Below are 115,343 nucleotides of genomic sequence, written 5' to 3'. Positions count from 1 at the left end.
ATAGACGAAAATACTTGTGGGGTCGAAATTTGGGTTGCTGCCGAAACTTACTTTCCTTTATCATCTCTCGACGGGACTACCACCGATCCGAAAAACAATGCCTTTCATATCAATAAAGACATGAATATATATGGTGGTTTCTTTGGAAACGAAACGCTATTAAGTCAACGCGACCCATTGATAAATGTCACAAAATTAAGTGGTGATATAAATAATGACGACACCCAAACCGGTGAAGGAGAAAGCCTTGTTTTGAACAATACTTCAGAAAACACCTATCATGTGCTTGTTACAGCCAACTTGACATCGGTATCTTCATTAGATGGGTTTACTATAAAAGGTGGAAATGCCATAGGTATAAATTCTACAGCTTTGGATCAAATTTATTTCAACCAATACAAAGGAGGAGGACTATATAATATAAATTCAAGTCCAAGTATTTCGAATATGATTTTCGAGGCAAATTATGCCAACGATGGTGGAGGAGTTTACAATTATCAATCTTCTCCGAAATTCAGCAAATCCAATTTTATTAAAAACATAGTAAAATATAGTGGTGCTGGGACATATAACATAGGATCTTCAGCTGAATATAGAGAATGTAAATTTAGCGAAAACTCGGCATTACTTAGTGGTGGAGGTGTTAACAATGCCAACTCTACAAATATTGTATTTGACAGGACCTTGTTTATGGCCAACTATGCAGCCACCGGAGGGGGAATAAGTAATTCTTCAACGGACCTTAAAATCACAAATTCAATAATTGCAAAAAACTCGGCTATTTACGGAGGTGGAATATATAATGATACATCTTCGCCAGAAATCTTCAACACTACCATAAGTGGAAACATAGTATCAGAAAGAGGTGGAGCGGTAAACAATATTCGAAACTCAAATCCATATTTTGCTAATTGCATTATTTGGGGAAATTTCACAAAAAATACTTTTCAGAGTTCTGATAATGAGTTCAGTAATTACCTTAGCTCTCCTACTTTTAAAAATAGTATTATAAAACAAAGTGAAGTTAACAATGCTTGGAATGCTAATTATGGATCTAACTTAGGAGGAAATTTAGACATCAACCCTATATTTTTTGATTCAAAAAATGGTGATTATAGAATAATGTCAAATTCCCCAGCAATAAATGCAGGAAACGATTCAGAATGGCTGGCATTAGGCATAACTAATGATTTTGCAGGTAATATCCGACCTCAAAACACGACTGTGGACATAGGTGCCTACGAGGGCGGTGAGGCTTGTCCCAGTGGAAGTATAATCTATGTTAACAAATCTGCTTCAGGTATAAACAATGGTAGTAGCTGGTCAAATGCCTACACTGACTTGCAGACTGCAATCAATGCCAACACTTGTGGAACAGCAGACATTTGGGTAGCCGCCGGAAACTATTTCCCCCTCACTGCTCCTGATGGCACCATTTCAGACCCTAGAGACAAAGCTTTTTACTTAGACCTAGACATGAAAATATATGGGAGATTCGCCGGAAGTGAAACAAGTTTGTCTCAAAGAAACTTGGCTGCCAACCAGACTATACTCAGTGGTGATATAAACCAAGACGACCTATTAGTAGGGAGTGGTTCAACCCTCGCCATAAGCAATAACAATGAAAATTTATTCCATGTATTCATCACCAATTCACTAACAAGCAATGCTCAAATAGACGGTTTTATGATTGCTAGCGGAAATGCAGACAATTCAATTTCACAACTATATTTTAGCACGGGTGGGTTTAATAAAAATATTGGTGGAGGAATATTAAATGTAAACTCCTCTCCTACTTTGGTAAATATATTATTAAAAGCCAATTCAGCAGAATATGGTGGAGGAATCGCAAATGATGAAAATGCTGCTCCTAAAATCATTAATGTTTTATTAATAAAAAATAAGGCTAATTCGGGTGGTGGATTGTATAATCAATATTCTTCTCCAACGATTATCAATTCTACATTTAGTGCAAATAGATCAACAAATGAGAACGGGGGGGCTATATCAAATTTCAGTGGAACCTCACTCAGACCTATGAATCCAATAATCAAAAACAGTATAATATGGGACAATGGCGAATATCAAAATGTTAGTTCGGAGGTTTCTAACAGTCCATATGTACTTAATACCTATTCCAATACCATTCTAAGAGGTAGCGGAGGAAGTTCAAATTGGATTTCTAATTTAGGTATAAATGCCGGTTCAAATCTTGACATTGACCCTGTATTTACTAATCCAATAAACGAAGATTATTCCTTAAGTAATTGCTCACCTGCCATTGATGCCGCCGACTACAATACTTGGATTACAACCGCATTTTCAACAGATATAGTTGGCACTCCACGCCCCTATAATGTTGAGGCAGATATGGGTGCATTTGAAAACTATGGCTCATCTGCTCCTTTTGTTTTCTCAGCTCCAACAGTAACACAACCTAATTGCAGTTCTATTTATGGAAAAATAGAAATAAATGTCAGCACCAATCTTGGCGATTTAGAATACAGCATAGATAATGGAATAAGTTTTCAAGTTGATAATGTATTTGAGTTTTTATCTGCTGGAAATTATCATATAAAAGTCAGAAAATCAGGCTCACTATGTGAAGAAAGCTATGAAAGTAACCCAATAGTTATCATCCCTATTAGCATTCCTTATATGTTGACACCTGTTGTAACACAACTATGTAACACTACCACTGGAAGTATAGTGGTAAAAGCAGAAACAACCTCGAGCCCATTAATATATAGCATAGACAACGGAATTACCTACCAAATATCAAACACGTTCAATAACCTAACAACCAACAATTATATCTTAAAAGTTAAAGATTTAAGCTCTGGATGTGAAACTTCCTATATGAGCAATCCTGTCTCAATAAATAGTTCACAATTTTCGGCTTCAGACATTATTTATGTTAAAATAAACGCAACAGGTACTAATGATGGCTCAAATTGGTTAAATGCTTTTACCGATTTACAAGACGCAATAGATACCAATGTCTGCGGTGCAAATATTTGGGTTACTGGAGGAGTATATTTACCCAAAACAGACCTTTATGGAAACTCATCACCTATTGATCTTCTTGACAAAACCTTCCATTTATCTAAAAACATGAAAATTTATGGAGGTTTTTTGGGCACAGAAACACTGTTGACGCAAAGAAATTGGGCAACTAACAAAACGATATTATCAGGAGATATAAATTCTGATGACGTTTATACCTTTTTCAATGGAAATCCTAACTTTCTAAATTTAGAAGAAAATGTTTATCATGTTTTAGTAACAACCAACCTTGACAATTCTTCTGATATTAACGGAATCGAAATTAGCGGTGGAAACGGCATAGGCATTGATTATAGTGGAACAGATGATATTTCTCAAGAAGTTGGTGGTGGCATTTATAATCATAATTCTTCGCCATTAATCACAAATATTATAGTTAGAAATAATTTAGCATCGTATGGAGGTGGTATATTTAATGCGTTTAATTCTTCGCCTATTATTACAAATTCCATTATTTCGAATAACACAGCAGGACTTGGTGGCGGAATGATAAACGTAGGTAATTCTTCTCCAATTATTATAAATGCCACATTCGCAAAAAATTGGGCTGCAATATTTGGCGGTGCTGTATTAAATGCAGATAACGGCAACCCTTCTTTTTTAAATTGTATATTTTGGAGTAATTCTCAAAATAACCTTACAAATGTATCTGGGTCAGATATTATTGATGAAGGCTCTACGTCATTTTTGGCCAATTGCATGACACAAGAAAACAGTATTTACTCCTCAGGTACAGGTATTTTAAATAACGTTAATCCGCTATTTCTAGACATTGAAAATAATGATTTCAGACTGGCCGTTGGTTCGCCAGCAATAGATGCAGGCGACAATATCACATGGGGATATTCAGGTCAAACACTGGATATTTTAGGAAATAATCGTCCTCAAAACGGCACCATAGATTTGGGAGCTTTTGAGGGAGGAATTAACTTCCCTTGTTTGAACAATTTGAACCTTAATAGCCCAAAAGACGATTATGCTAATAACTCATACACCAGGTCAGCCAATATTCTTATTGGAAAAATAAATGCGAGCAACTTTATCAATGAAGCAGCCAAAGTAATATATAAAGCCAAAGTAGTAATTCTTGAGCCTGGATTTAAAGCTGAATTTGGAAGCGTTTTTAAAACTGAAATTGGAGGTTGTAACTAAAAATCAGCAATTAATTCTTTCATAAATAGTCGGGAATTTGGCTCGACTATTTTTTTTCATCACAGCTCCAGCCCATTTCACACCAAGTGGGGGGCGTTTCAGCCCTTTTAATATTTCAAAACAACTATAAAATGTACTTTTCTGATCATTAGAATAGAATTATAAACAAATACCAAATCTATCTTAACTCAAAATCCACCATGCCCATTACTTTTCAATAAAAAAATAAGTACCAAAAAAGTAAAAATAAATGAAAAAGGTTAAGGCTTTGCATCTCGCCAAAATTGGAATTTATGTATTGATATTATTTTTTCTGTTTTCAGCAAGAAACACCTTTGCTACTACTTATACTTACACTGCCAACTCTCCTTCCTCTGGTTGGCAAAGCATTCACCCCAGTTGGACAGATCAAGGGCGTTGGGACACCTATCCTGGCACAACTATAAACGCAGGAGATGAAGTATTGATTTATGGACTAATGAACATCGATGTGGGGATAGTAAACAATGGAAATATAATAGTCAAAAACAGGTATGAATGGTGCATTCTATCTGTTTGTTTTTATAAGGAAAAAGGTGACGTAAATATTTCACAAAATGCAATGCATTTCTATGGAAATGGAACAATGACCAACAATGGCAATTTCAGCATAGAAAGTGGGGGCACTTTATCCCTATATGGAGGGTATTTTTACAACAATGGGAGTGTGAATTCAGATGGTAAGATTAATACTTATTCCCAGACTGGCTATATAGGACTATTAGAAATTAACACTGGCAGTTACCTAACTAATAATGGAAATTTCTATAACTTTGGTGGAGATATTGTAATTAAATCAGGCGGACATTTAAACAATCTTGGGCATCTCACAAGTGTTTCGCCAAGTCTTAGAGTAGGTACTATTACATTAAATACTGGAGGAACACTTTCTTGGAGACCTTCAAACTCTGCTTTCCCCGACGCAGATTTTACTTGGATAGGTGGCAATTTTGTTGTTACTGGGGGAGGTCAAACCTCAATAGGAGCAGCTTTGACCATTCCACCCGACGGTACGTTAACCATCAATGGCCTCTTTTCGTACAATAGTACATTAACAAACAATGGTAGTATTGTTATTAATGGCCAAATAAATATTCCCACTACCAGTAGCACTTTTCCAATTGGAAATGTAACATGGAACAGTGGAGGTACAATTAAGGTAACTTCTCCCACTGAATATAATCTTACTGATAATATAAATATTCCAACTGGAGCCTTTTTAGAAGCTGCTACAAACTTAAAAATTAGTGGAATAGTAAGTAACAATGGAACTCTGCGAGCATTGTCTGGTGGAAAAATCACTATCAATAATTCCTATAATTTTGATACCGGAATTGAAGATATCACCTCAGGTTCTGAATTTATTCTAGCAGCTGGTTCAACTTCAAGTTTAAGTTCCAACCTAACAATCGCAACTAATAGCACACTTAATATTTACGGAAAACTTAACTTAAATACTGGAGGAACCATTACTAACAATGGCTCCTTAGTTCTAAGACCAGGAGGAGAATATCTTTTAAACTATGCCGACGCTGTTTATCCAACCGGCACTGTAGATTGGCAAGATGGAAGTACTATTGGTATAGGAGTTAATGGTTCTGCCTTGGTCGAAAATTTTAATTTTCCTTTCTACGGCACAATATGGGCTGGTAAGATATTTGCAAACTATGGAACCTTTGGTTCGACTAACCTAGTTGCAGATTTTGGTGTGCAGGGTTTATTTATTAACCATGGCACATGCACCTTTAATTCAGGAATTGGTGGAAATATACATAACTATGGCACAATAACTGCGAATGGTAGTTTTGTTACTGGAGGTACGAATTCACATCAATATGCAGGAACGTTAAATCTAAATAAAGCAACAACTTATAATCTTGAATTATATGGGTTTGAATGGCATGGTGGAAATATAAATATCTCAAGCAATTCAATTGTCAATTTAAGCCAAACCACCATTCCTTTAAATAGTACATTAACAAATAATGGGCGTGTAATAATTGATGGTAGTTATTTTGACTTAACTAATAATGGTACAATAATAAACAATAGTTATCTTATACTTGGACAAAATGACTTTACCAACAACGGCACAATAACCAACAATGACTCACTCATAGTACGTGCTTTAGGTTTTTTTTACAATAAAAATATCATCAACAATACTGTAAATGGAAAAATAATAAACCAGGGAGATTTTTGGAATTACGAGACATTTACAAATGCTGGGAATTTCAAAAATGAGAATTTTTATAAGAACAAAAAGACCTTTTCTAATTCTGGTACTTTTAACCACTCAGCAGGTAACTTTGTGATTGCAACCCAACCAAGTATACAGTTCCCAACTGGGGTTTTTAATTGGGGAGGAATAGTTACGCTTGATACTGCTACGCATTTAACTTTAACTTCTACTCTCACCGTTCCAGACGCCCAAGTCTTAGTAAATATTGGCTCAATCGTATTAAATTCAGGGGGGAATTTAAAAATAGGAGTCAATTCAGAAGTCAAAAACTATGGTTTACTCCAAATCAACGGCACGGGAGCTATTACTTCACCTTCGGGCATTTTAAGTTTAAATACTGGAAGTAACTTTGAATTAAATAACTCAACGGCTTCCACTTTGGGCGGTCTAGCATGGTATGCTGGGGATGTTACGATAGGGTCTTTAGCAGATTTAACAATATCAAGTAATTTAAATGTTCCGGTAGGTAATAACCTTGCGGTCAATGGAATTTTAAGAATTGGTGTACTTGGCTTTTCGGGAGGAATTGTTAATAATGGTAATTTTAATCTAAATTCAACTGGCAAAATATATTTTAATGCAAGTTCTGAATTAGGCCAAATGACCTGGAATAGCGGTGCCAAAATTATCGTTAATTCTGGTGTGAATTTCTCAATCAACAACGCTTTAAGTATCCCAAATGGGGGAATATTTGAAAACTATGGAAATGTTCAATTAAGTCCTGGTTCGGCTTTGAGTTTACAGCCGGGTGCAGTTTTCAACATTTACAATAGTGCTAAAGTTTCAGTATATGCACCCATAACAAACTACGGCACAATCAATCTAAAATCAGGTGGTGAATACAGCTTAAAATATAATACTACCCTACCAGCTCCTTCGACTAATTTTGTTTGGGAAACTGGTGGAATATTATCTTCAGGTGGAGGGGCCTATTTATCATTAGCCAGCCCCTACACAGTTCCTTCAGGCAGAATTCTAAAAATGGATGGAGGTGTTTTTTCTGTAAATAAAAAACTAACTAATGAAGGCACCATTAATTTAAGCGGCAATCTAACAATTACAGATACTCTTGTACAGAACAACAAATTTAACAATATTTCAGGCAATATTACAGTTAGAACCAACGCTATTCTTATTTTAAACGATACGATAAACATTCCTTTAAATCAGGATATTTGGAATGAAGGTATAGTTAAAATAAACCAAGGAGGCAAAATTAATGGACCTGGAAAAGTAGACCTAAGGGGAACTGGGTATAACGGTAAATTTTTGGCTAACCAGATAGTAGCCAATATAAATCCTACTCAATACATTTGGAATGAAGGCAGTACGGTTATTATAGGCGAAAGCAGCACTTTTGAAGCTCCGGTTGGCTTTACAATTCCGGCAAATAAAAAATTCCAAAACGATGGACTGATGCTGATAAGTTCCGGTCAAACTTTAGAAAACAATGGTTTTTTTACTGTAAATGGAACCTTAAATGATAATGGAACGCTGAATAACAATACTGGAAGTACTTTTACCAACAACGGCACCGCAAATATCAATGGCAGTTTTAATAACAACGGGACAATTGAAAACACCTCAAATTTAAACCTAAACAATACTGGTTTATTAGCCCTCAATACAGGTAATATTACATTAGCAGGTTTGTTCAACTGGTTACCAGGTGGGGATTTAACTATCGGTCCTATGGCCAATATGTATTTGGCAAATACGCTTACCATTCCTGCCAGTTCGACCCTCAATGTGGATGGTTTATTACAAATTAATCCTAACGGAATTATCAGCAACAATGGTTTACTTTCCTTAAATTCAGGCGGCAACTTTATAATAAAAGACACTACGGATTTTATTACGGGGAGCAATTTCATTTGGAACACAGGCGGAAATGTCGAAATAGGTACAGGAGGCTTATTGGCACTAAACAATGTTTTCACTATACCAACAGGTACCAAACTGACTATTGCTGGTGGAGTGTTGGAATTAAATGCTGGTGGCGTGGTTACAAATTTGGGCACTTTAGATTTAAATAATTACGGCAATATTATTTTAAATGAAAACCCTAATTTTCTGGTAAATGGAGGTTTTAACTGGAATACACAGGGACAAGTAACGATTGGAGAAGGAGTAATTTTAAATATGGCGACAGATTTGACAATAGCCTATAGTGGAATCTTAGAAAATAATGGAAAGATTATTATTCCTTCTGGAAAAACCCTGACCAACCTCGGTTCAATATTTAACAATGATTCATTAATAAACAACGGAACTGTAATCAATACCAACAGTGGCAATAGCCAAATACATAACGATGGCGTTTTTATCAACAATAGTACCCTTACTAGCACTCAATTCTTTTATAATCAAGGCCAATTAGTCTTGAATACGGCAGCGGCTGCTTTGCCAGGAGGGGCATTTAATTGGTCGGCAGGTGATGTGACCATAGGACCAAATGGGGTTTTTGACCTTAATTCTAACATCTCTTATAACCCAAGCTCAAAATTTAATATTGAAGGCATATTAAACTTAAATACCAACGGAAAACTATCTGGAGTAGTCGCATTAAAATCTGGAGGTATTTTGAAACTCAACCAAGCGGCGGAAATTAGGAACAACAACCTGCGGGGCGGTTCTAGCTATTCACTTATTAACACTTTCGATTGGCAAAACGGTGGAATTCTCGAAATAACCAATAGTAATACATTGACCAATTCAGAAGAATTTAGCATTCCAACAAACAGTATTTTGAGAATAAATGGTTCATTTTTAAGTAGTAATACAATTACTAATAATGGAATCATTGACCTCAACACAGGAGGTAGTATGACTTTCCAAAGCGGAAATGTGGTTTTCCCATCTGGGGTTTTCAATTGGAACGGCGGTAGTCTGGCCATTGGATCAAGTGCTTTCTTAAATCTAACAAATACCTTCACCATTCCCGCAGCCAGAACCCTCGAAAACGATGGAACGCTGACGATAGGTGCCGGTGGAGTTTTAATAAACGAAGGCACGTTTACCAATAATTCTATTTTTAATTTAAATACCGAAGGAGAATATAGCATCAAAAAAGCTGCTGCAACCTTACCAAACGGAACATTCAATTGGAATGGAGGAAAAGTATCCATCGCAAGCCCGAGTAGTTTAAATTTAACCAGCGGATTTATAATTCCTTCAAACGGAACTTTAGCCGTTGAAACTGCTGCAATTTTTAATATCAATGCGAATGGAATCTTAACCCAAGAAGGTACTTTGGAATTAAATGGTGGAGCTTTAAATCTGAATACTTCAGGTGTATTAGATTTGAATAAAGCAAATGCACAATTGCCGGGTTCGGGCTTTAACTGGACAGCAGGAACTGTAAAAATTGGTCAAGTCGGCACCTTACCACTAACCAGTGCTCTAAATATTCCAGTATCTGGCACTTTCGACATCTACGGACATTTGGCTTATAACAATGGGGCTTCATTTAATAATCTGGGCGTATTCAATATCAAAAGTGGCGGAAATCTTGATTTCAATGCCACAACGGCGGAATTGCCCAATGGAACTTTTAATTGGAATTCGGGAGGTAATATAAATGTAAATTCTGGCAGTGTTTTCAACTTGGCAAAGGCTTTGGAAATTCCAGCTAGCAGCTCCTTGATAAATGCTGGCACTTTCAATATCAACAACTTAGGCATACTTTCCATAGCTGGAACTTTCACCAATAATGGAATTACTAATTTGAACACTGGTGGTAAATATTTGATAGCGGGCAATGTTTCTAGTGTTCCCAAAACCAATTTCAATTGGAACACGGGAGGTGTGTTCGAAATTACAAGCACTGGAACTTTAACGCTTTCTGATTCTTTAACTATTCCTTATCAACGACAATTAATCAATAAAGGACAGTTGGCAATCAATGCGAATGGGGTCTTAACCCAAATGGGAAGTCTTGATAACCAAGGAACATTTGACCTTAATGACTTGGGTTATTTGATTCTTAAAACCTCTCCTTTGGAAACCAATCCTGCTACAGTTTCCTATCCAAACGGAAATTTTAATTGGAATATTGGCGGTGTTGTGCTTATTGCTGAAAATTCAATTTTCAACAATCAATATCCTTTTATTGTGCCCACAGATAGACGTCTAATCATTAAAGGAACCTTCCAAAACAATAATACTTTGGATATTTCGGGTGAAGTTTTAATGGAGAGTGATATTATAAACACATCAACCATCAATTTGAACGATGGCGGTCAGATGAGGTTTAACATGCCCAATATGACATTCCCTGGTAGCACATTTAATTGGAATACTGGCGGAATAGTGGAAGTTGGCAATTTGAGTACTCTTGCTTTAAATACTCTCTTAACTGTACCTGAGTTCAGTACTTTAAAAATAGTAGGAACCTTAGATATCAATACTAGCGGAATACTTTCTGCTCTAGGGAGTATAGATAATCAAGGTAATATGAACATTAACAACGGCGGAAAATACCTTCTGCACAAAGCTAATTTTATCGACGATTTTAATGATATCAACTGGAATACGGGCGGTATCATAGAAATAGCCCCATTGGCGAGTTTGAGTATTTCAGGACCTACCACTATACCTTATGGGAGAACATTAAAAAATAATGGCACAATTAATATTGGCAATGGTGCATTATTTGGCAATTCGGTTTTAAAGCAAATAGGGATTCTTGACAATATGAATGGAGAACTAAACATCAACACTTATGGTGTACTTGAGCTAATCACCGACCCTTTAGATGTAACTGGCACGGTGACCTACCCTACTGGAATATTAAACTGGAACTACGCTGGCTTGATGAGAGTGCCAGTCGGTAGTACATTTAAAAACAAATCACCGTTTAATATACCATCAGGAAGAGAGTTTATAGTAGATGGAGCTTTAGAAAATACTTCAACTTTAAAAATTGATGGTGCAGTAAGAGTAAGTGGAAGTCTCGCCAATTCCGCAGGAGGAATAATTGACCTTAACGATGGTGGAAATCTGGATCTTAGCTATGAAAGTGCAATGAAACCTGCCAATACTTTTAATTGGAAGTCGGGTGGACAACTAAGCATTGGTTATGGAGGCAGTATCAATTTAAGTTCTGTATTTAACATACCTCTAGGCGGTATTTTTAACATAAAAGGCAAGGTTACACTATTGACAGGAGGAAGTTTGAGCAATCTAGGCACTGTAGATTTGGAAGGAGATTTAGTAATTGACGATAATAACGCTTGGATACCAACCGGAACTTTTAACTGGAATGGCCGAGTAGTTCTTGCTAAGAACCACATTTTCCATTTGGCAAACGAACTGACAATTCCTATCTCGGGAAGATTATCCAACAAAAGTATGCTTACCATAGACCTTGGCGGCAAATTAATAGTAGACGGAAGCTTGTCAAACGACTCTACTATTTTAAATAAAAACATTCTTTATGTGAGCAATAATGGCTATTTGGACAATTATAATCTTATCATAAATGAAGATACACTTGATAACGAAAACTCTATTTTTAACTTGGGCACTATTACAAATGCGGAAACGGGTACCATAATAAACCATTGGGATATATATCAAGAAGGAAATATGTATAATTACGGCACTTTAACTGGAGAAGATGGCTATTTTTATACCGATTTCAGTGTAGCGTTTATTAATTTTCCAGGCTCAAAAATAGCCCCTGGAGATGGAGCCACCCCTGGCTATACGCTTTTTGATGGAAATCTAGATTTGGGTTCAACGGGTCTTGCGATAAATTTGGATGGTGCATTACAAAAGAAAGATTTATTAGACATTTCGGGCAATGCTACGATTAACAATGCCATTTTAAACCTGAACTATATCAGCCCTCCAACCTCTTCAAAGGTTGATACCATAGTAGTTTACAATACCAAAGTGGGCCAGTTTGCACAAGTAAACTATCCTACTGTGCCCGGATTTACTTTTGCTGTAACCTATTTACCAAATGCCGTTACACTGACAACAACGGCAGATTGCGTACAAAACCGTAACATAACAACCACAATAAGTACAAACCAAACGCTCACTGCAGCCCAAGTTATATCAGCTAACGCAATAATAAGCATAAATGCCAAAGTGACATTTTCAGCAGGGAATTCAGTATTGCTTTTACCTGGCTTCAAAGCCGAAAATGGCAGCGTATTTTTGGCGAATGTGGGGGGTTGTAATTGATTATTCAAAAAATTAATATGAGTCATTAGGAATTTCCTGATGACTTATTTTTTTGTAAATATCACTTTAAACTTTAGGTATTACCTCATAAAGCAAAACTCTAAATTCTAATTTTTACGAGGTTTAAAAATCTCCCTCACGCCTCCAACCTGTTTCATACCAACTCCGCGGTATTTCAGCCCTTTTATTTTGTGAAAAGATAAAAAAGCTCAAATTTCGAATAAATTCAAAAAGTATTTATTTAAAATTTAGAAACCATACCTCAGTTTTAATTATTGCTTAATTATATTTTTAAATTTTTCAAAATGCATTTCAATCTCAAATTCAGTTTTTCTAATTCCAATGAAAGGTCCTTAGGCTATTTAGCTTTTTGCATTATCTCGTTCCTTACATCCAGCTTGTTTTTTTCTCCAGAATGCTAAATTCAAAATCAATATTAGGTTAAACAAAATAAACTTGCAGGTTCGGTGGGTAGACAAAAAGTAGACGTTTGGGAAAATATAATTTTGAAACCAGAATTAGGTTATTTTTTTTATTGAAAATATTCTCAAAAACAAAAAATACTTTAAAAATAGGCAGCAGTTTATCAAGAAAGTTTTTGAATCCGTAAGTGTTTTTAAAAGATTTCTATCGTAGTTAGATAATAAATTATTATCTATTGTTGAGAAATCTCTAAAAAATAGCGTACCAAAAAAAATCAGATACGCTATTATATTTACAAACTCAATTAAATCTCAAAATTTTCGAGAAGCTCCGATTTACGGGTTCAAGAAACTACTTAGAGGTTTGGAATTCAGTTTGGCTCATTGTGCTCAACAAACTTGATAGTTTTGTCTCTAATAAGTGTATTCTTGCAACATCTTTTTTCAACTTATCATTTTCTTTTTTGAATTCTTCATTTTCATTTTTCAACTCTTTCACGGCATTTACCAATGGCATGATAAAATCAGAATAGGCCAAAGAATAAGTGCCAGATGCGTCTTTTTTCAAACCACTAAATTCCAATCCTAAGTCTTTCATGGCCTGCTCAACATCTTGTGCAATGAAACCGTCGTGACGAACATGTGTTTTATCAGAAATATAACTATAACTTACTGGTTGCAGCTTACTAATAAAGTTTAAGCCCAAAGTAGAATTAGCTACAATGTTTTCTTTTAATCGACGGTCAGAAGGATAAGAATAAGCTACCTGACCTTCGATGACTGTTACCGATGAATTTCCTAATCTAATTTTATTACTGGCGTTTACTGCAGCAGCATATCCTATAGCCGTTGCATTAGAAATAGAATTTGGGGTTCCATAAGTATAGGTTCCAATAAAGGTATTTTGAGTGCCCGTGGTATTATTTGATCCAGCTGAAGTTCCAATGGCGGTATTATATTCTCCTGTGTTAGCATATAATGCTGCTTGACCTACAGCTGTGTTATTTCCATTTGTAGTAACAGAATAAAGAGCAGCACTACCAAGAGCTACGTTTGCAAATGAGGTAGTATTTGAAATAAGAGCATTTCTACCTATCGCGGTATTTTGAGTCCCAGTTGTATTATTTTTTAAAGCATTGTAACCAAAAGCAGCATTATTGTTTCCAGAAGTATTGTATCTCATGGCCTCATATCCTGTTGCAGTATTATTGTCAGCGTCATTGGCATTTAAAGCATAAGCACCATTGGCAGTATTGTAATTCCCATTACCTTGTTGCAGTGTACTAGCACCAGTGGCGGTATTATAACTACCTGTTGATGTATTAAACATACTGGCATATCCAATTGAAGTGTTTTTTGTAGCTGTTGAATTATTGGCAAGAGCATTGGTTCCATGTGCCACATTTTGAATACCAGTAGTATTTAGAGCTAAACTTCCTTTTCCAAATGCTGCGTTTTCATCACCAGTAGTATTGCTTTCCATAGAAGACAATCCAAATGCGGTATTATACGAACCAGTAGTATTATTTTTTAGTGAATAAGAACCCGCGGCTACATTGGAGGTTCCAGAAGTATTATATCTCATTGATTCGTAACCAACTGCTGTATTATCATTTGCTTCGTTTTTATTTAATGCCCACACTCCATTGGCTGTATTATTATTTCCATTACCTAATGCTAATGAACTCGCTCCAGTGGCAGTGTTGAAATTACCCGTTGTATTGTTATACAGTGAAAAAGCTCCTATTGAAGTATTTTTTGTGCCAGTAGTATTGTTAATTAAAGTTCCACTTCCCATTGCGGTATTCGAAGCACCAGATGTATTGTATTGCAAAGCTGAAAAACCATTTGCTGTGTTATCAGACCCCGTAGTACCCGAACTTAAAGCAAGACTTCCCACCGCAGTATTATCGTAACCTGTGTTGGAAGTCAGCGTCGATAATCCAAACCCGGTGTTATAATTACCACTATTGTCTATTAAACCGCTTAAAGTATTATTAACTTTAAACATCAAACTCGCTCCATCTGTTGTACCAATAAAGTTTGTTCCAGCACTTGTTCCTGCATTTCCTGTCAAACCCCAGCCAGATCCACCACCACCTCCGCCAGTTGGTGTTTGCCAGGTAGCCACACCTGTGGCGTCGCTGGTCAATACTTTGCCTACTCCTGGCGAGCCTCCTGTTATTTTAAGCCCTGAGCCAATGTACATTCCATTTGTAATTACACTTACCAATGAATTATTTCCCAACTTCATGGAATTACTTGCACTAACTATAGCACCATTTCCAATGGCAGTGGCATTGCTTAAGTTTCCTACCGAAACATTTGCACCATAACCAACACCTGTATTATTACTTCCAGTTGTATTTGAACCCAAAGTAAATCCTCCTAAGGCGGTGTTTCGATTTCCTGTCGTATTAAATTGCAAGGGGACTAAGCCACCTACCGCAGTATTTTCACTTCCGGTGGTATTAGTTTCCAAAGCAAGCCAACCCATAGCCACATTGTAGCCTCCTGTAGTGGTTTTCCACAATGCGTATTCACCAACAGCAGTGTTCCAATCAGCCGTTGTAGCCGAACTTAATGCATATCCACCTAAACCAACATTGCCTGGATTTAAAGATGGGTTTCCTGTCGTTGAACTTCCTAAGCCTTTAGGGGTAATGGTTACTGACCCATCAGAATTATTGAGGGATGATATTTGTGCCATTGCTCCATAGGAACAAAATAGGCTCATAAAAAGGATAATTTTTTTCATTATTTTGAATGTTTACAATTTGAGAAAATATATAATTAATAGTTAGAGAATGCTTCCAAGACTTCCACCCTTCGCCTTCGAGGGATTTGGATTTCGGTATTGTTTAATAGCCGTATAGAGTCTACAGATTTTGATAATTTTATTTCCGCTATAAATGTTTTATGCACAATATTGGATCTGTTTATTCTTAGAAATTCTTGGTCATCAAAAAGCTTTTGAAAAACATTAAGACTGTAACCAGAAATGAGGCGTTTCCCATCTGTCAAAAACAGAATGGTGTAGTTAGAATCTGCCCGCAAATGCCGAATCATTTCGGGCTGGGTCTCAAGGAGAATTTTTGGTTGTTTCATTTCTATAAAATTAAGATTGGCCTTATGAAAAGGAATACCCGAAATAATGAAACAGTATAAAAAACACCAAAAAAAAGCCGGGACAAAAAGTGGACATTTCAAAAAAAGCCCTGAACGGGGATTCAGGGCAGTTTTTTGGAAGTTCAATCAAGTCTTTACGTAAAATGGAAGAGTGACTATTCCGATTCTTGTAGCCCACTTTGACAAATTTTACAGAGAATTTAGCTGCACGATGATTTGATTCTACAAGATTTGTCGGCTCCAAATACAAATAGATAGCATTCAGAAGACACCTCAACAAAAACTGAAAAAAATCTATGAAAGTTTAGCGGTATAGCTGAGAAGCTAATATGACTGAATGAAATTTCGATCTTAAATACTTTTTTATCGAAATTTCACAAATTTTGGATATATTTGACATATAAATGATACACTATTATGCAAAGAGTCAATTTAGGAAAGCCTTACGAAGAGTTTATTCAACAATTAGTTTCCTCAGGTTATTATGCTTCTGCATCGGAGGTGCTACGCGATGCACTGCGTTCTAAAATGGAGGAAAATGAAAAATGGAAAAGTTTTAAGCTGAAGCAATTGGTACAAGCCGGCCTCGACGATGTGGCTGCAGGTCGGGTGGTGCCTTTTGATGAAAAGTTAATGAACAAAGCTTTTGAAAATGCTATTCAAAACTCTAAAAATGCTAAAATCATTCCTGACCATCTAAAGCCTTGATAAAATGATAATAACTATCTCGGAATTAGCTTTTGAAGATTTGGAATCGATATTTCAATACACCTTCGAGACTTTAGGAATTAAAAAGGCAATCGATTTCAAAGAAAATTTGTATAACAATATTCAAAAACTCTCCCAAATGACCACCATGGGTCATAAGCATAAAAATCTGTCTGAAGAGTTAAGAATTTATAATTTTGAATACCATTCTATTATATATGACTTTACAGAAACTCATTTGCAGATAATTCGAATCGTTAATCAAAGACGAAACATTGAAGATTTGACCTAAATTTCGCATTAGGTTCACACTTGAAAAAACCACACATCAACGAGCGAATTGGCAGCTAAATAACAAGGTATATTACGAAAACCCTAACAAAAAACTCTGCAAATCACTATCTTCCAAATTCATTTTTTGACGTAAGCGGTAGCGGGCTTTTTTGATACCTTCATCTGAAATGCCCAAAATGTCGGCAATTTCTTTGGAATTCATGTTCATTTTCAAAAGAGATATTAGCCGGATTTCGCTTTTCGAAAAGTTACCAAATTTCTCGGTTAGTGCAGACAAAAATCCTTGGTGAACTGAGCTAAATTCCAGCGAAAACTGATCCCATTGCACATCACTATCTATATCCCGTTTAATCATCCGACTGATGCGATTGGAAGTTTTGTTTACAGAATCGTCCACGTTGTTTTTGAGATGTTCTATCTCATTTTCGAGGTTATTGAGGAATTCATTCTTCCGTGCTAGTTGGAGTACTTTTGTTGTTAGTTCTTTCTTTTTAGCGTCTAATTCTATCTCTGCTATTTTTCTTCTTTCTCTTTCAATTATCTTTTCTTTTTCTAGCAATAATTTTTCTCTTTTTCGTTTTTGATTAAAAGAATAAAACAATAACCCAAGAGCCGCCAATAAAACCAAAAGGGCAACTATCCTCCATTTATTCAGCTCATTGGTTTTTGAAAGCACCTTTATTTCAGATTCCTTTTTCAAGGTTTCAAACTTCACATCCATTTCGGCTATTATACTTGCCTTTTCTTTATTGAGTATTTCATGCTCTATTGTATTTAAATGGTTGAGATTTTCTAAAGACGCTTTATACAGTCCGGCTTTTTCTTGAGCATGATGCAAAGCAGCATAGGCCATAATTTGTCTGTATGGATCTTTCACTTCTTCGGCTATATCTACTGCTTTTTTACCATATTCTATGGCTTTGTCGTATTGACCCAGTTTGGAATAATTGTAAGAAATATTCCTGTAGGCGTGTTCCATACTGGTTCTGACACCATTTTTTCCGTAATTATCTAAGGCTTCATTTAAAATAGATATCGCCTTGGGATAATCTTTGTAATAATCTAGGAAAATTTGAGAATAGTTGGCCTTTAAAACCCCAAGACTATAGCCTTCGTAATGCATTTTTTGAGCTAGCTCTATGGCTTCCAAATATGTTTTTTCGGCCTCTTTAAACTGTTTCATGTCCCGCTGAATAATGCCAATATTGGAGTAAACTCGCAACAAACCGTCTTTGTCGGTACCTAATTTAAAATAAGCTAAGGCTTTGTATTCGTATGCGAGTGCTTTTTGAGTAAAAGCCGCCACTTCGTTTTCGTCACCGCTACTTTTTTTAAAAGCCAAACCCAAAGTGCTGTAGGCTTTCGCCAATCCTGCATTATCCTTTAATTCTTCATAAATCAATATCGCTTTTTGGTTGGCTTCTATGCTTTCTTTAATCCTACCAATATTCTGAAAACGATTGGCTTCTGACAGCAAAACATTGGCTTTAAGTGCTTTACTTTTAGTTTTTTCGGCATTTTGTTTGGCCATTTTCAGAAAAAATGCAGTAGAATCAGGGTCGTTTCTGTTGTAATGTTTTACCAATTCTAGAGCTATCTCTGTTTTTAGTTCTGCTGTTTGGGCTTTTTCTAAACTTCTATAAAGGGAGTCTATATTGATTTTTTGAGCAGAAGCTATTTTTAAGAAAAAGAGAAAAAACGGGATAAGTAAAATAGAAAATCCCTTAATTTTTATAATAATTTTCATTTAAAAAGGCTGGTTTATTAAAAGGCTATTTGGGTATATTATTACAAGGTATAAATTTTATAATGATAATCTCAAAAGGAAATCCTGGAATTTCCATATTTAAAATTCTAAGATGTTTTTTTAAGTTAAAAAACCAACTCTATTTTTTGAATTAAGTTAATGGCTCTTTCTATACGTTTTATCTCTAAGGCTTTTTAACTTCAATATACTTAAAGATCAAAACCAACATCAGACTAAAAAGCAGTAAAGAAAAACCGAGACCAAGTCTCAAGCCAGCAGCATCAGATATATAGCCAATACTTGGTGGGCCGACAAAAAAACCAGTATAGCCAATAGTAGTAGCCATGGCAATACCTACCGCTGGGTTTACACCTGGTGTGTTTCCTGCCAAAGAAAAAATGATGGGAACTATTGACGCTACTCCTAAGCCAACAACAAAAAAGCCCAAAAGCGTAGTGGGCACTGAAACATAAACTAATGCTATCAAAAGCCCTGAAAATGAAAGTAAAGCGTCGTAAATTAACAATTTGCGATAACCAAAATATTGAGCCAGTCTGTCGCCAAACAGCCGCCCGATGGTCATGCCTGTAGCATAAAGTCCAAATGCCAAAGCTGCGAAAGTAGCATTTTCACCTACTACTTTTGTCATGTAGATAGCAGTCCAGTCTGTCATAGAGCCCTCCCCTATCATGCAGCAAAAGGCAATAAGTCCCAGCGGAACAATAGCCTTTGTTGGCCAACGAAAGCTGCTTCCTCCTTCTTCGTTTTGCTGAGCGACATTGCTTTCTTTGTCATTTATTAAAAAAAAAGAAGCAGAATAAACAAGAACCATACAAAAAAAACTTACAGAAAGTATATGCTGAAAAAGGGGCACTGTATAATAAGAAAACAAACTACCCGCTGCAGCACCCAGAGCCATCCCAATACTAAAAACAGCATGGAAAGAAGTAATGATAGGTTTTCCCCAAAGTCGCTCCACATATACGGCTTGTCCATTCATACTTACATCCATAGACCCCATAAATGATCCAATAAAAAACATAGCCACTGCTGCTAAAATAACGTTGGGCACCAGTGTAATAAATGGTAAAACTATGCAAAACAGCAGGCCGGTGTTTCTGGCTATGGCATGCGTGCCTATTCGTGTACTTAACCAACCCGTAAATGGCATAGTGGCCAATGAGCCAATGGCTACCATAAAAAGTAAAGTCCCTAAAAGGCTATTAGATATGTTAAGATTTTGTTGTAAAAGTGGCAGGCGAGCCATTAAATTGGCATAAAGAAAGCCGTTGACAAAAAAGTAAGAAGATATAGCAATTCGATTTTTAAGCATTCGGTTCTATTAGATTTTCAAAAGTATTCAAATCTTACTTAATCTCTAAAATTATCTTCATTAAACCATTTCTATTTCTGCCAAATAATTCTGAATCAAGCTCAAAAATCCCGATTAAATAGACATTTCTTAACAGGAAACATTCATTTATTCTGCCAATGATATTGAAGTAAGCATTAGTATATTTTCTTTATAAAAGCTTTATTTTACGAAAAGTTTCAGAGCAAGAAAAAGACATATTTCATCCAAAACTCAAAAGAAAACTCTGTAATTCAGCATCTTCGAGGTTCATTTTTTGACGTAAGCGGTAGCGGGCTTTTTTGATACCTTCATCAGATATACCCAAAATGTCGGCAATTTCTTTGGAATTCATGTTCATTTTTAAGAGGGAAATTAAGCGTATTTCGCTTTTAGAAAAATTTCCAAATTTTTCGGTTAGTGCCGACAAAAACCCTTGATGTACGGAGCTAAATTCCTGCGAAAACTGATCCCACTGTACATCGCTATCTATGTCTCGTTTGATCATTCGGCTAATGCGGTTGGTGGTCTTGTTTACCGAGTCGTCCACATTGTTTTTGAGGTAATCTATTTCAGTTTCAAGGCTATTTAAAAACTCATTTTTCCGAGCTAGTTGGAGTACTTTAGCAGTTAGTTCTTTCTTTTTGGCATCGAGTTCTATTTCTGCATTTTTACGTTTTTCTGATTCTATTCTTTGCTCTTGTTCAAATAACAATTTATCTTTTTTCCTTTTTTGCAAAAGAGAATAATAATAATAGACCAAAGCCAATAAAGTGAGAAGCAATGCAACAATCCGCCATTTGTTCAGCTCATTGGTTTTGCTCAATACCTGAATTTTGGCTTCCTTTTGTACTGCTTCAAACTTGGCGTCCATTTCGGCTATGATGCTTGTTTTTTCGACGGACAACACGCTGTCTTCCACATTTTTCTGAAACGTTAAATTTTCGAAAGCTTCTTTATGCAAACCTGCTTTTTGTTGAGCGTATATTAAAGCAGCGTAAGAATTTATTTTTTGTTGCGGGTCGTGGCTTTTTTCCGCTATTGCGAGTGCTTTTTTAGCATAATCTATGGCAAGCAAAAAGTCACCTTTTTTTGTGTAATTAAAAGCCAAATTTCTGAAAACGTGTTCTTGATAATTATAAATTTCGTTTTTTTGATAATTGGCCAATGCCTTATTTAAGTAGAATATTGATTTGTCGTAGTCTTTATATGCATCCATGTAAATCTGCCCTAAATTCGAGTACAACACACCTACGCTGTAATTATCCATGCCTGTTTTTTTAGCGATTGCCAAACCATCCAAATAACTTTGCTCGGCATCCGAAAACCTTTTTAAGTCTCGGTACATAGTTCCGATGTTAGAATATATCCTCAGCAAGCCGTCGTTGTCATTTGCTTTTTCGTAATATTCCTTTGATAGTATTGAATATTTAAGGGCTTTTTCTACGTATGATTGTAATTCAACCTTGTCATTTCCCAATACTTTGAAGGACATGCCCAAGCTATTATATCCAGCTCCCATTCCCTGAAAATCTCCAATGCTTTCATATGACTTAATGGCTTCCTGATTAATTTTTATGCTTTCATCAAACTTTCCAAGATTTCGGAGATGATTAGCAAAGTCAAGTTTGTTTCGGGCCTGCATACGCTTATCGCCATATTGCCACACGGCAATTTTTGATACCTCTAAATATTTCGCATTGGAATCGTTGTTGTTACGGCTATAATACTGCACAATATCCAGAGAAAGTTGGGCTTTTTCTTTGGACGGTTTTAAAGTTTGAAAAGCGGATTTAAGCGAGTCAATTTTATTAACCTTTTGGCAAAAAGTCAAACTTATTGAGATAGCATAAAAAAACAAAAACAACCTGTACTTCATAAATATATGCTATAATTTCTACTGCCTTTTTTTTCGATCCAAAGCTATCAAATTTTGTTAAATTTTAATTCTAACATTTCAAAAATCATAGCAAAATTTAATTAAACTAAGAATCTTTATTCTGGGAAATCTTGATTTTAACCACTTCAAAATGGTTATTTATTTCTAATTTCAACCTTTCCATTTCGGCAAAAACTTCCCGCTGCAAAACAATATTTTGCACTAAATTATTTCTCAAGAAATCCTTCTTCCGTTTTGCCATCTACTTTGGAATAAATACTTAAACAATATTAATTGTAACAAGAAAAATAATCAAAAAATAGCCGGGACAAAAAGTGGACAAACAAAAAAAGGCCCTGAATGGCGATCCGGGGCACTTTTTTACGAAGACTATTTTAAACAAAATAAATTTTTACTTAAATATTTTTTTCAATTTGGAGCTAAAAAAATAAGTGCAGCATTTTTTCTTTATAAATAAGAATCATCCCAACTCCATCAAATAAGAATAAATATCGTCTTCTGGCTGGAGCTTGAGTTTCTGTCTTAATCTTTGGCGGGCTTTTTTGATTCCCTCAGCACTAATGTTGAGCGTATCGGCAATGTCTTTGCTTGAAATGTTCATTTTCATTAGAGAAACAAGCCTTATTTCACTTTTCGAAAATGAACCATGCCTTTGGTATAATTCATCTAAAAAACCTTGATGTAAAACTGCAAACTCAGCATTAAACTGTTCCCATTGACTGTCATTTGCCACATCGCCCTTTATCAATCGACTAATACGGTTTGAGGTTTTGCTAACGGTTTGATCTACATTGCTTTTTAGGCTGACTATTTCAGATTCTAATTAGTTTAAAAACTCGTTTTTCCTGGCCAATTGCAAAACTTTGCTGGTGAGTTCTTTTTGTTTGAATTCCAGTTCGATTTCAGCATTTCGAAGCTTTTCGTTCTGTATTATTTTTTCGGCATTGCTGAGTGCTATTTCCTTTTTTCTTTTAAACCAAAAATACCCTAAAACAGAACTTGATGCCATGAGTAAAAGTGCCAGACTCACCCCAAGCACCCTTCGGTTCAATTTCAATTCTTCAATGGCTGCGTTTTTCTTGACCGTTTCGTATTTGGCCTCTATTTCGGCTATTTTTTTTGTATTTTCTATGGAATACAAACTGTCTTCGAGGTTTTTTACCAAAGTCAAATTGTCAAAGGCGTCGCTTGTTAAGCCCGCTTTTTGTTGAGCAATGTAAAGGGCTGTATACGCTTGAATTTTCTGATGAGGATCTTTTACTTTTTCAGCCATTTCTACAGCTTTTTGGGCGTAGATAATTGCTTGGTTGTTATCTCCTTTTTTGGTGTAATTGTATGATAATGAACGATAAATAGACTCTTGAGGATTGTAAATGTCATTTTTTTGGTAAATGCTTAAAGCCTTAAAGAGGTAAATTATCGATTTGTCGTATTGTTGGTAAAAATCATGAAAGATTTTGCCTAAATTTGTTCAGTACTTGACAAAAATATAACTGGTTGAAAATAAGAAAATTAAATTGCTTTTATTTGGATAAAAAACTGATATTCAGCATATTAGAGAGAGAAAATAACGCAAATTTTCCTAATATTGAATACCAGCCCTGACAGTAAAAATAGTGATCTAATTTTAGTATTAAAGCCTCATTTTAAGGATAATTTTAATTTACTCATTTGTTTGTTTATTGAAGCTCTCTGCAAGGTTAAAACGATTAATTATGATAGACTAGCATCAGCATTTGCATCTGAGGCGGACAAAAATAGTTCATATCCACGGATTCAAAGGTTTATGTCAGGCTTTAACTTCTCAATGGAGATTGTAGCGAGTTTGATTTTTAAACTTTTACCTAATCAGGAAAAAAGAATCTTGATTATTGATAGAACAAAGTCGTGTGCGACCCCAGTGGATTTGGTAAAGCCAATATCAATATTTTTATGTTAGGGTTTAGTTATAAGAATGTTGCCTTTCCATTAATGTTTAAAATGTTAGATAAAAGAGGTGATTCCTCTTGTGAAGAAAGAATTGAGCTGATTAGAAAATATATTGATTACTTTGGGTTAGAAAGTATTGATAGCATTTTGGCTGATAGAGAATTTATAGGAGAAAAATGGATTGGATTTTTAAATGCTGAAGGCATTAGATATCATGTCCGTATCAGAAACAATTTTAAGGTGTTTTTACCAGCAACAAATAAAGAAGTCAAAGTAAGTTGGTTGTTTAATAATTTGAAAATCAATGAGGTATGTCATTATCCTAAAATAGTAAATTTAAATGGGGAACTAGTATATTTATCAGCTACGAAGACAATTACAAGAGAAAAAGGAATAGAATTATTGATTTTGGTATCCTATAATCTACCTGAAGAATCTCTGGAATATTATAGCATTAGATGGCAGATAGAAACATTATTTAAATCACTGAAAACCAGCGGCTTTAACATAGAAGACACTCATGTAACAATATAAGAAAGTTTGAATAGGTTATTACTTTTAGTAATGATAGCATTTACATGGGCTTGGGCTTATTATGATAGGCGATTATTTAGATACCTCTTTTAGATTAATAAAATTGAAAACTCATGGGAGAAGAGCAATAAGCATTATTAAATTTGGATTAGATTATTTGTCAAAAGTCTTATTAACAGGTCTTAATAAATATAAAATCGATATCTACCTTTTTTTGTCATATACTTATATCCAATCATAAAATTTATATTAAAACCCAAATGATAAATAGCGAATAGAAAAACAAAGGAGTTTTTATTACGCCAAGGTGATTTTATGATTTCTTTAATAAATATACTAATTTTGTTCAATTATATTTGTCTAAGATGCTGACGATTTGTAGTTTCTCTGAACTATTAATATGGAATATAAATCTAGAATACCTTTTTTAAGCAAAGTACTAAGTTCGTCCAATGTCTATTTTTTAGTGCTATTTTGCAGTTTAACATTTTACTCATCTTATGCACAAGATTTAAAAAGTATTCAATCAGATTTACTCGAAATCGACAGTTTGCTTGTTTACAATCATCTTGTAATTGCCCAGCAAAAAGCCGACAGCTTATATACTATTGTTGAAAAATCAACATACGAAAAAGAGAAAACAAAACTACTACTGCAAAGGGCCAAGGCAAACTTAGAGAGAAATGAAAACTCAACAGCTCTCTCATTATTGTTAGATGTTTTGTCAAAGGCGGAGAAGCAAAACTTTTATGATTTGGCGTGCGAAGCCAATATCTACGTCTCCCTGATACATGAAATCAATGGAGATTTATACTTTGCTTATAATTATTTAACCAAAGCTCGTAAACAATGCGATAAATATAAAATTGACCATTTAAACAGCACGATTTTGATTCGGCTGGCTTCTATTCATAGAGTAACAGAAGGGAGTAATTCCGATGAAAATATTCAACTCCAAAAGCTGGAACAAATAGGCTTTGTGGCAAGTCTGGACTCGACCATGTCTTTGGCCAAACAAGCCGTTCTTTATGCTCAAAAGTACAAGAAATATAGAGATTTATGCGATGCATATTTTTTGATAGGAACATGCCATAATTATCAGGGCAACACAAAACGCTCGATCGAATACTATTTAAAGGAAATTTCAATAAAAAGAAAGATCAATGACTTTAGGGGTGTTTTGGTTACCTTCTCAAACGTATCAAAAAGTTACTTTAAATTGAATCAACCCAAAAATGCATTAGTTTACATTGACTCCGCGTTTCACTACTTCGATCGGGTTGTTTCTAGCGACAAATACCTAACTCCCAGTTTAAAGGCACAAATTTACAAAGAACTGAATGAACCAGACTCTGCCTATTATTATGCAAATTTCGCCTTAAAGGAACTTGAAAAGAGCGATGAGCTTGAACGAAAAACCGAAATTCGAAAGTTGGAAGAGCAATTTCAAAATGATAAAAAAGAAGAAACCATACGAAATAAAAATCAACTAATTATCTTAATTTCCATACTAGTTTTAGTGCTTTTGGGTGCTGTAATTAGCTCTAATGTAAAAAATCGGAAGATTAACGCTCAAGCCTCAATTATTGAAAAGCAAGTGAGTGAACTTCACAAAAGTGTTGAACAAAAAGAGATTCTGCTTTCTGAACTTCAGCACCGCGTTAAAAATAACCTACAATATGTGATAAGTCTGCTGGAAATTCAAAAAGAGTCTATTGGTCATAGCTCTATGGAAGACCTGATCCGAAACAATCAAAACCGTATTCATTCTATTGCCCTACTTCACAAAAAACTCAATGTAGACGAAAGCGTGGATGACGTGGAACTTAATAGGTATGTGAACGAACTCTCCGAGTTGGTATTAGAATCATACAATACCGGAATTAAGCAGGTCGAACTATCTATGAATTGCGAGGTAGAAACCTTGCCTCTAAGCAAAGCATTGCCTATTGGCTTGATCATCGTAGAGCTGCTGAGCAACAGCATGAAACATGCCTTCAAAGACCAAGAAAAAGGACATATTCAAATCAATATAAGCCATGACCTACACAGCCTGAAAAATAAGCTCCATTACAAAGATAATGGGAAGGGTTTCGATTTCGAAAAAGTAAAGACTTTTGGCCTAGGCATAGAAATTACAAAGGGATTGATTGATCAACTAAATGCAGACATTGAAACCAAAGAAGGTAAAGGCCTAGACCTGACTATTATTTTTAGATAAGCATTACTATGAACAAAAAGAACATATTAATAGTAGAAGATGACTTCCTGAATCGCAGGCTCACCAAGAAAGTACTAAATGAAATGGACTATGAAGTTCTGGAAGCCAAAAATACCGTGGTCGCCTTGGAGCTTTTGAAAAAAGAATCTATCGAATTGGCTATTTTAGACATTAATCTGGGTGAAAATGAGCGAAACGGCATAAACCTCGGTCAACAAATCCAAGATGAATTTAAAATTCCCTTTATATATCTCACCGCCTATGAAAACCCGAAAATTATAGGCGAAGCTATAAAAACAGCACCGCATTCTTATTTGACTAAACCCTTTAAAAACAGTGATTTGGTAGCCGCTGTGGAGCTGGCTCTATTTAATGGCCACTTACCGAAAACTACCATTATGGTCAAAGATGGGGAGTTTAAGGTGGAGCTTGCTATCAATGAAATAGACCATATAGAGTCTGAGGGAAACTATCTGCTGATTTCTACAGTCCAAAAGACCTTTAGATACCGCTCTACTATTTCCCAAATTTTGGAAGTTTTGCCTGCTAAATTATTTGTACAAACACACCGTGCTTTTGTGGTAAACAAGACCAAAATAGAAAAGTTTAATGCTCAAAATGTGGTAATTAAAAATACACCCATACCTCTTTCAAAAAAATACCAGAAAAATCTTCAATAATGATTTTCCATCCCTGAAACCTCGCTTTTATCCCAAAAATTTTGCCTTCAAAGCCACTTAAAATAAATTCATTTCTCTAAAATGAATTAAGTCCATTTTGGTTTAACAAAACAGGCATGAATACGGTAAAAGAGATAAAGCGTAATCTTCATTTGGAGCAGGTACATTCTAAACTGCTCTACTTAGAAGCCTCAAATAACTATACCATTCTTCATTTCAGCAACGGGAAAAAGGAGATATCGGGCTACACTTTGCTCGTATTTCAAAAACTTCTTCAAGGCATGCCCTTGTTTAAGAGGATTCACCGCTCTCACATTGTTAACATGAAGTATGTCAAAAAAGTAAAGCCAAAAGAGTCATTGGTTTCACTGCGAGATGGCACCCATTTGAGAATAAGCAGACGAAGCATGACGCTTGTAGAAAAGCAATAAATAAAAGAGAAAAGGAAAAGTTTTTATTTACCAAACCTTAAAAATTTGGTCAGAATATGGGTGGGAAAACGATTTTATTGGTAGAGGATGATTATCTCAACAGGAGGTTGACCAAAAAAGTTTTAACCGAAAACGGCTATCAGGTATTTGAAGCAAAAAATGCCAACATAGCCATAGAAATACTTAAAAATCAGGTAATTGACCTAACTATTCTGGATATAAATCTCGGCGAAAGTACAATGGATGGAATTAACCTGAGTCATCAAATTCATCATCAATTCAGCATTCCTTTTATTTATTTAACAGCCTATGATAGCACCCAATTTCAGAAAAAAATTGGCAGCTCCAATGCCAAGGCTTTGCTCACTAAGCCTTTCAAAAATAGTGATTTGTTGGAGGCTATTGAAGGAGTTTTGCACTAAAAACTTATCTGACCAAACTTAAATTCTATCCCAAAAATCGGGCTTATATCCCAGAAATTTTGAGTCGCTTAAGCGAACAAATAACTTCAAATCCATTAGACAAAACCGTTTTTACAATTCCGATTATCAGTAAGTAAACCTCAAAACCATCTCATGAAAACACTTTTACGCTATACTTTTTCAATCACACTCCTAATAGTAGTAGGAAGCCTGCACGCCCAAAACAACTGGGACCAGATTATCAAGACTGTGAGTAGTACTCGGTCGGGATTCCCTTTCGATGAACGAGGATCTAGCGATGGATTTGGCATCTCTGTAGCTATAGATGGAAATTATGCAGTGGTTGGAATCCCCTTTGAAGATAAGGATGCCTCTGGTAATAATCCTCTTCAAAACGCCGGTTCTGCCTACTTTTATGATCAGGCAGCATTACCATCCGTCACTGCGACAGGTACCCTAACTTCATTTTCCGCTTGCTCAGGCTCAGTCTCAGCTGAGCAAACTTTCACCATTAGTGGCTCAGACCTCACAGCAGATATCACTGTAACCGCCCCTACAGGCTTTGAAACAAGCACCAGCAGCGGTACAGGTTTTGGTACTTCCGTAAGCCTTACTCAAAGTGGCGGCAGCGTAGCCAGTACCACTATTTATGTTCGTATGGCCTCTACGGCAACTGGTACACCAAGTGGAAATTTAACCTGCAGCAGTACTGGTGCTACTGACCAAACGGTGGCTGTAAGTGGCACCGTTAATGCATTACCAACGGTGGCATTCACTTCTACTTTATCTCAAATAGACCTTGATGCCGGGGTTCAAACCGGTATTTCAGGCGGTAGTCCAACCGGTGTAGTACAAAATACTACTGATAATATCTTAATTGATAATGTTTCTTTTGTAGATGGTGGAGTAGCCACAGGTCACATAGATTTTGATGTTTTCCAGGGTAACTCCTCCACCACGTCATCTGATTTTAGTGTGAGTGTTTCCGGTGGAAACACTTCAAATTTCCCTTCACTTACCTACGATCAGACAAACTCAACGGCTACTCTTACAGGTGGACCCAACATCATAACAATCATTCATACAGCGACCAATAGAAGGCTCTATTTACCCGTGACCTTCAATATGATTTCAGGTCAGAGTCTGGGCACAAGAAATCTAAATCCAACCGCAAAAGAGGACTTTAATGGCACAGCACCTTCAAGAGCTGCTACAGGAAGTTTTACTTTTGGTCAATATTATGAAACTACGGGTGTGTATTCGGGTCCCGGAGTGACAGACAGAGGTGGATCTTTCTTTTTTGATCCCGCTACTGCTGGTTTGGGAACGCATACTATTACCTACACATTTGCAAATGCTAACGGATGTTCCAGTTCGGCAACTGATGAAATAGAAGTAGTGCCTTCTTGCGACATCGCGATCACTTCATCCACTCCAACAGCAGAAACCTGTCTAGGGGCCAATGATGGCGAGATAGCTGTAATTCCTACCTGCACTGCCTGTACAAGTATTGAATATTCAATAGATGATTTTGCAACAGCCCCAAATACTACGGGAACTTTCACCGGCCTTGCTGGTGGAACCTACACCGTAAAAGTGAGAGACAGCGGCGATGCTGGATGTACTGCAGAGCAGGCAGGAGTTGTGGTCCCATCAGGTCCGGTCACTCCGGCAATCCTCTTTGATGATGCTGCAAGCACTACCGAAGATACCCCAATTGCAAGTATCGATATTTTAGCCAACGATCAAAACACCAATTGTGGCACAGATCGTACGATTATTTTGCTCGAAAGCGGTAGTAAAGGTATTTCAGTAGTAAATCCTGATAATACCATTTCCTATACACCAGATGCCAATGCGGCAGGATGTGAGACCATTAAATACGCTTTTGCAGACCCAATTACCGGACTCACTGCAAATAATGATATCGCCCTTACCGCAGCAAATACGCTAGTAAGCATCGATGTAACAGGTAATGACACCGATCCCCAAAATGACCCGCTTAGTGTAGCAATTCTAAACAATCCAACAAACGGTACTGCTGTTCTAAACGGAAACAACATAGACTATACACCATCAAATGGTTTTAGCGGTACAGACGTTTTCACTTATGAGATCAATGATGGAAATGGCAATACTGCACAGGCCACTGTGCAAGTAGTGGTGGGAGGTTCTTTAACCTCTGGTTTAGTGCATTATTTGCCAGAGAAGTGGAACAGCAAGAATGTTTCCAGAAAAAGCTCGGCCCTTTGGCTAAGTACAGAGGGACCGGGAAATGCCACTGTTAACGTAACAACATTAGCCGGCTATAATCAGACTTTTACAGTGACACCTAATGTGACAAACAAAATTCCTTTATACACCGATAATTTACAGGTTAATATAGCTGAATTAACTACAATAGGGAACAGAAACTCCTTCAATTCTATCGGAAACAATGGCATAAAGGTAGTTTCTAACATACCTATAAATGCCCAAATAGTACAAGAAGGTGGAGGAGGTCAATCATTTTTACATTCAAAAAGCACCGATGCTTTAGGTACAGAATTTTATGTAGCTCAGCAAGGCAAGTTTTTCAATGGCACCACGCAACTGCAAACCTATGAGAATAACGGTGAAGTAGGCACATTTCCTTCTCGCTCTGTTATATCTGTAATGGCTATCGAAAATAACACCTCAGTTACTTTTACCACACCGCCTAATACGACATGGAATTGGGCAGGTACTACTCTATCAACAGTTAGCGTAACCTTAAATGAAGGTGAAAGCTATCTGATTTCGAGTGACAATGTTGCGAATAATTTAACCGGGGCCAAAGTTGTTTCAGATAAACCGATAGCGGTAAGCAGCGGTTCTTTTGGTTTGACCTATAACCCAGGCACTGATAACGGCTGGGAACAGACGGTGCCGGTTTCAAAACTCGGAATAGAATATGTAGTATTTAAAAGCAGTGGGAATTCGAATCCAGATGAGGCCTACGTAGTAGCTACAGAAAACAATACAACTGTTTCAGTAAATGGGCAATTAAAAGCGACCATCAATGAAGGTCAGTTTTATATACTCGACTTGGAATCGGTAACAATTGCCACAAATTCTCCACATTATATCAGCACATCTAAGCCAGCTTATGTATACAATTGCACAGGAAAGGTGGGCGGAGAACCTGGCCTTACAGTAATAGCCCCTCTAAATGTAAACGGGAAAGGCGATTTCAGGTTTAGAACTACCGTTCTTGGATCCACCTCCACTGCCTCAGTGGTATTGATTACCTCCACCTCGGCTACCTCATCTGTTTCTCTCCAAGATCTAACACTTGGGCAGCCAGTAAGCATTCCATCTTGGACACCAATAAGTGCCAGACCGGAAATATCTTTTGCAACCATTGAATTGGATGATGCTACCGAATTTTACCTAAGTTCAGCTGCGTTTTCTCAAATATTTATGCGTTCGGCAGGAAATCAAGGGGGTGGCATTGCCTATATCGGTGGTTTCTCAAATACTCTTTTTACCAGTATTCCTGATCAGGTATTGGCGGTAGTAGATTTTGACATGACCTTTAACCCACTGGCCAATGACACTGACCCTGCTGGCGGAACAATCAGTATCACTAATTTTACTCAACCAGACCATGGTACGATCGTCAAAAATGGTGATGATACATTTACTTACACACCAGATGTAGGTTATAGCGGTGCCGATGGCTTTTCTTACACTATCAGCAACGGAGCAGGGCTTTTCTCTACCTCCAATGTCACATTCGATGTACAAGCTTTATCCGTAGGAACTCTAAACATTGATATTACACCAGTAGCCGATAATCCTGGGATTTCCATAGAAGACGGAAGTGGAAATGTGAACAATACTATTAGTTTGACAATCAATACGACAGGTTCCAGCGACACAGATGGAAGTGAAACCTTAGATAACGCTGTGATTTCGGGCGTACCTGCTTCCGTCAATTTTTCGGCTGGTACAAATAATAACGATGGTACCTGGACACTTACTCCAGCTCAATTGGCAGGATTAACTGCAACTGGAACAGCAGGGGGAACTTTCAACCTAACGCTTACGGTCAATGTGACTGACGAAGTCACCGATTGTTCAAATACCCAAACCAGTAATTCTGATGCTTTTATTGATCAATTTTCCCTAACACTGATCCATCCTTGTGACCTTACTATTTCCTCCGTCACTCCAACTGCAGAAACCTGTCCCGGAGAAAATGATGGATCAATCAGTGCAGTGGCTACTTGTTCTGCTTGTAGCGGCATTGAATATTCGATTGACGATTTTGCGACATTTAATACCACAGGTACTTTCACTGGATTAGCAGATGGAACCTACACTGTAAAAGTAAGAGACAGTGGAGATGCAGGGTGCAATGCCACAGAAAGCAATGTGGTCGTTGCTGCAGGGGTAGATAATACACCTCCAGTAGTTACCTGCCAAGCATTCACCTTGGTTTTGGACAATAGTGGAAACGGCACTCTGGCCGTCAATGATGTATTAGTATCTGCAACTGACAATTGTGGAATTGCTACAAGTGTTTTAAGTAAAACCAATTTTACTTCTGCAGATGTTGGCACAAACAATGTTACCATGACCGTCACCGACGTCAACGGAAATCAAAATACTTGTGTAGCAGTGGTGACTGTAGAATTGAGCTGCGATATCGCTATAACCTCCGCTACGCCAACAGACGAAACATGCCCTGGAGCAGACAACGGAGAAATTACTGTGATAGCAACTTGTAACACTTGTACAAGTATTGAATACTCCATTGATGATTTCGCTACGGCTCCAAATACAACAGGCATATTTACAGGTTTAGCAGATGGTACCTACACGGTAAAAGTAAGAGACAGCGGAGATGCTGGATGTAATACCACAGAAAGTAATGTGATAGTAGCCGCAGGAGTAGACAATACCCTGCCAGTCGTTACTTGTCAAGCATTTACTTTGGTTTTAGACAATAATGGAAACGGTACTTTGGACGTCAATGATGTATTGGCATCAGCTACTGACAATTGTGGAATTGCTACAAGTGTTTTAAGTAAAACCAATTTTAACTCTGCAGATGTTGGCACTAATAATGTTACCGTGACCGTCACCGACGTCAACGGCAATCAAAATACTTGCGTTGCAGTAGTGACTGTAGAACTGAGTTGCGACATTGCCATCACCTCCGTTACGCCAACAGCAGAAACCTGCCCCGGAGCCAATGATGGTCAAATCATAGTTGTGGCTACATGTACCACTTGTACCAGTATAGAATATTCTATTGATGATTTTGCGACATTTAATACCACAGGTACTTTCACCGGATTAGCAGATGGAACCTACACGGTAAAAGTAAGAGACAGTGGAGATGCAGGGTGCAATGCCACAGAAAGCAATGTGGTCGTTGCTGCAGGAGTAGATACTGAAGCTCCAACTTTCATAGATGAATCCATAATTTCTCTATTTGATAACAATTTTGAAACGCCATTAATCACTCCAGTAGATGGTACTGATAATTTCAAAGATGTTTCCATTCAGCAAACTGTAACTCAATTATTTGGGTCAGCATTTTTACAACGATTTACGGTTGAAACCTTATTAAACAATGGCTCAAATAACGTTTATAGCGACAATACAGGGCAGGCTGGAAATTATTCCTTAGGTATATGGAATAGCGGCGGCGGCTCTCCTGGTGGGCAAGATGATTTATTGGGATTCAAATTTAATAAGCAGGGAAATGATTATTTAAACGTTCAATTTGACTTATCACCCATTGGTCTCTCCTGGGATGGCACTACCATATTCGTTGACGGTATTCATACAAGCTATCCAGACGTACCCGAAATGAGACTTGTTGTCTATGATAATCCACTAAACAACTTCAGCATCACAAACCCCAATGCAAGCACTATTATAGCACAGGACACTGTTGTAGGCTTACCATCTAGTTCGCCATTCACTTACAACTGGAAGACTGTTACTGCTGGTTTGGATGTATCTGCTGCAACAAACGAGAACATCGTAATTGTTTTTGATTTATTGGGTAGAGGCAAAGCCTATGCTGCCATTGATAATTTTATTATTAATTCCGCAAATTCTTCTATAGAAAATACACTTCCAGCTGATATTACCATCCAATGTTTAAGCGACTTGCCAGCTGTTCCAATCGTGACCGCATTTGATAACTGTGATAATGACGTGTCGGTTACTTTTGCCCAAAATCCAGAAACACCTACAGGAAATGATCAAACAATCACCAGAACATGGACTGCCACTGATAATTCTGGAAATACTGCCTCTGGCGTACAGACAATCACGGTAGATGATGTTACAGCTCCAACAATCGCCGCACCAGTAGATATTATTTTGGTGGCCAATAACAATACCTGCGACGGTGTTGATAGTCCAGCTCTGGGATCGGCCACAACAAGCGATAACTGCTCTAGCAATATCACTGTAAGTAATGATGCACCTGGCACATTCCCTTTAGGAACTACCAAGGTGTATTGGACGGCAAATGACGGAAATGGAAATATCAAAGTGGATAGCCAATTGGTGACCGTCGTAAAACCTGAAATCAATATTCAAGGAAATAGTGAAGACATTGCAAGCGGTGATATTACACCGAATACAACAGATCATACTGACTTTGGAGGAACAGATACCGAAACGCCAATAGAAAAAACTTTTACCATCCAAAACCTAGGTACTTCAACACTTAACCTTGCATCGACCAATCAAGTGACACTCACAGGTGACAGCGAATTTAGTGTATTACAACAGCCTTCGTCTTCTACTATCGCAAACGGAGGCTCAGACCTAACTTTTATAATTAGATATACTCCAACTACGGCAGGCACACATTCGGCTATTGTAAATATCACAAGTGATGATTGCAATGAAGCTACATACACTTTTGCAATAAGCGGCTCAGCCGTATTAGCTTGCGATATTGCTATAACCTCCGCTACCCCAACTGACGAAACCTGCCCTGGAGCTGATAACGGTGAAATAAGCGTAGTGGCTACTTGTACCACTTGTGCAAGTATCGAATACTCCATTGATGATTTTGCTACTGCTCCAAATACAACAGGAATATTCACAGGTCTGGTAGATGGAACTTATACCGTAAAAGTAAGAGACAGTGGTGATGTGGGCTGTATTGCTACGCAAAGCAATGTAATTGTGTCTGCCGGTGTTGACAATACTCCGCCAATAGCAGTATGTCCTGCTTCACAAATAACACTTTACCTAGATGCAGCCGGAACAGCCACTCTAGCAGCCAATAGCCTTGGCGATGGCAGTAGTACTGACAATTGCGGAACAGTGACTGAGACAAACCCTCTGATAAACTTCAGCTGTGAGAATATCGGTGCGAACACCGTAGTGCTTACCGCAACCGACGGAAATGGCAATATAGATACCGTACACTGCACCGTGACCGTTTTGGATACCATTTCGCCAACTATAACTTGCCCAACCGATGTTACGGTTTATACCGAGCCGGGCTTATGCACAGCAACCCTGGCCGATTATACAGGCGATGCTTCAGCCACAGACAATTGTGGAGCTCCTAATGCCGGAAGCAGCAGCACCTACTTAGCCAATACCTATTCAGAAGGCTCTTTTCATGGTATGGGTGTAGCGGCAGATGGCAGCCTATGGCTTTGGGGATTTGATGGCTTTGGTCAGTTTGGTGACGGTCCTGCAAACGGAACGAGTCTTAGCCCAATACAGGTAGGAACAGACATCGATTGGTCAGCTGTATTTGCTGGTGAAGCATATAGTATTGCACTAAAAGAGAATGGAACACTCTATGGCTGGGGGCAGAATAATGGCGGCCAGGCAGGCAATGGCACATTTAATACAGTAAATACCATTTCGCAAATTGGCTCAGATACAGATTGGACAAAGGTTTCAGCAGGATACAACCATAATTTAGCTATAAAATCAAATGGTACTTTGTGGGCTTGGGGAACGAATATTCAAGGACAATTAGGGGATGGAACCATTTCACCCAAAGCCACTCCCGTACAAATTGGAACGGATACAGATTGGGATTTTGTATCAGCCGGTTTCTATCATAGCCTTGCAATTAAAACAGACGGAAGTCTTTGGGCATGGGGCTGGAATGCTGATGGTCGATTAGGAACAGGGGGAGCCAGCTCAAATTCGCCTGTTCAGGTTGGGACAGACACCGATTGGTCTTTTGTTTCGGCTGGAAACGGACAAAGCCATGGAATAAAAGACAACGGCACCCTTTGGGCATGGGGCTGGAATTTTTATGGTCAGTTGGGTGATGGAACAAATACAGACAGATATACTCCGGTACAAATAGGTACAGCAATAGACTGGGTATCAGTTTCTGGAGGTGAAATACATAGTATTGCTTTAAAATCGAATGGAACAGCCTGGGCAACCGGATCAAATGATGAAGGTCAATTAGGTAACGGTACAAATAACAGCTCAAATAGCTTTGTACTAGTAAGTAACATAACAGATTGGTCTTCGGTAACTACAAAAACCTACAGCAATGTTGGCCAAAGAAGCAATGGAGAATTGTATTCTTGGGGCCGTAATCAAGGAGGAGCGTTAGGTGATGGAAGCTCCGTTAACAAAGACACTCCAGTTCCCCTAAGCTTTACTGCCAATTCTCCTGGCAATGCTGGAAGTGGTTTTGTGATAACCCAGAGCCCGGCTGCGGGAAGTTCTTTGGCTTTGGGAACCAATACGATTACATTATCGACCACCGACGCATCAGGTAATACCTCCTTATGTACGTTTAATGTAACTGTAGAAGATAATATTCCTCCTACACTGGTTGGTTGCCCAGCCACAGCTACTTTTACGATCGATCTTTGTAACGAAAAAACCATCAATGCCGATAGCTTAGGAATCACGGCAACTGATAATTGCGGTACCCCTACAATTACTTTAAGTCAATACTCCTTCACTACGCCAGGAACATATACCGTTACCGTCACTGCTACCGATGATGCTACATTGACAAGTACTTGTAGCGTGGAAGTGACTATTGTTGAAAACCCGAATTTCTTCACTATTTCGTTGACTGATGATCAAATCGATGCCTGTGTAGATGGAAGTTTCACCTTTACTGCAGCCTCGCTTTTGGCCAATGACAATACTTCAAACAACTCTGTTTTGGAAGTACAGGAAGTTTCTTTGACCAACCCATCAGACGGTACATTGACAGACAATGGCAACGGAAATTTCACTTTTACCCCTGCTAACGGAGTAACAGGCAATGTTTCTTTGACCTACTTGGCCAAAGCCGCAGGAGAGGAACTGTATTTTGAACCTAATGGCCATTATTATGAATATGTTGCTGCTCCGGGAATTAGCTGGACCGCCGCAAAGGCAGCTGCGGAAGTCCGAACGCTTTATGGACAATCCGGTTATTTGGCTACAATTACTTCTCAGGAAGAAAATGGCTTTGTGTTTTCAAAACTCCAGGGTGAAGGCTGGCTTGGTGGAAAAGAAATAAACGGTGTAAATGGTGGCGATTGGCGATGGGTCACAGGCCCAGAAGCTTTGGTAGACAATGGAAATGGACTCCAATTTTGGGATGGAAATATAGGAGGAGTAGCTATCTCAGGAGTCTATCAAAATTGGATTTCAGGTGAGCCTAATAACTATCAAAACAATGAAGAATATCTTCATATGCGTACTACTGGCAAATGGAATGATTTCCCAATAGCCGGTTACTCAAATTCGGGTGATCAAATTGCAGGTTATTTTGTAGAATACGGGGGCATCGCTTGTACGCCAAACTTCGCAGCCACGGCCAATATTACCATCAATGTGCAGCCAAAACCCTCTATCACCAATATTGCAACGCAGGTAAATACTTGTCCATCAAATGTGGTGGATTTGGCAACATTGACCATTACTGATGATAATAGTGTGGCGGGCACTACCACCACCTTCCACAGTCAGGTGCCTCAAAGTGCAACTGACGTGAGCAATGAGCTTTCAATTTTGGAAATCTCAAGCGACCAAAAGATTTATGTGATGGTGGCTAATGCTACTACAGGTTGTTATGATGTGGATAGTTTTATGGTAGACATTACGATTTGCTGCGACATCGCCATTGCATCTGTAACTCCTACAGTAGAGACCTGTCCGGGAGCCGATGATGGTCAAATATCCGTAACAGCCTCTTGTACCTACTGTACAGGTATAGAATATTCAATCGATGACTTTGCTACTAGCAATACTACAGGACTTTTTACAGGTTTGACAGACGGAACGTACACAGTTAAAGTTAGAGATACCGGTAATGCATTGTGTACATCAGAGCAAACAAACATTGTATTAAATGCGGGTGTTGATATTATTGCCCCAGTAATTAACTGCCCTACCACCAAAGAAATTGCTCTTGATTTTTGTGGTGAAACAATACTTACCGCAGAAATGCTGGATGTAACCGCCACGGATAACTGCATTGCCAACCCAACTCTAAGTTTGAGTCAAACGAATTTCAGTGGGGTGGGAACAAACACAGTGACGGTTTTTGCCACTGATGGCACAAACCAAAGCAGCTGTGATGTAGCAGTGACTTTCGTAAATCAAACAGTGTCATTGACAAACAACGGACCGGTGTGTGAGGGAGAATCCATAACATTCACTGCTACTCCTATGGGTGCAAACCTTGGCTACGCCTTCTTTAAACAGCAAAAAGGCAGTACAAATTCAGGAAACAGCATTTCATTCTATGACCCATCCAATACTTATACCACCTCTGATATCGCCAATGGTGATATATGGCTGGTTCTGGTAAGTGATGGCAGTGGTTGTACCGTTTATGATACTAGCTTGGTCCATGTTAATCCTCGGCCGGTGGTTTCTCTCAATCTTAGCCTTTCAGAAATATCAATTTTTGCAGGAATTCAAACAGGGATCATTGGAGGAAACCCAGTAAGTAATACACAAACCATTGGTGTATACGCTGGTATAGGTGTAACCGATCAAAATGGTACATTTGATTTTGACCCATCAATAGCAGGCATTGGAACGCATTCAATCACCTATACTTTTACAGACGAAAATGGATGCACCAATACAGCTACCGATGAAATATTAGTGACAAACAATATTATTTTCTCGGTTTCTCCGACAGATACACTTTTATGTCCAAATCAAACCCTTACGCTCAACTCCAATGGTTGTACAGGTACCGTTTCTTGGGATGATGGCGTTTCTGTACAGACCGGAGCAAGTTTAACAATCAATCTAACGGTTTCAACTGTTTATCAAGTGAATTGCAGCCTAGGAGGCTCCAAACAGGTAGCAATCCATGTTATTGAAAACAATGTCCAAGTTATCGATGACATCAATACAGGAACCGAAGTGATTAAAGCTGTACAGACCTTGACTTCAGACAAGAAAGTGGGGATTCCTGCTGTAGATCCGAAACCATATGTGAGTTTCCAGGCGGGTAACTCTATAACGCTGGAGCCGGGTTTTGAGACCATTAGCTCAAGTGTCTTTAAGGCGGAAATAAAGACCTGTCCAGAGTAAGAATGTTAATTAGGCTACCATAAATTTCGGTTTGTGGTAGCTTTTGACATTGTTGCCATGATTAATTTAAAGGTTTGATTTTAAAGAATAATTTCAAATACTTTTTTTCTAGTTTGTCCCTTTTTGCAAAGCGGTATTATCGACTAATTTTTATTTGACTTTGAAATTATTTTTTATCGCTAGCACGCTAAGTTTTTTGAACTTGTTTCACTTCTACAGTAAAAGTGGATATTTGCCTCTCGACTACACTCGATGAGACAATTGACCTTATTTGTTTACCACAAAGGCTCGAAGAAATTCACAAAGGGCACAAAGATTTGCTACTTAGGCTTAAGCACTTGCTTTCTTCTGAAGTTTGATTATCGAATTTATTTTTTACCGCTAAGACGCTAAGTTTTTTGAACTCGTTTATCTTGTTTACTAAAAATGGATATTTGCCTCTCGGCTACGCTCGAGGAGACATTGAGCTTATTTTTTACCACAAAGGCTCGAAGAAATTCACAAAGGACACAAAGATTTGCTACTTAAGCGTTAGTACTTGCTTTCCTCCATGGTTTGATTATCGAATTTATTTTTTACCGCTAAGACGCTAAGTCTTTTGAACTCGTTTCTCTAGTTTACTAAAAATGGACATTTGCCTATTGACTACGCTTGAGGGTACATTGAGCTTATTTTTTACCACAAAGGCTCGAAGAAATTCGCTAAGGGCACAAAGGTTTGCTACTTAGCCTTTAGCACTTGCTTTCTTCTGAGGTTTGATTCACGTATGCTTTTTTCCACTCCTTGCGTTTTCTTTCCTATTTGACTTTCTTCACAAGCAAAGGTTAAACATGCTTTGAACTCTTAACTAAATAGAAATACAGATTCTAAACTTCAGCCTCAAAAATTATTTTCTTCTACGATTGAAAGACAGAACAATAAAGTTTTTGGAATATTATCCTCATTTTTCTATTCGATAAGAGGGTATCAAGCAAAACAAAAATTAGCAGAGTTTTTTCAATTGATTTTTGAATTAGATGAACAAGCCATTCATTTATAATATTTTATGCTGTATTTGTCTTATTTTGTTTTGAGGAAAACGATTCTTATTTAAACAAAAACTTGACGTGAGGTATGTTTTAAGACCTTGAATAGGTGATAAGGCTACAGTATCCCACAGATAAGATACTTAAAAAGTAACCATCAAAACCTCATTCCTTCTGCTTATGCTCAATATTAAGGGAAAAACAAGTACCGTCCATTTCGTTTAGATTTGTGCTCCAATCGATCAAAAAGGCTGATGATTTATTGAATAGGTCAATTTTATTTTTGAAGAGCTTCAGGCCAGTTTTGGAAGAATTAGCTTCAAGAGCCTTTTGGTATGCTGTGCTATCCAAACCGCCAATATTATCGCAAATATCTAATTGCCAGCCCTCTGCATGTCTTTCTTTTACAGTCAACATCACTTTTCGTTGCTCTATATTTCCATGCCACACTGCATTTTCAAGTAGCGGTTGAATGCCTAGAGGTGGAAACATGATATCCTCGGTAGGTATGGTAGCTGGGCAGTGTATTTCAAAACTGAGTTGTTTTCCAAGGCGGATGGTCACAATGTCCATATACGCTTTAGAAAGTTCAAGTTCATCGGCCAGCGAGTGAAAATTGGAAGTATGTACTTTAAGCACATGTCTCAGATAAACCGATAGTTGCAAAATGTAATCTTGGGCATCGCTTTGTTTGGCTTTTTCGATAAGATTGCGTGCGGCATTGAGGCTATTGAAAGGAAAATGAGGGTTGAGCCGCGACTGAATAGCCATGCGTTCGGTCTCGTAATATTTTTGTTGCAGCAGTAATTTTTCGTCCTGATCGTGCTTGATTTTAGTGGCCATGACAAAAGTAAAAATGCACGTATCGATAAAACTACCGGTTTGAATCGTAAAAAAGATATTGAGAAAATAGGGTAATTGATTAAAGTCTATGAGCCGGAATTTCAAAAAAGAAACAAGCCCCCAAGTCAACATAATGATGATCGCCCATCGGATGTAGTTTCGCCAAGGTGAGCGAGTTTTGAAAAAACGGAGGAACCACAGTTTAAATTCAAGACTATAAATTATTGTTTCACTCGCTATTTAAAATAACTCGGCGATTAGGTAAGGAATTTTGAAATAAAACATTTAAAAACGCACCCTGCTCCAAATTTGAAAGCTTTTGCTTCAAAATTATAAATGGTCAAGGTGTTTATAATCAGAACTTTGTGGTGTAATCAAAACGGAATACACAATGAAACAATTGACCAAGCTAATTTTATGCTCATTTCTACTTTCCTGCTCAGCAGGGATCAAAAAAGACTTTTTAAGTAGCCTGAAAGTCACCAATAACGGACTATCCTTTGAGCAGGCTTATATGGCCTCAGATGGAAAAGCATTACAAAGCGACCAACTCAAAACCGGCCAAAAGGTAACCCTGCAGCTCACTGGCGTAAAAGGCTTTGATCTTATTGATGGTATGGCATTTCCCGGTGCATCTATTGAGGTGCTGGATAAAAACGGAGCAAAGGCCATGGAGCTGGCAGACCTGTTTGCCAGTTATGATGAGACGGGCGTAAAAGCCGAAGACGCCCAATACCTCTCCGCCGCCTTAACCATCGGCAGCCCGCTTTTGATAGGTGAAACCTACACTTTCAAAAGCCATTTCTGGGACAAAAACGGTACTGGTGAGATTAATGGGGAGATGGAGTTTACAATCGTAGAATAACAGCAAGACCATGAAAAAATATCTGATCATTTTACTCGGCCTTTTCTCTTTAAAGGCTTATGCACAAAGCATTACACTTACACCCGGCTCGATTTCACCTCAAATGACCAGTAACCAACGAACAGCCATTTCAAACCCTGCGCACGGCATGCTGGTTTACGACATCGGTACTAACAGCTATTGGTTTTACCAACAAAATACCTGGAAAGAACTGCCTTCGGTTAATTACTGGCAGCTCAGCGGAGCAGCCGGAAATGAAATCAAAAACACCAACAGTGGTGGTTTTTGGAGCGAATACTCCAGCGGCCTGGACCTTAATGCCGATAATAACTCAAATCCTGCCACTTCACCAACCAACGGAGACGGAACGCGATTGATGTGGATTCCCTCCAGATCAGCTTTTCGGGTAGGTTCTGTGGCAGAAGGTTATAAGTCATGGGATGCAGATTCTATTGGTTTGTTTTCATTCGCCTCCGGCTACAATTCCAAAGCGAAAGGTTTTAATTCTACAGCCTTGGGAGGTTATACTGAAGCTTCGGGCTATTACGCAACAGTCATGGGAGGAGGCGGAATAGCTGCAGGTGAATTTTCTTTGGCCACAGGTTTAAATTCAAAAGCTTTAGGTTCTATTTCAACAGCCATTGGTCTGAATAATACGGCAAAAGGTGATGCTTCAATGGCTTTGGGCTTGGGCACCTCGGCCACCGGAAAATCGGCTCTCTCATTGGGGAATTACACGGAAGCTAAAGGCGATTCATCCACAGCCATGGGCTTGCGAACGCTTGCCTCAGGCTTGTACGCCTTAGCAATGGGAAATATGACTCAGGCTACCGCAAGAGGTTCAACCACTATGGGCGAAAGAACAATCGCCAGAGGCTCATACTCCACCGCAACAGGTTTCAATACTATGGCAAAGGCCCCAGATGGATTTTCAACAGGAGCTTATAACGATACCCTTGATTTCGCTTCACCAGACCTTCGTCTTAATGCAGACAGAATATTTCAGGTGGGTAATGGCTACTATGATTTTCTGAACTTCAATCTTGTCAGAAAAAATGCCATGACCATTCTCAGAACTGGTTTTACAGGTCTGAATAATGTCAATAGTCCTGTAGCACCCCTACATATTGGCAATGGCCCTAACTCCTGGGAAAGACATATTCGACTCGATTATAACACTAGCACCAGTGAGTACGGAAACCTGCTTTACGATCATCAGGGCATGAAATTCAAAACCTGGGGGACAGATGATAATTTCTACTTCGTCAATAAAAATGATGTTACGGTAGCTACCCTTTTTGAAAATGGAAATATGACCATTACCGGCAACCTCACCCAAAATTCTGATGCCCGTTTGAAGAAAGATATTGCCAGACTAACTCATTCTTCTTCAAAACTTCAAAATCTCAACGGTTATCACTACCACTGGCTTGATACTGAAAGAGACAAGGCTATGCAAACGGGCTTTTTCGCTCAGGAGGTTCAAAAAGAATTCCCGGAACTGGTTAAGGAAGGACAAGATGGGTATTTATCAGTGAATTACATTGGGCTTATTCCTCATCTCATTGAGGCTCACAAAGAGTTGGTAGCACAAAACAATGAACTGAAAACACGCCTAAGTGAGCTCGAAGCAAAATTTGAGAAGGCCTTTGAAAATCAATCCACTTCTTTGAAATAATTGATTCAACTGAAAACCATGAAAATAGCACTCCAATTTCTCCTGACGCTTTCTCTCACCTTTTTCCTGAGCCTCCGCACTTTCGCTCAGTCAGAAATCATACTTATTGATAGCACCAACTCCATAACCATCACACCATCTGGCCTTTTGTACGCAGATAATATTCTAGGTTCTGCTCATGTGAGGTTAGGAGAAGGCAGCCAGGCGTTTCGCAAAACTTATGGCACCAATGTCTCAGCGGGATACCACAGTCTGTACAAATTGGACAGTGCCTACGGCCCTTTGGGAGGCTTATATAATGTGGCCATCGGAAGTAAATCCATGGAAAACAGCTATGCACCTTACAGTAGCACGGCTATTGGGTTTCAATCACTTCAGAAAAACACCACCGGGCAATACCACTCAGCCCTTGGCAGCAATAGCCTTCAGTACAACGAGATACGACAAGGGCACTCGGCCCTGGGAGCACAAACCGTGAATCGCGTAGATGGTGGTTTTGGTACCACAGCAGTAGGTTATTTTGCCCTAAACGGCCCGCTTTTGACCACTTCAGATTCTGATTTTGAAGTTGCCATCGGAGCTTTTGCCAATGCATTTGCTGATCCATCTGACGAGAATACGTACCTGGGAGCATTTAGCGGTTACTCGCGGTTGGGGCTGGGAAATGCTCTGCTTGCTGGCCATCAGTCGGGTTTAAATACCAAAGGGTCTCTGATCGGCATTGGTAGTCAGGCGGCACAAAATCTGCTGGAATCAGGTCTTATCGCAATTGGTAAAAACGCCTTTAAAACACAAAAAAGTGGTGGCCGCGATATCGCTTTAGGTGCTTTTGTACAGGAAAATGTCAATTCTAATGCTGCTATCCAGAATGTTTTGATTGGAAATAACATCGGTATCCAAAATTCGGGCACGCTCATTCTTGACAGTAAGCCAATTGCAAACAATGTAAACACGCTCATGGGAAGTTTTGCCTACGACCGTGTCATGATCAACGCTACTGAGGCGGATCTGTTTTTCTATACTAATGCACTCGTAGTCATAGGCGAAGCCAGCAAAAACACTCCCGGTGACTGGATCGGTCATTCCGACCTGCGGTTAAAAACCAATATCTCTCCTCTTTCCGCTGATCTCACTTTTGAAAAGTTGAAAGCTCTTCAAGGAATCTCATACCAAAGAAAAGACAAAGAGCCCGGCAAAACAGAAATGGGTTTCACAGCTCAAAATATTCAGGAGCAGTTTTCCGAATTAGTCGTGGAGGACCCCAGAGGGTATCTACAGACGAGTTACGGAAGCATGACGGCTATTTTGACAGAGGCTATCAAAGCCCTTGAAAATAAGCTCATTGCTCTCGAAAACTATAAAGAAGAAATAAAAAACCTCAAAGCAAAACTCAATACACCATGAAAAAATTGAAATTCATTCTTTTTACACTTTCTATCTCACTTTCGGGCCTTGCCCAAGATCAAGTTATTCAGGATAATGCCACCTCATATACCATTACGCCGGGCGGCATTCTCAGTAAAATGACCTACAGCGGCCAGCGAAATCTCAATTTTGGTCAGTTTGCTTTGCAACAAAACACCGGAGATGATAATACGGCTATTGGCTACCAAAGCCTTCAGCAAAATACCAGTGGAAGCAAAAATACGGCTGTAGGATTAAGCACACTCTCACTCAATGAAACCGGCACAGATAATACCGCAGCCGGAGCATACGCCCTTCAAAATAACACAAGCGGGTCAAACAATACCGCTTTTGGAGCCGTGGCACTTTCTACAAATACTATCGGCTCTGGCAATACAGCCTTTGGCTATGCTGCTCTTCAAGAGAACATTAACGGCAATCAGAATACTGCCATTGGTTATCAGGCCTTAAAAAAGAATGCCAACGGCACACAGAATACGGCCATTGGCTATCAGGCTTTGGGCGATGGAATCACAGGTTCCTATAATTTGGCAGCAGGATATCAGGCTCTTTTGAAAAATACGGGCAACAGCAATGTGGCTCTGGGTTCCTATGCCATGCAATACACCACTGTGGGAAATGATAATGTGGCCATTGGCAGTGGAAGTATGGTTTTCGCAGACAGCGGCAGCAATAATGTGGCGATTGGTCAGAACTCTCTGAGGGTCTCCAAAGGCAGCAATAACACCATTCTGGGTTTTCAAAGCCATTATAATAATGTCTATGGCAGTCATAATGTGGCTATAGGCTTTCAGGCGGGTTTTAATGAAACGGGCAGCAATACGCTGTACATTGAAAACTCAGACTCTGACAGACCACTCATCGGCGGTGATTTCTTCGGAAACAAAGTGGGAATTAATAGAACTATAGCTGAAATACAAGCCAGCACAAACGCCCTTCAGGTAAATGGCGATGCTTCTAAAAACTCTCCCGGCTCATGGATAGGACATTCAGACGCCCGATTAAAGACCAATATTCAAAATCTATCTTCTGAAGAAATGCTTTACAAAGTTTTACAAATGCAGGGTGTGACCTACGAATGGAACGATCAGGTGACCGGCAGTACACGTCCTGAAGGAACCCAATACGGTTTCATTGCTCAGGAACTTCAAAAAATCTGGCCAGAGATGGTCAAAGAAGACGGCATGGGTTATCTCACTACAGCCTATGGCACTTTTGACCCCATGCTGGTAGAGGCCATTAAGGCTCTGAATTCGAGAATTGAATCACTTGAAAAAGAAATTTCATTAGAAATAACTGAAATAAAAGAGCTCATTAACAGCAAGTTGAGCTCACAGCTCCAAAATTGAAAGCATCTGCCTCAAAATCGAAAGCCAAAAAAATCAAAGACCGCCAATTTTGTCTCAATAAATTTTTAATCAACCATAACAATTCTCATGAAAACAATCATTCTATCAGCACTTATTTCGATAACAGCCACCGCCCAGGATATGGACGTGGTTGGCACACTCAAGGTAGGCCAAATGCCCAATGACAATGCCGCCAATAAAGTGGTAGTACACAAAGCCGACGGCAAACTTGGCACCCGTGACCTTAATTCCTTAGCCGCGGCTCCTGCAGATACCAGTCGTTCGCTGGGTTCTGATCTCGAGATTTTCAAAACCTTTTGTAGCTGCCCGCCGGAAAACATGCCGCCTTCCATGGTGAGAAAGCTTCGCGAAAGTGGGTACTCAGAGGAAGACCTCAGCTTAATGGGGGTTTCTCAGCAACAAATAAGACGCTCGAAACCGGTAGTAGATGGCGATGGCAACGTGTATGAAGTAATGAAAGTGGAGGTACAGGAAGTCGGCACATTTTATGTCCTGAAAGAAAACCTCAAAACCACAAAGTTTAATGACGGCACCGTGATTGTAGGAAACCTTCCAGCCTCAGGATGGGTAAATGCAGCAGCCACCCAAACGCCGGCCTGGGCCTACCCCGAAAACAACGCCACCAACAAAGACAAATACGGTCTGTTGTATAATGGTTATGTACTGACTGGAACCAAAAACGCCTGCCCATTGGGCTGGATACCCGCAAACAATAGCGATCTCATGAATTTAGGGGGTTCTACGGCCGAGGATATCAGAGCGGTAGGTACAGATACCTGGGATTTCCCAAACAGCGGAACTAATTTCTCTGGCCTGAATGTGCCCGGTGCAGGTGGGATAGAGATTGACGGTGACCATATAGCCTTCAGAATTGCCACCGTTTTCCATTCTTATCAGGAAAATCCAAGTACCGGCGAAATTATGAGTACGGTAGTCTATAAAGACCAGGAAACCGTAACGCAAACTGATCGACCAAAAGCCTATGGCGGAAGCATACGCTGTGTAAGCATCAACTGGTAATCTATTCAAATCTCAAACAACATGAAGACTATACATCTCGGAGGTCGCCTCCATGAAAACCCCGAAAATATCAGCCTGCTAAAGGCGGACATCAATTACACGCATATCTATTTTACCGATGGTAGCCACAAACTGGTGGCTACCACGCTCGGAATCCTCGAAAAACGGCTCCCAAGGAGTTTTTTCAGAGTCAATCGCTCTACGGTGGTAAGTTTAAAAAACATAAGGCCCTCAGAAAAAGAAGATCAGGTTTTCAGTCAAAAAGTAGGAGCCATAAGAATCTCAAGACGTAGAAAAGAGGCCTTTAAAGTACAGTATCTTCAATTCAAGCAGGCATGAAAAATTTAATCATTTTGATCCTTTTAGCTCAAACCAGCTTCTCCCAATCCATCTCAGGCCAGTGGGAAAACAAGCAATACGGTTATAGCTTTGTTTTTAATCAAAACGGCAGCTATACTTTTGATTTCCCTGCCCAAAACATGCGAAATCTGAGCGGCACCTATCAAAACAGTGGCAATTCACTACTTATCAAAAATGCTTATGGTACAGTCAATTACAAGATTCAATGGGTTGGGAAACAACTTCGATTGAGTGATGCTCAAGGGACTTGGATTTTGAATAAAGTCGGTGAGAATGCTTTGCTGGATGAATCAAAATTTCCAAAAATAATTGCTCAAAGTAGAAGTCTGAAACTCACCGAAGCCGGACCCAAAACTTACGAAACCATCATCAATTTTGTGTTGGATAAAAAAGTAACTGCTGCCGATTATCAATCCATAGTGGCTGAAACCAAACGCATGTTTCTCAAAAGTCCCGAGGTGATTTTAGGAGATATACAAACGGCCAAAGAGAGCTTTGAGCAAATCCTGCAGAACGGTGACCCTAAGGTGATTGGCCAGTTCAGACAAGCTTTTCTGGGGCAAGTTTACCAAATGGCGGTGATCGATAAAAATGCAGATATGCAGGTTTTCTGGAAGATTTTTGACAAGTATCTGAACGTAGTAGTCTTTGACTCAAAATCTCAATTGGTCCTAACCTCCAAAGATTTGGACGCCTATCTCAATTACATCGACCTGATGTCTGTCAATCAGGGAGGGCATAAATTGAGTGTTACAAACAGAAAACAACTATCCGATCAAACCATCGCAAACTTCTCCCGACTCAGTCAAAACGAAAAGAAGTTTCTAGCCAATGCGGACTTAGCCTATCAGCTGACCAAGAGCAATTTAAGTCGATTCACAGCTCAGCAAACCCAAACTTTCAGGCAACAATACATCCCTAAAGCCCAGCCCGTTCAAACACAGCAAATGGACGCCAACTTTTATCAGCGTTACAGCCGAATGATGCTCGAAAATCACGTGAGTATGATGAATGGCATTGAAAATCTGGGAGGTACAGGAGATTACTGGGAAATAAAGCCTAGTTATGGGTGGTGAGGGAGCTTCTGTTGAGTTTTCAGTATTAAATTGCACAAATGAATGTGCAAATCAAGGTCATAAATGCACATTTGAATATGCAGTTATGGTTTTTTTATTTTAGCAAAATCAAAGATTCCTTAGTGATGGTTTATTTTAATTTTCGGAATAATGCACTCAAAATAAGTCATATAGCTTTATTTTTTAGTTTTTTATGCATCAGTTTTTCAAGCGACTCCCAAGCTCCTGCCAAGGTAGACTCTCTTGAAAAATTACTGCTTGATCATCCTCAGGAAGACAGCCTACGCTTGAAAGTATTACTAGAGCTCACTGGCCAAACCCGCTTTTATGACCTCAAAAAAGCCAGTGATTTTGCCTCGCAAGCCGAAGAATTAAGCCTTAAGCTCAATGACAAAACCCAATACGGTCGCTCCTTGTATTATGAGGGAATGGTGCATTATATGCGTGGTTTTCTCGACCTAGGTCTCGACTATGGCGAAAAATCTGCGGAAGTTTTCAAGGAGATAGCCGATAAAATTCGGCTCTCGGCGGCTTACGAATTATTGGGAGTTATTCATACTGATTTAGTCAATGACGAGAAAGCCATCAATTACCTGCGGGAGGTGCTCAAAATTGCGGAAGAATTGGGCGATGATTTTGCTCAAATTAGCTCCAACTCTAATATCGGCAACATCTATCTGCGACAAGGCAACAAAAAACTCGCACGCTCTTATTACAAAAAAGCAGAGGCTATACTTGAAAATTCTAAAGAACCCGAAGCTTTCTCTGAAGTCTATATCAATCTGGCCTCGGTTACTGATGATCGGGAGCAAAAACTCAACTATTACGAGAAAGCTCGCCTTGGTTTTGAAAAAGCCGGTATGACGGAGGGGAAAGCACAAGTACTTGCCGGAATGGGTAAAGATTTTGCTGAACAAAAACGCTTTGCTGAAGCCATAAATTACTTCAAACAGGCCATTGAAGCCTTTGAGGAGGTAGAGTTTGATAACGGAAAGGCAGGTACACTCATTTTACTTTCAGAAGCAGAAATGGGCATTGGCCAATACGGCGAAGCAGAAAAACACCTTTTGCAAGCTGCGGAAATTGGTAAAAACAAGGACCTTAATGAGCACCTCATGACTGGCTATGAAAGTCTGGCTACTTTTTACGAAAAACAAGGCCGCAGCAGCGATGCTTTACGGTACTACAAACTCTTTTCTCAGATCAAAGAACAAAATTTTAATGCCTCCAAAACCAAAATCATAGAGGAAAATGAAGCCCGCTATCAGTCTGAAAAAAAGGAACTCAGACTGGCAGAGCAGGAGCTGGAGCTCAGCCGACAGAAAAGCCTCAGAAACCAGATTCTCTGGTGGGCAGTCTTGGGTATTTTGGCAGTAGGAGGTGTGCTGGGTTATTATTACTTCAGACAGCAGCAGAAACGCATTGAAGCAGAAAATGCCCTAAAAATCAAAGATTTGGAAGCCAGGAACCTCAAAGAAAACGAACGTATCAAGTCGGCATTTTTTACCAATATTTCGCATGAATTCCGTACACCCTTGACCCTCATTATTTCGCCTTTGCAAGAGATGATCAAGGGTACTTTCAGCGGCAACCCACAGTCTTACTTTAAGATGATGCTTCGAAACGGACAAAGGCTGTTAGAGCTTGTCAATCAGCTATTAGATTTGGCCAAACTGGAAGTAGGCTCCCTGGAGCTCCACAAAGAACGGGCGGATATCAATGGTTTTATCAAAAGCATCGCATCTTCTTTCGAATCCCTGGCTGAGATTAGAGGAATTCGGTTCTTTCTTACCGTACCAGTAGGTGGAATAATGCTTGATTTCGACAAGGATAAAATTCAGAAAATTATTACCAACCTTCTCTCTAACGCGTTCAAATTTACACCTGAAAATGGTGAAGTGAGACTAGAAATCAGTCAAAAAAAGGATAAACTTCAAATCGACGTCTCAGACTCAGGCATAGGTATTCCCCAGAAGGATTTGCCCCATATTTTTGACCGTTTTTATCAGGTGAAAGACCTCAACAACATCGAGCAAAGTGGCTCAGGAATAGGGCTGGCCTTGGTAAAAGAACTCGTAGAGCTTCATGGAGGCACCATAGAGGTACGCAGCAGAGAAAATGAGGGGACACTTTTCTCTTTTCGCTTGCCCTTGTTGTCCACAGACTTGCCCGATATTCAATCTGAGACCATCGTCACAGAATACAGCTACGCTGCTCCGCTTGATAATGAGGTGGGAAGAGTTTCAGGCAAAACCGGAAAACCCGTGATTTTGGTGGCAGAGGATCATCACGATGTACAGCTGCTCATCAAAGATGTTTTACAGGAAACTTACGAGGTCATTATGAAACCCAACGGTAAGGAAGCATTGGAAGAAGCCCTCGAAAAAGTACCGGATGCCATTGTATCAGACGTGATGATGCCTGAAATGGACGGTTTTACCTTTTGTGAAAAAATCAAGTCCGATACCCGCACTTCGCACATTCCGGTGGTAATGCTTACAGCCAGGGCAGATCAAACCGATAAAATGCGTGGCCTAGAAACCGGGGCAGACGCCTACTTGCCAAAACCCTTTGACGCCGGTGAACTGAAGCTAAGGCTTCAAAAGTTGATTGAGTTACGGCAAAAACTCCGTCAAAACTTCAGTACGGCCATCAGCCTGAAACCCGAGGAAATGCAGGTAAGCTCTATTGACCAGCAGTTCATAGAAAAGGTCAAAAACATTATTGAAACGCATGTTTCAGACGAGCAGTTTGGAGTAGAAACCTTCGCTGAAGAAATTGGAATGAGCCGCTCACAATTAAACCGAAAGTTAAAAGCCATTTTCAATCAAAGTGCCAATGAAATGGTTCGTATCTATCGCCTTGAAAAAGCCCACCAATTGCTCAGTCAAAAAGCCTTAAGCCCAACCGAGGCCAGCTATCAGCTTGGTTTCAGCAGCCCCGCTTATTTCTCAAAATGTTTTTCAGATCATTATGGATATGCCCCGAGTAGGGTTGGGTGATTGGAGAATTGTTTGAATGTAAATCAGACAACTATTTGATTCAAAGAGCCTTTGGCTTTATTTGAAGTTATAAAACATGATTAAAAAGATTCAAGGGCCACCTTTTTCGAATCAGAAAAAACAAATACGTATGCCCTTTGAATCAATTTTAAATTACTCCACAAAAAAATAATCCTACTTCACTTTCTCCTTAGGCAAAGGGGAGGAAGGCATTGAACTCGTACTCACCGTCTGGCAAGGATTCATGATCTTGGCCGTGAAAACTGCCCCAGCCTGCACTTCAAAACCGGGCATTAGTTGAATGGAATTTCCAGCTTTTAATTCTGCTTTTCGATTCTCCATTCTGCTTTTAATCTACAAACATCCAGCGTTAATTTTAGCTGAAAAGACAGATCCCGTAGAAGCCTCAAAACCCTGTTCTAAAATCACGGCTCTACCTGCCTCAAATTCGATAAGCTGAGGAGAGGTGATTTTTGAACTGCTTTGCAGCACTCCCTCAGCACTAAATTGCTGAGGGCCGCTAGTGATGTTGTTATTTTCAATTTGATTTACATTGACCGCCCGCTCAAAAGCCCCGATGTCTTTGATTCCATCAAAAACTGCGATACCACGTTGGTCAGGTAGGGTACCAGTTCCGGTATTTTGAGCGGGGCTTCCGCAAAGCAAGGCATGTGTTTGAGTAGGTCCTCCATTGTCAGCAAGCACGTCCAGCCGAGGATCAATGCCATTGCCATCGATGATGCCATGGTTGCCATCAGTTGAATAGACCAGATTATGGCCCAAATCACTTAAGACAAAGCCTCCTGGAATGTTGATGTCTTGCCCAAGACCACTTGCTGAATTTTTCAGAATGGAATTAGTGATTGACAAGTTGTTGGTTTCCAGATAAAAGGCTCCACCAAGCTGTGCTGAATTGTTAAAAATGGTGCATCCGTTCACTTCAATTGAGGAGCCATTGTCTCGCATAAGCCCACCTAAGCCACCTAAAGAGTTGGCAGAATTACCGGAAAAAGTAGAACTGACCAGCAAGATCTTTCCTGCATTAATGCTGCGAATTACTCCTGCGTCATCATTTGAAGTATTTCCTGAAAAAGTGGAATTCTTGATCAAAAGTGTATCGGAACCGAAGCCTAATACAGCACCTTGGGTATTGGAAGAATTAGAAGTGAAAGTGCTTTTGTCAATGAATATATCAGCTGTTCCGTTCAAGGGACTCATCAATGCCCCACCTACCACAGCTTTATTGTCTACAAATGCGGAGTTACTGATAGTTAACCTTCCTTTTACATATATGGCCCCTCCTTGACCTGCCACGCCAACCTTACTTCTAATGTCTCCGTTTTGCAATCGAAGGCTGTCCAGGTTTAGGCTTACATTTGCAGCTACTTCGAAAATGCGGCTAAATGCTTGAGCATCAATAATAGTGCTGTCTTTGCCATTGCCAATGACGGTCAGGTTTTTATCTATCAATATTTGACCAGTGGTAAGTTTGATGCTGTTTCCGTTAATTTCAGGGTCAAAGCGAATGGTGTCACCTGATTGGGCATTCACAATAACAAAGCGTAAAGAACCACAACCATCATCTAGTATGTTTGACACTGTATTTACAAGGGGTGGCAAAATATTGAAATTAAGTCCATTTAAATGGGAATTCGCCTGTCCATGAACATAATTAGAGATGTTCTCCAGTACAGCTTTTGACACCTCCACGCCTCTCTTTGTAGGATCAAATTCGGTTTTGTTTGGAAGCGAATTTGGGAAGCCATCAATGATAATGGCATTGCTATAAATGCTTTGTGGATTTTCTTCTGGCTGTAATGATCCTCCAGTGTGGTTCGTTGGATAAGCTCCACCAGTATGAAAAACAGAGTGAATCTGGGTAAAACCATTAGTTTGGTCTTCGTCATCATCCTGAAAAATATAGTAACGGGTACCTAGATCCAAAAAGCTAAAACTATGGTTAAGAATAGTAGCCGATCCACAGGCAGAAGAACCAGATGTTCCGTTACAACTCACCGTCAAGGGGCCGCTTACTCCACCTGTAATTGTAAACACAGTGCCTGCGGGTATGCAGTCATCTCCACTAATGAACATAAACTTGGCATTGCCGGAAAGGCTCAAATTCCCTTTGTCTAAATCACCCGGAGTCAGGTAAAACGTAGAGTTAGGGCTTATGGTATTTACTGCCACAAGTGACATGCTTTCAGGTGATTCATGATTGATACCAATGATGGCCAATTGGGGCGTCGCATTGTCAGCATCATCATTAAGAATGTCTATTTCTGCCGATCCTGGTGATCCGCCATCATAGCCTGTACCGCTTATTATGGTTAAAAGAATGTTTTCTGTTTTCTCTAATTCTGAATCGCCCACTGGGGTAATGGTCAATTGGGCAGAAGACGTACCGTTGGTGATTGTAATGCTTCCTGCTGAGGCTGTAAAAGAAGTGGACCCAATAACAGTGTAATCGGATGTATAGGTCGCCGTACCAGCCACAGAAAAATTGATGATCACATCTGCGGTAGCTACCTCACCCAGTGTAAAAGTGTACACAGCAGTTTCGGAATTTTCCAAAATTTGACTTGTGTTGACGTCGATGGTAGCAATAGGGTTTACTGCACCTTCGGAGATAATAATATTATTAAATGGAACAGGAGACAAATCTTGCATGGCCTGCCCGTAAAGCCAGTTTGAAGGGTTTTCAAAGTTAGATTGGTCCACTGAGGTGCCTGGTCTTAATGAGGGGTTGTATTCTAATCGGCCGGGTGAGGTATTAGAAAATCCATCAACCAAAACAGAGCCGGGGTAAAGCGTTGACAAATCAAGCGATGCAGGCATAGTACCTCCAAAGCCTTGATTGACCTCATAGGTAAATAATTGACTATGAATGGCTTCAATACCGTTAAATGGATCATCGTCTGTATCAGTATGAGCTCTGAAATAGCCATCAAAAGAGGAAATAAAGAATTTTTTGGCCGGGCTTACCTTACTTACGTTTCCGGCTGAACTTGATGAGCCATTTCTTGTCAATAAAAATGTATTCGGTGCCGTTTTTTTGACCACCATCACATCACCCCGATTAACTCCTCCCGTAGGCACCACCCATTTCATGGCTGATGGGAATGTTGAATAATCTTCAAACAGTAAAGTGCTTTTATTGAATGGATTACTTGAAAAGAAATAAGCCTCTCCCTGAACTAAATCTTTCAATGCCACAAAAGAAAACTCACTCACACCATCCTGATTATCAGTATAATGGCGGGCTCCCAGAATAGCTACTTCTGGCACAACTGCAAGCACGTCATCATTCAAAATAATTGAACCGGCCACACTCGGGCTTCCGGCAGTATAGCCTGTGCCGGGAGTAATTGAGATTAGAAAAGATTCATCCGGCTCCAAATCTGTATCACCGGTAGGATTGATAATGACCGTTTTGGAAGTAGTTCCGCCGGTAATCGTAACCGTTCCGCCAGTTGTATTCATTGTAGTGGCACCGGTTTGGCTAAAATCACTTCCGAAATTGGCAATTCCATAAGTACTGCCTCCATTCAGGCTAAAATTGATGACCAAATCTGTTGCAGGTGCTGAATCAACAGTAAAGGTGTAGCTAAAATTACTGCTGCTGTTCTCTGCCAGTTGACTAAAATCCCGGGTAAGGGTAACTATCGGGTTTGAATTAGAAAGGTTAAAATTGGTAAATTTTGTAGTGGAGAGGTCCTGATCATTGCCGAAATAGACATAATTAGCCGGGTTTTCAAGTTCGATTCTGGTAATATCCGTTCTATCAAGAGCTGAAGTGTTGAACTCCACCCGATTCACCCCACTGCTATAAGCTGGAAGGTTATAATCATACTGAGGAAAATTATGAACAATTACCGCATTCGGATAATCTGATATTGGATTTTCAGTAGCAGGCATGGGGCCACCACTGGATGTAGAACTGCCCGCTAGTGTTCCCGGAAAAAAAGCTCCGTGAATCTCAGTCACTCCATTGGCGGGGTCTTCGTCATTATCGGTATAAATGTAAAGTGACTCTCCAAAGTCACCAATAGAAAATGACCCGCTACTGCTCACATGCTGCACACTCACTGTACCAGTACCGGGTGTTACCGAAAACGTATAGGTATTTGAGCTGCTGGGGGCTATCTCTTTAAAGTAGATCACATTCCCTTTGCCAATGGTACTTTGTATGGTTATTTTGACTACGCCTTCTTTGATAGGTGCATTGCTTCCATCCAAAGCATAGATAAAAGCATTGCTTGGGTGGTCGTAGTTGTTATCAGTGAAATAGTAAATTTCACCGGCACTGAGATCATCTAAAGCCAAAATAGAAACTCCATCTTCGGTAGAATTGAGGTGTCTGGCTCCGATGATGGCTACTTTTTGGGCAATAGTTGAAGAGAACAAAATAGTTAGAAATAGAGAAAGGATTGCTTTACTTTTCATGCGGCTTCTTTGAGTGTGAAATATTTATCTAATTCTGTCAGGAAAAACGCCATTCGTACATATCAAAAAATTGATAGTGAGATAGGGGTTGCGTATGTCTATTGCTTCACCAGCAAAATGGTTTTCTTGCATACCCGCTAAAAAGGCACTCGGTGTTGCCCGTACACTAAAAGGTCCCGCATCTTTGGTCAATAAAGCACCCGGAATTTGTACTACGGTTCCCGACCCTGTATTATCAGCTCCAAGAGTTACTTCATGATTATGTGCAGGAAGGTGATCTGGTTCAAGTTTTATAGAATCAGCTCCAAGGTATGCCCCTACTTCGCTTAACTGCGAAGAGCATGCAGGAGTTCTGCCTCGTAAGTCAGGAATTCCAAAACTGCTATTGGTAACTCTACCATATTTAAAACCTAATAAACTGTAGAGTGGCTGATTTTGATTGATCGGTAATATCTGACCATAGCATCCGATAAAATTTTGTACATCCAAAGATTTATATGCTGAAGTCATCTTTACTTCACCAGTGTAGCATAGATCGTTGTCTATATTATTATATATCCCTTCTGTGCATATAATGTAAACAAGCCCAATGCACGGATTAAGAATTTCTATATCTTCTAAACCACCTCTGTCTTGCTCTGAAATTCCGCCTAAACTGTTATTCTCATTTGACAACTCTCCGCTGTATTTTTTTCCGGTAGTTCCATTCAAATAGGCACCATCGGGTTCTTGGGAAAGTGGTCCACTGCTTTCATTATTATTTACCCTCACTTTAACATGATGGGTGTGAGGGGGAAGGTGATTTTTTTCCAATCTTAGTTTGGTTTTACCTCCAGTCTTTCCCACTTTGTCTGAAGCTTCGGCACCTTTAGCCATTCTGTTTGTAAAGTCAGGCAGTTTGAACTCATGCCTGGCAATACTGCCGCCATAAAAGGTACCAATTAGACTATAAAGTGCCTGATTATCAGATTCTCTTAAAGTAGCACCATCACAAACTCTCCATCCTCTCGGAATAATTCTCTTTGAAGGCCAAACCCTAATCTCCCCAATAAAACCTCTAAGTTGATCGGATTCTGAAGGATAGACGCCCTTTGTGCAGATGGCATAAACCATTTTAATCTGCTTATTTCTAATATCCAAAGGTTTGGACTTGCCTACGTTTTCCTGAGAAGGAGTACCTAAATGGGCATTAACATTTGCTGCCGGGCTGAAATTATGAAAGTTGTTATTCAAGTATACATTATCTGGTCGTACGCGTTTGTCATCACCACCATCCGAGTGATCCACTTTTAACTTAGTCTGGTGATTATGTTCGGGCATCTGGTTCATTGTCAGCATTATTTCATTAATCCCGGATTGCCTTCCCAATTTTGATTGAGCTTCTGCCTGAATAACAAACCGATCTCTGAGATCTGGCAAAGCAAAAGTGGAAGGGTCTGAGGTATCATAAGTAAAAGAGTCACCAATAACCTGATACAATGGAAAATTCGAACTCTTTTCTAATCTGGAGCCATCACAAAGTGTAAAGTTCTTTGGTACGTAGTCAAAAGCGAATATTCTTATTTCTCCTAAAAAAGTTTCCATGATTTTGTTATTTAAATGATTGATTAATTGCTGTTTGATTGATTCATATATTTATGGAGTTGACTTTCCACCTGTTCTTTTCTTCTTCGGCTAACAGGAATTGGCCGTTTGAAGTGGTTCATCAAAAAAAAATTACCATTGAAGGCCTTTAAGAATTGCAGGTTTACACAAAACTTCCTAATAGGTCTAATCAGAATTATTTCAGTACCGAGCCGCTCTATATGCCATTTCATGGTATAGGAAGATATTTCGCGAGCTCCGTCAGTTTTGTGAAGGATGGTGTAGTTGGAGTCGGCCTCCAGCAGCACAATGCCTTGGCCATAGTTTCGAGTTTTCATAGTATTTTTAGTTTCAGTTCAAACCATTGCCAGAGCACCAGAAAAATGAGAATGAATACCAAAGTAATGAGTATTGGTATTAGCCAGTGATTCGGTTTCTTGTTGGGCCTGATCATAGGCTCAAGTTCATTAAATTGTCTCGAGAAAGTCGAAAAAGTAGCGTCACAAAATGCGTTACAATTTGTAAGTAGCTTATAATAAGCTATTTTTGAGAGGTATTTGAATTGCTATTTTGCAGCAATTAGTCTAAGGTAGGAAGCTTTTTAACTAAAGTAAAGCTAGTTTGCCATGTATTAAAAGCGTCAAACATGCTGTATTTGATTTGGATCCCATTCGTGCTTTCGTGGTAAAAACAAGATCATATCTTTTGAATCAAAAGCTCGATATCATCATCCGATGAAAGATTTACTTTTTTACGTAGACGGTGTAGCGTGGTGCGGATGCTCTGGTCAGAAACGCCCAAAGTTTCAGCCATTTCTTTATTGCTAAGTCCTAATTTTTTCAAACTTATAAATCTAATTTCTCCTTGAGTAAGATCAGGGTATGTTTTGACCAGATTTCTTAAAAAGCCAGGGTAAACTTTTTCAAAATGGTTTTTGAATGTTTCCCAATCTTCTTTGGTCAAAATAGTAGATTCTTCCAGAATTTGAAGAATCGAATTATATTCGGGTCCTTCTACAGAACCCGGTCTAATAGGCCTCTTTTTTTTGAAATGTTCAGTAATAAGGAGCAATTCTTTTTTTGAATGTTCCAATTCTAGTTGAATTTGCAACATTTCCGCCTTTTTTTTACTTAAACTAAGCCAATAAATGATCAAACTAAGAATAAAAACTAAGCTCAAAAAATACAAGGTGATGTTACGCCAAAATACTAAGGTTTCCTTTTCTCGCCGTACTTTATCAATTTCTTCCTGTTGCTGCTCTCTAATAAAACGCTTTGAGTCGTAATTAACTCTCATGTATTCTTCAGCTATTTCCATAGAATCGAGATAAGCCAAAGCCAGCTCACTGTCTCCCATCCTTTTATATACATTCGATAAGTTTTTATATACCTGAACCTGATTCCCTTTATAGGCGGTTTGAGCTTTTAAAATATTCAACTCTTTGAGATAAGCCTTTGATGACTCCAATTCGCTATCACGGCTTTTTATTTCAGCTAAATAACTAAAAAAAAGCACTTTTACAGGCTTCATACCCGCATCGTTGCCTATTTCTGCAATTCCTTTTTTAAACAGACTTTCGGCTTTTGCAAAATCATTTTTCAAATAACAATTATACCCTAAATAACATAAAGCGGTACCATACTGTACCCAATCACCGCGGTCTTTAGCTTCGTCAATGACCTGATTAAAGTAAACATCCGCCGAGTCTAATTGCCCCAAATCTCTGAAAGCATAAGCCATGTGCATTTTTAATGCTCCAGCTAAGTTTCGGTTTTTTATTTTTTTGTCCTCTTTAAGCGTCTCTTTGGCAAAATAGATGCACTTTTCGTAATCTTCGAAATCATAATGATTATACAACAAGCCTAAAGTTTCTTGAACCTTGTAAGGATATTCTTCGATGTCAACCTTTTTTAATAAATCAAAACCTTGCTGAAAATGTTTAAAACCCAAAGCGTAATTTTTCTCTCTGTACATGTAATATTCAGCTAGTTTACGCTCAAAACTTGCCAAAAAAACCTCCCCCATTTTGCGGTTTTTATAAATGGTATATACACTGTCTATGGCTTTTTTGTAGGTTTCGTTGGAGATGGTTTTTGATTTGGAAAGTAATACAAGGTAACCTGAAGGCTCGCACATCTCTAGGTGTAAATCGCCATGTTTTTTACCATAGGCTCCAACGATCTTGAGGGCTTGCATCACACCAACTGAATCGGTGGGGAAAAGAGTAAAGAATTCGTAGATTTTTTCTTGTCTCTCGCTGGTTTTCACAAAGAGCATTTCGCTCAATAGTCTCTCCTGCTCTTTTGTTTGCGACAAAAGGGGAAAAGAAATTAGAGTAAAAAAATAAAGTATAATTTGTTTCAATAAAATTGATATTGTATTTCTTGACCAAAAATACTTTTTTTTGACAGAATAATTAATATCTAAATCGCCACAAGTTCCGAAATTTTTAAAAAATACACATTTAAAAAATGTGAAGCATCTTGATGGAGTCAAATTCAAATTACGGTAAGACCATAATTGAATTTTTCGCCAAATCTTCCCATTTTCGACCTATTCTACTTCACCTTCTCCTTAGGCAAAGGCGAGGAAGGCATTGAACTCGTACTCACCGTCTGACAAGGATTCATAATCTTGGCCGTGAAAACCGCACCTGCTTCTACCTCAAAACCCGGATTTAGCATAATGGCATTTCCAGCTCTAAACTCTGCTTTACCATTAGGTGCTAAGATGTCATTAACTCCTAAAATGTAACCCACGGCTTGGGTGACACCGTCATCGGTGCTGATAGGTGAATTGTAAAAAACCGTTTGAGCCTCCGCTGCAATGCCGAAGCTTATACTTGCTACAGAAGAAGTATCCGCCATCAAATCACAAGTAGAGGTACCAGAAACCACACAGCGGTATTGGTAATTATTGACAGTTGCTGATGGAAAACTCAAAATCAAATTAGCTGAGGTCGCTCCTTGGTAAATACCGCCATCTATTAGATTCACAAAACCTGAACCGCTATTTACCTGCCATCTGTAAGTCAAGCCTTCGCCTGAGGCAATAACCGAGAAACCTGCATTATTTCCCACGCATATTTCCTGATTTACAGGATTTTGGGTGATATGGGCTACTGGGATGACATTGAGCGTTTTAGGAATAGTTTGGCAATAATCATTCATCAGGCAGCGGAATTCTGCTCCGTTCCAAGAGGCAGGGGCATTCGCAATGCTTAGTTGATTTCCATTTACGGTGTATCTACCGTCAGAGTTTATATTCGTCCAAACGCCCGTTCCACTTTTTCGTTGCCACTGATAAGTCAAAATGCCTGGCGTCAATTTTACAGCTTGTGCGGTGAAAATGGCTGTACTAAATTCACAAACGGTTTGACTTATAGGCTGGGCCAATATCGTGACATCGGTGTTGATGGTGATGGTGGCGGGGTCTGATGGGACTTGGAAACAAGATGTGAAAACCAAACACCTGAAAGCTTTGCCACTTATGGCATAATCAAAATTACTGATGATGAGTTTTTTGCTGTTTTTGCCATAATATTCCGAACCACTGACATTCACAAAACCGCTGCCATTGTCTATTTGCCATTGGAAAGAAACGCCTGCTCCGTTTACATCCACTTCCAAAATCGCCTCATTAGTTGGGCAAACGATTTGACTTACTGGCTGTAAAGTAATCATTGGCGTAGCTCCAACTTTAAGGTTAAAAGTATCTGAAATTACGGTTTCACAGCCATTGGAGATTAAAGTTCTGAATTGATAGCCATCCATGGACAAACTTGTCGGGTCGATTTCCAAAGTATCATTAGTAACCTGACTATAAGGTGAAGATTCCGCTAAGTCTGTGAATGCTCCTCCTATGCTTTGCTGCCATTGGAAAGTATATTCAGCTGCATTTTCAATATCAAGGCCGATTACGGTTAAGGCATTTTCGCAGCTGTAGATGTTATTGAACTCTGAGGGGCTTGTGGTGATAGATGTCTCCGCTGGGTAAGTGATTTTAATGGAATCTTTGGCGGTACTAAGTCCAGAGGTGGCGGTAACCACATACATGCCAGAATCTGCATTGCTTACCACAGGATTTTGAATATTGTCAGTAAAGCCATTTGGACCTGTCCAAGTGTAAGTGGCTGCTTCATCTCCATTTTCGGCAAGAGCACTTAAGTTGAGTGTACTACCTGGACAAATCACAGCAGAAACTGCACTGGTAGTGACTATAAATGGTGCTATTTGTCTTTCATAGGCCCCAATGTCTATTCTGTCTTCAAAAATTCTTGGGTTTCCTTCCAAATCTAATAAGCCAAGATTTAGACCTGTGGTGTCTATTGTTCCTGCGTTAATAGCTGGAGAGCAAGCTTGTAGCCTTAAATCTCCAGCTGAAGAAGGTGCTGCTGGTACATCTAAAACAAAGACCGGGTCTATAGTTATTTGGTTATTACTACCATTGTAAAGGCCGAAAATATCATTATCATTGGGAGCCAAGTTCTTGGCCAATATACAATTAAAAAAGCTCGCAGCCCCAGCAGTACCTCCATTGTACACACCTCCACCCTTGGTTACGGCGGTATTTCCAGAAAGAGTGCAATTTGCTAAACTTATCGTGGCATTGGTGGTACTATTGAATACACCGCCCCCATTTGAAAAGGCCGAATTACCAGATATTGCAGAATTGGTAAATATTGCATTACCGCCAGAGTTTACTACTGCTCCTCCAGTGAAGGCAAAGTTTCCACTTAGGGTGCCATTGGCAAAACTAATAGTGGCAGCATTATCATTGAATACCCCTCCTCCAGCTCCTAGAAAATCTGGTGCAGAATTTCCTGTTAACGAGCTATTTATGAAACTCGCCGCACCTAAGTTATACACTGCCCCACCAGCAAAAGCAGTATTGCCAGAGAATGCACAATTAATTACCTGTAGGGTTTCTAAGTTATAGATGGCTCCTCCTCTATTATCCAAACTTGTGCCCGATGCTTTACCATTTTGCATCTTTATACCTTTAATTGTTGCATTTACACCGGTGTTTACCTGAAAAATACGTGTTACTGCCATGCCATCTACGATGGTTTTAGTGGTGTCATTTCCTAAAATAACAAGATTTTTGTCTAGCTCTATCTGAGAAAGGAGCTTTATGGTATCGCCATCAATGGTATTGTCAAAACGGATGGTGTCGCCTGAGCAAGCTGCTAATACGGCATTTCGTAGGGAACCTATACCACTATCTTCTGTGGAAGTAACAATAATAGCTCCAAAATTAGCCCACCGCTCATACGCACCTATGTCTATCGTTCCTACATATCTTGGCTGGCCCGCAAGGTCTGTAAGCGGAATGAGATGGCTGATACCTGTGGTATCCCCTGCATCTATAGCTTGAGAATCGCATGCGAGACGTAAATCTCCACCTGTAGAGGGGGCTGTAGGTACATTCATTACAAAAAGTGGCTCACCGCCAATAATGTTATTATTTCCGCTATAAGTACCATAAATATCAGCATTAGTAGCAGCCGAATTCTTGGCTACTATGCTATTCCTTAATGTCATTGAGCCGCCGGTTTTCCAAATAGCTCCCCCAGAATTAACAGCAGAATTCCCAGAGATGGTGCAATTGATTAACCTCACTGTGCTGCTTAAAGCACGAATAGCCCCACCATAACTTCCAGAATAATTCCCCGAGATGATGCTATTGGTGAAGGTTATTTTACCGTCTGTATCGTAAACCCCACCCCCGTAAATATCTGCAGAATTCCCTGAGATGGTGCAATTGGTGAAATTTAGGGTCGCAAGTCCATCATTGAAAACTCCACCGCCCCAAAAAGAAGTAGAATTTCCAGAAAGGATGCAATTAGTGAAGCTCGCTATTGTTAAATAGCCACTATTGAATATCGCTCCACCATTTGCATAAGATGAATTCCCAGAAAGGATACTATTATTTACAAACAGCCTGCCTTCATTGTAAATGGCACCACCAGCATCTTGTCGATTTGACCCACTTTTATTTCCATTTTGCATCTTAATGTCACTTAAAGTAACAGTTTTACCTGTGTTAACCTGAAAAATGCGTGAGTTAGCCATTCCATCGAAGATGGTGTTTGTGGTATCATTCCCCAAAATAACCAAGTCTTTGTTGAGAACTATCTGAGTCACGAGTTTGATAGTATCGCCATTTATGCTTGGAGAGAAACGGATGGTGTCGCCTGAGCAAGCAAGGGATATGATATCTCTTAAACTTCCCTGGCCATCGTTATTGGTATTTAGCACCAGGTGATTCCCATCAAGGGCATATTGTGACTCGTAGGCTCCAATGTCCCGGGCTGCTCCAAAAACTGGCTTGCCTCGTTGGTCTGCTTCGGTGCCTGTGCCTGCGTCATAAGCCGGGCTTCCACACAATAAAGCATGGGTTTGTGTAGTACCGTCATTGAAAGCCAATGGGCCTAAAAGTGGGTCTAAGGGTGCTGCAGAAGTACCTACCAATGCACTGGCAGGAAACTCGGTTTCTACGCTTATATTATTACCTATCAGGTTATTACCGCCATTGATAATGGTGCTCGTATTCTTGACAATGTCTTCATTAGATGTTCCACTTGTATTATTTGCAATAATAGAATTGGTGATAGTTATAAGAGAATCGCCACTATTTATTCTTGTTAAAAGTATTCCTCCTGCCGGAAACCGTGAATCGTTTTGAACTATAGTACATGCATCTATATCGACTGTAGCATCTAAGATAAAAATACCGCCTCCTTCAGCAGAAATATTGCCTGAAATGGTATTCCCAGCCAATTTTGCATAACTTTCTCTAATAGAAATCCCACCACCGCTTACTGTTATTTTCCCATTGCCAGTTATGGAAGAATTGCTTACATTAAGCATTCCTTTGATAACAGAAATACCGCCACCATAATTAATGGCTATATTATTTTTTATAATTGAATTAGTAATAGTTGCATTTGACTCTTCAATAGAAATGGCTCCGTGATATCCTCCATTATTATTCTCAAAGATTGAATTTTCTATAGTGATTTCTGATTGATTTTTGCCAAAAATTCCGCCACCATTCAAACCTGTTTTATTTTCGGAGAACTTACAATTTAGAATAGTAGTTGTAGCGGAATTTGTATATAAACCGCTCCCATAGGTTGCGTAATTTTTTGATATTTTACTATTCTTTAAGGTTAGTACACCTTGATTTAAAATTGAGCCTCCGTAAGTAACGGAAGTGCCCACTAAGCCCGCTACAGGTTGCAAACCTGCTCCATTTCCATTTATTAAATTTATACTTTCTAATACCAGCGTGTCAGTTGAAGGTATATGAAATATTCTACTGAGGTCTTGTGCATCAATAATCGTATTGCTGGTGTCATTGCCAATAATGACCAGATTTTTGTCTAAAAATATTTCACCCGTGCTTAGTTTGATGGTATCGCCGTTTATGACATTATCAAAGCGGATCGTATCTCCAGGACTTGCAATTGTAACTGCATATCGCAGTGAGCCACAGCCGTCGTCTTCGGTATTACGTACCAAAAGTGGGCCTTTCAAGTCCTGAAATTCATTGGCACCCATATCTAATGTGCAATTGCTAATTCTTGGGTTTCCCGCTAAGTCTGTAAGTATTCCGGCAGGAAATGTATTGGTGAGCGTTGCATCTCTGGCGGGGGAGGCACTTTGCAGACCAAAGTCCGTATTGGCATTAATAAATAATGGATTTTGGTCTAAGTTACCCACCCCGGCATATCCATTTTCTACGATAGAATAAGTGATATTAATGCCTGTTGTGGGTGATATAAGCGTGGATGAGTTACTGGCAAAGTTCCAAAGTATAGAGTTCGTAACAGTTGGAAAAGCCCCAACAGCAAAAAGTGCATTTCCGGCACTCGCAATATTTTTGATAATAGTACAGCTCTGGAAAACCATACCGCTGTTAGAATTATAAATAGCACCTCCATTGGTAAATGCTAAATTATTTACAAAAAGGCAATTGGTAAATGAAGAAGTATTTTGTGAGCCAGCTACCCCGCCACCATTACCTGAAGCAACATTATTGCGGATGGTACAATTGAAGAATTTTGAGGCACTGGCATTGGCTAAATATACACCACCACCACTAGCAGCACTGTTGTTTTCAAAACTACAATTTTGGAAAACAGCTTTTGAATTAAGCCCTAATAATCCACCGCCATTTGTAGTGCTGGAACCAGCAGCTGCAGCACTTCCTTTTTTAACAATAAAACCATCCAAAATAGCCGTATTGAGGGTGTTTTCGCTTATAACCACATGGTAACTATTGTCGGCAAAATCATTGGCTACACCCAAGTCGCCACTTAAAATAGTGGGATGGCTGGCAATATTCCTTTGTGAAATACTGGTTTCTGCTCCCTCAAAACCGCCATAAATGGCTAAACCACTTTTTAAGTCAAAAGATATGGATTGGTCTAAGTCTAATGTGGGAAGGTAAGTGCCTTCGGCCACCCATATTTCTTGTACATCCGGACAACTTTTAGCAAATCGTAATGCAGATGAAAGGTCTTTTAGAGCCGTTTCCCAGCTGGTGCCAGTTTCATTTCCAGTAGCAGCTATATCTACGTACACTACTGATGCTGCAAATGCACACTGAACATACTCATAAGCTCCTATGCTGGGTGGAGTAGGGCGTGTATTGCCTGCTATATCTAGTACTGGTGCTCCAGTGGCTGTACCTGCATCTCTTAAAATAGAATTGGGTAGCAAGAATAAGCCATCATCGGCCGTACCCCATATATCATCAGTGCCATCTAGGTCTGTACTATCTGCGAATAGGTCTTTGTAATACTTACCACTTAAATCTATTTTGGTATTGGGGAAAACGCTTAAATCTGCGTCACTCGCATTGTGTGTGCTGTTGCTGTTTAATGAACTAGTAGTGATATTAGAATTACCAGAAATGGCCGTATTTTTATAGAAAAGGGTATTGGTAAGCGTGGGTGAAGAAGTAGAATTATACATCCCGCCGCCATTGTCAGCACTATTACTTGTAAACACACAGTTGGTAAGAGTAGGTGATGTAGAAGTAGAATTATACATCCCGCCACCATAGAAAGCACTTGTACCTGTAAACACACAGTTGGTTAGCGTGGGTGATGATGAAGAAATATTATACATCCCACCGCCATAGTCAGCACTATTACTTGCAAATGCACAATTGATAAGAGTAGGTGATGATGATCTATTATACATCCCGCCGCCATTGTCAGCACTATTACCTGTAAACAAACAGTTGGTTAGGGTAGGTGATGATGATCTATTATACATACCGCCGCCATAATTTCGAAAAATAGAATTAGACGCATAAGTAATAAAGCTACTACTACCACCATTGGCTTTTGCAGCGGTTATGGTAAGCTTACTTATAGCCGTAGCAGAGCTTAAGCCTGTGGTTATAAATACGTGGTAACAATTATCAGCAGTGCTGCCTGCTGTGCCAATATCGCCGCTTAAAATGGTAGAACCTCCTGTTTGTGTACCCGTACTCGCATCATATCCACCCAGTATTACTACATTGTTATTGGCTAAATGGAATGCTCTGTCTCTAGCATTAGTTGTGCTTCCATCGGGACTTTGGGTGGGGTAGTACGTACCTTCGGCTATGAGGATGGTGTCTACGGTGCCACTCATAGTGCTGTCCAAAGCATCTTGCAAGTCGGTAAAAGCACTTGCCCACGAGCTACCATCATTAGCTCCGCTGGCAGCATGGTTTACGTAGGTTATTTGTGCATTTGCTGTCATCACATTTACCAATAGGCAAAGTAGAAAAAGGCTAATTGTTGTACTTCTGTTTTTCATATTTATAAGATTTGAATCTTTAGGCATTTAAGTAATTTTGGATTTGGCTATGAATGCTTTCCTTTCGGCGGCGGCTGATATTTATATTCTTGTTTTTGATTAAAACAGTATCTACATCAAAATCCCGCAGATACTTGAGGTTTGCACTGAATTTTCGGTTAAGACGTATCATTGGAATTTCTTCAGAAAACTGACGCTCCATTAACCCGAGGTTATAACTCACTAAAAGGGTTTTCCCGTCGGTGAAATGGATGATGGTATAATTAGCGTCTGCTTCTAACAACACTACTTCTTCATGACATAATTTTTTCATCTTTTTGTAAATTTGGTTTTCATGCATATTCCAACTCCAACCCTTTAAACTGTCAAAAAACCACCCAGACCGTCAATTTTGAATGTTTGGGATTAAATATCAGTTTTTAGGCAAGTATATTCTGACAAATACAGCGATTTGGCCCTAGAACACAAATAATTGGCGTTGCAAAAACGTTGCAATTTGATTTCTCAAGAAGAACACTACTTCTCGATTTATAAAAATAGTCTAACTTGTTTTGCGATTTTGCAGTTTGTAGGTGAGCAACCGAAAAGTGTATGTGAATGACAAATTCTTGATTGTAGGCAAAAGAGCAGTAAAAGTTTGATTTCTTAAAAAATGATATTTATTCCCTATTTGAAATTAAACATGGACATAAATTCTTCCTTATAGCTTCTACCAATCGGAATGATATGCTCTTGAATAAAAATCTCATTTTCATTGAAACGATCTATTTTGTCAATGTTTACGGCGAAAGAACGATGCACTCTAACCAAACACTTTAGGCCCAGATTATCTAATGTATTACCTAGTGACTGCCTAATGGCGTATTTCTTGTTGGCAAAGATATTAGTGTGAATATTGTCAGATTCTAGGTAAAGAATTTCATCGATTTTGAATTTTACAAAATGGTAGTTTTGCTTAACAAATATATCATTATTAACCTGTAAAAATGCTTCAAAACTCTTTTTAGAATTTAAGGGTATTTCTTTTTCTAGTTTTACTTTATAGGCAAAATTATTAATGGCCATTTCAATAGCTATCCTTAAATTTTGTCGATTAAACGGCTTTGAAATATAGGCGGCTGGCATGGTCTCTTTAGCTCTACCTATAGTTTCTTTATCTGTAAGTGCTGTTAGATAAATAATTGGAACTTGCTTGACAGAAATACACTTTTGCATGGTTTCTATACCATCCCAGTCTCCATTTATATTGATGTCACAAAGAATTAAGTCGACGTCATTTTCCCGAAAAAAGCGGTAGGCATCTTGGCCATTGTCGTATACTCCAACTATACTGTAGCCCTCTTCTTCCAAAATGGCAGACAAGTCGGTAGACAAAATAAATTCATCTTCGATTATTAAAATTTTCATGCTGCTTTTTTTAATTTTTTAATCGGAATCTTAAGTAGAAACTCTGTGCCATCATTGTTGTGAATGCTAAACTCCCCACCCAATTGATTGCACAAGCCCGAAATAAGTTTTTGACCAAAACCTTTGGCGGATTTTCCCCAGCTATTTTCTTTTATACCCAATCCATTGTCTTTGATAATGAGCTCTAAATTGTCAGTACCAGCCAGATTTATTAAAAGAAGCGGCCGAGCGATATCTTCATAAGCATACTTGAACGAATTTGTTAAAAGCTCGTTCATGATCAAACCCAGCGGAATCGCCAAATCCACATCTAATTCGTTTTCTTCTACTTGTATTTTTAGATCAAAATTATCGTGAGAATATCCATAAGCCATCATTAAACTTTCAGCCAAATCTTGAATGTAATCTTTGATGTTTATGCTGGCGACTTTATCCGAAGAATACAGCCTTTGGTGTATAAGCGACATAGCCTCTACGCGTTGCTGGCCTTGTTTTATTGCATCTTTTGCTGCTTTATCGTCCAATCTACTAGACTGGATATTTAAAAGACTAGACACGATAGCCAGGTTATTTTTAACTCTATGATGTAACTCTCGCATCATAAGTTTAAGCTCATCGGACTGTTCTTTGATTTTTAATTGGCTTTTTTCGATTTTTTGTTTTTGGCTATTGAGTAAAATTAAAAATGCAACGAGTAATATTATACCAAATAAAGCTATTAGCAATTGATTGCTTTTCGAATAATTATCAGCGGTCAAAAAGTCTATTTGCTCTTCTTTTTTTACAGTTTCATATTTAGTTGTAATCTCACCAATTGCCTTAATTTTATCCGCTTTACTGACAGAGTCCTCCAATACTTTTAGCTGTTCTAAACTCTGAAAAGCCATTTCGTAAAGGCCGAATTGCTTTTGTACATCTTTACTTACTCTATAGGCATTCATTAACCTATGACTACTGTTTAAGTCTTTGGCTTTTTGAACAGCCATGCTTGCAAACTTTAGAGCATTGGTTTGGTCGCCTTTACCGGCATAAGCTAAAGCCTTGTTGCGATATACATGCTCTTTACTGCTTTCTCTGTTGAATTTCTCATAGATTTCAAACGCTTTGTCAAATTCTTCAATGGCCAAGTCATAATCCTTTTCCATCTCCATAATCGCTTGACCGGTATTTGCATGTAAAATCCCCACAATCGCAGATTCAAATTTATTTTCCTTAGCTAGTTGGATACCAGTTGCATAAGATTTACGAGCTTCAGGCATCCGCTTCAAATCTCTCAAAATGATACCTAAGGCATTATACGATGTAATTTGGCCTTCTATTAAATCTCCCTTTTTGTTATACATGAGACCTTTTTGTGCATATTCAAGAGCTTTGGTTCTTAACTCATTCACGGTATGAGCAGAGCCCATTCGTTTATAAGCGTCAGCTAATCTGTTGTATGCATCACCTAAAAGATAATAATTCTGGGTTTTGTCTGCAATCTCTATAACCTTTTGGCAATTATCAGCACTTTCTTCGTAATGGGCTTCTTTACTGTTTAAATCTGCCTCTGCTAAAAATATCAAGGCCAAATCTTCTGAGGATTTTGCGTTTTCTTTTTGATTTTTTATGTAGTCTCTAGCAATTTCGGGGTTAGAATTTATGAATTTCACATGCTTGTCTAGCTCCACTTTGAGTTTAGAGTATTTATTTGCTTGTCCATTTACATTAAAGACAACAATAAAAGCCAGAAACAATACCGTAATTATAATTTTTGTAGCATCCGTTTTTCCCCTTCCTTTCATTTAAAAATTCATCTTAAATTTTATTCCAATCAATAATATTACAGCTTTTAGAAATTTATACCGTTTAGTTCCTGCTCATAAAATTCCCAAACACAATATATAAGCCCACCAAAAAGCAGTACCAAACCGATAACAACGGCGATATGCTTTAAAAATTCTTTAGATATCTTATTGGGTAAGGACATTTGGTAAACTTAGTTCCTTAGTAGATGAGAATCCAAATTTTTAGCGTTGCAAAACCGTTGCAATTTGATTTTTAAGAAAAAAAACTAATCGAAATATCAAACATTATTGATTAATTCTGAGAGATTTACATCAGAATTAGGAGAGATTTTCTTGCGGAGACGTGAAGATATACTACGTACACTTGAATCTGAAATACCGAGTATTCTGCCCATTTCTTTATTGCTAAAATCGAGTTTTAATAAAACCATATATCTGAGTTCGGCAGGGCTTAAATCTGGGATTTCTATTTTTATTTTTCTTATAAACCCTTGGTGAATTTTATCAAATTGTTTTCGAAAAATTTCCCATTGCTCATCTGTAATAATGGTTAATTCTTCTAACTTGCTTAAGGCATCAGACTGCATTTCAGTCTTCTCAAAAATCTCTGCTTTTACTTTAATTTCTTCTTTGAATCGATCAAAATAAAACTGTGCCTCTTGCATCTCTTTTTGTAGTTCTTTCAAACGTTTTTTGCTTCTTATTGAATTGAAAAAATAGATAGCAATAGAAGTAATAAACAATAATAAAAGAATACCTATCAAACTATTTCTTTGAAAAATCTTCACCTCTTGGGCTTTTCTAAGTTTTAATATTTCTACTTGCTGCTTCTCTCGTTGGAATTTCTTGGCATCATATTTTTGAGCAACCAATTCTTGAGCTTTTTTAGCTTGTCCATAAGCAGTTAGGGCTTTTTCACGCTGCCCTAAAAAAGTATATGCATTTGCTAAAAAAGAATAGAAGTTTGGCCCATCTTTTTCATAGACAATAATTTTATTATTTTTTTCTATCAAATCAACTTGCTTTTTAACAAGCAACTCATTTTTCTGATGAACATAAATATCCGCCAAATAGGACCTACAAAGCAAAAAGACTTCTTTAAATTCGTTTTGCCGCTCCAAAATCTCACAACCTTCTTCAAAATATTTGGTTGAATTTTCTATTTCATTTCTTTTGTATGAATTTATCCCTAAGTAACATTTGGAGATACCCTGAACATTAATGTCGTTCCATTTTGTAGCCAATTGATAGGCATTATTCAAATAATAATCCGAAGAATCTAATAAATTTAATCCCCGAAAAGCATACCCTTTTACCAAATTCATGGTCAATTGTAAGCTTTTGACATTTCTAACTTTACCAACTTTTATAGCTTCGTCAGCATAATATAGTGTTTGTTGATAATCCTCAAAATCATAATATAAAAACACCAAAGAGGCCATCTCATCAATAATGTAAGGATAGTCTCTAATATCAATTTTTTTAATGAATTCAAAATGCTCCTTGAACTTATCAAAGGCTAACTCGTAATTCTGGTCTGAATTCATTATATAGAAAGCATGATGCCTTATAATGGTAGCTTCTGCTTCTGGTAATTTTTTAGCTTGGGCAAATCCAGTCAATCTTTTTACTTCCTTTTCAAATTCAACTTTATTAGGGTTTGTCTTTCGAAATATCTGAAATAAGTCCATTTCCATGTTCATTTCGAGCATGTCATCTTTGTGTTGTATGGCAAAGTCTCTTATTTCTTTTGCTTTTGCAATCCTTTGCTCATGAGACATGGTATCAAAAATAGGGTTTACGCCCTTCTGTATTTCCTTAATACTCCGTCCCAATAACGCATCGTATTGGGCAAAACCAATGATGGCGTGCAGAATAAAGAGAAATGCTACTAGATATTTAATAATAGAATTTTTAAGTTTATTCAATATTAGTGATTTTTCATTAAATGAAGAAGTAGACATTCCAAATCATATTTAATTTCACCTTATAATAAAATGCATAATTATAGTTTCTACTTAAAACTAAAATATTAAATACAAAGAGAAAATTAAAATACAAAAACATTACAAAAATCAAAAAAACATAAATAAAAAAAGGCGAAAAAACCAATTGATTCTTTCGCCTTTTACACAGATAAATTCACTTATCAATTTCCTCTTTTCGTATTTTTTCTTGTTCCAGAGCTTGAGCCCGAACTGTTACCTGACTTACGTGAACCTGAAGGCTTAGTGCTTGGCGTAGGATTAGCTCTTCTACTTTCTCTCGATGTTGATGGCTTTTGCGTATTAGAGTTCGGCCTATTTTGATTGGTCCTTGTATCTCCTCTCCTATCGTATGTATTATTTCTGGTGTTTGGAGTTGGCGAATTATTAGAATTCCTAGACCTATCCAAATCTGCTCTATTGGTCAGATTTCTGTTTCTAGCATCAAATGACCTATTAGGTTGTTTACTCGAATAATCATCTCTTCTTATTTGTTTTTGAATATTCGGAGCTATTATGCTTCGTCTTTCATTGGTGTAATTATACGTATTTTTTACATTCCTTTTTATAGAAACGTGATTGACGTATCTGTTTACTGGCCAAGGTCTATAAGGACGGTAGTAAGTAGGATAATATGACCAATAATAAGGTGACCTCCAAGGCGAGTAATACGGCGACCAGAATGAATTAACATAGAATGGAGTGCCGTAATAAATTGGATTTATTATATAGTTATTTCCATAAAAATATGGATTACCTATCACTTGTACATACGAATTATTATTGCTGTTCCTATCAACATCGATAGTGGCCACATCTTGAAAAATATTGTTCCCTAAGGCTGCTTGAATAGTGATAACGTGTGTATTTCCTTCTACAGTCTCCACCACTCTCAAATAGTCTGTAAACCCGTCGTTGTTTAAATCCAGATTAGATAAATGTTCGTTTTCGTCGTTTAGAATTCGCTCAAATTCTTCCAAATTCTTAACTTCTCCAAACAAGGAAGCCACGGCTTCGAGGTCTAAATTATCAGAAATCTCAGGGCTTGTTGCCTGAATATTAGTTCTGTTTTGGCTCACACAACTGCTGACTATCAGCAGGAGTATAAGCAAATACTGTGTTGCGTACTTTTTCATAATTATATTATTAATGTATATAAAACTAACGTAAATAATTAAAAATTAATATGATATCTGATAGGTATATAGCACAAAATACGCTTTATCGGCATTTTTGAAAATTTCAACAAATTGGATTTTAGATTTTATATATTTATCTTTTCTCCAAAAAAACAAAAAAATGGATGGAATATATTTCAAAGGTGAGAGCTATGAAATAATAGGAATTTGCATGGAAGTTCATAACAACTTAGGACATGGATTTTCGAAAATTGTTTACAAAGATGCACTTGAATATGAATTTAATAAAGCTGGAGTTTATTTTAAACGAGAGCAAGAGTTTAAAGTTCAATATAAAGATATTATTCTTCCACACAAATTCTACGCTGATTTTGTAATTTATGAAGGTATAATATTAGAAGTTAAAGCGGTAAAAACTATTTCTCCCGAACACATAGCTCAGGCAATTAATTATTTGAAAGTGTCCAATAACAAGTTAGCCTTAATAGTTAATTTCGGCGAACTGCAATTAAAGCACAAACGGATAGTTTATTAATTTCCCAAAAAGGCCTTAATACAAAATTCAATATTTTTATTAAATGTAAAATTCGTAATAGTTCGTGTAACGTGTCAAAAACACCTGAATAATTAATACCACGAATTCACCAATTTTCACAAATCTGAACGTAAAATATTCGTGTGCATTCGTGTATTCGTGGCAAAAAAATATTGAGAATAATAAACACTACAAATTCACAAATTTTCACAAATCTGAACGTAAATCATTCGTGTTCATTCGTGTATTCGTGGCAAAAAAAATATTGAGAATAATAAAAACCACAAGTGCTCTAATTTTCACAAATCTGAACGTAAATCATTCGTGTTAATTCGTGTATTCGTGGCAAAAAAAATATTGAGAATAATAAAAACCACAAGTGCTCTAATTTTCACAATTCTGAACGTAAAGCATTCGTGGTAATTCGTGTATTCGTGGCAAAAAAAATCGAGATTAGAAAAAACCACAAAAGATCTAATTTTAATAAATCCAAACCTAAAGCATTCGTGATAATCCGTGCATTCGTGGCAAAAAAAATTAAGAATAGCAAACACCACTAATGATCTAATTTTCACTAATCTAAACGTAAAACATTCGTGTTAATTCGTGCATTTGTGGCAATAAAATAGTGAGAATAATAAAAACCACGAATGCTCTAATTTTTACAAATCTGAACCTAAAGCATTCGTGTTAATTCGTGTATTCGTGGCAAAAAAAAATTGAGAATAGCAAACACCACTAATGATCTAATTTTCACTAATCTGAACCTAATCTATCTGAAACCGACCTAATTGTTAATACAGAGCATCATAATCGCCAGCTTTTTTATTTTATAATTGCTTCTTATTTTCAAAAACACTGCTCGCTTCAGTAAAAAACTATTTCTTCCATTCTGTTACTTTAATAGGAAAAGCCTAATAATTAGAGGCTATTTCAGCCATTGTGGGTTTTTCTTGAATCCCTACAATTGCTACTTTTGATTTGAAATTTGAATCAAAATTCCATCTTTTGTTTTGCTTACTTATTGACCTGATTTAAAAGGTAATATTCAATTATCGTTTCTATCTAAACTTCAGGTAGTAGTATAGAAGAAACTTTATATCTAATTTTGAAATAATAAATTCAAAAAACTACGACTGAACAATGAGCAAAAACCTTAAAAAAGAAATTCTTTTGTTGTTAATATTTTCAATACTTGCTATGGCTGTTATTTACTACCTAAAACCTTTAAATCAAATAGTTATAGGTTTAAGTCAGCTAAAAACTGGGTGGAATACTTTTCCTCCTATGAGTGCACTTGGAAGAAATAATGTTCAAGAAAACTTTGAAATTGATGATAAACTTATTGCGTTTGAAGGTCTGCTTTTTCTTATAATTTGTTACCTTTCAATTGATGTTTTTCGAAAAATTAGAAAAACTAACTCTCCTACTCCACCCCACTCTCCAAAAACTGAATAGTCCCCAAATCTGCATTAATTTCGGCCTCTATTCCTATTGGCATCGTGAATTTGTTACTGATATGGCCAATCATAGCTCCAGTGAAGGCTGGCTTTTTTGTTGGTTTTATGTGGTCTTGCCAAAGGTCTTCGAGGGTGAGTGAGCCATAGCTTCCTGCCCCAGGCTCGCATTTGGTACATTTGCCAAAAACAAAACCATTCATTTCTTCAAAAACACCACAAAGCTTGAGATGATTAATCATTCTATCTACGCTATAAGGTTGCTCTTCCACGTCTTCACAAAACATAATAGAATTTTTGAAATCTGGAGCGTATTTTGAACCCATAATATGGCAAAGAACAGTTAAATTTCCACCTATAAGCTTACCTTTTGCTACGCCGTTGTTTATCGTAGCAATTCTGTCATCCACTTGCGTCAGATTATCACCCTTGCTTTTCGGATTTTCATATTTCACTTTTTCGGCATTCATCAGCACACTTTTGAAGTATTTCACTGAGAAATCATTCCAAGTAGAACCACCCACTGGCCCATGGAAAGTGACTAAGCCAGTTTGTGCATATATTCCTAAAAGCAAAGCAGTCACATCAGAATATCCCACAATAACTTTTGGATTTTCCTTAATCATCTGATAGTCTATAAGTGGCAAAAGCCTCGCACATCCCCAGCCGCCATGCACACACAATATACCATTAACGGTAGCATCGGCAAACATTTCATTTAAATCTGAGGCTCTTTCTTCGTCAGTCCCAGCCAAATATCCGTAACGCTTCCAAATGTTTTTGCCGTATTTCACCTTAAAGCCCAAAGCTTGCAACGATTCAGCAGCTACCTGCACAGTCTCTTTACTGTAAGCCGGAGCAGCAGGACAAACCAAACCTATTGTATCGCCAACTTTTAGCCTTTTAGGTTTAATAATATTTTTGTTTTCAGCAGTATACCCAAGAGCAGGTACCGCAGCAATATTTTGAAGGAAATTTCGACGATTCATAGTTTTTTCAAGGAAATAAAAACAAGATAGTTATAAAATATAAAAACATAAAATCTCTTCCATTATTCCAAATTTGTGATTTCAAACTACCTTTAAAATTGAATAATAATTACAAAAAATATTGATATTTTCCGAAATACTAAGAAAGGATTAATAAAATGAAAACCAAATATTTAAAAGCTTTTTCAAAATCATTTTTAGCCCATTTTTTTCTGGTATTCTTTATTTTAATAAATTAAATTTGCAGTTCATTCCAATTAATTCAAAATGATTCATTTCTTCGGAAGCCAATCTGATACCGTTTTTGCTGTTCAAACTCTCGATAACATTGCATCTGAAAATCTGCCAAAGCTATTTTGGTTGTTTAATGCCGATGCCGAGAACCCAAATACCAAAACCAATGACCAAGAAGCAATTCTGAAAGCGTTTTTTATAGGTCCGCGTGCCGCTATGATTACTCCTTGGAGCACCAATGCCGTGGAAATTACACAAAACATGGGCATCTCGGGAATCATCAGAATTGAAGAATTTCAAGTCGTAAAATCAGATTTTACTGACTTTGACCCTATGCTTTCGCAAAAATATGCTGAGCTCAATCAGTCTATTTATACCATAAATATTCAGCCAGAACCTATTCTTGAAATCGAAGACATAGCGGCTTATAATAAAAAAGAAGGATTGTCATTAAGCCAAGATGAAGTAGAATATCTTGAAAATTTGGCTAAAAAACTTGAAAGAAACCTAACCGATTCTGAAGTTTTTGGATTCTCTCAAGTAAACTCGGAGCATTGTCGCCACAAAATATTCAATGGCACATTTGTAATTGACGGCGAAGAAAAACCGAGCTCTTTGTTCAAGCTCATCAAGAAAACTTCGCAAGAAAATCCAAACGATATCGTTTCGGCTTACAAAGACAACGTGGCTTTTGTAAAAGGCCCTGTCGTTACGCAGTTTGCTCCAAAATCTGCCGATAAACCAGATTTTTATCAAGAAACTGAATTCGAATCGGTGATTTCACTTAAAGCTGAAACCCATAATTTCCCAACAACGGTAGAGCCTTTCAATGGTGCAGCTACTGGTGCTGGCGGCGAAATAAGAGACCGTTTGGCGGGTGGACAAGGTTCTTTGCCATTGGCAGGAACAGCGGTTTACATGACATCTTATTCGAGACTAGCTGCTGACAGACCTTGGGAAAATGCCGTAGCGGCTCGCCCTTGGTTGTACCAAACGCCAATGGATATTTTGATAAAAGCTTCAAACGGAGCATCAGATTTTGGAAATAAATTTGGTCAACCTTTGATTACAGGTTCGCTTTTAACTTTCGAACATGAAGAAGACGCTCGTAAACTGGGCTTTGACAAAGTTATAATGTTAGCAGGCGGCATAGGCTATGGAAAGGCTAGCCAAGCAATAAAACAAACACCAACTCTAGGCGATAAAGTTGTGATATTAGGTGGCGAAAACTACCGAATCGGCATGGGCGGAGCTGCGGTTTCTTCTGCTGACACAGGAGCTTTGGGCTCCGGTTTAGAACTTAACGCTGTCCAAAGATCCAATCCAGAAATGCAAAAAAGAGCCGCCAATGCCATTAGAGGTTTAGTTGAGGCTGAACATAATCCAATAGTTTCTATTCATGATCATGGTGCTGGTGGGCACTTAAATTGCCTTTCTGAATTGGTAGAAGAAACTGGTGGATTGATAGATCTGGACAAATTACCAGTTGGAGATCCTACACTTTCTGCCAAAGAAATAATTGGCAACGAATCGCAGGAGCGTATGGGATTGGTGATTGGTGAGAAAGATTTAGCTACCCTAAAAACCATTGCCGACAGAGAACGCTCTCCCATGTACACCGTGGGCGAGGTTACGGACAATCACCGTTTTACGTTTGAGTCGAAGTCTACTGGCTTAAAACCAATGGATTTTGCGATTGCCGACATGTTTGGTAGTTCACCCAAAACTATCATGGCTGACAAAACCATCGATAGAAATTATTCAGATTTAAGGTATTCAAAAGATAAAATCGAGGACTATCTAAAACAAGTATTGCAGCTAGAAGCCGTGGCTTGTAAAGATTGGTTGACCAATAAAGTGGACCGTTGTGTGGGCGGGCGTGTCGCCAAACAACAATGTGCAGGGCCTTTGCAATTGCCGCTGAACAATGTGGGCGTAATGGCTTTGGACTTCAAAGGAAAAGAAGGAATAGCAACTACGATTGGCCATTCGCCAGTTTCAGCATTGGTTGACCCTGTAGCTGGCTCAAGAAATGCCATTGGAGAGGCACTTTCCAACATCGTTTGGGCACCATTGAATGAGGGTTTGAAATCCGTTTCACTTTCGGCCAACTGGATGTGGGCATGTAAAAATGAAGGTGAAGACGCCAAATTATACGAAGCAGTAAAAGGCTGCTCTGACTTTGCCATCGAATTGGGCATCAATATTCCGACAGGAAAAGACTCGCTTTCGATGAAGCAAAAATATCCCAATGACGAAGTGATTGCTCCGGGAACTGTTATCATTTCGGCAGGTGGAAATTGCTCTGATATAAAACAAGTGGTTGAGCCAGTTTTGCAAAGAACTGGCGGAAGTATTTATTATGTAAATCTATCAAAAGATAGTTTCAAATTAGGCGGAAGTTCGTTTGCTCAAATACTAAACAAAGTTGGTTCTGAGGTGCCGACTGTAAATGATTCGGCAAATTTTGCAGCTACATTTAATTTGATTCAAGATTTAATAAAGACCAACAAAATAAAAGCAGGGCATGATATCGGAAGTGGTGGATTAATTACTACGCTATTAGAATTGAGTTTTGCGGATATAAACTTGGGTGCTAAATATGACCTGAGCACATTGAATGAAACAGATTTAGTAAAAATCCTTTTTGCAGAAAATATTGGATTGGTTTTACAAGCTGATGCGGAAATTGAAGCAGAATTCAAAAACCAAGGAATTGAACTTTATAAAATTGGAGAAGTGGAAGATGGAAACACAGTTTCTATTAAACACAATTCAGATGAATTAAACTTAAATATCAGTGATTTACGTGATGTTTGGTTTAAAACTTCCTACTTGCTAGACCGTCGTCAGTCTAAAAATGAAAGAGCTGAGGCACGTTATACCAATTATAAAAACCAGCCTTTAAAATATAGTTTTCCATCACACTTTGATGGAAAATTACAAGTCACTTCGTTCAATCCAAGTGCTACTTCGAGTAATCTTAATGCGGTTACTTTAGGTGTCACCTCGAGCGGAGCCGAGAGGCCAAAAGCAGCCATTATCCGAGAAAAAGGCAGCAACTCCGAAAGAGAAATGGCCAATGCGATGTTCCTAGCGGGTTTTGATGTGAAAGACGTACACATGACCGACTTAATATCGGGAAGAGAAACTTTAGAAGATATTCAGTTTATTGGTGCTGTGGGAGGATTTTCAAACTCTGACGTTTTAGGTTCTGCCAAAGGTTGGGCTGGTGCGTTTATGTACAACGAAAAAGCCAACACCGCCTTAAAGAAATTCTTTGCCAGAGAAGATACACTTTCGGTAGGTATTTGTAATGGTTGTCAGTTGTTTATGGAATTGGAATTGATCAATCCTGAGCATGAAGTTCATGGCAAAATGTTGCACAATGAATCACATAAACACGAAAGCATTTTCACTTCGGTGACTGTACAAAAAAACTGCTCAGTGATGCTTTCGACATTAGAAGGAGCTACTTTGGGAGTTTGGGTATCGCATGGTGAAGGTAAATTCAACCTTCCTTATGCGGAAGAGAAATATAATATTGTAGGTAAATATGGATATGAAAGTTATCCAGCCAATCCAAATGGTTCTGATTTCAACGCAGCCATGCTATGCGACACTACAGGTAGACATTTGGTGATGATGCCGCATATTGAACGTTCAACTTTCCCTTGGAACTGGGCACATTATCCTGCAGACCGAAAAAATGATGAAGTAAGTCCATGGCTCGAGGCATTTGTAAATGCCAAAAAATGGGTAGACGAGAAGAATAAATAAAAGAGAAAAGCCTTTTTTGAACATCAAAAAAGGCTTTTTTATTGCAAAAACTAAACTCAAAATTTCATAAAAGTACCGCAAAACTCTTTATCACTGCCACTAATCTAATAGCGTCAAAAATACGAGCTTCTGTACCTCCGTGGTTTTTCACAGACGCCTCATGCGAAGTTACGCACTGTTCACAACCGTTAATAGCAGAAACAGCCAAGCTCAACAATTCAAAAAATTCTTTGCCCAACACAGGTGTCATCATCACTGACATACGTATGCCAGCTGGCATCGTTTGGTAGTTTTGATTGGTATGCATAAAGTGTTTAAATCTATAAAAGATATTATTGGCATTCATAATTGAAACACAAGCTGCCGTTTCTAAAATCTCGGCATCTGTTGCTCCATGATTTGCCGCCAAACCTTCTAAAGCAATTCTTAAAGCATCATTTTTCTCGTTTATGGCAACAGAGAGAGCCAAAAGTGCAGCTTCTTTTTCAGACAAATTTTGACCTTTTAGTACATTACCTACATTAATTTTAAGGTCTTTCAAAAACCTCGCATCAACGGCATTGAATCTGTCAATCAATACACTTTCTAAATCCTCGGCCAGATTTAGAGATTCAAAAAGACTTTTTTTAGTATTAGTTGCTGTCGCAAACATATTGTAATTGTATTTAAAAAAGCCTCTAAGAATCTAACATTCAAAGAGGCTTAAAATTATTTTTAAGAAAATTAAACCGCCAAAGTTGCTTCGCCAGCTTTCCAGTTGCATGGGCAAAGTTCATCAGTTTGAAGAGCATCCAAAACTCTCAAAACCTCGTCAACATTTCTACCAACCGAAAGGTCGTTAGCACATACCCAACGAATAATTCCTTGTGGGTCAACTATATACGTTACTCTGTAAGCTATTTTTTCGTTTTCTTCCAATATTCCCAATTCTTCAGCCAAAGACTTTGAAGTATCCGCCAACATCGGGAATTGCAATCCTCTCAAATCGTCGTGGTCTTTTCTCCAAGCCAAATGTACAAACTCAGAATCTGTAGAAGCACCAATTAAAACAGTATCTCTATCTAAAAAATCTTCGTTTTTAGCATTGAAAGCTGCTATTTCAGTAGGGCATACAAAAGTGAAATCTTTTGGCCACCAAAACATTGCCATCCATTTACCTGCCGACTGATGATCCTCCGAGCTGATATCATAAAATTCGTTACCTTTTTCTAATGAAACTACCGCTTTTTTCTTAAATTCAGGGAATTTTTGACCTAATCCTAACATGTTTATTTGTTTTTTTATTATTAAAATAATGCAATTTAAACTGCCATATTTTCTATTTCTATGATGTTTGTCATAAGAATAGTTAAATATTTGGACAAAATTGCAACCCTTATTTTCATTAGTCAAATAGATAGTTTTTATTTGTATATAAGTATAGATTATAAAGCATGACAATCACTCAATTACAGTACATATTGGCGGTAGAAAAACACCGAAATTTTGTAGAAGCTGCCGAATCTTGTAATATCTCACAGCCAGCACTGAGCATGCAGATCAAAAAACTGGAGGAACATCTCAATGTGAAAATTTTTGATAGAAGTCAATCTCCAGTAGAAATAACCCCGGCTGGACAATTGGTGTTGAATCAAGCAAAAGTAGCTATAAAGGATTTCAACCAAATTTACAATGTGGTAATAAATGAGTTTGATGGTCTTCAAGGTGAAGTAAAATTAGGTGTAATACCAACAGTAGCTCCTTATCTTTTGCCTTTATTTCTTAAAAAATTCAACGAACAATATCCTCTTTTACAGCTAAATATAGAGGAAATGACAACCGAAAAAATCATTGAAAATATTGAAAATGGGAATTTAGACATTGGTATTTTGGCCACACCTTTGTCAATAAAAGATACCAAAGAAATCCCACTGTATTATGAAGAGCTTTTGGCTTATGTTTCACCTGAAAACGAGCTATTTACAAAAAAATATATCCTCAGTGCCGATATAGATCTGAATAGCCTTTGGCTTTTGGAGGAAGGACATTGTTTAAGAAGTCAGATTGAAAATTTCTGTGAACTCAAGCAAAAACAAAATATTGTAAGTCAGCTTAATTTCAAAACTGGGAGTTTAGAGACTATCATAAAATTAGTAGATAAATATCGAGGAATTACTTTAATTCCAGAGTTGGCCGTTTTTGATTTAAAAGATGAACAAAAACTAAAAACCAGAAGATTTGAATCTGAAAAACCAAATAGAGAAATAAGTTTAATTATTGATAAAAACTACCCCCGATATGCTATTGTAGAGGCTTTTAAGTCATGTATTTTGGAATGTTTACCAGAATCTATTCAAACCGAGAAAAAAAGTGAAATTTTGAAAGTCTATTGATATAAAAAATTCCACAAAACGCATTGAACGCTAAAATTTTTTGAATTTGAGTTATTAGAGAGAATGATTTTTAAATTTACACTTCTTAAAACTTTAACATCCCAAATCATGAAAGTAAAAGTTGGTGTAATTCAAGCCACTCCTGTTTTGTTTGACTTAGAAAAAACTGTGGCAAAAGTCATAGAATGGATAGAAAAAGGGTCAAAAGAAGGCTGTGAACTCTTATTATTTCCTGAATCTTTTATTCCTTGTTATCCAAGAGGATTAGATTTTGATGCCATAGTTGGCCGAAGAACCGATAAAAGCCGTGACCTATGGCTCGAGTTTTGGAGCAATAGCATAGAAACTTCTTCAAAATATATAAACCAAATTGGCGAAGCCATAAAAAAAGCCAATCTTTTTGTAGCCTTGGGTGTAACCGAAAAAGAAAACAAAGGCGGTTCGCTTCATTGCTCACTTTTGTATTTTGACAACCACGGCCAACTAATAGGTAAACACCGAAAATTAAAGCCTACAGGATTAGAAAGGTACATTTGGGCTGAAAGCGACGGGAGCACTTTGATAAGTTTTGATACAAAAATCGGAAAAATTGGAGGTTTAATCTGTTGGGAAAACTATATGCCATTGGCTAGAATGAGTATGTATAATCAAGGCGTAGAAATATACCTTGTTCCTACTGCAGATGCTCGTGCATCTTGGCAGTCTACCCTCCAACATATCGCCTTAGAAGGTCGGTGTTTTGTTTTGGCAGCCAACCAATTTGTCAGAAAATCAGACTATCCAGAGCGTTTTTCGGAAGACATAAAAGATGAACCAGAAATAATGTGTGCCGGTGGAAGTGTAATTTTGTCACCAATGGGTGAGATTTTAGCAGGGCCAATTTGGAATGCTGAGGGTTTATTAACCGCAGAATTAGATTTCGACATTTTGGCCAAAAGCAAACTAGACTTTGATGTTATTGGCCATTACGCCCGACCAGATGTCTTTGATTTTAAAGCAAATAAGCAGCCCGAGATTAAGATTATTGAATAAATCCTACAACATTATAACCAAAGATAAAGTCTAAATATTTTTATTTTTATAATCAAAAAAGACCTTTATTAATTATTAAAAACCTTTAATCCCAATCTGTAGTTTAAATCAAAATCAGTTTTAATACTTTTACAACATCATTAAAATCTAAATATTATGAAACAAAAACTTAGACTATTATTTGCGGCAGCTTTGACTCTCGCAGCAACCTACAGCCAGGCCCAAACTGCGGATGAAATTGTAGAAAAATACTTGGAGACTATTGGTGGAAAAGAAAAACTAGCAACCATTAAGTCTATTAAAATGATTGCAAAAGGGCAACAAGGTGGAATGGAATTCCCGATGACAAGTATAATGGAAGCACCAAACAAAATGGTTCAGTCTATTAATTTTCAAGGAAAAGAGATAGTAGTTTCTGCTTTTGACGGTAAAGAAATGTGGAAAACTAATTTCATGACAATGAAACCAGAAAAAGGTGAAACTGAGGACAGTCAAAATGCAGCTAAATCTGCTGATTTTCCTGATCCGTTTTTAGACTACAAAGCTAAAGGCTACAGCATCGCTTTAGAAGGCGAGGAGAAAGTAGAAGGAACAGATTGTTACAAAATAAAATTGACCAAAAAACCAGTAATGGTTGATGGGAAAGAGGAAGAAGATTTCAGCTATTATTACTTTGACAAGGAGAATAATGTAGTGATAATGCAAAAACAAACTGGCAAAAAAGGTCAAATGAAAGATTTGACTGTTGAAACTCTAATGAGTGACTATCAGGAAGTTGATGGAATTTATTTCGCCTACAATATCAGTCAAAAAATGAATGGACAAGTAATGTTCTCTATGACTATAGATAAAATTGAATTAAATGCACCGGTAGACGCAAAAGTTTTTGCCTATCCAGTTGACTGATTTGTAAAACATTAAGAGCCTCATTTAAAACCTAAATGAGGCTCTTTTTATTAAAAAATACTATGAAAAAATTTTCTATATTTTCAATTTTAATATCATTTACCTTAAACAGTTTTGCTCAAGAAGCCTTACCTATAAAAGGAGATGAAATATTTGGCTCCATGAGAGCGAGACATATCGGCCCTGCCTTAATGAGTGGCCGAGTAGTAGACTTAGAAGGTCACCCAACTGACAACAAAATACTGTATGCCGGTGCGGCGGGTGGCGGAGTTTGGAAAACCGCCGACGGTGGCGTAACTTTCAATCCAATATTTGATAAGCATAACCAGTCTATAGGTGCTATAAAGGTTGACCCTAAAAATCCTGATCAAATAATATGGGTGGGAACTGGCGAAATCTGGACAAGAAACTCAGTAACCATAGGCGACGGTATCTATAAAACTACAGACGGTGGGCAAAACTGGAACCACATGGGCTTGCCAAAATCTGAAAGAATTAGTTCTATTAAAATCAATCCAAACAATACAGACGAGGTTTTCGTAGGTGTTTTGGGTGGACTTTGGAGCGACAGTGAAGATCGTGGCGTTTACAAAACCAGTGATGGTGGAAAAACTTGGAACAAAATATTCTATATCAACGCTTCTACTGGTTGTTCTGATTTGGTAATGGATCCTAACGATGCCAATATTATGTATGCTTCGTTTTGGCAATTCCGCCGAACAGCCTATTCTTTTGATTCTGGTGGTGAAAATAGTGGCTTATACAAAACTACAGACGGAGGCAAAACTTGGAATAAAATTCATAATGGTTTTCCAAATGGTAAATTAGGAAGAATTGCAATTGCATTGGCTCCATCAAACTCCAAAATATTGTATTCTGTTATAGAATCAGAAAAAGATGAAGACAAAGGGCTTTATAGATCTGATGATGCTGGTGCCAATTGGACCCGAACAAACGGAGACTTCGGGCTAGTAGTGAGACCTTTCTACTTTTCAAGAATTGTAGTAGACCCTAAAAATCCAGATATTGTACTTAAAGCAGGTCTTAATGGCTCCTTGAGCAGAGACGGTGGCAAAACATTTAAAAATATTGGAGGAGGAATTCACGCCGATGTCCATGATTTTTGGTTTGATTTACACGATTCCAACCGTATTTACCTTTGCGACGATGGTGGCGTTTACCGCTCTTATGATGGCGGAAGTATTTGGGATATGGTCAAAGGAATTCCAGTTTCGCAGTTTTATCAAGTCGCAATAGACAACCAAACACCGTATAAAGTCTATGGTGGTTTACAAGACAATGGCTCATGGGTGGGGCCATCTTCTAAGCCCGGTGGAATAGAAAACCGTGACTGGATTTCTGTAGGAGCGGGTGATGGTTTTAGAACTTTCCCGCATCCGAAAGACCCTAATATTGTGTATTCAGAAATGCAAGGTGCAGAAAATATTTGGAGGATAAACTTGGAGAAAAATTCAGCAAAAACCATTAAGCCGTTTCCTGAAGCAAACGATCCAAAGTTTCGATTCAATTGGAATACACCCATTACAACAAGTCCGCACAATGCTGACAGATTGTATTGCGGAAGTCAGTTTTTGCATAAATCTGATGACAGAGGCGAAACTTGGGTTAAGATATCCCCAGATTTAACAACCAACGACCCAGCCAAGCAACAACAGGAAAATTCTGGTGGCTTGAGCATGGACAATTCAGGTGCTGAAAACCATTGTACTATATTCGCTGTAAACGAATCGCCACTTGATCAAAACATCATTTGGGTGGGTACAGACGACGGAAATGTTCAAGTGACTTTTGACGGTGGCAAAAACTGGAATAACGTAACGGCAAACGTACCAGACTTACCAAAAAACACTTGGTGTTATTTCATAGAGCCAAGCAGTTTTGATAAAAATACTGCTTATGCGGTTTTTACGGGATATACTTCAGGAGATTTCAAACCTTATGTTTACAAAACAACAGATGGAGGAAAAACTTGGAAACCTATTGTTTCTGATGATATAAAATCATTCGTAAGAAACATAAAAGAAGATTACAAAAATCCAAATCTACTGTTCTTAGGTACAGAAGGAGGTTTGTATGTAACCATAGATGGTGGGCAAAACTGGTCGCCATTTAAAAACAATATGCCTCCAGTAGCAGTGCATTGGATTGCTCTGCATCCAACCGAAGATGCATTAGTTATGGCTACGCATGGCAGAGGAGTGATAATCGTAGATGATATTTCACCTTTACGTCAATTAACTAAAGAGATTATTGCCAAAGATTTGCACTTTTTCACAACTAAGCCCACTAAAATGGCCGAATCTGGTTCATTTGGTGGATATGCTCGAATGGGAGAGTTTGTAGGTGAAAACCCAAGTAGACAAGCCAATATAGTTTACTATTTAAAAAGCAGACATACTTTTGGCAAAATGAGCATGGAGGTTTTTGACAAAGACAATCAAAAAATTGCAGATCTCCCTCCTGGAAAATCAAAAGGCATAAATTACGTAGACTGGAATTATAGCCTAAAGCCACCAAAAGTAGCCAAAGGAAAAACGATAGTTTCTGGTGGATTTCAAGGACCAACAGTATTACCTGGCACTTATAAAGTGAAAATAACGAAAGGCAATAAAACTTATGAGAATGATTTAGTACTTGTGGCTGATCCAAAATCAATTCATACCAAAGAAGATAGAATTTTGCAACATGAAACCGCAATGAAACTATTTGCAATGAACGAGGAATTAGGCTATCTGGTAGAACAAATTGACAATCATCAAACGCAGCTAAATGCGATTTTGCCATCATTGACAAGTTCTAAATTGAAAAAGCAAATTCCTCTTGCGGAGATTTCTAAAAATTTGGAAACCCTAAAAGAGTCACTCGTAGTACTAAAAGGGGATAATTATGTAGGTGCAGCTGAACCTCAACTAAGAGAAAAAATTTCAGGATTATTTAGTGAAATATTGGGCTATACAGGTCGTCCAACCAATGCTCAGCTATCGAGTCTGAAGGTTTTGGATGAAAAACTAGGCGAGGCAAAAGTCAAAATGGAAGGACTTAAATCTCAAATTAGCAAACTGACACCAGCAATGGCCAAAGCTAAATTGCCAGAAATAAAACCTAATAGAAGTTTTGAAGAGTACAAAGCTGCGGAGAATTGAGTTCTATTTTTCAATAAATATAAAACACCTCATTTTTGGATAAAATGGGGTGTTTCCGTTTTACAACACTTTTGCCAACAACCATTCAGGCAAAATACTAACCAGTAAGCCAATCAAACGATAACGTCTAGTAATATAAGCTACTGATTTATTGGCGTCTACAGCTTTGAAAATTTGTTTGGCGGCTTTTTCGGGTGTGGCTACCCAAAACATACCTTTTTGCCCCTTTGTCATATCCGTATCTACATAGCCAGGACGAATTTCTATTACATCTACGCCATCTTTCCATTTTTTAGACCGCAGCCTAAGGCCTTCTAAATAACTAGCCATAAATGCTTTAGTGGCATGATACTCTGGCGAATACGGGCTACTTCTCACAGCAGCTACAGAAGATATTCCGACAAGTTTTCCTTTCCCTTTTAGTTTGAAATGTTGATAGGACCAATGGGCCAAAGCCAAAAAACCACGAGCGTTTACGTCCACCGTTTGCAGTTCCTGCTCCAAATTAGCTTTTGGAAAACCCACTCCAGCATTAATTACGATTATATCAACACCTCCCATTTTTTCCACCAAATCATTCAATATTTCAATGGCACTTTGGGCTTGGGCAACATCCATTTCGGCGGCAAAAAACTTAGAATCTGGCAATTCTCGAGCTATTTCTGTTAAAAGCCCTGACCTTCTGCCTGTTATTCCAACCTCATATTCATGTTGGGCATAGTACTTGGCCAAAGATTTTCCAATACCAGAGGTTGCTCCTATTATTATTACTTTTTTTGTCATTGATGAAAATAAAAATTTCCCCAAAAATCAACAATATTCTCAAGAATAAATATCTTTTGGGAGAATTTTGGGTAAGGAAAGTATAGATAAATTTCAAATCTATATAAAAAGTATTTCTCCAAGATATCTAAATTGTAGCTCAATGCTCCCCATAATCTCCTTCGTCCATTTTGCCTTTGAAAATTCTGTATTGGACTGTGAAATAAAGTGCTACAAGTAGAATTCCAATTCCAAACCAAACAAGGCCGATGTTTAGTCCATAAGAACTTGCTGCGGTGTTGTAAATATTTAAAGAAGGATTTATTGAATTTCTTGATGGTATAAAATTGGGGAAAATAGAAAGAGCTGTTGAAGCCAATCCACCCGCCAAAAATAGACTTGAAAAAACGAATCCCGTTCCGTCTTTTTTAAAGTGCTTGATACGAAATAGACCTCCCAAACCAACCAATGAAATCAATGGAAAAATCCAGAAAATAGGATGGCTGATATAGTTATCGAAAAGATAAGGTAAGACTAAATGCCAGGTAGAAAGTGATACTAAGGCCAAACCTAATAAAACGAAATTTAGCTTAAAAATAATTATTTTAAGTCTTGAATTAATTGTGCTATTGGTTTTATAAATAATCCAGTTGGCTCCATGAATTGTTAATGCAACTACGCCAATAAGTCCAATCAAAAGGGTAAACCAGTCGATTACACCAACACTTTCGGAAAGGGGATTTAAACTCGGATTCCAAAGTGGCAAAGTAAAATAATGTGCCTCATAAGTTGAAACTCCGTTGACCACATCTCCCATATTTACACCCCGCACAATGTTTCCGACGGCGATTCCAAAAAACAAAGCCAGCAATAAACTTGCAACACCAAAAGCTGTATCCCAAATGGCAAACCACATGGAATTATGAATTAAACCACGAAGCTCTAGACCAATAGCCCGAAACATTAAAAGCCATAAAATCATCATCAGAGGGAGATAAAACCCACTAAATGAAGAGGCATATAAAGTTGGAAATGCAAAAAACAAAACGCCTCCACCGGCAATGAGCCAAACTTCGTTGGCATCCCAAAAAGGTCCTATGGCCTTGGTGATAGCTTTTTTATCTTCTTCTTTTTTTGCAAAAAATAAATGCACAATTCCTGCTCCAAAATCATATCCATCTAAAAGCATATAAATGGTGAGCATACTTATCACTACGATATACCAAAACAATTCCATAGCTTAATTTTTTATCGTTTCAGGACCTTTGTAAATGATTCTTCCCAACAAAAGCAAGAACAACAAACCCAATAAAACATACATACCTACAAAACCCAAAAGCGTAAATAGTGTATTACCCGCCGAGACATTTGGTGATGCTCCATGGGCAGTTTCCAGCAGATTATAAACTAACCAAGGCTGCCTCCCCAGCTCAGCAGTGTACCACCCCGCAATATTGGCGATATAAGGAAAAGGCGAAGCAAACATTATCGCCCAAAGAATCCATTTTGATTTTTCAAGATGTTTACGCCACAAAAGAAAGGCCGACAAAGCCATAAGACCGATGAGAATGGTGCCTAAACCCACCATGATATGATAAGAATAATACAAGCCCGGCACATTTTTTGGCCATTTTGAAACATCAAATTCTTTCAAACCTTTGATTTCGGTCGTAAAATTTTGATAAGTCAAAAAGCTCAAGACATTAGGAACAGCTATTTTATTGTCCAATTTTAAAAGTTCCATGTCGGGCTGACCAACCAAAATAATCTCAGAACCTCCTTTTTCTGTGTCAAAAATTCCTTCCATTGCTGCAAAGGTTATAGGTTGAAATTTAACAACATTTTTGGCAGACCAATCGCCAGTAGGAAAAGCTACTGCTAAACTAGAAATTAACCCAAATGCAATACCTGTTTTGATAAAGATTCGGCCTTGCTCCAAATGCTTTTTGCTCAAAAGATAAAAAGCACCGATAGCCGCCACTACAAAAGAGGCCGTAACTAAAGACGCACTTTGGTTATGCAAATAAGAAGGAACCAACCATGGATTGGAGAATAATGCACCGAAATTAGTCAGTACAAATTTGCCATTTTCTAAAATCTCATAGCCTACTGGATGCTGCATCCATGCATTGGTGGCAATGATAAGCCAACCGCTGGCCCATGAACCAACAAATACTAAAAAACCTGTAAGAAAGTGGAGTTTTTGACCGATGAGTTTTTCTCCAAAAAGAAAAAGGCCAAGAAAAGATGATTCTAGAAAAAACGAGAATGTGCCTTCCATGGCCAGTGTTTGCCCTATTATACCTCCAGTTAGTTCGGAAAATTTGGCCCAATTGGTACCAAACTGAAACTCCATCGGAATGCCCGTAACCACACCCATCATAAAATTCAAAGCAAAAATTTTCATCCAAAATTTTGCCGCATCATTGTATTTTATGTCATGCTTTATGAGGTATTTGCCTTTGAAATACACGATTATCAAAGACAAACCCATGGTAAGCTGTGGAAACAAATAATGAAAAGTGATAGTAAATGCAAACTGCATCCTATCATAGAAAATCATATCTTCCATTTTGTATTTTTTTATAAAAGCAGAAAAATTCTGCTGCTGAAAAGTCTTTATTTACCCTTTAGATTCCAATCTTAATTTCGGGTACCGCCGTGACCTGCGGCCACAACGAACATAATTTTTATGCTCAAGTAAATGTACTTAAAAAATTGAATAAACGGATTTTGCATTTTAGCATGTTCCGCTTTTGATATTTTGTATGCCATGATATTTTTTGTTTTTATTCTGGAATTAACCACCAAAATGGAAGCATTTTAGCTTTATAAATAAATGCATAATGAAGCGTTAGTTTAAGCCAGTGACCAGCAAGACCCATGTCGCCAAAGGTTTTTTTAATATCTCGCCCTTGTGTAGTGCTGTATTTTTTATAATCTGGCACAATGGGATAAGTGGTGATACTAATACCGCTTCCTTCAGTCATTCCAAAACCCGCCGAAGCTATACATGCCGCTCCCATGTTTCCCATAGAACCTTTGTGATGCAAACTCATTTTACCGCTTTTTATGGTGTCAATGATATTGTCAGCAACCAACTTGGCAGTGATTCCAGAAGGCATTCCCGTCCGTGGTGGTGATGGAAAGATTTCTGTTCCATTCGGACTTTTTCTTGGTTTTGAGATGGTATGAGGTGGTGCAAAGGCTATTCCAGGAGCAAAAATATTGGCGTAATTTGGATTTTGATACGTTTCTGGCCAGTCTTGCACACTCCATTGTTCATAAGGTTTTGGTGTATAATCGGCATCTACTATCATAAAACCTTTGAAAAGTTTCGGCGTTATGTCCTCCCCTGCTTTGTCATAAGCCTTAAAACCATGCCCTGAAAAAGCCGGAATCAACATAGCGAAATCGTAAGTTTCGGTTTTGTATTCGCCTTCGAGGTTTTCGTAATGTACAAGCCCATCCTCGATTTTCGAAACACCTGCACCTAAAATCCATTTGATGCCTCGGTCTGCAAAAACCATTTCCACCATTTCGCTCGATTTCATGGTTCGGCCGCCGTAATCCAGCAACATACCGTCCATGCCGAAATCTCCCAGTTCATTTTCGTTAGAAATCCAGGTCACATCAGCTTTGTCTCGGACGCCATACTTTACCAACTCTTTTTCTACATTCAGAATATACTCAAATGCAGCACCTTGGCAGGTTGCTTTTGGATGACCCGTTCCGATTAGAATTTTTACATGATCACCAGTAGTTTTCACCCTATCTATCAATAGTTTAAGGCCAGCCCAAGCATGCTCGGCGTGGTCGTAGGTACAAACCGAAAAGGCTTTGTTGGTACCTGGCGACATACCTTCTGTCATATCAAAAGCAAGTTTTGGGCCAGTGGCATTGATTAAAAAATCGTAATTTACTTTTTCCTGTATACCCAATTTTTCTCCAAAAACATATTCTACATTCACAAAACCTTTCGATTCTGTGGCGTCTCCTTCAGGATGAAAAGACACAACTTTGGCTTGTTTGTAGCCAATGCCTTTCTTTTTATATAAGGGTTCAAGAGGAAAAATAACCGACTTTGACTTCATCCGGCCTATGCCCACCCAAATATTGGATGGCACCCATTGGTAATTTCTGTTAGGCGAAACTACCAATACTTCATGTTCTTTTGAGAGTTTTCTACGAAGATGGGCAGCAGCCACATGACCGGCTATGCCTGCACCAAGAATCACTATTTTTGCCATGATTTTTACATTTTACCCATTCCATTACCCTGACCATGTCCCATGCCCGCTTTTTTATGGTGGGCTATTTCAGCAAAAGCCGCGTGAAAAGTCACCAAACTACTTTTGATGTCCTCATCAGAAGCTTTGGCAGCTACTAAGTCTTTCATTTCTTTTGCATTGGCAGTTATGGCAGCAAATTTTTCGGCCATAGCTGCACTTCTAAAAGCTCTTGGTTTTGTGCCATTTTGGAGTGCTAAAGCTTTGTCGTACAATTCAGCGGCATTTTGTTTTGCGGCTGTCAAGTCGTTGTTTTTCATCATCGGCGGGAAGGTCTGCTTCATCACCGTTTTCATGTTTTCTAAATCCGCCCAGCCTTGTCCTTTTTGTGCAAAAGATACCAAAGCAATTAAAGCGAATGCGATTGTTAAGATACTGTTTTTCATTGTTTTATATATTTAAAATTGATTATTTGATTAAGACTAATTGACTGGTTTCGTTTGCAACTACCCAGTGCTTTACGTTTGGTTCAATATTTACATAATCACCAGATAATAAGGTTTGCTTTTCTCCTTTTTCATTTTCAAAAACTACTTCACCTTCAACACAAAGGAGTAGTGCAGGTATTTTAGTAATATGCTCTTTTAAGGTTTCATTTTTCTGAATCTGAATGGCATTTGCAATGCCATTTTCACTTTTAAAAAGTGATACAGCCGAAACGGCTTTTTGTTCTGTGTGCAATTCTTTGATATTCATTATTTTGTTTTTTGCATTTCCACCACCCAAAGCCCTCGCAATTGATTCACATCGTAACCCAATGCCTGGTCTTTTGGATAATAGTCATTGATTTTATCGAACGTTTTTTGTTGTACTGTTTGGTTTACTTTTCCGTGGCATTGCAAGCACATGGCATTGGTTACTATTGGATAATAAGCCACCATTTTTCCTTTTACTTCTCTTATTTCAGATTTAGGAGATTCACCATTTTTCAATTGCTCTTTTACAGAAACAATAATGGACTTCTCTAATCTATTTGCCTGATTAAGAGGGTTTCTGGCTTTATCGCTTACTCTTTTTATAGAAGTTTTATGTACCAAAGCCATACTATCAGTGAGTGGATATGCTTTAGAATTACAAAATTCCAAAGCATATTCTGGCCCACCTTTTGCCATCGCATTCATTAGATTTTTACCTAAAACCGCCTGCGTAGTCGATGAAATATTTTTGCCTAAGTCTAAATAATACTGCTCGTCTGAGTTTGAACTGACCTTGGTATTTACACAATTCAGGCCTACCATAGCTACCAATACTATTCCCACCAAGCCAATATTAATCTTTCTCATAGCAAAATATTTTTTTTTAAACTTTATCTAAAGGCAATTCTTTGGTACAGAAGAACCAATCATAACACTTCATATCAGCCTCATCGCCTTCCATGCGGTCTTTGGCTACCCCACACGATCCTGCTGGCGGTACAATAACGGCATCGCCTGGTCTCCAGTCTGCTGGCGTTGCTATTTCGTGTTTGTCTGCAGTTTGCATAGCTATCAAGGCTCTCTTAAGCTCATCAAAGTTTCTTCCCAACGAAAGCGGATAGTAAATAATCGCTCTAATAATACCTTTTGGATCTATAAAAAACACTGCTCTGACCGCCTTTGTTGAGCTTTCGCCGGGCTGAATCATCCCGTACTTTTTAGCAATTTCCATGGTGATGTCTTCAATAAGCGGAAACTTCACTTCTATGTTTTTCATGTCCTTGTATTCTATCTTTTCTTTGATAGTTCTCAACCAAGCAATGTGGCTATAAAGACCATCGATAGAAAGACCCACTAAGTCGCAATTGAGAGCGTTAAACTCAGGCTCCATTTTAGCGAAAGTCATAAACTCAGAGGTACAAACTGGCGTAAAATCTGCCGGATGGCTAAATAAAATCACCCATTTACCTTCGTATGCTTTCGGGAAATCTAAATTCCCTTGTGTTGTAATCGCTTTAAATTCAGGAGCTTTATCTCCAATGCGTGGCATTGCAACCACATTTTCTACTACATTTTCCATTATCGTTCTTGTTATGTTTATATACTTAATAATTTCACCAGCTACCAGTTTCTCTGGCACTGTTTACGATTGCATCAAATTCACTTTGTGTAATAAACTGAGCCGCATAGGTTCCGTTTTGAGCTAAAACTTGGCTATAAAAAGACCTCAAGTGATTTCTACTTCCTTTGGTAAGGTTTTGATATACATAAGTAATATCTTGATTGTCAACATCTTTTAGATATTCTTCAAGGTCTTTAATGTCAAGGTCTTCAATAGTTGCTCCAACTTTTACACCTTCCAAAAGACTTACAGAACCTTGGGTTACCAAGTCAGTGTATAATTTTTGCAAAGTGACATTTTCAAAAACACCGACTGCATTATTTACTACTGGATCAGGAATATTGTATTTCTGAAGTAAGGACAAAACCGCTGATGTATGTGTTTCTTCACTACTAGAAATGTTATTGAACACATTCAAATTCCACTTTTTGTAAAGCGTTACGTACACATCTTTAGCGAGTTTTTCCTCCTCTCTCATGTACAATAAGCCACTTTTTTCAGCTTCTGAAATCGTCTCTGTGGGTAAATTGCTGATTTGTTGGGTGACTTGAGCTTGATTATAGCTACTTGTTTGAGGGTCAACAATTTGGTCTTTAGAACAACTAGAAATCCAAAAAAATGAAGCTATAAAAATTGTGATTTTAAACAATGATTTTTCCATGATAGAATATTTGTATTTATGATGAATAATAGAAATTAATAATTAAAATTTCTATCTTTTGCTTAATACAAATGTTACCAAAATAATCTTGGCCTACTATGACATATATCACAGAGAGGAAGTACGGTAAATTATTAAAAATGAATAATTTAAAGAAAAAAGTAGAAGTAAGTTAAAGTGAATATAAAGATAATCTTAGAAAGAAATCACCCAAAATGCCTTTAAAAAATACATTTTGGGTGAACAAATCTTCTAAATACCTCCTCGCAAAGTAATCATAAAATTACGACCAGCTGAAGAGATTCCTGAAGCAAAATTGCGGTAGTTTTTGTCTAAAATATTCTCGCAAGCCAACTGTAAACTTAGGTGTTTTTGAAGTTGAAAAGATGTACGAAGGTTTAAAGTCCACCAAGATGGCATACCCTCTGGCGTGGCATATTGCTGGTTGTCTTCACCGCTTGGGCTGTAATCTTCGATTTTTTTCCAGCCATTGTAAAGACTAAAAACCTCCACATTTACCTTTTCTTTGCTGTATTTCAAGCCACTTCGTCCAAAAATAGGTGGAATATGATCCAGTGGAATACCATCACTGGCTTTACCTTTTGTACCATTTAGTGTGCTTGAAAAATTCAAATTCTCACTAATTTTTGCAAAGACATTGATATTCCAGCCATTTATTGTAGCCTTGTCTTTATTTTGCGATGCTAAAACCTTACTCATTTCGCCATCGTATTCCACAAGACTTTGTCCGTTAAGGGTGAAATTATCCACCACAATAACATTCCTTAACCAAGTATTATAAATCGTTCCTTCTAATCTAATGTTTTCGTTCAACATTTGACTTAAAGTCACCTCGGCATTGTAACTATATTCTGGTTTCAAATCTGGATTTGGGACAATTAAAGAACCCGAAACCGACTCAAACACTTTGGAAAGATCATCTATGTTTGGTGTCCGAAAGCCCGATGAACCTAAAACACTCAGCTTGGTTTTTGTACTTAGATTTAAAACCAAGCCTATGTTACCTGTTAAAGCATCATTGTTTTGTTTGATGGTATTAAATGGAAAAGGGAAAAACGTTTTTTCGATAAACTCAGATGACAAACGGCTTGAACTATACCTTAAGCCTGCATTTAAGAAATGTTTATTCGAAAACATCAGCTGGTCCGTTAAATACAAAGCCCATGAATTCATATTGTTTTTGCCATCGGGATATCGAGTATCAGCGGCTTTTGTAGCACCGGAAACTATGTTAACAGACACTGCGGTGGAACTTAAATCATTGTTAACTACCTCCAAACCATAATTTACTTTTTGGGACTTTATTCTTTTTTGAAAATCAGCATTTACAGAGAAAACACCAACATTTTCGGTTTGTTCTTTTCTGTTATCATTGTTAAAGTTCCGAGAATTACGGCTCTCAACTATCGATTGAAAAGCTACTGAAACAAAAGCTTGATCATAAATCTGGGTATTTTTCAAATCCAATTGGTAAGCAATTATGGCTCTTTTTTCAGGTCCATAATACCATTCTGAATTTCTCGGCAGCCCGTTTCTGAGTTCAGAAAGTCTGTCATAGCGAGGTACATTGCTGGTATTAGAATATTGGATATTTAAAGTATGCTTTACGTTTTCAGATTGTTGAAAAGACAATTTCTCTAAAAAATCATACTGTTGATAGCCGCTCCCAACCTGAACATTAGGTTTATCATTAACTTGCATAACATCCTTACTATTAACCCTTTCAGAATAAAACAATCTTTTGCCAAAATCAGGATATTTAGAAAGTCTATTATTTCCTTGAATCACATCTCCAAAATCAGAAAATGTAAAACTTGTCAATGATGCGATTTTCTGGCTGCCTAAATTGAAATCTACATGACCCGTTTTTTCACCAAAAGCAGAAGAATATCTTAGGTAGGCGTTGGCAGATTTGCTATCAAAAGCCGCAGATTTAGACCTAAAATGCATAACACCGCCCAAGGCGTCGCTGCCGTACATGACCGAGCTTGGCCCAAAAATCACCTCGGCTCTTTCCAACATACTTTGGTCTATTCTCAATACATTTTGTAAATGTCCCGCCCTAAATATGGCATTGTTTAGCCTGACACCATCAACTACTATCAAAACTCTATTCGCCTCAAAACCTCTCAAAACTGGGCTTCCACCTCCTGCCTGAGAGCGTTGCACGAAAACATTGCCAGATTGTTCCAAAAGGTTGGCCATATTGGGGGAGTTTTGAAAAGCAATTTGTTTAGAAGTAATCAATTCTATTTTATTGGCTGATTCTTTTCTGGCTTGTTCAAATTTATTGGCCGAAACCACCATTTCGTCTAAATACAGTATTTTTTTTGTGCTGTCTTCCTGAGCTTGAGCATAATAAGTCAAACAAGAAAACAACAAGAAAGTAAAAACTTTTCTCATCATTGTTTATTTAAAAATATAAAATAAAGAAACCTTAAGCTTTGATTATCAAATAATTAATATTTAATTATCAATCCTTAAAAGAATTCCAAAAAGAATAATATTTCAAAAAACCAATTGGGGAGGAGGACTTAAAATTGAAAGTAATCTTGAAGAAAAACTATTTATCCAATCAATTGGAAAACCATCTGAAAAAGAAAAAAACGCTAATTCAAACTGTGGAAATGCCTCAAAAGAAAAAACAGATTGCGTTATATTTTGAATTTTTAAACTAATGTCTTTTTGAAATGGATGATCTTTTAATGACAGGTTCAAATCTTTTTTAATTTTCAAATTTAAGTCAGTTTCTGCCTCATCTTCAAAACAAAAAAGAATCTTTTCATCCCCATAAATTTCAAATTTTACAACATCATACATTTTTCCATTTAACTCAAACTCATTTTTATCAAAATCTGATGTTTTATGGATTTTAATCAATGACGAATCTGGGATTTTTTTTAGCAAATTTTCTTTAACATCATATTGAATATAAGTCAGTTCTAAAGAATAGAATAAGGGAGAAAGTAAACCTTTAAACAAAAAAACAGACAAGAATAACCACACAGAAAAAATCTGAAGGTAGGTTAGTTTTCTTTTATTTCTGTAAGAAGATTTCAAAACATTCTATTTAGTTTTAGGCTTGTTAATTGAGCAAATATACACTGAATTTCAAATTGTCCTATAGTTCAATTATTATTTATTGTTTCTTTGAAAAAAATTAAATTTATAATTTCAACAAATAGCATCTTAAAAAATATTCCTTACATTTGAAGCTACATTTTATCAAACCTCTACCTTTAATATATTCATGAAAAACCTTCCTGTTTTTTTCTTATTATTACTATTTCCGATTTTTTTAAAAGCCCAAGACGTTAAGAAAGTTACAGTTCAAGAAGCTTATAAAAAGGAAATAGAGACAGTAGCCAACAGTAAAAAAGTCCAAAAAGCCTTTGATGTAATCCAAAGTTTGGAACCACAAACCATGAAGGATTTGATTGAGCTTACGGAAATTCCAGCACCCCCTTTTATGGAACAAAAAAGAGGGGAAAGATTTATGGAAATGGTAAAATCTGCTGGTGCGGATTCTATATGGATTGACGAAGTTGGCAATGTTATAGCTTTACGAAAAGGTAAAACAAAAGGCAAAACGGTGGTTTTGGAAGCTCACCTAGATACAGTATTCCCGATCGAAACTGATGTAAAGGTAAAAATGCACGGAGATACGCTTTATGCTCCTGGCATTGGCGACGACACAAGGGGCTTGAGTATGGTAATTACGATAATGAAAGCCATGAAATCGGCTCAAATAAACACGAATGCAGACGTGCTTTTTGTGGGAGTTGTAGGTGAAGAAGGTCTGGGAGATTTGAGAGGAGTAAAGCATTTGTTTAAAAACGGCAACCGAAAAATAGACGCCTATATTGCCATTGACGGAGGAGATATTGGCAGAATAAACAACATGGCTTTGGGTTCACTTCGCTATAAAGTTACTTTCAATGGCCCAGGTGGACACTCTTGGGGTGCATTCGGAATGGCAAATCCGCATCATGCCATCGGAAAGGCCATCGATTATTTTGACCAAGCAGCTGGAGCCTATGTAGCGAATGGACCAAAAACGTCCTATAATGTTGGAAGAATTGGCGGCGGAACTTCTGTAAACTCTATACCATTTGAATCATGGATGGAGATAGACATGCGTTCGGTAAGTCCCGAGAAGCTATTGGGCATAGAAAGTATCATGAAAGAACAAATGCAGAGAGCATTAGAAGACTACAATAAAACTGTAAAAAAGGGAGATAAATTGACAGTAAACATTGAGAAAATAGGTGAGAGACCGTCTGGTGAATTAGGCGAAAACTTGCCTTTAATTTTAAAAGCTATCGCAGTTACTTCTTATTTCAATGCCCAACCAACATTGACAAGAGGCTCAACAGACTCAAACATTCCGATTGCCTTGGGAGTACCAGCTATAACGATTGGCAGAGGTGGGAAGGCAGGGAATGCCCATGCATTAGACGAATGGTACCTAAACGACGAAAGTGGAGCACTAGCCATAAAACTTGCACTTTTGATATTGGTTTCAGAGGCTGGATTGGCGAATTGAAATAAAAACTACAAGCATATCTTCCTATTCTAAACTATAAACAAACAAGGGAAATAATCCATTAAAGAGGTGATTATTTCCTAAAAGCAAAGAAAGCGGCAAAAACCAAAACTCCGAAAGGGCGAAATTATTTAAGACCTATGTTATTATTCGAAACTAGAACCTCGAAGTATTAACATTATTCTAAAGCCAATGTCAAAGTACTAAACCAAAACCCTGAATGGTTGAAACTATTCTAAAACTAATATTGAAGGGCAAAACTAAAACCCAGAAGGGTTGAAATTATTCTAAAGTCAATGTTACACTTCGAACCTAGAACCTCGAAGAGGTGAAACTATTCTAAAAATAATTTATAGAAAAAAACCAAAACCCCGAAGGGGTGACATTTTCTAGCATTATTAGATTGCTTTTCCTGAATTTGGAAAAAACTGACATTTCATAAAACTATAAAAATAACCCACTTAGAAAATATCTATATTCTGTTTTTGATTTAGTAAACTAATCCCATAATAGTTGCAGATTACTCTTAAAAACCATCTCCAATTAAGTCATTTCTGTAAGAATTAATATCTGCCACCTAAAACAAACCTTTCTCAAAGCAATATTTATCCTATTCGTCTACTAAAAACATATAATTTTCGAATCAAAGGTGTTTTTTTAATCAAAAAAAAGTATTTTTATTTTCTTATAAAACCTTCATTATTAAACTATGAAAAAAATACTCTATTTAATTTTCTGTATTTCAATTTTCAATAATCTTTCTGCTCAAAAAAAGAAAGGAAAAATAGCTGCAACTGAAGCACCAAAAGCTAGTACAAAAGTAAATCCAAAACTATATGATGCCATGGAATGGCGAAATATTGGGCCATTTAGAGCTGGACGATCTTTGGCAGTGGCAGGACATAAAGACCAACCGTTGACTTATTATTTTGGAGCTGTAGGTGGCGGCGTTTGGAAAACTACCGACGGCGGCCAAAACTGGGGCTATATAGGTGACAGTACTTTCAAATCTAGCTCGGTCGGAGCTATAGCTGTGGCACCTTCAGACCCTAATGTAATATATGTAGGAATGGGCGAGGCAGATATGCGTAGTAATATCAGTTATGGCGACGGCATGTACAAATCTACTGATGCTGGTAAAACCTGGAAGCATATCGGACTACCCAAAGCGGATGCAATAGCTACTGTAGAAGTACACCCTACGGACCATAATTTGGTTTATGTTGCTGCGGTCGGAAATCCATTTGCTCCAAACAAAGAACGTGGGGTATATAGAAGCAAAGACGGAGGTAAATCTTGGGAGCAAATTTTAGCAAAAGATGACAGCACAGGTGCCTATCATGTGAGAATAGACCCTAATAATCCTCGTATAATATATGCCACACTATGGCAAGCCTACCGAAACGGACACAGCATGAGCAGTGGCGGAAAAGGCTGCGGACTTTATAAATCTACTGACGGAGGAGATACATGGGTATGTTTGAACGAAAAACCAGGTATGCCTAAAGGACTTTTGGGAAAAATCGGCGTGGCAGTATCTCTTGCTAATTCTAATCGACTTTTTGCTTTAATAGAAAATGATAAAGGTGGATTGTTTACTTCTACTGACGGTGGAGATTCATGGAAACTTGTGAATAATGATAAAAACCTTTGGCAGCGACCATGGTACTATATGAATCTTCAGGCAGACCCGAAAAACGAAGATGCCTTGATTATTTTGAATGTAAATGTATTCAAATCAACAGATGGTGGCAAAACAATCAGACGTATAAATGTACATCACGGAGATACCCACGATATATGGATAAATCCTGAAAACCCTGATAATTATATCATTGGAGATGACGGTGGTGCGGAAGTAACCTACAATGACGGCTATACTTTCTCTGATATTGATATACCTACGGCACAGTTTTATCATGTACATCTCGATAATGATTTCCCTTACAACGTTTATGGTTCGCAGCAGGACAATTCTACGGTCAGAATCGCAAGTCGCACCAATGGCTATTCTATAGGCATAAGAGATTGGTACCCTGTGGCTGGTGGTGAGTCAGGTTATATTGCTATTAAACCTTCCAACTCAAAAATCACTTTTGGGGGTTCTTATGATGGGTATTTAACAAAACTAAATGCTGACAACGGTCAAGAGCAAAACATTATGGTGTACCCAGAAAACAATATGGGGCATACATCTGCACAGAAAAAATTCAGGTTTCAGTGGACTTACCCGATTATATTCTCTCCGCATGACCAAACCCGCATGTATTGTACATCACAATATGTACACGTAACCCATGACGAAGGCCACTCGTGGGAAATCATCAGTCCAGATTTGACTAGAAACGACCCAAAAACAACTGGAGCTACAGGTGGCCCAATAACTTTAGACCAAACCGGTGCCGAGATTTATGCCACCATTTATACTTTGGATGAATCAAAACTTGAGAAAGGTAACATTTGGGCAGGCTCTGACGATGGCTATTTGCACGTAACTAGAGACAATGGCAAAACTTGGAATAACATAACGCTTCCTACCTCGCAATTGGGCGACTTTGCTTTGATGTCAATGATTCATACCTCGGCTTTTGAAAAAGGCAAAGCCTATTTGGCGGCCACCAGATATATGTTTGGTGACAGAAAACCATATCTTTTCAAGACTTCGGACTATGGAAAAACTTGGACAAGTATCAGCTCAGGCATACCTGAAGATGAATATACAAGAGTGGTGAGAGAAGACCCAAACAAGCCAGGATTGTTATATGCAGGTACCGAAAGAGGCATTTATGTATCTTTTGACGATGGTGAATCTTGGAATTCTCTAAATATGAATTTGCCGATTACGCCTATTCGTGACCTTCAGGTTCATCCAAGAGAAAAAGACCTTGTAGTGGCTACACATGGTATGTCTTTCTGGATTTTGGACGACCTGACGCCTTTGCATGAAATCAAAGATAACATGACCATAGCTGACGAAAAAGCTTATTTGTTTAAACCAAGGCCATCATACAGAATGGAAGGTGGTACAGGTGGCAGACGTGGGCCAGCTTTAGACCAAGGCAAAAATGCCGAAAATGGTGTTTTGGTAAATTATTACCTTTCTGAGAGTCCAAAAGATGAGTTGAAACTGCAGTTTTTAACTATGGACAATGACACCATCATCAGCTTTTCAAGCACCAAAGATCTTAAAGGAGAACCGTTTAAGGTTTCGAAGGATTTTTACGAAGACCCAGAAGCTAGAAAACCAAATAGTGTGAACAATAAAGCAGGTTTTAATAGATTTGTATGGAATATGCGTTACGCTGACGCAACCGAAATAGAAGGCGAAAAAGCTCCAATGTGGGCAGGAAATACCACGGGGCCGAAAGTTACCCCTGGCACTTACAGAGTCAGAATGATTTTGGGAAACAAATTGGTAAGTGAGCAAATAGCTGAAATCAAAAAAGACCCAAGAGTGGATGTATCGGATGCTGATCTGAAAGAGCAGTTTAATTTGGCATTAAAAATCCATAGAAAACTAGACGAGTCGCATAGAAATATCAATAATTTGAGAGAAATACGCAAGGCCGTGACTGAATATATGAAGTCGGTGAAAGATACTGTGATATTGTCAAACTTCCAGAAAATCACCAAACCTATGCTCAAAAATATAGACGATTTGGAGCAGTCGCTTTTACAAAACAAAGCCAAGGCTGTGCAGGATTTGTTGGCCTACCCTATCCGTTTGAACGATAAAATGGCAGGTGTAGCTGGTGTTGTTAACTCAGCAGACGCCAAGCCAACCAAATCTTCTTATGAAGTATTTGATGACCTTAGCAATAAGATAAACGGCACTTCGGACAAACTCAAAAAAATTGTAGACGAAGACGTACCGGCCTTCAATCAAATGGTAAAACAAAATCAGTTGCCAGCTATCAATTTGAAGCAGAAGAAGGTGGGAACGGCGTTGTAAATATTTAATTTTGAGCTTTTTGAAATTTTCAAAAAAATGACCAAACTTTTGGGTACTTAGGTATCAAAGGGTTTGGTTGTTTTTTTAGGTAATTGTTTGCAGAATTTTAAATAATTCCAGCACCTAGATGATTAAAACCATCAGGCAGAAGTACCTAATTCTAAAATCAGATTTCTGATAAATTACGATTTATCTAAAATTTCCCATCCATGAACTTATCATAGAATTCTCTAGGAGAAAATATTTGTGTTTTATTGAAACTTTTTAAAACTAATAAATCTTTGTCACCAGTAATAATGCAGTCAGCTTGTATATAATCTGCTAATTGTAAAACATGATTGTCATCTGCATCTCTGCAAACATCTGGTAATTCATTAAAGGGGTGAACTACAGCGGTTCGTTCCTGCAATAAAGCTATAAAATTTTCTGTTTGCTCCTCACTTAGTTTGAATTTCCCCAGTAGTTTTTCTTCCAATTCATCAAAGAGCCAATCTGAAGAGATAACATTGAAATGAATCACGCAAAAATCATGAACCTTAGCAGCAAAGCCAGAAAAAAGTTATGATGAAAGTAATACGTTGGTATCTATAATAACCTTCATACACTAAGAAATGGCATTAAAAATATCTTCCTCCGTTTCAAAACCTAATTCTTTGGCTTTAAATTTCATTCCTTCTCGCAAATCATTGATTCTGTCGAAATAGAAATAATCTTCCAATGCTTTACTAATAACAGCTTCAGTATCTAAATTTAAAGTTCTTTTCTTTTGCTCTAGTTGACGCAATAAATTTGGTTTGAGCCTAATATTTATATTTGTGTTCATTTTCTTAATTATTAAATTCAATCAAAATTATGAAAGCTGGGATTTTCCCAAGCTTGTTTTCTGAAACTTTTAATGTCCAAGATATTTTTATGTAAACAAAAATAACATTATTCATGAAGTTTTATTCTGATTCGCAAAATTCAGAAAATAAAACAAGTATTTTCCCAAAACAAATGGCATCATCTTTTCAAAACCAAATCATTTCTAATTTATCTCTGAAAAACTCAAAAAGATTGTAGAAGAAGACGTACCGGCCTTCAATCAAATGGTAAAACAAAATCAGTTGCCAGCTATCAACTTGAAAAAAAAGAAAGAAGGGACTGTTTTTTGAGAGAGGAAATGATTGGTTAGAGAATCATACAATAATCTTGAAGCGTTCAAATGCTCTTAATGTATTGCAATAAAGAGAATTTGATCGCTTTTTGTTTTAGAGTTTAAAAATCGTAAAACATAATTCAAACAAAGATTCAGGTATTTTAGTAAATCTATTTCGAAATCCAATCTTCTAAAGCAATGTCTTTAATTCTCTCAAAATGTGAAGTATTATTAGTGACCATGGCCAACTTATGAACCACTGAGGTAACTCCAATCAGCAGATCGAAATCATCGATTCGCAATCCCAACTTTCGTAGCCTTGCTTTTTCTTTAGCATAAAGATCCAAAGCCCCAAAAATAGGCAAAATTTGAACACCTGTTAAAAAGTTTTCTAAGGCTTTTTTGTTCTTTTCTGGCCATTCACTATTTTCAACACCAAATTTCAATTCAGCCAAAGTTATTTCAGAAATAAAACAATCTTCTGACGAAAGACCTTCAAATTTATTTTCAAGTTCAAACTTGCCTTTCATATAGAAAATGGCAATATTGGTGTCTATCAAATACTTTTTCAAAATGCTTCAACTTGACGATTGAACACTCTACTTTCTCGAATTTCTTCTATGATTTCTTCAGCAGATTTTGATGATTCAAAAGCTCCAAATGCCTTTTTGAAATTTGATTTTTTGGGTTTTAAATCTGTTTTGACTGATGCTGTTAATTTGGCTATCAAATCAAGTTTGTTGCTTGGACTTAGATTGTCTAACATACCCAAATATCCCTCTACTATTTTTGAGTTAAAATTTATTGTATTCATAATTCTTAAGCTTTAATTTTCAATACTTTAACTTTACCAAGTTGATTCAAAGATAATTAATACTATTCTATAGAAAGAAAAAATGAATGAAATACTTTTTCAAAAATTAATTAATTACTAAATCTCTCCTTTATTCTTTCTCCGTTTTCACTCTTCAAAAATAGTATATTCTTTAATTTACCAAAGAAAACCACTAAATCAAGCATGAAATTGTATACTTTATTAAACTGGACTAAAATTATTGGATTTAGGTCATTAATCTCATTTCTGTTGATTGTTTTTAATTTTTAAAGTGATAGTAAAAACAAAATAGAGTGAAACTTTGCAGTCTTCATCCAATAATGTAATCAAAGAGCAGAAAATTCAAACCTTTAAATGAGTCATGAAAATAAACTTCTATCAAAATTCATTCGAAAAAAGTTAGGAACAATATTGCTTTTACTTTTATTCTTCAAATCAATTTCGATTTACAACTTTGCCCAAAACAGAAAATTCTTTACCTTTAATATTCATTTACAAACCATTCTAAACCTCTCTTATGAAAAAACTTATTACCTTGTTTTTTGCACTTGCTACTTTAAGCACATTCGGCCAAAAGAAAAAGGTGGCTGCGGTTGCAGAAAAGCCCAAAGAAGCTATTAAAACCGAAAAAGACCCTGACCTCTCAAGCTTCAAGTTCCGTTCGGTTGGGCCTTCTTTTATGAGTGGCCGTATTATTGATTTGGCATTTAATCCCAACAAATCCTCTGAATATTATGTAGCGGTGGCATCTAGCGGTATTTTTAAAACTACCAATGGAGGCACTACCTTTCAACCTATTTTCGAAAAATACGGTGCTTTCTCGGTAGGCTGTGTGAGTCTTGACCCCAACAATGCCAACGTGGTGTGGGTAGGAACGGGTGAGGCTAATAGCCAAAGGAGTGTAGGCTACGGCGATGGCGTTTATAAATCGGAAGACGGCGGAAAAAGCTTTGTGAACATGGGTCTGAAAGATTCTCAGCATATTGGCGAGATCATCGTTGACCCAAAAAACTCTGATATAATTTATGTAGCATCTTATGGCCCGCTTTGGAATAGCGGCGGAGAGAGAGGCGTTTTCAAATCAATAGATGGTGGAAAAACATGGGCAAACGTGTTAACCATAAGTGAGCATACAGGTGTAGCAGATATCGTGATGGACCCTAAAAACTCTTCTATATTGTATGCATCTGCACACCAAAGACAGCGTAAAGGATATGGATATGTGTCTGGCGGTCCAGAGAGTGCCTTATACAAAAGCACAGACGCTGGAGCAACTTGGAAGAAAATAATCAATGGTTTTCCGGGTGGTGATATTGGCAGAATTGCAATAGCTATTTCTCCCATGAACTCCGATGTTTTGTATGCTCATTTGGAAGCAACAACGGGCAACAACGGCTCTTACAAAAGCACAGATAGAGGTGCAAGTTGGACCAAAATGAGTTCTTATGCATCTTCTGGCTTATATTATGGCAAGATTTTTCCAGACCCTGTACAATTTGACAGGATTTTTGTGGGAGATGTATATTCTAAATATTCTGATGACGGCGGTAAAACTTGGGTAAACCTAAACCACAAAAACATTCATGTTGACAACCATACATTTTATATTGATCCTAAGGACCACGAGCATATTTTTCTTGGTGGCGACGGCGGATTATATGAGAGTTTTAATTTGGGAGAAAACTGGCATTTTAAACCAAATCTATCAATTACACAGTTTTACAGAGTTGCCTTAGACAATGCCTCGCCGTTCTATAATATTTATGGTGGTACACAAGACAACAGCAGCATAGGAGGTCCGAGCCGTACGACTAATCAGGCGGGAATCACCAATAACGATTGGTTTCTTACGGTAGGAGGCGATGGATTTGAGTCTCAAGTAGACTGGAGCAATCCTGATATCGTATACTCTCAATGGCAACACGGCGGGCTGATTCGTTTTGATAAAAAAACGGGTGAACAAATTGATATAAAACCAGTGCCATTGGAAGGCGAACCAGCACTTAGATGGAATTGGGACTCACCTATTTTGGTGTCAAAACACGATGCCAAAAGATTGTATTTTGGTGCAAATAAGGTATATCGCTCTGATGACAGAGGAAATTCTTGGAAGCTAATATCTGGAGACTTGAGCCGACAAATAGACCGAAATACATTGCCGTATATGGGTAAAGTTTGGAGCATGGATGCCGTGCAGAAAAACACCAGCACTTCCATTTTTGGCCAAACGACTTCACTTTCTGAAAGTCCTTTAGACGAAAACATTATCTATGCAGGCACAGACGACGGCTTGGTACAAATCACCACAGACGACGGAAAAAATTGGACTAAAATAGATAATATTCCGGGTATTCCAGCTATGAGCTATATACCACAAGTGATATGCTCCCAACATGACAAAAACACGGCGTATGTAGTATTTAATCACCATCGCTATGGAGATTTTAAGCCTTATTTGGTGAAAACTAATGATGGAGGAAAAACGTGGACATCTATAAGCAACAATCTTCCAGAAAGAGGCTCGGTGTATACCATTGCTGAAGACCATGTTGATGGAAATTTGCTATTTGTCGGTACAGAATTCGGGTTGTTTGCAAGTTTAAATGGTGGCAAAAAATGGACGCAAATGAAAACCAATTTGCCCGTAATAGCCGTAAAAGATTTGGAAATTCAGAAACGCGAAGATGATTTGGTATTGGCAACATTTGGCAGAGGTTTCTATGTTTTGGACAATTATGCGGCCATGCGGAGTCTTTCCAAAACCGAAGGAAAAGAAGCCATGATTTTACCTATAAAATCTGAATGGATATTTAATGAAAAAGATCCTTTGGGTGGAAGAGGAACTGGAACGCAAGGCGACAGCTATTACACAGCGGAAAATCCTCCTATCGGAGCCACGATAAGATATTTCGTAAAAGAGGTACCTAAATCGATGAAAGACAAACGCAAAGAAGCGGAAAAGGCTCTTATGGCGAAAGGAGAGCTTAAAGGTTATCCATCGATGGACTCTATTATGGCGGAAGACAACGAAATAATGGGTTCTTATTTCTTGAACATTTTGGATGAAAAACAGAATACTGTAAGACGATATGAAGTAAAACCAAAAGCGGGAATAAACAAATTTGTTTGGAATTTTACCCAACCCAATGGTTACTCCATAAACACAAAAAGTGAAGCAGGAGGAAATGATGGCTTGCCAGTTATTCCAGGAAAATATGCAGCACAATTGAGCTATTTTGATGGCTCTACAATTAAAACACTTACCCAAGCTGAGCCATTTGAAGTTAAGAGTCTGGGATGGGCCACCTTGCCCGTAAATGACTATAAAGCTCTTCAAAGCTATGCTGAAGAAGTGAGAGATTTGGCGAGGGTAATTTATGGCACTTCAGAGCATATCGATTTCCTAAAAGAGAAACAAAAAGCATTGAAGGCTGCTGTATTGGCCAATCCAAGTTCAAAAATAGAAGCATTGGCTTCTTTGGTAGAAATTGAAAAGGAGTTTCAGAAAATAGACTTGGCAATGGACGGAAATGAAGCTTTAGAAAAAGCTCAATTTGAAGTTTTGCCAGGCATAAAGAGCAGAATAAGAAATGTTGCTTTTGGCCTAAATGGACATTCATCTGAACCAACCAATACCCATAAGCAGAATTTTGAATATCTGAAAAAACTTTTCAGAGAGACCTATCAAAGTGTAAAAACTTTGGATACTAAAATAGCTGTATTGCAGAAATCACTGGAAGAAAGCAAAATTCCGTATATACAAGGCAGTTTGCCTAAGTGGGACTAAAAATATTGATTTTCTATAAAAAGGGAAGTTTCTTTTGAGACTTCCTTTTTTATTTATTGACCTTTTATTCATTCACTAAAAAATAAAATATCCTACAAGCAGTTCCTTGGCTTTTAGGGTTTTTGTTGTTTGAAATAGTAACTTCAAGTTTATGTTTTTTGTCTTTAAGCTCATCGTCAAACATAAGATACCAAGGTAAATGTAAAAAACTACTCCACTGTGTATAAAGATCTAGAGGTGAGTATTTTTTGCCATCAATTTTATATTCCAAAATCCCCGCATCTGGCCCGGAAGCTATGCAAATACCGATGGCTTTGCCCTTAAAATCTAGCGAAAAACTAGCTCCAGCACTTGTAGAAATCAAAGCTGGGATATTGACAAATTGTTTTCTTGTGCTTACATTATCATTAGGATTCCACGCCTCTTGAATTTCCCAATTCTTTAATTTCGAAGCGTTTTTGATTGACATTTCTTTTCCTCCAAAGTAACTAAAAGCATCTACAGGTTCTGGTAACTCATGCAGCTTTGGCATCGTTTCTGTATCAACAAATTGAGCATTCAAAAAGTCCTTTATTGACCGAAAATATACTTCTTGACCAAAAGTAGAAGGATGCAAATTCTTAAAGTCATCTTTCCAATTAAACTCACCAGCTTTTATTCTTTCCGTAACTTCTTGTGCCAAATTGATCACTCCAAGATTGTATGCGGCAGCCACTTTGTTATGATTTTGAATTACTTCTGGCACTTTTCCAGCATTATATTCTGCCATTTTTTCTGGATCTACAAAATGCATCATCACTATATCCATCAATGGATTTTCTAGCAAAGCATGTCTCACTATTCCTTCCATTCCTCTTATTTGAGCTTCTGCATTGAATCCATTTGTGAAGTCATTCACAGCGGCTTCTTCAAACAATAAATCAATTTTGCCTTTTGAAAGTACGTCTTTTTCTAGTCTAAAAGCCCCCGGCGTACTTCCAGTAGAAGATATACCTGCATTGATAAACTCAAATTTGGTTTGTGGAAATTTCTCAGATAAAAATTGAGAAACCTTGTCTCGCCAGCCAGGATTTTCGGTTATTGAACCACCTAGAAAAGCCACTTTTGCTGTTCCACCATTTTTGAATTTTAGAAAACTATTTTGCAAACCACCTCCAAAAGAATGGTACTTGGTAGAAGGCAAAACGGAAGCATTCAATAAAGAATTGCTTTCTATGAAGTCAGCGATTCCAAAAGGATTTTCTATATCGAAATGGTGTCCATTGAGTTTTTTTTCGCCTTTGGTCATTGGCCATACTGTCACTTTTCCACCTAATTTTATGTAGTTTTCAACCAATCTAAAGGTATTTTCTTCATTTGGCACAATACTATCTTCCAAACAAATAGCATGTAAAATCGGCACGCCACATGCCGCCAAACCATTGAGGTTATTCAGTGGATTGTCAGTATATTTCAAGGCAGTTGCTTCATTAAAATCATAAGATTTAAACAAAACTTCTTTGTCTGCTTGGCTACCGTGTTTCATAGGCCATGACTTAAAATCACACACTGGTGCTTCGGCATAAATACAAGAAACTTTTAGCGGATTTCGCTTTGCCCAAGCATAAATATACAGGCCTCCTCTACTCACACCTTCAAGTGCGACTTTTGGAGCAAATTGCTTTTCTTTCGTAAGATAATCATAAAAATCATCCCAGATTTGCATAGCCTCCGGACTCCCAAACATATCGTTGGTATTGATATATGCGATATGGAATCCTCTTTCTAAAAGAATAGAATCTATGCTTGTATGCCAATCAGGAAAATGTGCTCGCCAAACCCAAGGTTTGTTGGATTTAGCATTTTTAGGAAGTTTTATCCAAGCTTCACGACCTTCGAATTTAAAATGCTCTTGCTCAAAACCTTTCCAATCTTCAGTTCTGGAAGCATTCGGAATGGTTTTTTGAGCTATCAAAATTTGAAAGCTAAAAAGTAAAAACGCTAAAGTATATTTCATGTATTTTGAGTATAATTGCTCTAAAATAATATAAAAATTGAAAATTAAATTCATATTTTGTCCATATTACCAAACCTAATCTGTCTTCGATATATAAAACAAAATAACAATGGAAGAATACGTATTAATTATGAGGCATGAAAATGGTGCAGCCGTAGCTTCGCCAGAACAAATGCAGATTTGGATGCAACAAACCATGGACTGGTTGGGTGGAATAGCTGCCCAAGGAAAACTGCTGAACACAGGAAACGGACTTTCGTTTGACGATGCCTGTGTGGTGGGTCATGGTGGTGTAGTAACCAACGGCCCATTTGGCGAAATAAAGGAAACCATCGGCGGGTATGTAATGGTAAAAGCCGATTCAGTGGACGAAGCTGTAGAATTTGCCAAAGGTTGCCCTGTACTCCAAGGACCTGGGAACACAATGGAGGTACGGAAAGTTGCGAAACACGAGCCTAAATAAAAACAAAAAAGCCTCCAAAATGCAAACGGGGGCTTATTTCTATGAATACCGAAAGTCTTTTACCTCATCTATTTCGAACAGAATACAGCAGAATAACTGCGGTACTTTCCAAACACTTTGGAATTGAAAGCCTTGAAATGGTAGAAGATATCACGAGCGACACATTTTTAGCTGCTTTGGAAACTTGGCCTCATAAGGGAATTCCTGAAAACCCAAAAGCTTGGCTGTATGCTGTGGCAAAAAATAAGGTTAAGAATGTTCTTGAAAAGAATAAAACAAGAGAAAAATATGCGATTAATATTTTAAATTTCCCTGAGTTAAGTACTGAAATTGACCTTTCAGAGGAAAACATAGAGGACAGCCAAATCCGGATGATTTTTGCAATTTGCAACCCAGTTTTGCCAGTTGAAGCTCAAATAGGCTTAGCTTTAAGAATTCTTTGCGGTTTTGGCATTGAGGAGATTGCAACTGCATTTTTATCCAATAAAGAAACCATAAGCAAGAGGCTTTATAGGGCAAAAGAAAAGCTTAAAAAGGAAAAAATAAAGATAGAACTACCGCCAGAAAGTCAAATCATTGGAAGATTGGACAACGTTTTGATAACATTATATTTGCTTTTCAATGAGGGATACTACTCTGAAAGTCAAGAAAATACACTAAACGAAGACTTGTGCCATGAGGCAATGACCCTAACACTTTGCTTATTAAAAAACCCATCTACAAATCTTCCCGAAGTCAATGCTTTGTTTGCTTTAATGTGTTTTCACGCATCGAGATTTAAGGCACGAATTTCTCAAAATGGTGAGTTTATTTTATATGAAGACCAAGACATTAGCCTTTGGAACCAGGATTTAATCAACAAAGGAATGTATCATTTACATAAATCATCAGTTGGCCAAAAAGCAAGCAAATATCACTTAGAAGCGAGTTTGGCCTACTGGATGACGGTTAAAAGCGATGAAAAATGGAACACTGTTTTACAATTGTATAATCAATTGTTGATTTTAGAATATTCTCCAATAGCGGCATTAAACAGGACTTTTGCCTTTTCAAAAGTTTATGGAAATGAAAAAGCTATAGAAGAAGCTCAAAAAATAAAATTAGAAAACAGCCCCTATTATTTCAGTCTTTTGGCTGAATTGTATCTTCCTTTGCAGCCAAAGATAGCCTTGGAAAGCCTCGAAATATCATTAAAGCTTTGCAAATCTAATACTGAGAAGGCTTTAATTTCACAGAAAATAAACAAGCTAAAAGGCCAATTATAAATTCACAAAAAAATATTTGACAAAACATTTGTTTGTTCAAAATAAAATAATTCACTTTGCAACACAAAGTACTTTTTATATATGCATTCTGGTGCATTTTTTTATGTAAATTTACTTTGTATCTCAAAGTACTTTTTAAACAAAAATACAAAATGAAAAATCTTAAACTTATCTCACTTTATGCAACTCTACTGATCTACTATTTCTTTTTTTGGGAAGAAAAATTAGGTCTTAATTTGTTTATTTTCAATGCAATCATAATTGGATTAGTTTATCAAAACTTACC

General features: G+C 37.9%; 71 protein-coding genes (2 of these 71 cut by a window edge). 31 read left to right on the top strand and 40 right to left on the bottom strand.

Annotated features, from left to right (window positions below; genetic code table 11):
* Both EGI22_RS04560 and EGI22_RS04555 read left to right on the top strand, forming a co-directional pair.
* Nucleotides 1-4,218, top strand: partial view of a choice-of-anchor Q domain-containing protein gene (locus tag EGI22_RS04560; RefSeq protein WP_255066681.1) — the 3' portion only. It extends 2,979 nt beyond the left edge of the window; the window shows 4,218 of its 7,197 coding nt (coding positions 2,980-7,197); its start codon lies off the left edge, out of view; it ends in the stop codon at nt 4,216-4,218.
* 250 nt (nt 4,219-4,468) lie between these two features.
* Nucleotides 4,469-12,694 carry a 3-coathanger stack domain-containing protein gene (locus EGI22_RS04555; protein ID WP_255066680.1) on the top strand — a complete coding sequence of 2,742 codons (8,226 nt, stop codon included), beginning with the start codon at nt 4,469-4,471 and terminating at the stop codon, nt 12,692-12,694.
* Between the two features lie 774 nt (nt 12,695-13,468).
* Here the strand turns inward: EGI22_RS04555 and EGI22_RS04550 are convergent.
* Both EGI22_RS04550 and EGI22_RS04545 read right to left on the bottom strand, forming a co-directional pair.
* Complete coding sequence (locus EGI22_RS04550) at nt 13,469-15,874, bottom strand: tail fiber domain-containing protein (RefSeq protein ID WP_255066679.1); 2,406 nt, start codon at nt 15,872-15,874, stop codon at nt 13,469-13,471.
* A gap of 35 nt (nt 15,875-15,909) precedes the next feature.
* Nucleotides 15,910-16,224 (bottom strand): LytTR family DNA-binding domain-containing protein, encoded by a 315-nt coding sequence (locus EGI22_RS04545; protein ID WP_255066678.1) that lies wholly within the window; start codon nt 16,222-16,224, stop codon nt 15,910-15,912.
* Nucleotides 16,225-16,662: 438 nt separating this feature from the next.
* On the opposite strand from EGI22_RS04545, the gene EGI22_RS04540 reads away from it, so the two are divergent.
* A complete protein-coding gene (locus EGI22_RS04540) occupies nt 16,663-16,953 on the top strand; it encodes a type II toxin-antitoxin system ParD family antitoxin (protein WP_255066677.1) in 291 nt (96 codons plus the stop codon).
* A 4-nt stretch (nt 16,954-16,957) separates the two neighbouring features.
* Entirely contained in the window at nt 16,958-17,245 is a 288-nt protein-coding gene (locus EGI22_RS04535; RefSeq protein ID WP_255066676.1) for a type II toxin-antitoxin system RelE/ParE family toxin, read from the top strand.
* A gap of 72 nt (nt 17,246-17,317) precedes the next feature.
* Here EGI22_RS04535 and EGI22_RS04530 read toward each other — a convergent pair whose 3' ends face one another.
* The 5 genes from EGI22_RS04530 to EGI22_RS04510 form a co-directional block, all read right to left on the bottom strand.
* Nucleotides 17,318-18,994, bottom strand: coding sequence for a tetratricopeptide repeat protein (locus EGI22_RS04530; RefSeq protein WP_255066675.1), 1,677 nt, complete (start codon nt 18,992-18,994; stop codon nt 17,318-17,320).
* Between the two features lie 184 nt (nt 18,995-19,178).
* Nucleotides 19,179-20,327: an MFS transporter gene (locus EGI22_RS04525; protein WP_255066674.1), complete on the bottom strand. Its 1,149-nt coding sequence runs from the start codon at nt 20,325-20,327 to the stop codon at nt 19,179-19,181.
* Nucleotides 20,328-20,568: 241 nt separating this feature from the next.
* On the bottom strand, nt 20,569-22,224 hold the full coding sequence (locus EGI22_RS04520) for a tetratricopeptide repeat protein (protein WP_255066673.1): 1,656 nt from the start codon (nt 22,222-22,224) through the stop codon (nt 20,569-20,571).
* 481 nt (nt 22,225-22,705) lie between these two features.
* Nucleotides 22,706-22,993, bottom strand: coding sequence for a helix-turn-helix transcriptional regulator (locus EGI22_RS04515; protein ID WP_255066672.1), 288 nt, complete (start codon nt 22,991-22,993; stop codon nt 22,706-22,708).
* 75 nt (nt 22,994-23,068) lie between these two features.
* The gene (locus EGI22_RS04510) at nt 23,069-23,518 is read right to left on the bottom strand and encodes a hypothetical protein (RefSeq protein ID WP_255066671.1); all 450 of its coding nucleotides are present in this window, start codon (nt 23,516-23,518) and stop codon (nt 23,069-23,071) included.
* 614 nt (nt 23,519-24,132) lie between these two features.
* Between EGI22_RS04510 and EGI22_RS04505 the strand changes: the two genes are divergently transcribed.
* From EGI22_RS04505 to EGI22_RS04480, 6 genes are all read left to right on the top strand, one after another.
* Entirely contained in the window at nt 24,133-24,708 is a 576-nt protein-coding gene (locus tag EGI22_RS04505; protein ID WP_255066670.1) for a transposase, read from the top strand.
* Between the two features lie 400 nt (nt 24,709-25,108).
* Nucleotides 25,109-26,929, top strand: a complete 1,821-nt coding sequence (locus EGI22_RS04500; protein WP_255066669.1) for a sensor histidine kinase — start codon at nt 25,109-25,111, stop codon at nt 26,927-26,929.
* A gap of 8 nt (nt 26,930-26,937) precedes the next feature.
* A complete protein-coding gene (locus EGI22_RS04495; protein WP_255066668.1) occupies nt 26,938-27,609 on the top strand; it encodes a LytTR family DNA-binding domain-containing protein in 672 nt (223 codons plus the stop codon).
* Between the two features lie 116 nt (nt 27,610-27,725).
* A complete protein-coding gene (locus EGI22_RS04490) occupies nt 27,726-28,040 on the top strand; it encodes a LytTR family DNA-binding domain-containing protein (RefSeq protein WP_255066667.1) in 315 nt (104 codons plus the stop codon).
* Nucleotides 28,041-28,096: 56 nt separating this feature from the next.
* Nucleotides 28,097-28,462: a response regulator gene (locus EGI22_RS04485; RefSeq protein ID WP_255066666.1), complete on the top strand. Its 366-nt coding sequence runs from the start codon at nt 28,097-28,099 to the stop codon at nt 28,460-28,462.
* Between the two features lie 153 nt (nt 28,463-28,615).
* Nucleotides 28,616-40,003 (top strand): cadherin-like domain-containing protein, encoded by an 11,388-nt coding sequence (locus EGI22_RS04480; RefSeq protein WP_255066665.1) that lies wholly within the window; start codon nt 28,616-28,618, stop codon nt 40,001-40,003.
* 1,190 nt (nt 40,004-41,193) lie between these two features.
* Here EGI22_RS04480 and EGI22_RS04475 read toward each other — a convergent pair.
* Nucleotides 41,194-41,799 carry a sensor histidine kinase gene (locus EGI22_RS04475; RefSeq protein ID WP_255066664.1) on the bottom strand — a complete coding sequence of 202 codons (606 nt, stop codon included), beginning with the start codon at nt 41,797-41,799 and terminating at the stop codon, nt 41,194-41,196.
* A gap of 463 nt (nt 41,800-42,262) precedes the next feature.
* On the opposite strand from EGI22_RS04475, the gene EGI22_RS04470 reads away from it, so the two are divergent.
* The 4 genes from EGI22_RS04470 to EGI22_RS04455 are packed head-to-tail and all read left to right on the top strand — an operon-like array spanning nt 42,263 to nt 47,188.
* Nucleotides 42,263-42,736 carry a hypothetical protein gene (locus EGI22_RS04470; protein WP_255066663.1) on the top strand — a complete coding sequence of 158 codons (474 nt, stop codon included), beginning with the start codon at nt 42,263-42,265 and terminating at the stop codon, nt 42,734-42,736.
* A 10-nt stretch (nt 42,737-42,746) separates the two neighbouring features.
* Nucleotides 42,747-44,414, top strand: a complete 1,668-nt coding sequence (locus EGI22_RS04465) for a tail fiber domain-containing protein (RefSeq protein WP_255066662.1) — start codon at nt 42,747-42,749, stop codon at nt 44,412-44,414.
* Between the two features lie 18 nt (nt 44,415-44,432).
* Nucleotides 44,433-45,818 (top strand): tail fiber domain-containing protein, encoded by a 1,386-nt coding sequence (locus EGI22_RS04460; RefSeq protein ID WP_255066661.1) that lies wholly within the window; start codon nt 44,433-44,435, stop codon nt 45,816-45,818.
* Nucleotides 45,815-47,188 (top strand): tail fiber domain-containing protein, encoded by a 1,374-nt coding sequence (locus tag EGI22_RS04455; RefSeq protein ID WP_255066660.1) that lies wholly within the window; start codon nt 45,815-45,817, stop codon nt 47,186-47,188. Before EGI22_RS04460 ends, EGI22_RS04455 begins: the two co-directional genes overlap by 4 nt.
* A gap of 65 nt (nt 47,189-47,253) precedes the next feature.
* On the opposite strand, the gene EGI22_RS04450 is transcribed toward EGI22_RS04455, so the two are convergent.
* Nucleotides 47,254-47,499: a hypothetical protein gene (locus tag EGI22_RS04450; protein ID WP_255066659.1), complete on the bottom strand. Its 246-nt coding sequence runs from the start codon at nt 47,497-47,499 to the stop codon at nt 47,254-47,256.
* Between the two features lie 40 nt (nt 47,500-47,539).
* Here EGI22_RS04450 and EGI22_RS04445 point away from each other — a divergent pair, with 40 nt between their 5' ends.
* Genes EGI22_RS04445 through EGI22_RS04430 form a run of 4 tightly spaced genes read left to right on the top strand, consistent with a single transcriptional unit; the run spans nt 47,540 to nt 52,667 of the window.
* Nucleotides 47,540-48,229, top strand: a complete 690-nt coding sequence (locus EGI22_RS04445; RefSeq protein ID WP_255066658.1) for a fibrobacter succinogenes major paralogous domain-containing protein — start codon at nt 47,540-47,542, stop codon at nt 48,227-48,229.
* A 21-nt stretch (nt 48,230-48,250) separates the two neighbouring features.
* Nucleotides 48,251-48,568 (top strand): LytTR family DNA-binding domain-containing protein, encoded by a 318-nt coding sequence (locus tag EGI22_RS04440; protein WP_255066657.1) that lies wholly within the window; start codon nt 48,251-48,253, stop codon nt 48,566-48,568.
* Nucleotides 48,565-49,665, top strand: coding sequence for a hypothetical protein (locus tag EGI22_RS04435; protein WP_255066656.1), 1,101 nt, complete (start codon nt 48,565-48,567; stop codon nt 49,663-49,665). Before EGI22_RS04440 ends, EGI22_RS04435 begins: the two co-directional genes overlap by 4 nt.
* A 38-nt stretch (nt 49,666-49,703) precedes the next feature.
* On the top strand, nt 49,704-52,667 hold the full coding sequence (locus tag EGI22_RS04430) for an ATP-binding protein (RefSeq protein ID WP_255066655.1): 2,964 nt from the start codon (nt 49,704-49,706) through the stop codon (nt 52,665-52,667).
* 174 nt (nt 52,668-52,841) lie between these two features.
* Here the strand turns inward: EGI22_RS04430 and EGI22_RS24105 are convergent, their stop codons facing one another.
* The 11 genes from EGI22_RS24105 to EGI22_RS04380 form a co-directional block, all read right to left on the bottom strand.
* Entirely contained in the window at nt 52,842-53,009 is a 168-nt protein-coding gene (locus EGI22_RS24105; RefSeq protein ID WP_369010865.1) for a 3-coathanger stack domain-containing protein, read from the bottom strand.
* Nucleotides 53,010-53,021: 12 nt separating this feature from the next.
* Nucleotides 53,022-57,113, bottom strand: coding sequence for a choice-of-anchor Q domain-containing protein (locus EGI22_RS04425; protein ID WP_255066654.1), 4,092 nt, complete (start codon nt 57,111-57,113; stop codon nt 53,022-53,024).
* A gap of 24 nt (nt 57,114-57,137) precedes the next feature.
* A complete protein-coding gene (locus EGI22_RS04420; RefSeq protein WP_255066653.1) occupies nt 57,138-58,697 on the bottom strand; it encodes a phage tail protein in 1,560 nt (519 codons plus the stop codon).
* A 23-nt stretch (nt 58,698-58,720) separates the two neighbouring features.
* Entirely contained in the window at nt 58,721-59,035 is a 315-nt protein-coding gene (locus EGI22_RS04415; RefSeq protein ID WP_255066652.1) for a LytTR family DNA-binding domain-containing protein, read from the bottom strand.
* Nucleotides 59,036-59,393: 358 nt separating this feature from the next.
* Nucleotides 59,394-60,965, bottom strand: a complete 1,572-nt coding sequence (locus EGI22_RS04410; protein ID WP_255066651.1) for a hypothetical protein — start codon at nt 60,963-60,965, stop codon at nt 59,394-59,396.
* Between the two features lie 290 nt (nt 60,966-61,255).
* Nucleotides 61,256-68,518 carry a right-handed parallel beta-helix repeat-containing protein gene (locus tag EGI22_RS04405; RefSeq protein WP_255066650.1) on the bottom strand — a complete coding sequence of 2,421 codons (7,263 nt, stop codon included), beginning with the start codon at nt 68,516-68,518 and terminating at the stop codon, nt 61,256-61,258.
* 19 nt (nt 68,519-68,537) lie between these two features.
* Nucleotides 68,538-68,831 (bottom strand): LytTR family transcriptional regulator DNA-binding domain-containing protein, encoded by a 294-nt coding sequence (locus tag EGI22_RS04400; protein WP_255066649.1) that lies wholly within the window; start codon nt 68,829-68,831, stop codon nt 68,538-68,540.
* Nucleotides 68,832-69,184: 353 nt separating this feature from the next.
* Nucleotides 69,185-69,925 (bottom strand): response regulator, encoded by a 741-nt coding sequence (locus EGI22_RS04395; RefSeq protein WP_255066648.1) that lies wholly within the window; start codon nt 69,923-69,925, stop codon nt 69,185-69,187.
* A complete protein-coding gene (locus EGI22_RS04390) occupies nt 69,922-71,709 on the bottom strand; it encodes a histidine kinase dimerization/phosphoacceptor domain -containing protein (protein WP_255066647.1) in 1,788 nt (595 codons plus the stop codon). Before EGI22_RS04390 ends, EGI22_RS04395 begins: the two co-directional genes overlap by 4 nt.
* 281 nt (nt 71,710-71,990) lie before the next feature.
* Nucleotides 71,991-73,676 carry a hypothetical protein gene (locus EGI22_RS04385; RefSeq protein ID WP_255066646.1) on the bottom strand — a complete coding sequence of 562 codons (1,686 nt, stop codon included), beginning with the start codon at nt 73,674-73,676 and terminating at the stop codon, nt 71,991-71,993.
* A gap of 185 nt (nt 73,677-73,861) precedes the next feature.
* Nucleotides 73,862-74,833 (bottom strand): hypothetical protein, encoded by a 972-nt coding sequence (locus EGI22_RS04380; protein ID WP_255066645.1) that lies wholly within the window; start codon nt 74,831-74,833, stop codon nt 73,862-73,864.
* Between the two features lie 163 nt (nt 74,834-74,996).
* Between EGI22_RS04380 and EGI22_RS04375 the strand changes: the two genes are divergently transcribed.
* Together EGI22_RS04375 and EGI22_RS04370 are read left to right on the top strand one after the other, a co-directional pair.
* A complete protein-coding gene (locus EGI22_RS04375; protein ID WP_255066644.1) occupies nt 74,997-75,371 on the top strand; it encodes a GxxExxY protein in 375 nt (124 codons plus the stop codon).
* Nucleotides 75,372-76,514: 1,143 nt separating this feature from the next.
* Nucleotides 76,515-76,829, top strand: coding sequence for a hypothetical protein (locus EGI22_RS04370; RefSeq protein WP_255066643.1), 315 nt, complete (start codon nt 76,515-76,517; stop codon nt 76,827-76,829).
* Here the strand turns inward: EGI22_RS04370 and EGI22_RS04365 are convergent.
* Nucleotides 76,798-77,817: an LD-carboxypeptidase gene (locus EGI22_RS04365; protein ID WP_255066642.1), complete on the bottom strand. Its 1,020-nt coding sequence runs from the start codon at nt 77,815-77,817 to the stop codon at nt 76,798-76,800. The two genes, EGI22_RS04370 and EGI22_RS04365, sit on opposite strands and share 32 nt — an antisense overlap.
* Nucleotides 77,818-78,084: 267 nt before the next feature.
* Between EGI22_RS04365 and purL the strand changes: the two genes are divergently transcribed.
* Nucleotides 78,085-81,831, top strand: coding sequence for a phosphoribosylformylglycinamidine synthase (gene purL, locus EGI22_RS04360; RefSeq protein ID WP_255066641.1), 3,747 nt, complete (start codon nt 78,085-78,087; stop codon nt 81,829-81,831).
* A gap of 64 nt (nt 81,832-81,895) precedes the next feature.
* Here purL and EGI22_RS04355 read toward each other — a convergent pair whose 3' ends face one another.
* Nucleotides 81,896-82,483 carry a carboxymuconolactone decarboxylase family protein gene (locus EGI22_RS04355; protein WP_255066640.1) on the bottom strand — a complete coding sequence of 196 codons (588 nt, stop codon included), beginning with the start codon at nt 82,481-82,483 and terminating at the stop codon, nt 81,896-81,898.
* A 71-nt stretch (nt 82,484-82,554) separates the two neighbouring features.
* Nucleotides 82,555-83,097 (bottom strand): peroxiredoxin, encoded by a 543-nt coding sequence (locus EGI22_RS04350; RefSeq protein ID WP_255066639.1) that lies wholly within the window; start codon nt 83,095-83,097, stop codon nt 82,555-82,557.
* Nucleotides 83,098-83,264: 167 nt separating this feature from the next.
* On the opposite strand from EGI22_RS04350, the gene EGI22_RS04345 reads away from it, so the two are divergent.
* The 4 genes from EGI22_RS04345 to EGI22_RS04330 all read left to right on the top strand — a co-directional run bounded on the left by EGI22_RS04345 (nt 83,265) and on the right by EGI22_RS04330 (nt 89,305).
* Complete coding sequence (locus EGI22_RS04345) at nt 83,265-84,203, top strand: hydrogen peroxide-inducible genes activator (protein ID WP_255066638.1); 939 nt, start codon at nt 83,265-83,267, stop codon at nt 84,201-84,203.
* A 108-nt stretch (nt 84,204-84,311) separates the two neighbouring features.
* The gene (locus tag EGI22_RS04340; protein WP_255066637.1) at nt 84,312-85,235 is read left to right on the top strand and encodes a carbon-nitrogen hydrolase family protein; all 924 of its coding nucleotides are present in this window, start codon (nt 84,312-84,314) and stop codon (nt 85,233-85,235) included.
* 156 nt (nt 85,236-85,391) lie between these two features.
* Nucleotides 85,392-86,141 (top strand): outer membrane lipoprotein-sorting protein, encoded by a 750-nt coding sequence (locus tag EGI22_RS04335; RefSeq protein WP_255066636.1) that lies wholly within the window; start codon nt 85,392-85,394, stop codon nt 86,139-86,141.
* A 62-nt stretch (nt 86,142-86,203) separates the two neighbouring features.
* On the top strand, nt 86,204-89,305 hold the full coding sequence (locus EGI22_RS04330; RefSeq protein ID WP_255066635.1) for a hypothetical protein: 3,102 nt from the start codon (nt 86,204-86,206) through the stop codon (nt 89,303-89,305).
* A gap of 60 nt (nt 89,306-89,365) precedes the next feature.
* On the opposite strand, the gene EGI22_RS04325 is transcribed toward EGI22_RS04330, so the two are convergent.
* From EGI22_RS04325 to EGI22_RS04270, 12 genes are all read right to left on the bottom strand, one after another.
* Complete coding sequence (locus EGI22_RS04325) at nt 89,366-90,088, bottom strand: SDR family oxidoreductase (protein WP_255066634.1); 723 nt, start codon at nt 90,086-90,088, stop codon at nt 89,366-89,368.
* Between the two features lie 139 nt (nt 90,089-90,227).
* Nucleotides 90,228-91,304, bottom strand: coding sequence for a cytochrome d ubiquinol oxidase subunit II (gene cydB, locus EGI22_RS04320; RefSeq protein ID WP_255066633.1), 1,077 nt, complete (start codon nt 91,302-91,304; stop codon nt 90,228-90,230).
* A gap of 3 nt (nt 91,305-91,307) precedes the next feature.
* Nucleotides 91,308-92,639, bottom strand: a complete 1,332-nt coding sequence (locus EGI22_RS04315; RefSeq protein WP_255066632.1) for a cytochrome ubiquinol oxidase subunit I — start codon at nt 92,637-92,639, stop codon at nt 91,308-91,310.
* Nucleotides 92,640-92,710: 71 nt separating this feature from the next.
* The gene (locus tag EGI22_RS04310; protein ID WP_255066631.1) at nt 92,711-92,842 is read right to left on the bottom strand and encodes a hypothetical protein; all 132 of its coding nucleotides are present in this window, start codon (nt 92,840-92,842) and stop codon (nt 92,711-92,713) included.
* Between the two features lie 14 nt (nt 92,843-92,856).
* A complete protein-coding gene (locus EGI22_RS04305) occupies nt 92,857-94,317 on the bottom strand; it encodes an NAD(P)/FAD-dependent oxidoreductase (protein WP_255066630.1) in 1,461 nt (486 codons plus the stop codon).
* 5 nt (nt 94,318-94,322) lie between these two features.
* Entirely contained in the window at nt 94,323-94,742 is a 420-nt protein-coding gene (locus tag EGI22_RS04300; protein ID WP_255066629.1) for a hypothetical protein, read from the bottom strand.
* Nucleotides 94,743-94,764: 22 nt separating this feature from the next.
* Nucleotides 94,765-95,052, bottom strand: coding sequence for a cupin domain-containing protein (locus EGI22_RS04295; RefSeq protein WP_255066628.1), 288 nt, complete (start codon nt 95,050-95,052; stop codon nt 94,765-94,767).
* A complete protein-coding gene (locus EGI22_RS04290; RefSeq protein ID WP_255066627.1) occupies nt 95,052-95,639 on the bottom strand; it encodes a DUF3365 domain-containing protein in 588 nt (195 codons plus the stop codon). The genes EGI22_RS04295 and EGI22_RS04290 overlap by 1 nt, the downstream gene beginning before the upstream one ends.
* A 16-nt stretch (nt 95,640-95,655) precedes the next feature.
* Entirely contained in the window at nt 95,656-96,411 is a 756-nt protein-coding gene (locus tag EGI22_RS04285; RefSeq protein WP_255066626.1) for a peroxiredoxin, read from the bottom strand.
* Nucleotides 96,386-97,054: a DUF2202 domain-containing protein gene (locus EGI22_RS04280; RefSeq protein ID WP_255066625.1), complete on the bottom strand. Its 669-nt coding sequence runs from the start codon at nt 97,052-97,054 to the stop codon at nt 96,386-96,388. The genes EGI22_RS04285 and EGI22_RS04280 overlap by 26 nt, the downstream gene beginning before the upstream one ends.
* 252 nt (nt 97,055-97,306) lie before the next feature.
* On the bottom strand, nt 97,307-99,481 hold the full coding sequence (locus EGI22_RS04275; RefSeq protein WP_255066624.1) for a TonB-dependent siderophore receptor: 2,175 nt from the start codon (nt 99,479-99,481) through the stop codon (nt 97,307-97,309).
* Between the two features lie 102 nt (nt 99,482-99,583).
* Nucleotides 99,584-99,982 (bottom strand): hypothetical protein, encoded by a 399-nt coding sequence (locus EGI22_RS04270; RefSeq protein WP_255066623.1) that lies wholly within the window; start codon nt 99,980-99,982, stop codon nt 99,584-99,586.
* Between the two features lie 343 nt (nt 99,983-100,325).
* On the opposite strand from EGI22_RS04270, the gene EGI22_RS04265 reads away from it, so the two are divergent.
* Nucleotides 100,326-101,621 (top strand): M20/M25/M40 family metallo-hydrolase, encoded by a 1,296-nt coding sequence (locus tag EGI22_RS04265; RefSeq protein WP_255066622.1) that lies wholly within the window; start codon nt 100,326-100,328, stop codon nt 101,619-101,621.
* A 709-nt stretch (nt 101,622-102,330) separates the two neighbouring features.
* Nucleotides 102,331-105,573: a glycosyl hydrolase gene (locus EGI22_RS04260; RefSeq protein ID WP_255066621.1), complete on the top strand. Its 3,243-nt coding sequence runs from the start codon at nt 102,331-102,333 to the stop codon at nt 105,571-105,573.
* Between the two features lie 193 nt (nt 105,574-105,766).
* Here EGI22_RS04260 and EGI22_RS04255 read toward each other — a convergent pair whose 3' ends face one another.
* The 4 genes from EGI22_RS04255 to EGI22_RS04240 form a co-directional block, all read right to left on the bottom strand.
* On the bottom strand, nt 105,767-106,093 hold the full coding sequence (locus EGI22_RS04255; protein WP_255066620.1) for a putative toxin-antitoxin system toxin component, PIN family: 327 nt from the start codon (nt 106,091-106,093) through the stop codon (nt 105,767-105,769).
* An 84-nt stretch (nt 106,094-106,177) separates the two neighbouring features.
* Nucleotides 106,178-106,396, bottom strand: coding sequence for a hypothetical protein (locus EGI22_RS04250; RefSeq protein ID WP_255066619.1), 219 nt, complete (start codon nt 106,394-106,396; stop codon nt 106,178-106,180).
* Nucleotides 106,397-106,881: 485 nt separating this feature from the next.
* On the bottom strand, nt 106,882-107,283 hold the full coding sequence (locus EGI22_RS04245; protein WP_255066618.1) for a type II toxin-antitoxin system VapC family toxin: 402 nt from the start codon (nt 107,281-107,283) through the stop codon (nt 106,882-106,884).
* Nucleotides 107,280-107,525 (bottom strand): hypothetical protein, encoded by a 246-nt coding sequence (locus EGI22_RS04240; RefSeq protein ID WP_255066617.1) that lies wholly within the window; start codon nt 107,523-107,525, stop codon nt 107,280-107,282. Before EGI22_RS04240 ends, EGI22_RS04245 begins: the two co-directional genes overlap by 4 nt.
* A gap of 538 nt (nt 107,526-108,063) precedes the next feature.
* Between EGI22_RS04240 and EGI22_RS04235 the strand changes: the two genes are divergently transcribed.
* Nucleotides 108,064-111,333 carry a glycosyl hydrolase gene (locus EGI22_RS04235; RefSeq protein ID WP_255066616.1) on the top strand — a complete coding sequence of 1,090 codons (3,270 nt, stop codon included), beginning with the start codon at nt 108,064-108,066 and terminating at the stop codon, nt 111,331-111,333.
* A 64-nt stretch (nt 111,334-111,397) separates the two neighbouring features.
* Here the strand turns inward: EGI22_RS04235 and EGI22_RS04230 are convergent, their stop codons facing one another.
* Nucleotides 111,398-113,329, bottom strand: coding sequence for an SGNH/GDSL hydrolase family protein (locus EGI22_RS04230; protein WP_255066615.1), 1,932 nt, complete (start codon nt 113,327-113,329; stop codon nt 111,398-111,400).
* 109 nt (nt 113,330-113,438) lie between these two features.
* Between EGI22_RS04230 and EGI22_RS04225 the strand changes: the two genes are divergently transcribed.
* From EGI22_RS04225 to EGI22_RS04215, 3 genes are all read left to right on the top strand, one after another.
* Nucleotides 113,439-113,792, top strand: coding sequence for a YciI family protein (locus EGI22_RS04225; RefSeq protein ID WP_255066614.1), 354 nt, complete (start codon nt 113,439-113,441; stop codon nt 113,790-113,792).
* A 41-nt stretch (nt 113,793-113,833) separates the two neighbouring features.
* The gene (locus tag EGI22_RS04220; protein WP_255066613.1) at nt 113,834-115,057 is read left to right on the top strand and encodes an RNA polymerase sigma factor; all 1,224 of its coding nucleotides are present in this window, start codon (nt 113,834-113,836) and stop codon (nt 115,055-115,057) included.
* Between the two features lie 152 nt (nt 115,058-115,209).
* Nucleotides 115,210-115,343, top strand: partial view of a DUF4173 domain-containing protein gene (locus EGI22_RS04215; protein ID WP_255066612.1) — the 5' end (the start) only. The gene runs 1,279 nt beyond the window's last position; only the first 134 of its 1,413 coding nucleotides appear in the window; the start codon lies at nt 115,210-115,212; its stop codon lies off the right edge, out of view.

It is taken from the genome of Lacihabitans sp. LS3-19, assembly GCF_024343575.1.
Taxonomy (GTDB): Bacteria; Bacteroidota; Bacteroidia; order Cytophagales; family Spirosomataceae; genus Leadbetterella.
Note: the sequence above shows the minus strand (reverse complement) of the source record. Positions and strands in the feature narration are given on the sequence as shown.

Coding starts and splice junctions, on each gene's coding strand:
- EGI22_RS04555 (WP_255066680.1), top strand. CDS start 4,469: ATGAAAAAGGTTAAGGCTTTGCATCTCGCCAAAATTGGAATTTATGTA.
- EGI22_RS04550 (WP_255066679.1), bottom strand. CDS start 15,874: ATGAAAAAAATTATCCTTTTTATGAGCCTATTTTGTTCCTATGGAGCA.
- EGI22_RS04545 (WP_255066678.1), bottom strand. CDS start 16,224: ATGAAACAACCAAAAATTCTCCTTGAGACCCAGCCCGAAATGATTCGG.
- EGI22_RS04540 (WP_255066677.1), top strand. CDS start 16,663: ATGCAAAGAGTCAATTTAGGAAAGCCTTACGAAGAGTTTATTCAACAA.
- EGI22_RS04535 (WP_255066676.1), top strand. CDS start 16,958: ATGATAATAACTATCTCGGAATTAGCTTTTGAAGATTTGGAATCGATA.
- EGI22_RS04530 (WP_255066675.1), bottom strand. CDS start 18,994: ATGAAAATTATTATAAAAATTAAGGGATTTTCTATTTTACTTATCCCG.
- EGI22_RS04525 (WP_255066674.1), bottom strand. CDS start 20,327: ATGCTTAAAAATCGAATTGCTATATCTTCTTACTTTTTTGTCAACGGC.
- EGI22_RS04520 (WP_255066673.1), bottom strand. CDS start 22,224: ATGAAGTACAGGTTGTTTTTGTTTTTTTATGCTATCTCAATAAGTTTG.
- EGI22_RS04510 (WP_255066671.1), bottom strand. CDS start 23,518: ATGGCTGAAAAAGTAAAAGATCCTCATCAGAAAATTCAAGCGTATACA.
- EGI22_RS04500 (WP_255066669.1), top strand. CDS start 25,109: ATGGAATATAAATCTAGAATACCTTTTTTAAGCAAAGTACTAAGTTCG.
- EGI22_RS04495 (WP_255066668.1), top strand. CDS start 26,938: ATGAACAAAAAGAACATATTAATAGTAGAAGATGACTTCCTGAATCGC.
- EGI22_RS04490 (WP_255066667.1), top strand. CDS start 27,726: ATGAATACGGTAAAAGAGATAAAGCGTAATCTTCATTTGGAGCAGGTA.
- EGI22_RS04485 (WP_255066666.1), top strand. CDS start 28,097: ATGGGTGGGAAAACGATTTTATTGGTAGAGGATGATTATCTCAACAGG.
- EGI22_RS04480 (WP_255066665.1), top strand. CDS start 28,616: ATGAAAACACTTTTACGCTATACTTTTTCAATCACACTCCTAATAGTA.
- EGI22_RS04475 (WP_255066664.1), bottom strand. CDS start 41,799: ATGGCTATTCAGTCGCGGCTCAACCCTCATTTTCCTTTCAATAGCCTC.
- EGI22_RS04470 (WP_255066663.1), top strand. CDS start 42,263: ATGAAACAATTGACCAAGCTAATTTTATGCTCATTTCTACTTTCCTGC.
- EGI22_RS04465 (WP_255066662.1), top strand. CDS start 42,747: ATGAAAAAATATCTGATCATTTTACTCGGCCTTTTCTCTTTAAAGGCT.
- EGI22_RS04460 (WP_255066661.1), top strand. CDS start 44,433: ATGAAAATAGCACTCCAATTTCTCCTGACGCTTTCTCTCACCTTTTTC.
- EGI22_RS04455 (WP_255066660.1), top strand. CDS start 45,815: ATGAAAAAATTGAAATTCATTCTTTTTACACTTTCTATCTCACTTTCG.
- EGI22_RS04445 (WP_255066658.1), top strand. CDS start 47,540: ATGGTGAGAAAGCTTCGCGAAAGTGGGTACTCAGAGGAAGACCTCAGC.
- EGI22_RS04440 (WP_255066657.1), top strand. CDS start 48,251: ATGAAGACTATACATCTCGGAGGTCGCCTCCATGAAAACCCCGAAAAT.
- EGI22_RS04435 (WP_255066656.1), top strand. CDS start 48,565: ATGAAAAATTTAATCATTTTGATCCTTTTAGCTCAAACCAGCTTCTCC.
- EGI22_RS04430 (WP_255066655.1), top strand. CDS start 49,704: ATGAATGTGCAAATCAAGGTCATAAATGCACATTTGAATATGCAGTTA.
- EGI22_RS24105 (WP_369010865.1), bottom strand. CDS start 53,009: ATGGAGAATCGAAAAGCAGAATTAAAAGCTGGAAATTCCATTCAACTA.
- EGI22_RS04425 (WP_255066654.1), bottom strand. CDS start 57,113: ATGAAAAGTAAAGCAATCCTTTCTCTATTTCTAACTATTTTGTTCTCT.
- EGI22_RS04420 (WP_255066653.1), bottom strand. CDS start 58,697: ATGGAAACTTTTTTAGGAGAAATAAGAATATTCGCTTTTGACTACGTA.
- EGI22_RS04415 (WP_255066652.1), bottom strand. CDS start 59,035: ATGAAAACTCGAAACTATGGCCAAGGCATTGTGCTGCTGGAGGCCGAC.
- EGI22_RS04405 (WP_255066650.1), bottom strand. CDS start 68,518: ATGAAAAACAGAAGTACAACAATTAGCCTTTTTCTACTTTGCCTATTG.
- EGI22_RS04400 (WP_255066649.1), bottom strand. CDS start 68,831: ATGAAAAAATTATGTCATGAAGAAGTAGTGTTGTTAGAAGCAGACGCT.
- EGI22_RS04395 (WP_255066648.1), bottom strand. CDS start 69,925: ATGAAAATTTTAATAATCGAAGATGAATTTATTTTGTCTACCGACTTG.
- EGI22_RS04390 (WP_255066647.1), bottom strand. CDS start 71,709: ATGAAAGGAAGGGGAAAAACGGATGCTACAAAAATTATAATTACGGTA.
- EGI22_RS04385 (WP_255066646.1), bottom strand. CDS start 73,676: ATGTCTACTTCTTCATTTAATGAAAAATCACTAATATTGAATAAACTT.
- EGI22_RS04380 (WP_255066645.1), bottom strand. CDS start 74,833: ATGAAAAAGTACGCAACACAGTATTTGCTTATACTCCTGCTGATAGTC.
- EGI22_RS04375 (WP_255066644.1), top strand. CDS start 74,997: ATGGATGGAATATATTTCAAAGGTGAGAGCTATGAAATAATAGGAATT.
- EGI22_RS04370 (WP_255066643.1), top strand. CDS start 76,515: ATGAGCAAAAACCTTAAAAAAGAAATTCTTTTGTTGTTAATATTTTCA.
- EGI22_RS04365 (WP_255066642.1), bottom strand. CDS start 77,817: ATGAATCGTCGAAATTTCCTTCAAAATATTGCTGCGGTACCTGCTCTT.
- purL (WP_255066641.1), top strand. CDS start 78,085: ATGATTCATTTCTTCGGAAGCCAATCTGATACCGTTTTTGCTGTTCAA.
- EGI22_RS04355 (WP_255066640.1), bottom strand. CDS start 82,483: ATGTTTGCGACAGCAACTAATACTAAAAAAAGTCTTTTTGAATCTCTA.
- EGI22_RS04350 (WP_255066639.1), bottom strand. CDS start 83,097: ATGTTAGGATTAGGTCAAAAATTCCCTGAATTTAAGAAAAAAGCGGTA.
- EGI22_RS04345 (WP_255066638.1), top strand. CDS start 83,265: ATGACAATCACTCAATTACAGTACATATTGGCGGTAGAAAAACACCGA.
- EGI22_RS04340 (WP_255066637.1), top strand. CDS start 84,312: ATGAAAGTAAAAGTTGGTGTAATTCAAGCCACTCCTGTTTTGTTTGAC.
- EGI22_RS04335 (WP_255066636.1), top strand. CDS start 85,392: ATGAAACAAAAACTTAGACTATTATTTGCGGCAGCTTTGACTCTCGCA.
- EGI22_RS04330 (WP_255066635.1), top strand. CDS start 86,204: ATGAAAAAATTTTCTATATTTTCAATTTTAATATCATTTACCTTAAAC.
- EGI22_RS04325 (WP_255066634.1), bottom strand. CDS start 90,088: ATGACAAAAAAAGTAATAATAATAGGAGCAACCTCTGGTATTGGAAAA.
- cydB (WP_255066633.1), bottom strand. CDS start 91,304: ATGGAATTGTTTTGGTATATCGTAGTGATAAGTATGCTCACCATTTAT.
- EGI22_RS04315 (WP_255066632.1), bottom strand. CDS start 92,639: ATGGAAGATATGATTTTCTATGATAGGATGCAGTTTGCATTTACTATC.
- EGI22_RS04310 (WP_255066631.1), bottom strand. CDS start 92,842: ATGGCATACAAAATATCAAAAGCGGAACATGCTAAAATGCAAAATCCG.
- EGI22_RS04305 (WP_255066630.1), bottom strand. CDS start 94,317: ATGGCAAAAATAGTGATTCTTGGTGCAGGCATAGCCGGTCATGTGGCT.
- EGI22_RS04300 (WP_255066629.1), bottom strand. CDS start 94,742: ATGAAAAACAGTATCTTAACAATCGCATTCGCTTTAATTGCTTTGGTA.
- EGI22_RS04295 (WP_255066628.1), bottom strand. CDS start 95,052: ATGAATATCAAAGAATTGCACACAGAACAAAAAGCCGTTTCGGCTGTA.
- EGI22_RS04290 (WP_255066627.1), bottom strand. CDS start 95,639: ATGAGAAAGATTAATATTGGCTTGGTGGGAATAGTATTGGTAGCTATG.
- EGI22_RS04280 (WP_255066625.1), bottom strand. CDS start 97,054: ATGGAAAAATCATTGTTTAAAATCACAATTTTTATAGCTTCATTTTTT.
- EGI22_RS04275 (WP_255066624.1), bottom strand. CDS start 99,481: ATGATGAGAAAAGTTTTTACTTTCTTGTTGTTTTCTTGTTTGACTTAT.
- EGI22_RS04265 (WP_255066622.1), top strand. CDS start 100,326: ATGAAAAACCTTCCTGTTTTTTTCTTATTATTACTATTTCCGATTTTT.
- EGI22_RS04260 (WP_255066621.1), top strand. CDS start 102,331: ATGAAAAAAATACTCTATTTAATTTTCTGTATTTCAATTTTCAATAAT.
- EGI22_RS04250 (WP_255066619.1), bottom strand. CDS start 106,396: ATGAACACAAATATAAATATTAGGCTCAAACCAAATTTATTGCGTCAA.
- EGI22_RS04240 (WP_255066617.1), bottom strand. CDS start 107,525: ATGAATACAATAAATTTTAACTCAAAAATAGTAGAGGGATATTTGGGT.
- EGI22_RS04235 (WP_255066616.1), top strand. CDS start 108,064: ATGAAAAAACTTATTACCTTGTTTTTTGCACTTGCTACTTTAAGCACA.
- EGI22_RS04230 (WP_255066615.1), bottom strand. CDS start 113,329: ATGAAATATACTTTAGCGTTTTTACTTTTTAGCTTTCAAATTTTGATA.
- EGI22_RS04225 (WP_255066614.1), top strand. CDS start 113,439: ATGGAAGAATACGTATTAATTATGAGGCATGAAAATGGTGCAGCCGTA.
- EGI22_RS04220 (WP_255066613.1), top strand. CDS start 113,834: ATGAATACCGAAAGTCTTTTACCTCATCTATTTCGAACAGAATACAGC.